Origin of the sequence: Citreicoccus inhibens, from assembly GCF_019039035.1 — a bacterium.
In the GTDB taxonomy this organism is placed as follows: Bacteria; Myxococcota; Myxococcia; order Myxococcales; family Myxococcaceae; genus Citreicoccus; species Citreicoccus inhibens.
Genome location: NZ_JAHNZT010000006.1, coordinates 229,545 through 343,098, shown reverse-complemented (window position 1 = coordinate 343,098; position 113,554 = coordinate 229,545). Strand labels below are relative to the sequence as shown.

Genomic DNA, 113,554 nt, shown 5'->3' with positions numbered 1-113,554 from the left:
GAGCGCCTTCTTCGTTCGCGAGCAATTCCAGGTCGGCGAGGCGAAGGTGATGGTCGCGGAGAACTTCAAGTTCGAGGACGCCAGGGCCGTTCGTTACACCTTCTACGTGACGAAATTCGGGGCTGACGGCGCTGCACCGGACTCAAGGATGAGCCTCGGCTCGTATGAGTTCACCCAGCCCGCGAAGGCCGCCAATCCTTCGGCGAGTGCCGAGCGGATTTTCCACTTCGACTTTTACGAGGGGAACTCCCGGCACTTGACGTACGCGTTCTTTGACGGGGAGCCTTCGTCTGAAGTCGCGCGCAAGTTGGCGGTCGCGGTGCTTCGCGACGAGGTGAAGCCCATCTCAGGAACGACGGTTCAGCGCGAGTAACCCTCACGGCTCAGTGTCTGCCCGCCCGCGATTCCTTGCGTGGGCGGGCATCTTCAACGGCGCGGTGCTACTGCGCGCCCGTGAGCTTGAGGTGCTTGAAGTAGTCGGACTCCGCGATGGCTCCGGCGAAGTCGAAGGAGACGTCGCGGTGGTGCGTGTCCCAGCCTCGCACCAACTCCAGCTCCCACAGGCTGACGAGCTGCGTGCGCGAGCCGAGCGCTTCCTGCGGCGGCTCGGGCAGCGTTCCTCCCGCCGCGCGGATGTTCGCGAGCGCGCCTCGGTCAATCTCTGGCAGCGCGGAGGGCTTGAGCATCCGCAGCTCCAGCAAGTGTCCAGAACGGTCCTGCGTCAGCCGCATGAGCATCCGCCGCTTGCTCCGCACGTCCGCGCCCGCCTGCGACTCCAGCGCCACCTGCGTGGAGAAGTTCGACGTCAGGTCCTCGCCGCCCAACGTGCGCGGCATGAAGCCCGGCGTCACGCCCGCCAGCGGCGAGCCCGACTTCCCATACGCCTCCGCGCGCTGCTGCCACGAGTTCAGGAAGTCCTTCGTGCCGTAGCCTCGGCTGCGCAGCGTCTCACTGCCCAGCTTGGCCACCACCGGTTCGGGCTTCCATGCGTCGAACAGCGCCTGCCCCAACTTCTGGAAGTACGGGTGCACCGCGCCTCGCGTCGCTCGACTGAGCGCGAGCGCGTCCTGCGCCGTCTCGCGCACCAGTTGCTCGGGCGACACGCGCCGGGGCGCCTGGATTCCCGGGGCGTCTTCCGTCTCCTCTTCCGGCGGCAGGTCGTTCCCCGCGGTCTGGGCCAGCGCCGACGCGGAGGGGATCAGCGAAACTGGCCCACGCTGTCCGTCGGTCCTCGCGCGCGGCACGTCCGAGCCCGGCGCCGCCGTGGGCATGTCTGTCGCGAGCACGGGCCGATCCGACCCGGCTCGCGGGGTGTCCGTCCCCTCGGTGGGTTGCTCCGCCTTCGCCGGCGCAGGAGCGGGCGCGGTCGCCACCGGCTCGGGTGCCTTGGGCGTGACGGGCCGCCGCACGATGGCGGGCGCTCTCGGCGGCGCGGGGGGAGGCGTGGCTGGCGTGACGGGCGCCGGCCGCTTGCGCTCGATGATGCTCACCTGGAGGGGCGTCCGCTGCGGAAGCACGGGCGCGGGAGCCTTGGCTCGCGACAGCCAGAGCGCCGCGAGCCCGTGGACTCCCAAGCTGACGAGCAATGCCCACGTGAGGAACGAGCCGTGGCGCCGAGATTGGGGCTTGCGCATGAGGACGAGGGACTCCGCTCAGTTCCCGGTGCGGAACCGGTCCGTCGCCTCGACGAGCGCGGACGTGTTGCCCGGCTCGTTCGCCGAGTGGCCCGCGTCCGGGACGATGACGAGCTCTGCCTCGGGCCACGCGCGGTGCAGCGCCCACGCACTCTCGGGCGGGCACACGACGTCGTATCGGCCCTGCACGATGACGGCGGGGATGTGCCGGATGCGGTGCACGTCGTCGAGCAACTGCGTGTCGCTGCGCAGGAAGCCCTTGTTGACGAAGTAGTGGCACTCGATGCGCGCGAACGCGAGCGAGAAGTCGTCCCCCGCGTTGCGCGCGACCAGCTCCGCGTTGGGGTACAGGCAGCTGGTGCGGCCTTCCCACACGCTCCACGCCCGCGCGGCCTCCTGCCGCACCCGCATGTCCGTGCTCATCAGCCGCCGGTGATAGGCGGAGAGCAGGTCGCCGCGCTCCTCGGGCGGAATGGGGTGCAGGAAGTGCTCCCACGCGTCCGGGTACATCGCGTCCGCGCCGCGCTGGTAGAACCAGTCAATCTCCTGCTTGCGCAAGAGGAAGATGCCGCGCAGCACCAGCTCCGTGACGCGCTCCGGATGCTTCTGCGCATACGCGAGCGACAGCGTGCTGCCCCACGAGCCGCCGAAGAGCTGCCAGCGCTGGATGCCCAGGTGCTCGCGCAGGCGCTCCATGTCCGCCACCAGGTCCCAGGTGGTGTTGTGCTCCAGGCTCGCGAACGGCGTGCTCCGGCCGCACCCGCGCTGGTCGAACAGGATGATGCGGTAGACGCGAGGGTCGAAGAACCGGCGCTGCTTGGGGTCCGTGCCGCCGCCAGGGCCGCCGTGGACGAAGATGGCGGGCTTGCCCTGCGGGTTGCCGCACTCCTCGAAGTACAGCTCGTGCCCGTCGGTGACGGGCAGGCGACCAGTGCGGTAGGGCTCGATGGGCGGATACAGGGTGCGCGGCGGGGTCGGGGAGGACACGTCATTCCTTCCGTGGCAGCAGGGTCGACGCCACCCTAGCAGAGCGTCCCCAACCCGGCCGGTGACGGAAAATTTCCGAGGCGGCCCCGCTCAACACGGCCAGTGCCCCGCCGGCCGAGCGACCTGTCCACCACTCCACGCTGTCCCCCTGTCCGCCTCCAGGGGCTCCGCCGATGTGACGGTGAATTGACCCGAGTGCAACGAGGCCTTTGCGCGAGCCAGGGACACTGCTTGCGCACTCCCAACCCAGGAGCGTTCCCATGAACATCGCCTCGCTCATCAATTCCCCCAAGCCGCCAGCGCCGCCCCGTGCACCGCGGCGGCTCCAGATGGCGCGCCTCCAGGCCACCGTGCTCGCGCAGGGCGCGGTGACGGGCCTGCGCGATCAGGTGATGGCGTTCCGCTTCATGCGCGGCGTGCTCACCGGCGCGGGCCTCGCTGCCGTGAAGTAGCCGCGGAAGTAGCCGCGCCTCGCGTCAGGCCTTGGGCGGCGTCGCGGACGCGTCGGGCTCTCGGGGCGGAGGCGGCACGCCGCGCCCCGCCTGGGCCACCATGCGGACCTCCGAGCCCTCGCCCATCGCGATGCCGTCGCCCTTCGCCTCCGTCTGCGTGACGGCGATGACGTCGCCGCGCTGGAGGTGGAAGAAGCGCTCGTTCTGCTCCGTGCGGTGCTTGTCCTGCATCGCCAGCCCCACGCGCCCCTCCGGACCGCAGCCGATGTAGCGCTGGCGCCCCTTGCCCTCGAGCGACTCGGAGACGATGCGGAAGAGGCGCCCCGGGGGCGGCTCCGGCCAGCTCTCGCCCTTGGGCGCCAGCACCAGATAGCTCATCTTCAGCGCCTCCTTGTGGAGCCCGGCCGCCTTGGCCAGCTCCTCCACGACGCGAGGCATGGGCCACGCGCGCTCGGCGTGGCACCAGTCGGTCTCCTTCACCAACGCGGGACAGGCGCCCCGGTACATGCACGGCGCGCGCACCGCGTAGCCGCGCTCCACCAGCAGGTCGCGCACCTTGAGCAGGTTGCGGCTCGTCTCGCGCAGCGCGGGCTCCAACACCAGCACGCTGCCGCCGCGCTTCACCTTGCCGAGCACCGACTCCAGGAGCGCCGCGCGCGGCTTGAGGGCCTCGTCGGTGGCGCCGTACAGCTCGTTCACCACGTGGCCCAGGGTGATGAGGTCGTACTGCCCCTCGGGCAGCTCAGTGCCCTTCTTCATCGGGTCCCACTCGCGCGTGGCGAGGGCCTCGCCGGCCTCGGTGGCCAGCGCGCGCGCCAGCGTCAGGGCCGCCTTGCTGCGGTCCGCCGCGGTGACCTCTCCGCCGCCCGCGTCCATCGCCGCGAAGGCCACCGGGCCGGGGCCGCTGCCCAGGTCCAGCACGTGGCGGGGCCGCGAAGGCAGCTCGCCCAACACCTGCCGGGCCTGCGCGTAGGACACCGGCCAGTAGAAGAGCAGGTAGGCGCCCAGGAGGCGCGGGTCATCCATGTAGCGCGCGCCCGCGAGCTGGCGCTCCCGCGTCAGCCCCAGCGACAGCTGCTTCACGCCCGCGGCGACCTCCTTGACTTCCTGCGGCGTGAGGCGCCCCTCGGGGCCCTCGGTCCGGCCGCGCGAGGCCCGCCACACGGCGATGAGCCGGGGCATCCATCGCTCCAGGTCCTTGCTGTACGCGTTGCTCATCTACCGTGCCTTCTGAAAGAGAGGGTCGCTCCCGAGGGCCGACCGCGTTAAACACCGCCGCACATGATCTCCGTTCGCGGCCTGCGCAAGCACTACAAGGTCCACAAGCGCCCGCCCGGCCTGAAAGCGGCCCTTCGTTCGCTCGTCCACCGCAGCTACTCCACGGTCAAGGCCGTGGATGGCATTTCCTTCGACATCCGTCCCGGAGAGCGCGTGGGCTTCCTCGGGCCCAATGGCGCGGGCAAGACGACGACCCTCAAGGTCCTCGCGGGCCTGCTCCACCCCTCCGAAGGCGAGGTGCGCGTGGATGGCCACGTGCCGCGCCTGCGCGAGGATGCGTTCCTCAAGAAGATCATGCTCGTCATGGGGCAGAAGCAGCAGCTGCTCTGGGACCTCCCTCCCGCGGAGACGTTCGAGCTCAACCGCGCCATCTACGACGTGCCCCGCGCTCAGTACAAGCAGACGTTGGATGAGCTGGTGGGGTTGTTGGAGCTGGAGGACCTCATCGGCAAGCCCACGCGGCAGCTGTCCCTGGGCGAGCGGATGAAGTGCGAGCTGGCGGCGGCCCTCATCCACCGGCCCCGGGTGCTCTTCCTGGACGAGCCCACCATCGGGCTGGACGTGGCCATGCAGGCCACCATGCGCACCTTCATCAAGAGCTACAACGAGCGCTACGGCGCGACGCTCATCCTCACCAGCCACTACATGGACGACGTGGCGGCGCTCTGCCCGCGCGTCATCGTCATCGACAAGGGGCTGCTGTCCTACGACGGCAGCCTGGAGGCGCTGGTGCAGCGCGTGCGCCCGGAGAAGCGCGTGGTGCTGCGGCTGGCCGAGCCGGTGGATGACGCGCGCCTGGCCCCCCTGGGCAAGGTGGTCTCGCACGAGCCGGGCATGGCGGTGCTCCAGGTGCATCAGGAGGCGGTCAACGCCACCATCAGCCGCGCGCTGGCGAGCCTGACGGTGACGGACCTCACGGTGGAGAACGCGCCGCTGGAGGAGGTCATGGGCGAGCTGTTCGCCGAAGGCAAGGCCCGCCGCGCCGCCGCCGAGGGCACGCCATGAGTCTGCGCAACACCGTGCGCGCCTTCCCCACGCTCTTGAAGGTGGGGTTCTCCGAGTCGGTGGCGTACCGGGCGGAGCTGCTCGTCTGGGTGCTGTCCACGACGATGCCGCTCATCATGATGGCGCTGTGGACGGCGGTGGCTCGCACGGCGCCGGTGGGGCGCTTCGGGCAGGCGGACTTCGTGGGCTACTTCCTCGCCACGTTCGCGGTGCGCCAGCTCATCAGCTCGTGGGCCGCGTGGCTCATCAACTGGGAGGTGAAGCAGGGCACCCTGTCCATGCGCCTGCTGCGTCCCATCTCGCCGTTGTGGGCCTACGCGGCGGAGAACATCGCGGCGTTCCCCATGCGCCTCGTGGTGGCGGTGCCGGTGACGGTGCTGGGCGTGGTGCTGGTGGGATGGCAGGTGGTGCCGCGCTCGGTCGTGGGATGGGGATTGTTCGCCGTGTCCATCCTGGGCGGGTGGCTCATCACCTTCCTGGCCAACGCCATCATCGGGTCCTTGAGCCTCTTCATGGACAGCAGCCAGAAGCTGATGGAGGTGTACCTGGTGCTGTTCTTCGTGTGCTCCGGGTACATGTACCCCGTGGAGCTGTTCCCGCCGGGGCTGCGCACGCTCATCGACTGGCTCCCGTTCCGCTATCAGATTGGCCTGCCCACGGAGTTGATGACGAACGCGCACGGGACGGCGGAGGCCCTGCGGCTGCTCGCCTTCCAGTGGGGCTGGGTGGCCGTGCTGGCGGTGGGGACGATGGGCGTGTGGCGGTATGGGCTGCGGCGCTTCGCGGCGTTCGGAGGGTAGGGCGGCATGCTGCGGCGATACCTGAAACTGCTGGGCGTGCAGCTGAAGGCCTCGGGCCTGCAAGCGCTCCAGTACCGCGCGGACTTCCTCACGGACGGGGCCACGTCGCTGGCGTGGACGTTCACGGCGCTGGCGCCGCTGCTCGTCGTGTACGGCGAGCGGCCGAGCATCGCGGGCTGGACCTTTGGCGAGGCGCTCCTGGTGGTGGGCTGGTTCACCTTGCTCCAGGGCGTGCTGGAGGGCGCCATCAATCCCAGCCTCACGGGCGTGGTGGAGCACATCCGCAAGGGCACGCTGGACTTCGTGTTGCTCAAGCCCGCGGATGCGCAGTTCCTGGTGTCCACCCAACGCTTCCTGCCCTGGCGCGCCATCAACGTGCTCACGGGCGTGGGGCTGTTCATCTATGCCTTCTGGAAGCTGGGGCGCTGGCCGTCCGGGCTGGGGTTGCTCGCGTCCGGAGTGCTGCTGTGCACCAGCACGCTCTTGCTCTACTCGCTGTGGATCCTCACGGTGAGCGCCGCGTTCGTCGTGGTGCGCGTGGACAACCTCACGTACTTCTTCACCTCCATCTTCGACGCCGCGCGTTGGCCCGCGTCGGTGTTCCGCGGCGGGCTGGCGCTGTTCTTCACCTTCGTCATCCCGCTGGCGCTGATGACCACGTATCCGGCGGAGGCCATGTTGGGCCGGCTGCCGTGGCAGTCCTTGGTGGGCGCGGTGCTGGGCTCCATGGTGTTCGCCTGGGTGGCGCGCCGCGTGTGGTTGCGCTCCATCGGGCACTACACCTCCGCGAGCAGTTAGCGCGCGCGGAAGTGTCGTGCGCGCGTCATGCACGACCCTGCCCGGGTGACGCGTGACGCGCGCGGCGTGGCGTTCTTCCAGAGTGGTGTCCACCTTCGTGCTGGGCTATGGGGCCGCCGTCGCGGGCCTGGCCGCGCTTTGCTGATTCGAAGGACTCCCCCTCATGAAGAACCTGGTCTGGCTCGGCTGGATGGCCGGGCTCGCGCTCGTCGTGTCTGGCTGCGCACCTGATGATGCACTCCGGGACTCCGAGCCCGGCCACGCGCGGGCTCGGCTGGACGACGCCTCCACCTGGACCTCCACCACGCCCATGGGCACCGCGCGCGTGGACCACACCGCGACGCTCCTTCGCTCGGGCTATCTGTTGGTGGCGGGCGGCGCCACTCCCAACGCCGAACTGTATGACCCGCGCCTCGGCCGTTGGTACGCGCTCCCGGCCATGAGCGCCTACCGGCAGCGGCACACCGCCACGCTGCTCTTGTCCGGCAAGGTGCTGGTGGCGGGTGGCAATCCCTCCACGCAAGCGGTGGGCACCGCGGAGGTCTACGACCCGGACCTCTATGCCTGGACGTCCACGGCCTCGTTCGATGTTCCACGCAGCCAGCACACCGCGACGTTGCTGGGCAATGGCAAGGTCCTCCTGGTGGGCGGCGACAATGGCTCGGGGAAGGCGCTGGCCACGGCGCTGCTCTTTGATTCGAGCAGCAACGCGTGGGCGGCCACGGGCAGCCTCGCCGCGGCGCGGTTGGGTCACGGCGCCACGTTGCTGCCCTCGGGGCAGGTGCTGGTGACGGGCGGGCGCTCCGCGGCCAGCGGCGAGGTGCTCACCAGCGCGGAGCTGTATGACCCGGCGACGGGGACGTGGCGGAGCGTGGCGCCCATGAACATGCCGCGCGTGGGGCACAGCGCCACGCTGCTCCTGTCCGGCAAGGTGCTGGTGGCGGGCGGCTTCGCGGGCAGCCTCGCCACGTCGAGCTCCGAGGTGTTTGACCCTGCGACGGGCCGCTGGACGCGCGTGGGCGAGCTGCCCCTCGCGTGCGCGCTGCACACCGCCACGTTGCTGGCGTCGGGGCAGGTGCTGGTGGCGGGCGGCTCCAGCGGCGGCTCGGTGTACCTGGATGGCGCGGCCCTGTTCGACCCGGCCACGGGGATCTGGAGCGCCACGCATTCCATGACGGCGCGGCGCGGTGGGCACACCGCCACGCTGCTGCCCTCGGGGGAGGTGGTCGCCACCGGCGGCGTGCCCGAGGCGGGCTCCCGCCACACGTCCACGGAGCGCTACCACCCGCCCGTGCTGCCGTGGCAGCCCACCACCGGCATGGCCTTGTCGCGCGCGCAACACACGGCGGTGACGCTCCCGACCGGGCAGGTGCTCGTCGCCGGAGGCACGGGCACGAGCGGCGAGGCGCTGCTGGCCTCGGAGCTGTACGACGAGCAGCGCGGGGCGTGGACCGCCACGGGCCCGCTGGGCGCGCGGCGCTACCTGCACTCGGCCACGGTGCTCGGCTCCGGCGGCGTGCTGGTGGTGGGTGGACAGGCCGATGCGAGCACGTACCTGTCGAGCGCGGAGCTGTATGACCCGCAGCGCGGCGCGTGGACGCCGGTGCCCAACATGTCGGTGCGTCGCGCGCGGCACACGGCCACGGTGCTGCGCTCCGGGCAGGTGCTGGTGACGGGCGGTTGGACGGGCGCGTCCACGTCCACGAACCTGTCCGTCACGGAGCTCTTTGACCCGGCGCTCGGGCAGTGGTCGACGGTGGGCGCGATGACCAAGGCGCGCGCCTTCCACACCGCGACGCTGCTCGACTCGGGGCTCGTGTTGGTGACGGGCGGCACCACGCCCGAGGGCGACGTGGCCACCGCCAGCGCCGAGCTGTACGACCCGGCCACCGGCACGTGGCGCGCGACGGGCGCCATGGCGATGCCGCGCTACGGACACGTGGCGATGCCGCTGTCGTCGGGCCGGGTGCTGGTGGTGGGCGGCTGGGGGCAGGGCGGCGCGCTGCGCTCGGCGGAGCTTTATGACCCGCTCACCGGGCTGTGGACGCCCGTGGCCGCCATGGGGTTCCCACGCTACGCGCCGCGCGCCGCGGTGCTGGCCACGGGCCGGGTGCTGGTGGTGACGGGCGACGGGGGCAGCGACCTGGGCATGCTCGACTCCGCCGAGGCCTTCGACCCGAACACGGGACTCTGGTCGCCCGCGGGCACGCTGTCCGCGCGCAGCACGCAGAACGACGTGACGTTGCTGCGCTCCGGTCGCGTGCTCGTTCCCGGGGGCTACGGCTCCAGCGGCGCGCTCTCGAACTCGGAGCTGTACGTCCCGGCGGGGTGACGCGCGGCGGTCCTTGCGTGCCTGTGCTCAGTGGGCGGCGGGCGAGGGCACCTCGGGGCCTCGCCCGTAGTACGCGAGGCACTCCGTCTCCCTGCCCCGCACGACGCGCAGGCCCTCCATGGGGCCGCTTCGCGCGGTGACGACGGTGCACTGTCCGCCCTCGCCGTCGCGGTCGTAGTAGAGGACCACCCAGTCGTGGGTGGTGCCCTGCTGGTGCGCCAGCGCGGTGTTGGAGAAGAGGGCCCGCATGGCCCAGCCCTCCACCGTGCGGCTGAACACCGGGAGCCACGCCTCGCCCGAGGGATTGAAGCGCCGGGGCGCGATGCGCCGCAGCGTCCCCGCCTCGGCGCGCTGGCGGTACTCCTGGTCCACGTGCAGCAGCAGGGCGACGTCCGGCGCGGGGCTCTCCACGGGCCCGAGGTCTCCGGCTCGGCGCGAGCGGCTCAGCCTCGCCACGAGCAGCTCGCGGACCTGCTCGGCGCGCCGGGGCCCGAAGCCCTCCACGCGCTCCAGCCGTCCATCGTGCGCGGCCAGCTCCAGCTCCTCCAGCGTGGACACACCGAGGGTGTCGTGGATGCGGTGGGCCAGCTCCGGCCCCAGCCCGGGCACGCTGGCGAGCAGGGCCTCGGGGGACACCTCCGCCTCCAGCCGCTGGAGCAGGGCCAGGTGCCCGGTGTGGACCCACTCGGCGATGGCCGCCGCGATGCTCTTGCCCACGCCGGGCAGCTGTCTCAGCCCCGCCTCTCCGTCGGTCGCGAGCAGGTCCGCCACCGAGGTGGGCCACTGCGCGACGGAGCGCGCGGCGTTTCGGTACGCCGTCACGCGGAAGGTCATGGCGTCCTGGGTCTCCAGCAGGTCCGCCACGCGCTCCAGCGTGTCCGCGATGTCGACATTGCTCTTCCATCCCACGGCCATGGCGCCCTTGAAGATGGGGCGTCCCACCCCGCCCCGCTACCCACCGCGTGGGACGGGGAAGAGCGCCTTTCCTCGGAGGGGGCGGGGGCTTGGGCCCAGGGGTGGAGACAGGCCGGGCGGGTGCGCGCTGCTTGCAAGCTGCAAGGAACGACGGCCCGTGATAGTTGCCCCCGGATGACGGCCAATGAGCTCGAGCGGGAGGTCGCCCGGCGGCGCACCTTCGCGATCATCTCCCACCCCGACGCGGGCAAGACGACCCTCACCGAGAAGCTGCTGCTCTACGGCGGCGCCATCCACCTGGCCGGCAGCGTGAAGGCCAAGCGGGCGCGGCGGCACGCCACCAGCGACTGGATGGAGCTGGAGAAGGAGCGCGGCATCTCCGTCACCTCCTCGGTGCTCCAGTTCGTCTACCGCGACCACGCGGTCAACCTGCTGGACACGCCGGGCCACCAGGACTTCTCCGAGGACACGTACCGCACGCTGAGCGCGGCGGACTCCGCGGTGATGCTCATCGACGCCGCCAAGGGCGTGGAGCCGCAGACCAAGAAGCTCTTCAAGGTCTGCCGCATGCGCGGCATCCCCATCTTCACCTTCGTCAACAAGCTGGACCGCTTCGGCCGCGAGCCGCTGGAGTTGATGAATGAGCTGGAGCAGGTGCTGGGCATCCGCTCGTACCCGATGAACTGGCCCATTGGCATGGGCCCCGAGTTCCGCGGCGTCTACGAGCGTCAGAGCCGCGTGGTGCACGTGTTCTCCTCCGAGGGCTCGCATGGTGAGTCCGAGGTGGCCGAGCGCTCGGTGTCCATCGACTCGGATGAAATCCACACGGTGCTCACCGAGGCCGAGCTGGCGAAGCTGCACGAGGAAATCGAGCTGCTCGACATTGGCGGCGACGAGTTCACCCGCGCCAAGTGCGACGCGGGCCAGCTGTCGCCCATGTTCTTCGGCAGCGCCATGACGAACTTCGGCGTGCGGCCCTTCCTGGACGCGTTCCTGGACCTGGCCCCGGCGCCCGCGGGGCGCACCTCGCGCGGCGACATGCGCGAGCCGTCCAATCCAAAGTTCGCCGGCTTCGTCTTCAAGATTCAGGCGAACATGGACCCGGCGCACCGCGATCGCATCGCGTTCATGCGCGTGGTGAGCGGGCGCTACGTGAAGGGCATGAACGCCTACCACTCGCGCCTGGGCAAGGAAGTGCGGCTCGCCAAGCCCAGCCAGTTCCTCGCCGCCGAGCGCACCGCCATCGAGGATGCGTGGCCGGGCGACGTCATCGGTCTGTTCGACCCGGGCCAGTACCGCATCGGCGACACGTTGTCCGAGGGCAACGAGGTGGAGTTCGATGGCGTGCCGCGCTTCAGCCCCGAGTACTTCGCCGTCGTCCGCTCGAAGGATCCGCTGCGCCGCAAGCAGATGGAGAAGGGCCTGGAGCAGCTCTCCGAAGAGGGCACGGTGCAGATCTTCCAGCAGCTCGGGATGGGCATGAAGGACCCCATCGCGGGCGTGGTCGGCGCGCTCCAGTTCGAGGTGCTGCAGTACCGCCTGGAGCATGAGTACGGCGCGCGCATCGCGTTGGACCGGCTGCCGTTCAGCCACGCGCGCTGGGTGGTGGGCGCCAGCTTCGAGGCCAAGTCCTTCGACTGGGAGGGCAACCGCCAGACGGTGCAGGACCGCGACGGATTGCCGCTGGTCCTCTTCCGTGATGACTGGGCGCTCCAGCACGCCGAGGAGAAGCACCCGGAGCTGAAGTTCCTCTCCGAGGCGCCCATGGTGCGTGGGGGCGTCGCGGTCATCGGCTCCTGAGCCTGCCGGGCCGGCGCGGTGGGGCCTACTTGTAGGGCGCCACCGTGCCCCCGCGGAACGCGGAGTCTCGCAGCACCAGGCCCTCCTTGAAGAGGCGCGCGGCCTTGGGGCCCACGAGGAAGCCCTTGGGCTCGCCCTTGCGGAAGGTCTTCTTCACGTACTCCTCCACCTCCAGGTACAGGCGGCGGAAGCGGTCCGGCGCCGCGTCCCGGCGGCCCGTCTGAGCTGTCACCTCCAGCTCGGCCCACATCTGCCCGTTGAGCAGCTCGCCCTCCTCGTTGAAGCGCGAGCGCTCCAGGAAGATGACGGGCGAGCGCACCTCGTCGATGCGCCACGCGCCCTTGTCCGGGCCGCGCTTCACCTTGTCCACCAGGGCGGGGCCGATGTCGCTGGCCACCAGGTAGACGTCCTCGGGGGGCACGTGGGGCAGGTTCTCCTGGGTGGCGCGGAAGGGCGTCCAGTCCTGGGGCACGCGCCGGGGGTACACCTCCAGGACGTGGCGCTCCAGGAAGCGGAAGAAGGCGACCTCGTCGTCGGGTGCCATGAAGAAGCGGAGGATGTTGGCCATCGCGCGGCCCTCTTACCTTGGATGCGCGCTAGAAACACGCCCATGGACACCTGGCTGCTTCACCGCATGCGCGAACTGCGCGACCTTCAAGGCGTCATTGGCCTGGCCACCTGGGACCAGGAGACGTACCTGCCCGCCAAGGCGGGGCCGGCCCGCGCCTCCCAGCTCTCCACCCTCCGGGGCCTGTACCACGAGCGACTGGTGGACCCGCGCCTGGGGGACGCGCTGGCCCAGGCAGCCACCCAGACGGACTTGTCCGAGGACGCACGCGCCATGGTGCGCGTGCTCACCCGCGAGCGGGACCGGCAGGTGCGCGTCCCCGGCGCGCTCGTGAAGGCCCTGGCCGAAGCGCAGGGCAGGTCCCTGCACGCCTGGCGGGAGGCCCGCACCCAGAAGCGCTTCTCCCTCTTCCAGCCCCACCTGGCGTGCGTGCTGGAGCTCCGCCGCGAGCAGGCGGACGCCTACGGCCACGACGGCGAGCGCTATGACGCCCTCCTGGAGGGCTACGAGCCCGGCATGCGCGTGGCGCGCCTGACGCCGGTGCTCACGGCGCTGCGCGAGCAGCTCATCCCCATGGTGGCCACGCTCGCGTCGGCGCAGCGCGCCCTCCCGGCCCTGTTCGATGGCCGCCGCTATCCGCAGGACGCGCAGTGGGCCTTCACGATGCGCCTCTTGAAGGACGTGGGCTTCGACCTGGAGGCGGGGCGCCAGGACCTGAGCATCCACCCGTTCACCGGCGGCACGCACGCGCTCGACGTTCGCCTCACCACGCACGTGGATGAGTCCAACCCGCTGCCCGCCCTCTTCAGCACCATCCACGAGGCGGGCCACGGCCTCTACGAGCAGGGCTTCTCCCCCGAGCACCACGCCACGCCTCTGGCCGCCGCGCCGTCCATGGGCCTGCACGAGTCCCAATCCCGGCTGTGGGAGAACCTGGTGGGCCGCAGCCGCCCCTTCTGGGAGCACTACTACCCGCACCTGCGCGCGGCGTTCCCGGAGGCGCTGGCGGACGTGGACGTGGACACCTTCCACGGCGTCATCAACCACGTCGCGCCGTCGTTCATCCGCATCGACGCGGACGAGGTGACGTACAACCTCCACATCGCCCTGCGCTACGAGCTGGAGCTGCTCCTCATCCGCGACGCGCTCCCGCTCGACGAACTCCCGGCCGCGTGGAACGAGCGCATGCGCCATTATCTGGGCATCACCCCGCCGGACGATACGCGCGGCGTGCTCCAGGACATCCACTGGGCCTGGGGCGAGTTCGGCTACTTCCCCACGTACACGTTGGGCAACCTCTACGCCGCGTCCCTCCACCGCGCCGCGCGGCGCGCCCTCCCGGACCTGGAGGGGCACGTGTCCCGTGGCGAACTCTTGCCCCTGCGCGACTGGCTGCGCACCCACGTGCACGCGCACGGCTTCCGCACGCCCGCGGAGGAGCGCGTGCGCGACATCACCGGCCAGGGACTCACGGACGCCGACTTCCTCGCCTACCTGCGGGACAAGTACGGCGCGCTCTCGGGCGTGGCGCTGTAGGTCGCGTCAGGGAGGAAACACCAGCGGCTGGCACGCGCGCGCCAGGTGGAGCGCGTCCCGTGCCAGCGCGCACGCGGCGGGGTCATCCGGACGGAGCCACGTCGCGCGCGCCACCTGGTTGCCCAGCTCGAAGCACAGGCTCGCCGTGTGCCGCACCAGCCGGCTCTCCTTGCGCAGCGCGCGCACGTTGAGCTCGCACAGCTCCGCACACTGCCTCAAGAGCCGCACCGTCGTGTCATCCGGGCGCAGCCCTCGGCGCAGCAGGCACGCCATGCCCTGCTCGCACGCCCGCTGACATTGGGTGCTTGCGTCGATGCACCGGGTGACTTCCGCACGCGTGCCGCACGGTCTGGCGCCGAGCATGGCCATGCACCTCCCACCAGTGGACACAACGGTAGGGACGCGCGCGCGCGCGGCAACCCGAAGTGAGGCGCGTGTTAAACGGTGGCCATGGCACAGCTCACGCTTGTCCCCCGAGACATCGAGGCCTACGCGGAAGCCCATACCGAGCACGTCTCGCCGTTGTTGGAGGAGCTGCGCGAGCTGACCTACGCGGAGGTCGCGTCGCCGCACATGCAGGTGGGACGTATGGAAGGCACCTTCCTGCGCCTCCTGGTGGCCCTGCTCCAGGCGCGGCGGGTGCTGGAGATTGGCACCTTCACGGGCTACTCGGCGCTGTGCATGGCCGAGGCGCTCCCGGAGGACGGGGAGATCATCACCTGCGACCTCAACCCGAGCGTGGCCGAGGTGGCGCGGCGCTTCTTCGCGAGGAGCCCGCATGGACACAAGGTCCACCTGCGGCTGGGGCCCGCGCTGGAGACGCTCCGCACGCTGAAGGGCCCGTTCGACCTGGCCTTCATCGACGCGGACAAGGGCAACTACGCCGCGTACTACGACGCGGTGCTGCCGCTGGTGCGCCCTGGCGGGCTGGTGGTGGCGGACAACGTGCTGTGGAGCGGCCGGGTCCTCCAGCCGGAGTCCGCGCAGGACCACGCCATCGTCGCGTTCAACCAGAAGGTGGCCGAGGATCCGCGCGTGGAGAAGGTGATGCTCACCGTGCGCGACGGCCTGTTGCTGGCGCGCAAGCGCTGACGCGTCAGCCGCCCAACACGGGCAGGGGCGCCAGCAGCGCGAGCAGCTCCTGGCCGTAGAGGCGCACCCGCTTCTCGCCCAGGTAGGGCAGGGCGGACAGCTCCTCCAGCGAGGCGGGCGGGCGCGCGGCCAGCGCCTCCAACAGCGGATTGGTGAGCACCGCGCTGGGCGTCACCTTGCGCGCGAGCGCCTTCTCCACGCGGAACGCCTTGAGCGCCTCCTCGCGCTTGCGGCGATTGGGGTCGCGCGGGCCGCGGGGCTCGGCGTCGGCCTCCAGCTCTCCCCGGCGCGACTTCTCCAGCTGCTCGCGGATGAGGGTGAGCACCTCGTCGCCGTGGGCGCGCACGAAGGCGCCGCGGACGCCGGCGGCGCGCGCCAGCTCGCGCGGATTGCCAGGGGGCTTCACCGCGAGGTCCGTCACGGCCATGTTGGACAGCATGCGCCCCATGGGCACGTTGTCCTGCTCGGCCCACTCCAGGCGCTTGCGGTGCAGGGCCTGGGCAATGGCGTTCGCCAGCGTGAGCTGGGCCGCGGACAGGCCGGAGCGGGGCAGCTTGGGCTTGAAGTCCGCGCCCACGTCGGGCCGGGCCACCGCCTCGTCGCACATGCGGGTGCAGTCGAGCAGCACCTCTTCGAGGATGTCCGCCTCGCGGCACGCCTCGCGCACCTGCCGGCCCAGCTCGCAGAGGTAGCGCACGTCGTTGGCGATGTAGTCGCGCATGCCGGGCGGCAGCGGGCGCAGGGAGAAGTCCGACTGCTGGTGCTCCTTGGGCAGCTCCACGCCCAGCCGCTCGCGCGCCAGGTCCGCCAGGCCCACCTTGGGCCAGCCCAGCAGCGTCGCGGCGCGGTGGGTGTCGAAGAGGCCGCGCACGCGCACGCCCACCTCGGCGAGGAACTGGAGGTCCCCCTGCGCGGCGTGGAAGTACTTGGTGCGCGCCGGGTCGGCCATCAGCGCGGCGAGCAGGCTCGCGTCCACGCCCGGCTGGAGCGTGTCCAGGAGGAAGACCTCCGAGTCGGTGGCGAGCTGGAGGAAGCACAGCCGGGCGCGGAAGGCGTGCATCGAGTCCGCCTCCAGGTCCACGGCGACTTCGGGCGCGGCCTCCAGCGTCCGGACGGCGGCCTGGGCCCCCGGTGCATCCACTACGTCCAAGGCACCCTGCGGGAAGGTTGGCATCGCGTTCGGCAGGCTAGCGGACCGGCGCTCCTGATTGACGTGTTTTTTCCCGGGCCGTGGCTAGGATGGCCGCGCCGATGAACGACGTCCAGCGTCTGGAAAAGAGTCTGCTTGGCCACATGGGCCGAGCCATCGCGGACTACCGCCTCATCGAGGCGGGGGACCGCATCATGGTGGGTGTATCCGGAGGCAAGGACTCCTACACGATGCTTCACCTGCTGCGACAGCTGCAGCAGCGCGCGCCAGTGAAGTTCGACTTGCTCGCCGTCAACCTGGACCAGGGTCACCCTGGCTTCCCGGCGGACAAGCTGGAGGGCTGGTTCCAGAAGGAGGGCTACGCCTACAAGATGCTGAAGGAGGACACCTACAGCATCGTCTTGGAGAAGACGCCGCCGGGCAAGACGCAGTGCTCGGTCTGCTCGCGGATGCGCCGGGGCATCCTCTACACGGCCGCGGTGGAGCTGGGGTGCACGAAGATTGCCCTGGGGCACCACCGGGACGACCTCATCCACACGATGCTGCTCAACATGTTCTTCGCGGGCAGCCTCAAGGCCATGCCGCCGCTCTTGCGCAGCGACGACGGGCGCAACGTGGTCATCCGCCCGCTGTGCCTGGCGCCGGAGAAGGACATCGCGAAGTTCGCGGAGCTGATGCAGTTCCCCATCATCCCCTGTGACTTGTGTGGTTCGCAGGAGAACCTCCAGCGCAAGCGGATGCAGAAGCTGGTGGAGGACCTGGGGCGCGAGATTCCCAACGTGCGCCAGAGCCTGCTCAACGCGATGTCCAACGTGCGCCCGACACACCTGCTCGACCGGACGCTCAATCCGGATCCGTTGAATACCCCCACCCCAACCGACGACACGCAAGGGAGCGCCAGTCCATGGCTCGAGAGCAGGCAATGAGTGCGCGCAGGGAGCGCAACGCCGCGCTGGTGGAGGTGATGCTGCTGGCGGCGATGGCCGACGGCCGGGTGTCGCAGCGCGAGCTCCAGACGCTGCTGGCTCGGGTGCTGGAGCGCCCCGAGTTCGAGGGCACCCGCCCCGAGGAGTTGAACCAACTCGTGGAGTCCAGCGCGCAGCGGCTGGCCCAGGCCAAGAACCTGGAGACGGTGCTGGCGTCGCTGCGCAAGCGTCTGCCGGACCACCGCAACCGGATGCTGGCCTTCGGGTTGGCGGCGGCCGTGGCGCTGGCGGATCAACGCGCCACCCGCGATGAGCTGGGCCTCCTGAAGACCTTCCAGGCCGCGCTCGGCATCTCCGAGGACGAGGTCGCGCAGATCATCGACGTCATCGAGCAGGGCGGCAGCCTGGCCGAGGCGCTGGGGGAGCCGCTGGAGCGCCTCTACGCCGAGGTGATGGTGCTGGTGCTGGCCGCGGACGGCCAGCTGAAGGAGGCCGAGGCGCGCTCGATGGTGGAGAGCTTCGCGGCGGATCCGCTCTTCCAGAACGTCAGCCCGGAGCGCGCGCAGGGCTTCGTCAGCGAGGCCGTGGTGGCGCTCTCGGCGGAGGGCCTGCCGCAGCGGCTGCACGTGTTGTCGCAGGGGCTCTCCACCCACGTGCAGCGGGTGAAGGCCTTCCGGCTGGCCACGAAGATTGCCCATGCATCGGGGCGCACGAGCGCGGCGGAGCAGAAAATCCTCGATTTGCTCCAGGCGACCTTCGGGCTCGCCGATGACGAAGTGGCGCGCCTGGGCTGGGAGGGGTAAGCAGGGTCTACATGACCGTGCACGTCCCCCCCACGTCGCGTCACTCCTTTCGTTTCGGGCTGCCGCCCTCGCTGGGCAGTGAGATGGCGAGGGAGCGCGCTGAGCGGCTCTCCGCCTTTCTCCAGCGGGCGCTCGGCAAGTTGGTGGAAGTCTCGATGGCGCCCAGCTACGAGACGCTCGCCAAGGACCTGTTGTCCGGGCGGGCGGACGCGGCGTGGGCGCCTCCGTTCGTGTGCGCGCGCATGGAGGCCATGGGCGTGCGGGTGCTGGTGCGCGGGGTTCGCCGAGGCATGTCCAGCTATCGCTCCGCGCTGGTGTGCCGGGCGGGCGCGGGCCTCTCGGTGGAGCGCCTCAAGGGGACGAACGCGGCCTGGGTGGACCGGGACGCGGTGGGCGGCTACCTCCTGCCCACGGCCTACTTGAAGACGCAGGGCCTCGAGCCCTCGCGGGCCTTCGCGGCGCAGCACTTCACGGGCTCGTACCGGGGCGCGCTGGAGGCGGTGCTGGAGGGCAAGGCGGATGTGACGAGCATCTTCTGTCCCCCCGCCTCCACGGGGCTCACCTTCGCCACGGGCGTGGAGGACGTGCTGGGGCCGGGCGCGGGTGCCCGCTTCGAGCTCATCGCCTACACCGACGAGGCTCCGAATGACGGAGTGCCGGTGGCCATGGGGCTGGCGCCGCAGCTGGTGACGACGCTCGAGTCCGCGCTGCTGGGGCTTCAGGCCGCGCCGGACGGACAGGCGCTCCTGCGGGACATCTTCAACGCGGAGCGCTTCGAGGTCGCGCCGCGCATGGGCTACCGCGCGCTGTACCGCGTGGCGCTCGCGAGCCTCTGAGCCCGCGGCCTACTTGTCGGGGTCCGAAGGGCCGAGCTTCGCGGGACGCCTGACGGGGGTGGTTCCGTCGTCCGGGCTCTTCGCGGGCTTGGGCAGGGCCCGCGCCTTGGGCGCTGACTTGGTGCCGGGCGCGGCGGCGGGCTTCGCGGGCGGCGGCGCGGCGGCGGCGGCGTGGGCCTTGGCCGCGAGCCGCGGCTCGTAGTGGATGACGGTGGGCTCGGTGGCGAACCGGTCCTCTTCCAGCTCCGTCGCGTACAGCTCGCGCATGAAGGCGGCGAGGTGCGGCGTGGTGGCGGGCAGCTTCTCCTGGAGCAGGAACTCCTCCAGGGCGAGCTGGAGCGCGCCGGCGGTGGCGTAGCGCTCGTCGCGCTTGCGCGCCAGGGCCTTGAAGACGATGGCGTCCAGGCTCTTGGGGATGTCGGGCAGCAGCTCGGACGGGGGTTGGATCTTCGCGCTCACCACGGCCTTGAGCGTGGACATCTCGTCCGCCCGCTTGAACAGGCGCATGCCGGTGAGCAGCTCGTAGAACACGGTGCCCAGGCCGAACACGTCGGAGCGGCAGTCCAGCGGCTCGCCGCGCGCCTGCTCGGGGGACATGTACGCGTGCTTGCCCTTGATGGTGCCCACCACCGTCTGGGACAGCTTGCCGGAGGCCTTGGCCACGCCGAAGTCGATGAGCTTCACGCCGCCGTTGAAGCCCACCAGCACGTTCTGCGGCGACACATCGCGGTGGATGAGGGCGAGCTTGCGGCCCGAGGGGCTGCGCGCGTTGTGGGCCGCGTCGAGCCCGGCGGCGGCCTCGGCGATGACGCGGCACTTGAGCCCCAGCGGCATGCCGCCCTGGCGATGCGAGGCCCGAGTCATGAGCGTGCCGAGCGCCTCGCCCTGCACGTACTCCATGGCGATGTAGTACTGCCCGTCCACGTCGCCCAGCTCATAGATTTGGGCGATGTTGGGATGGTTGAGGAGCGCGGCGATGCGCGCCTCGTCCAGGAACATGTCGAGGAACTCATCGTCCTCGGACAGGTGCGGCAACAGCCGCTTCACCACGAGGAGCTTCTGGAAGCCGACCGGGCCCTTCTGGCGGGCCAGATAGACGGCTCCCATGCCACCGGTGGCCAGCTTGCGCAGCAACTCGTAGCGCCCGAACGTTTCCACTCCGGCCCGCAGATTAGCCGCGCCGGGCCGGAGGGCGGAAGCCTTCGATGGGCCTTTTGTGCCGCGCTCACGGCGCCTTGCAGGTGCTCCGGTAGGAGATCTCCACCGACTGCCCGGCCTTGGGCGTGTCCCCGGGGTGGAAGTGGATGGCGTTGCGCTTCGCGTCGTAAGTCCACATCTCGGCGGGGACGTCCTGCCCCTGCACGCGCACCGCTATCTCCGCGATGCCCGTGGGCGTGGCGCTGAGCGGGAAGTCCGTGTCGGGGTCGCCGGCGCGGGTGATGAGCGGATCCAACAGCGCGCGGTAGTCCTCGTCGCAGATGGAGGCCAGCTCGCCGCCGGTGCCCTGGGCCACGGACATGAAACGGTGGGCCACGCCGCCCGCGGTGGTGCAGCGCCCGTCGAGCGGCACCCACCCGTGGAGCTGGCTGCGGTGCATGCTGCCCGTGCCCTTGAGGGACTGGAGGAACTGCACGTAGCTGTCCGGCGCGAAGCCCGAGTGGTCATCCTCGTCCGCCAGCACCACCACCGCGAGCCGGGCCGCGGTGCGGAAGAAGCCCCAGTTGCCGTCATCGGGCTGGGGGGTGCGCGGATCATCCACCTGCTCGGCCAGGGGCGCGGACAGGGCCTGGCGCATCGTCTCCAGGCCCTGCACCAGGTTGTGACACAGGCCCACGTCCAGGTTGGCCTGGATGATGGCCGCGGCGTTGGGGTTGGTGCTGGAGGCGATGCGCGGGCGGCTGTTGTCCACGGGAATCAAGCGGCCCGCCTCGCCACCGTTGGCGCCGCCACCGCACGCGGGACCGCGGGGCACGAGCCCCGTGCTGGTGACGCCCACGCGCACGTCCACGTTCTGCTGGCGCGCGCGCTCCAGCCAGCCGGGGATGGCGTCACGCAGGCGCTGTTGGTACGGCTCCATGGTGGTGGTGTTGGAGACGACGAAGAGCACGTCGAGCTGGCTGGTGGCGCCCTGGGTGTAGTGGTCCACCTGAAGCCCCTCGTGGTTGGTCTCCGCCTGGAGGGGGATGAGGAAGGGCGTGGGCTCGCTGTCGGTGTGGAGATAGAGCGGGCTGAAGTGCTGGCCGAGGATGCGGCGCTCATAGCCCACCTCCAACTCGAAGCCCTCGCCGGGCTTGAGCACGCGCGGGGTGGTGAAGGGCTTGAGCAGCGAGAACTGGGTGCTGGTGCCGTTGCCAATCTCCGCGCTGGCCACCGTGACGGGGTCGCCACATTGGTTGGACACGAGCGTGGTGCGCGGCGTGGCGGCGCAGTCGAAGCGGATGGCGCCGAAGTCCACGAACGCCGGCGTGGCGACGAGGCAGCTCTTCATGGACTGGCCGCGCAAGGGCAGCGTCACGGTGGGGTAGTTGGGATTGTTCACCGTCATCCGCAGCTCTCCGTCATACGTGCCGGCCGTGAGCGGCTTGAAGGCCACCATGGCGCTGAAGGCCGTGTCGTAGAGGACGACCCCGCCGGTGAGCGGTCCGCCCGGCATGAAGAAGGCGCCGCCCGCGTCCTTGGAGATGTGGATGTCTTTGACGGCGCACTCCGCGCCGCCAGGATTGTGGAAGTAGAAGCCGAGCACCGCGCCCATGCCCGGCGCCACGTTGCCGAAGTCCAGGCTGGGCTGGGGCAACAGCTCGTAGACACACGGGCCGCTGGCGCGCGCGCGCCCCGTGAGCGTGATGGCCCGCTCGGGGTTGAACAGGTCATCCGACTGGACATACAGCGTCGCGGACCACGAACCCTCCGCGCGCGGCTCGAAGTAGACCTTCAGCTCCAGGGCGTCATCGCCGGGATTGATGGGCAGCGCGTCGGCTTGGAGCGCGGGCCAGACGCCTGCCTTCCAGGGATAGCCCTGCGCGCCCCGCATGGGCACGTCCACGCTGAACTGCGGCGCGTCCCCCTCGGCGCGCACGCCGAGCAGCTTCAGCGCGCCGTTGCTGCCCGCGTTGGTGATGCGGAGGACCTTCTCCAGCTTGCCGCCCACCGGCAGCTCACCGAAGTCCATCACCACCGGCGCCACCGCCAGCGTGGGCCGCCCGCCGCGCGCGTCGAGCACGACCTTGGACTCGCGCGGCTTGTCGGACTCGTAATGCACTGTCAGGTCCCCGACGTTGGGGCCCGAGTAGCGCGCCGCGAACTCCATGCGCATCTGCACCGCCTCATCCGGCTGCACGGTGACGCCATCGGGTTTGGACAGCGCCACGAAGGCCCGGTCGCTGGTGGCCAGACTGGAGATGGTGACGGGGCGCCACGTCACGTTGCGCGCCTGGGTGAAGGACTCGGTGCGCTCATGCACCGGGATTTGATCGAACGGCACCGGGGCCGGGTCGAACACGAACGCGCTGGGCACCGAGTTGCCCGTCAGGCCCACCTTCGACGGGGTGCACGTCTCGCAGGACGTCACCTCCAGGCGCGCGCCCATCGTTCCCAGCGCGTGCGGCGCATAGGTGGTGTTCACCTTCACGGTGGCGTGCGGCGGGATGGTGACGGTGTCCGGACTGTATGGGTCGGGCACGTCGCCGCGCACCACCAGGGTGAGCGGCAGGTCCACTGGGTTGGTGATGGTGACGTCGAGCGTGCGGTCGCTCTCCACCTCCAACGTCTGGAAGTCCAGGTCGGCCGGCTCCACGCCGATGTTCGTGGGCGTGCCCTGCCCATGCACCGCCACCTGCTGCGTGGTGCCCACGTTGGCGTCGGTGGACACGTGCAGCACCTCCTCCAGCGGTCCTTCGGAGAGGGGATGGAAGCGCACTTTGACGACGTGGGACTCGCCGGGCATCACCCGGCCGCTGCCGTTGACCAGCTCCACCTGATAGGACGCGTTGCCCGCCAGCCCCAGCGCTTCGATGGCGAAGAAGGGCACGTAGCCGACATTGCGGATGCGCACCTGCTTCTCTCGCCACTCGCCTACTGGGACGTCACCGAAGTCGATGGCGTCCGTGTCGAGCACGGCGGTCGCCTGGACCGAGCGGATCCGCGCGTTGTCGTGACACGCCACCGCTCCCAGCGCCAGGGCCGCCACCAACAGGGCCCGCCCCCTCACGCCCATCGTCATCGTCCGCTCCCCACCCTTGTCCCAACACACACACGGATGCACAGGTCGCGTCAGCTCATCCCACCCCAATCAATTCGCGTACCAACGCGCTCGCGGCGCCGCGGCGTCCGGAAATCAGGAGCTTGAAGACGCGCCCGTGCCGTTCCGCCTCCAGATGGAAGCGGGATGTCCCCTCGGGGAAAGTTTTTCCCGGGGGCTTGTTCCCCGGCGTCAGGCGATGAAGGCGGCCAGCGCGCGGGCCGTGGCCTCGGGCTGCTCCATGTGGACGTGATGGCCGCCCGGCAGCACGAGCGACGGAGGCACCAGCGTCCTCAGCGCCGCCATGCGCGAGTCGAGCCACGCGGAGTCCGGCAGGAGCCCCTCGCTGCCACGGATGAGTTGCACGGGGCAGGTGACGGCGGCCTCGATGGCCAGCCATTGCGCCTCGTCGAAGCCGTGGCCGAAGCGGCGGCGCTGGCGAGGATCGAACGTGAAGGTCAGCCCGCCTTCAGGGTGCGGCTGGGTGCCGTGGCGAGCGAGCAGGAGGGCGGCGGATTCGGGCAGGGACGGCGTGTTCTCCCGCAGGCGCGCGGCGGCGGCCTCCACCGTGGGGTAGCGCTTGCGATTCGGCGGCCGGCGCGCGTCATCCAGGAAGCCACGCAGGCGCCCCACCGCGCCCTCGGCGGGGCCTCCTCGGGGTCCGAGGCTCTCGATGAGGGAGACGGACTTCACGCGGGTGGGGCGCGCCGCGGCATGGGCCAGCGCGACGATGCCACCCAGCGAGTGGCCCACCAGGTGAGCGGACTCCAGGCCCAACCCGTCCAGCGCGGCCTCCACGTCCAGCAGGTGATCGCCGAACTGATAGGAGGCGCCGGGCGGGGCGTGTCCGCTGCGCCCCATGCCTCGGAAGTCCAGCAGGGCCACGTGCCAGTGGGCGGGCAGGGAGTCCAGCAGCGGGTCGAAGCTGTGCGAGTGGTCCAGCCAGCCGTGAAGGAAGAGCACGGCGGGCGAGCCCACCGCGTGGCGCTGGCGAAGGTGCAAGGAGAGGCCCTCGGCGGCGAGGGTCCGGGACTCGAAGGGTGCGGGCACGCGAGGCTCCTCGCCGTGCCTTAGCGCGTCGCTGACGGGCTGCCTAGCGCCGCTCGGCGGGCGGACGAGGCGGGCCCCCGGAGTCCGGCTTGCCCAGCACCAGCGCGAGCTGCCGCGCCTGATTCTCCGTCGCGCACCGATACTCCTGCGTCTTCCCGTTGGGCCGCTCCAGGCGGATGACCCAGACGTCGTTCTCCTTCGTCACCATCGGGGCTTGCGACATGGTTCCCCTCCCAGGTCGCGGTGAAAGCACGCGCCATGCCGGTGCCCGGGCTTTCGATAAATGCCTGATATTCGGGGCCTAGGACTGGCAGTGACATCCCGGGTGACAAAAATTGTTCAGGATTTCGACAATTTTCGACCCCCCTCCCGCAGTCCTTGCGTAGGGCTGGGGGGCGATGGCGCCGTTGGGCACTGGACAGGGCTCAGACGGCGTCAGGCCATTCCCAGGCAGAGCGGTAGCCTCCGTCGGTCTGCGTGCCCTCGATGAAGCGCGCGTAGAACGGATGGCCACTGAGGGTCGCCGAGTCGCCCACCACGAACAGGTGACGCCGGGCGCGGGTGAGGGCGACGTTCATGCGGCGCAAGTCATTGAGGAAGCCAATCTGCCCCTCGCCGTTGGAGCGCACGAGGCTGACGAGGATGGCGTCCTTCTCGCGGCCCTGGAAGGCGTCCACGGTATCCACTTCCACTTCGGGGCTGAGCGGCTCCACGGCCTCGCGCAGCCGGCGGGCCTGCGCGCCGTAGGGCGTGATGACCGCCAGCTCCCGAGGAGCGAGTCCCGCGGCGAGCAGCGCCTTCACGCGCGCGAGCACGAGGTCGGATTCGCCGGGGCTGAAGAGGCTGTTCGTGGTGGGCTCGACCTCTTCGTCGAAGCCCTTGCCCGCGGTGTCGAGGAAGAGGACGGGCGGCAGGTCCAGGCCCTCGCTCGAGGGGAGCACGTCCGCGAGGGTGCGGTCGGCCACGGAGGGGTGGGCGCGCAGCTCGCCGTCGTACATCTCGTGCGAGGGGAACGCCATGATGCGCGCGTTCATGCGGTACTGCTCGCGCAGCATGCGCTTGACGCCGTCGCCGTGGTCCTTGAGCAGTCGCTCGAAGAGGCTGACGCCCAGGCCCGCCCTGGCGGCCTCCTGCGAGAGCAGCGTGGGCGGCAGCTGCTGCGGATCCCCGGCGAGGACCACCTTGGGCGCGCGCAGGAAGCCGAGCAGGGCGAGCGGCTCGGTGGCCTGAGTCGCCTCGTCGAGCAGCGCGCGGTCGAACTCCTCGCCCGCGAGGATCCCCGAGCCGAGGCTGGCCAGCGTCACACAGACGACCTGCGCGCGAGCGAGCACGGAGCGCAGGGCCTGCTTCTCCAGCTTGCGCGCCTCGTCCATCAGGTCCTTGGCCTCGGCGGTGGAGGCGCGGGCGTTGGAGAAGCGCTCGCGGCTGCGGCCCTGGTCGCGCTGGCGGCGCGCGTAGCCGAAGAGGCCGAAGGCCTCGTCGAACAGCTCGCGGCTGATGACGCGATCCGGGTGCTCCTCCACCACGATGTCGAGCGTGTGCTCCTGGAAGCGCGGCGCGACGCGGGCGGGGTGGCCCACGCGCAGGGCGCGCAGGCCCTGGCCCAGACACAGGTCGAGCAGGTGGTCCACGGCGGCGTTGCTCGCGGCCGTGCACAACAGCCGCTCGCCGCGCGCGACCGCGTGCGCCGCCACCTCCGCGAGCACGGTGGACTTGCCGGTGCCCGGCGGGCCGTGGACGAGGAAGAAGTCCTCGGCGGCGAGCGCGCGGGTGACGGCGTCCTGCTGCTCGGGGTTGAGCGGACGGGTGGGCGTGAAGTCGCGGGCCGTGTCGAAGCGGGGCGGCTCGTTGCCCAGGAGCACCTCGCGGCGGCGGCGCTCGGTGCCCTTGTCCATGCCCTTCACGCGCTGGAGGCCGGCGCGGGTGCGCTCGAACGTCACGTCGTTGGGGACGATGTCCAGGCGCAGCAGTCCCTCGTGCAGATACGGCGGCGGCGCGCGGTCGAAGGCGAGCTGGAGCCGGGTGGACGTGGCGCGGGACACGAGCGCGCGCGCGGGCTCCTTCACCTCGGCGCGGCGCGGGAAGACGGCGACGAAGTCTCCGTTGGACAGGCGGGACGGCAGGGGCCGCCGGTCGGCGCGGGCGAGGGTGATGAGGATGCGACCGCCCAGGCCCACGTCCTCCTCGATGGCCTCGAGGTCGAGGAGGGACAGGCCCTGCTCCTCGCGCTCGCGCAGGGTGAGCCCCTGGGCGAGCGCCGAGAGGCGGGCTTTCTCGGCGTCGCGCTCCTGAGCCATGAGCGCGCCGAGGTGGTCGAAGAAGGAGACGTCACGGGCCATGGTCGAGTCATGCCACTGGGCGGCGGCCTCGGCCAGCGTCGCGTGGAGGGCGGTGTCATCCATGGGGCGCCAGGCATGCGCCCCGTGCCTCGGTTTGCACCTCCGCGCTGGAAAATCACATCCAGCGCGCGCGCGCCGCGGCGGGGGCGCTGTCGCGCGACGTGAAAGGCAGACAGGGGACGGAAGATCCACGCGGCGCTTCGTTTGGGAAATCGACCGATGCCGATTCCGGCGCGGTCTGCTCCATCCATCCCGAGGAATGCATGAAACGCCTTTCATTGGTGAAGGGGGCCTTCGTGGCCGCCTGTCTCGCCACGGGCTCATCCCTGGCCGAGACCCCCAAGTTGTCGGATGTCACTCCGGTGTTGAGCGAGTCTCGTGGAAGCACTTCCGCCATGAGTGGGTGGATTGAAGTGGCCAATCCCAACTCGGTGTCGGTCAACGCCGTGACCCGCCGGGTCAGCAGCCCGCTGGGGTACGTCATCGAGGTGAGTGAACGGCCGGTCCTCGTGAAGCCGGGCGAGTCGGTGAAGGTTCCCTTCAGCATGGCCGTCCGCACCGATGGCCTCTACCACGTGACGGTGCCGGTGGACCTGGTCACCGCGGACGGAGTGACGGTGGCGAGCGTGGAGGGCTCGCTGGACCTCATGGTGCGAGACGGCACCTACGTCGTCGACACGTACGAGAACCTCTTCGTGCGTCCCTTGGCGCGCGAGCAGGACGAGGATGGCAAGCCGGTGTGGGTGTTCCCGACCGATGGGTCGACGCCCTTTCCGGATGGCGCCGACATCACGGAGTTCCATTGGACGCCGGAGCAACTGGCGGTCAACACGGACGAGATGATCAAGGACAGCCCGGGCGAGACGGGGGAGGAGGACACCCCCACGCTGCCGCTCCCGCCGCCACGGGACACCTCGGTGCGTCATGGGGAGGAGGACGACGCGAAGTTCACGCAGCGCTCCGTGGATGAGCGCATCGCACGGGCCACCGAGCTGCTCCCGCGCCTGTCCAAGGCTCGCACGTTGGGCGGAGGCCTCGCGACGGGCATGACCGCGGTGGGCTCGTTCTTCTTCACGGGGCTGGATGGGCAGAAGCACTCGGGGTGGGGTTGGCGGGTGTATGCGCAGATGGTCATCGGCTCCATCAAGGTGCCCATCGCGAAGACCAACGTGCAGCCGAACGGCGCATGGAGTTTGAGCCTGCCGGCGGTCCCGACCTCCTTCCCCATCGTCATCACCTACGAGCCGCGCAACGTCTACTTCACGCTCCGGAACCTGGCGGGCGCCTACTACCAATTCTCCTCGGGGGCGCAGCACACGCCAGTGAGCGACAAGGTGCTCAACGAGTTCACGCAGGTGGCGAAGCTGGCCAATGGCGACCTGGTGGGGCTGGGAGACCTGTATCGGATGGGCATGCGCTTCTGGGAGGCGCTCAAGGGCAAGGGGGAGGGCATCGACCCGGTGAAGTCCACGAGCCTGTCGGTGTACTTCCCGAACACCACGTATGACTGCGGCCGGCCCGACAAGCAGCCGTGGAGCTGCGCGGCGGGGAATGAAATCTGGCTCCTCCCGAGGGCGGCGAGCAGTGTCTCAACGTTCTCGCACGAGCTGGCGCATCAGCTCGCGAACAAGTACTGGGGGGGCTACCTGCCGGACGGGAGTGGCAAGCCGCATGGTTGGCCCGATTGCGTCAACACGGGCGTGGCGCTCTCGGAGGGCTTCGCTGACTTCATGCCGGTGTGGGCGGGGCTCAATCGCAATCAGACTCCGGCGGCGCACGGGTTCGTGGACATCGAACACCCGGAGACCTTTGGGGCCTGCACCACGAGGAACGCGAACGAGGCCTGGGTGGCGGCGACCTTCTGGGACCTCTACGACAGCGTCGCGGACGGACAGGACTCCATCTTCTACCTGCACACCGGCGCCACGCCGAAGCTGTTCCTGAAGAACGGCACGCACGACGTGATGTCTGAGTTCCTGCCGTACGCCATGACGCTCGCGAGTCCGCAGCACGTCGTCAAGGTGATGAACATCTTCAGCCAGAACCACCAGTAGACGCCTCCGCGGCTCTCCTTGGAACCCACCTCCAAGGAGAGCCGCTGTCTGTCTTCAGGGGAGCCGGGCCCGCGGCAGCTGCTCTCGCGAATTCTGGACGGGCAGCTCGCGGAACCCCACGTCGCTGGGGCCGAGCGTGTTCGCGACCTCGCCGAAGCGCTCGCTCACGAGGGGCAGGACGTCCAGGTCGACCCCGAAGACATCCGCATCGGGCGTCGAGTCAAGGCGTGGCGGGGCGGGGCGGTGAGACGCGCGCCCCGCGACGCGTAGCGGTCAACGAGCGAGGGCGCCCTCTTGCTCCGCTGAATCCCGGTAAGCTCGCGCCATGCGCATCCGGAGAGCCGACGCTGTCGATACCGCGGGCATTGCGGCCATCATCATCCCCACCATTCGCCAAGGCACGACGTACGCGCTGGATGCGGACATGAGCGAAGCGGATGCGCTGGCCTATTGGATGGGCCCGGACAAGGAGACGTTCGTCGCGGAGGAGGACGGGGTCATCCTTGGCACCTACTTCATCCGCCCGAACCAGGCAGGTGGCGGCCGGCACGTCTGCAACTGTGGCTACATGACGAGCGCGGCCGCGACGGGCCGAGGCATCGCGCGCAGCATGTGCGCGCACTCGCTGGAATATGCGCGCGCGCGGGGGTATCGCGCGATGCAGTTCAACTTTGTCATCAGCACGAATGAGCGCGCCGTGCGGCTCTGGCAGTCGCTCGGATTTCAAATCGTCGGGCGCCTGCCCCTCGCGTTCCAGCATCCCACCGCGGGCGACGTCGATGCGTTCGTGATGCACCAGCATCTCTGACGCGCGCATCGCTGCGTCAAATCCTCATTCCTCCAGCGGGAGAACCTTCCACAAGTGGAGCAGGTTGTAGCGGGGCGGCACCATTCCGGGCGGCCAGCCTTCCGCGGTGACTTCGGCGTACTGGTAGCTGCGGCCCCCCAGTTTCAGCCGCGTGCCCGAGCCGGGCAGCCCCACGCCCACCGCCGCGTGCGCCAGCGGATCCGAGTAGAGCAGCACCGCGTCGATTCCCACCTGCCGCAGCAACATCACCGCGAGCACTGCCTTGGAATCACAGTCGCCTCGGTTCTGCGCGGGCACCAGCGCGGGCGGCACGATGCCAAAGGGCTCGTTGTCCGGCACCTCGTAGCGAATGCGCTGCACGAACCCGAGGATGAGCTGCGCGGCCTGCGCGGCATCGAGCTGACGCGTCCGGATGGAGGCGGCGAAGCGCTCGCCCAGCGCGCGCACCGGCCCCGGCGAGGTCCGCATCAGCTCCAGGTAGATGCAGTGCATGTCCGTGCCGCAGCCTGGAGGCGCCACGTACGTGAATCGCCCAGGGCCCAGCGCCCGGTAGCGCAGCCGCCGAGCGTAGGCGTGATGGGTCGCTTCGATCTGCGCTTCCAGCCGCTCGCCCAGGCCGTAGGCCACCTGCTGACGTTGCGGCGTGAGTTCCTCCACGTTCCAGACATAGGTGACGGCGCGCCCGGGCGGAGTGTCCACGGGTACCAACACCTGGCCCAAGTCCTCGGACGGGTCCTCTGGCGAGAGACCAGGCAAGGTCCTGTGCGAGCCCGGAGGGGACAGCCGGCCTACCATGCGCAGCCCGCAGAAACTCAAGGCCGTCGCGATGCTCAGCCCCACGAGCAGCAACTTGACCAGCGTCTTCACGGGAGGCGTGCGGGAGGCCATGCGTGCTCGGCCTCAGCTGGGGGCGCGCAGCTCCCCGTCCGGAAGCTGCGGAAAGGGAATGAGCCCATCGAGCGTGGCCTGGAGCCCGGGCGCCGTGAGCAGCGCGAGCACGAGCAGGATGGCGCAGAGGATGAGGGCGGCGGCGACGTTGCCCTGGCGCACCTCGCTGAGTTCGTCGATGCCCGGCGTCATCCGGTCGAACAGCAGGACTCCGACCGCGAGCACCGCGACCCCCACGCCCAACGACAACCCCACATGGGCCAGCGCGAGCCCCAGCAGCTTCGCCACCTCCAGCGGCTGGAACGAGGGGCTGCGCACGGTGAGGTCCACCGCGTCCAGCGTCGCTTGCACCGCGTGCTGCACCAGCAGCCCCAGGGACACCAGACTGGTGCCGTGCACCAGCCCCGAGGCCACGTTGCGCTGCCGCAGCTCCTCCACGGGATGTGTGCCGAGAATCCGGCTCAAGCCCCGTAGGCCCAGCCAGATGCCGAGCGCGGCGACCAGCCCGCCGAAGACCACCTTGATGAGTCCGACCGCGAAGAGGACGAGGTTCATGGCAAGCCGCGAGCGACTCTATCGGAAGTCGCTCGCGGGACCTTGCTCAACTCACGCGCCCGACTGTAGTCCGACCGGGCGTGTGACCTCGGAGCGCACTAGCAGGACAGGAGCCCGCAGTACTCGTAGGTGACGCTCTGCGCGGCACAGGTGCAGCCGTTGCGCTGGATGTACTTGATGCCCTTGCCGCCTTGAGGACAGGGCTCGCAGTAGTACGCCTCGGGCTCACCACAGTCATCCACACAGCTGGCAGAGACCTGCCCGCCCGAGGACTCATCGGGCGCAGCAGGCGTCTGCTCTTCCACGGGGGATCCGCCGCAGGCAACCATCGCCAGGGCACACGGCAGCCACAACAACGACTTGAGCGTCATGTGAAGCCTCCATGAACCGCGAGACCGCTCGGGGCCAGGAGTCCCCGAGCGAAGCCCTCTGAAGTCTGGGCCGCGCGAAGCCTAATCAAAGAGAGACTTTGAAATCTTCAGGCGCGGGCATCTCCATGCGAGCAGGGCTGGAGCGACCCCATGGCGCATCCCGCCAAGAGCCGTCCGTGTCTCGTAGTCACTGCGCGTCACCGTCTGGGGCGCTTGTGGTTGCTGGCTCATCCCAGACATCCGCGACGGGTGAATGCGGCCCCAGGGGCCGACCGCAGTGGGCCTTCAGAACCCGGACCCATGTGTGGGCCCTGCTCTTTCTCTCGCACTCACTCCTCGATGGGCCACCCTCGCTCCCAGCCATCCCGGCGCTGCCCCACCATCCCGGAGGGCTGCGGACTCCTCCGCTGGGTCGTGTCGGAGTTCCCATTGCTGCGCACCCGCCCGGCGAGTGACTCCATTCCTTTTGGGTTTCGTGGGGCTCGCGACGCCACAGGTGGATTGTCCAGCCCGCGCCATGGCATCGCGAGCTCCCGAGTCGGAAGACCGGCTCAGGTCCCCAGCCCGTCCAGCGCCTTCTTCATCGCGGCCATTCCCGCGTCGATCATTGGCCCGACGACCGCGCTGGCCTCGTGGGGCAGAAAATCAGCCGTCCAGACAACTCGACTCCCATTGCCCTCCGCGAAGACCTGAACCGCTCCGTTGTAGTGGGTCATCAGTCCACCTTCCGCGCCCCACACGAGGCGCCGTCCCTCCTCGTCGATCGCAACGATGGGCTCCCGGATCACCATCCCGTTGCCGAACGTGACCACGCGGGCTCCCGGCTCGAGGCGCGTATCGACGACGAACCCGGGAACCAATCGGGTGTGAAGGGCGCCGAGGTCACGGACTGCATCCCACACCAGCTCGGGCGCGGCGCTCGTGGTGATGTCTTTGCAGATCGAACTCATGTTGTTTGCTCCTGTTGTGGTGTCTCACGAGATTCAAGGTCTGGGCCCGCCGCCCGCCGCGCATCACCTGATGCACACGGTCTCGGCGCTGTCCCCAACTGGAACGAGAACGAACGCGGAAGCGTCGGTGTCCGAGGAGGTTGCACGAATGCCGTGCAAGCCTTTGTCCTTGTCTCCTGGGCTGCGACCACTTCTAGGAGGTGTTCGTCAGCTCAGCTTGGAGAATCTTGCGGTCTCCACGCGATGCCCTCTGGAACGCCCGGGCGAGACACCTGCCGCGGGGCGGAACGTGCGCACGCAGCCAGAGAGTGAGCTTGCCCCGGCTCGTGGACAGAGTGGTGCTGCCGCCAGCCCCTCGACCATCGACGGACGCGGGCACCCAGAACCCGGACGGAGGTGTGGGTCCCTGCGAGCCGCTGGGGCATTTCGGCGCACCCTCGACTGTCTTCACGCTTCCGGGGCCCAGTGCCGCGGGCGAGCTCTACCTCCCGGACGTGCAAGCGAAGTTCCCCGCGGTGGATTGGAAGACGCTGGACCGGCTCTACATCCCGGCGGGCCAGTACACGCTCATCAACCTGGGCAACCTGCCTGACCGCGCCGGGACTCGGCCGCTGGTCATCACCAACAAGGGGGCAGGTCGTCATTCGTCCGAAGGCGGCCAGCACGCAGGGCTACCTCTGGGCCATGCGCGGGGGCTCGAACTGGGTGCTCACCGGTCGCTACGACGCGGAGTCGGGAACGGGCGACGCGGCCTTCCCAGGGCACGGCTGTGTCGCCAATGCCACGTCACGTTCGCGCGACGGCTTCCTGAGCGATGACGCCCTCCTGAGCGATGGGCACATGGGCCTGGGCATCGGGGGCGCGCATGCCTTCGAGGTCGAGTTCGTTGAAATCACGCGCGCGGGCTTCGCGGGGCTGCGTATCAACCAGACAGTCAGCAACGGCACGGTGCCGCCCCGCGATGGCATCCGTCTGCACGACCTCTACATCCACGACACCGCGAGCGAGGGCATCTACTTCGGCTCGACGCAGGGCGCGCCGACGCCGCTGGCGTCGGGGCTCCAAATCTATAACTGCCGACTCGTGCACACCGGGACCGAGGCGCTCCAATCGCAGAACTTTGGGACGGCGCGGAGATCCACCACAACGCCTTCGCCTTCGGCGCGCTGGACTGACGCGCTGCCTTTGGTGAAGACCAGGACAATGGTGCCCAGGCACAGTTCCGAGGCGGCACCTTTTGCTTCTACCAAAACGTCTTCCTCGGAGGCGCGGACACGCTGAACCTGGGGCTCTACCTCGGAGGCACCGCCAGCTCGGCCTCGCGCTTTCTCTGGGAGCGCAATGCCTTTCGTGGTCTCGCCTTCGGCTACGCCAGCGTCTACCCGAGCGCGACGGAGCCCGGTGTCGTCTTCCGCCTGGGCTCGGGCATCGCCGCGCCGACAACGTTGAAGGACAACACCTGGGAGGGCGGGCGCAAGCTCGTGGCGGGGCTCACGGGAGGCAGCGGCACCGTGGGGGCCGTGACCGCGACAGGCAACGTCAATGGACCGGTGACGGTTCTGCGTTTCGTGGCGACAGGACTGCCCGAGGGCTCCTCCACGCGGCAACTGGAGATGTGGACGGACCGCGCCACGCTCGCCGTAGGCAAGCCGGAGGTGACATATGCCGCGGGGGCGCTGGTGATGCACGATGGTGAGCTGTACCGAGCCCGCTCGGCGAGCACCAACCAGGTCCCGAGCGCGAACGCGACGGTGTGGGAGCACCTCCCCTTGCCGGTGGATGCTCTGCGCACGTTGCCCGGGACGGAGTGGGCTCAGCGCGGAGTGGGGCTCCTGGGCGTCTCGCCGTAGCTGCCCTGGGCGGCTCCTCGCGTGAACCGCCTTCGCGCGGGGGCCGATATGCCGCATCCGGTTCGGCGTCACCGCCGAGCATCCCGTGGCGTGTGGCTTGGGCTACGCCGTGATGAACGCGGTGGTGTTGCCGCTGTCGGCGGCGATGCCCGCGGTGAACTTCGTGCCGCGGCTCATCAATGGATTGTTCGCCCACGCGTTCCTCGTGGGGGGGCCCAGCGCGTGGTCCGCGCGGGGCGCGTGCGTCCCCTTCAAGGGGTCGGTGAGCGAAGCCGCCACACCGTGAAACTGTGCACGGTCCTGCCGCGATAGTCGCCCCGCAGCTCCACGGGGCCTTCAATGTCGCGGAAGCGCGCCGTCAGCTCCTCGGGCGGAGGCACGCCGTCCTCGGAGCACCACAGCGCCTCCTGGTTCGAGGCCACGGGCGGGAGCGTCCACACGTCATACTGGCTGCCGCGTCGCGCGGGGCCCTCGGTGTCCGTGACGACGCCCGCGTAGCGCGCCACCTGTGACGCGAGCTGATACGTCGGCGCATACACCCGCACGACCGCGCCCGGACGGATGTCTGGGAAGAGCCGCTCCGGATGGGCCAGCTCACTCAGCACGCTCCAGCCATGCGTGCGAGACAGCGGCACGTCTCGCTCGAACTCCAGCACGGGGAAGAGCAGGTGCGAACTCACCGCGACCACGAGGGCCGCGCCCGTGACACCCGCCGCGCGCTGCCAGCCGGGGCGCATGCCCGCCACGCCCACGCAGGCGGAGAGATAGGCCACCGCGGGCCAGTTGGCCTCACCCCGCGTACCCGTCGCCGCGTAGCCGAAGAAGGCGAGCGGCACGAGCGTCGCCATGCGGGGCAGGAATTGCTCACGCGGCCCGCGCACCACGTAGACGAGCGCGAGCGGGAAGAGCACCGGCCCGCCCATCGCGAGCTGCCCGGCGAGGAACTCTCCGAAGGTGTCCCAGCCGCCATTGCCGCCGAGCCCGTGGTGAAGCTGGAAGGCGAAGCCCACCCATTCGTGGTTCGCGTTCCACAGCACCACGGGCAGGAAGCACACCAGCGCCAGCACCGCCGTCAGCCACGCGCCCGCGGGCAGCCTGCGCACGCGCACCGCGGTGGCCAGGAACGCCAGCCCCAGCAGGACGGCGGGATACTTGGACAAGAGCGCCAGTCCACACGCCAGGCCCGCCAGCACCCAGCGCTCACGCCACAGCGCCCACAGGCCCAGCACCCAGAACAACAACAGCGGCGAGTCCGGCGTGGCCCACACCCCGGAGAGCACGCCCACGGGCACCACGGACCAGAGCGCGGCGGCGCGCCACGCGGGCTCGGGGGCGCCGTACACGTCTCGCGCGAAGCCCCACACCGCGGCCACCGTCGCCACGCCGCACAGCAAGGCCGCGGGCCGGATGCCCAACGCGGCGATGAGCCACGCCACCAGCGGGGGATGATCGAAGTAGCCCCACGCGAGGTGCTGCGCCCATTGCCAGTAATAGGCCTCGTCGAAGTAGACGTCCGTGCCCAGCGCCAGCCCCAGCCTCGCGCCCAGCCCCACCGCGAGCAAGGCGAGGCAGGCCTTCATTCCGATGCCGCTCGGGCGGACGTCGTGGGAGAGGGTGGGACGCACGTCCCCCGACAAAGCGCACCAGGAGGCCGTTGGCCAGCGGCGAGTGAGGGCCTTTCGACTTGCCCGCACGCTCCGCGCCTCTCAATGTGCCCCCAGTCCCTTTCTGACTGGAGCCTCCCTTGGCCGCCCACTCGCCCCCTGGCCCCACCAACCGCCTCGCGCGGGAGCCGTCGCCCTACCTGCGCCAGCACGCCACCAACCCGGTGGATTGGTACCCCTGGGGCGACGAGGCGCTGGCCCGAGCGCGCGCGGAGAACAAGCCCATCCTGCTCTCCGTGGGCTACTCGGCGTGCCACTGGTGCCACGTCATGGCCCATGAGTCATTCGAGTCTCCGGTCATCGCTCGGTTGATGAACGACGGCTTCATCAACATCAAGGTCGACCGGGAGGAGCGCCCGGACCTGGATCAAATCTACCAAGGCGTCGTGCAGCTCATGGGGCAGGGCGGAGGCTGGCCGCTCACCGTCTTCCTCACGCCGGACCTGCGGCCCTTCTACGGCGGCACCTACTTCCCGCCGAGCGACCGCTACGGTCGGCCGGGCTTCCCGCGCTTGCTCCAGGCGCTGCGCGACGCGTGGGAGAACAAGCCCGAGGACATCGAGAATCAGGCGCGCCAGTTCCAAGCAGGGCTGGGCGAGCTGGCCACGTATGGATTGGACGCCGCGCCGGGCACGTTCACCGTGGCGGACGTGGTGTCGCTGGGGCAGCGCATGGCCCAGGACGTGGACCCGGTGAACGGAGGCTTTGGCGGCGCGCCGAAGTTCCCCAACCCCATGAACGTGGCGCTGCTGCTGCGGGCGTGGCGTCGCGGAGGGGGAGACGCGCTGAAGGCCGCGGTGATGCGCACGCTGGAGCGGATGGCGTTGGGGGGCATCTATGATCAGCTCGGCGGGGGCTTCCATCGGTACTCGGTGGATGACCGGTGGTTGGTGCCGCACTTCGAGAAGATGCTCTACGACAACGCGCAGCTGCTGCACCTGTATGCGGAAGCGCAGCAGGTGGAGCCCCGGCCGCTGTGGCGCAAGGTGGTGGAAGAGACCGTCGAGTACGTGCGGCGCGAAATGACAGACGCGGGCGGCGGCTTCTACGCCACGCAGGACGCGGACAGCGAAGGCGAGGAGGGCCGATTCTTCGTCTGGACGCCGGAGCAGGTGAACGCCCTGCTCCCGCCCGAGCAGGCCGCGCTCGTGTCTCGGCACCTGGGCGTCACGCCTCGCGGCAACTTCGAGCACGGCACCACGGTGCTGGAGGTCGTGGTGTCCGTCGCGGAGCTTGCTCGCGAGCGGGGCGTATCCGAGGACGCGGTGGCGCGGGAGCTCGCACAGGCGCGTCGGACGTTGTTCCAAGCGCGCGAGCAGCGCGTGAAGCCGGGGCGCGACGACAAGCTCCTCTCGGGCTGGAACGGGCTGATGATCCGCGGGCTCGCCCTGGCGGCGCGAGTCTTCGGGCGGCCGGAGTGGGCTCGGTGGGCCGCGTGCGCGGCGGACTTCGTGCTGCGACAGATGTGGGACGGCACGCGGTTGCTGCGCTCGTTCCAGGACGGACAAGGGCGCATCGACGGGTTCCTGGAGGACTATGGCGACCTTGCGTCGGGCCTCACCGCGCTCTACCAGGTGACGTTCGACGTGAAGTACCTGGAGGCGGCGGACGCGCTGGTTCGTCGCGCCGAGGCCCTCTTCTGGGACGCCTCCAAGCAGGCGTACCTCGCCGCGCCGCGCGGCCAGAAGGACCTCGTGGTCGCGGCCTTCTCGCTCTTCGACAATGCCTTCCCCTCGGGCGCGTCCACGTTGACGGAGGCGCAGGTGGCGCTGGCGGCGCTCACCGGGGACAAGGCGCACCTGGAGCGGGCGGGGGAGTACGTGGGCCGGATGCGCGAGGCGCTCGTGCGCAATCCCATGGGCTACGGACACCTGGGGCTCGCGGCGGACGCGCTCTTGGACGGCGCGGCGGGAGTCACCTTCGCCGGGACGCGCGAGGCCGTGGCGCCGCTGTTGGACGCGGCCAACGCCGTCTACGCGCCCACGTTCGCCTTCGGATGGAAGGAGGCGGGCGCCCCGGTGCCCGCGCTCCTTCGCGAGATTTTCGACGGGCGCGAGCCCGTGGGGAACACGGGCTCGGCCTACCTCTGCCGGGGCTTCGCCTGCGAGCCCCCGCGGACGACACCGCAAGCGCTCACGGAGCGCCTGCGGTCCTGAAGCCAGACTCCGTCAGGGCTACCTGGGGACGAGCCAGGCATCGAAGTCGGCGTTGTACGCGCCGCCCGCGACCTGGTTGTCCTTGCGGTAGAGGTCGAAGTTCGCCGGCAGCGTCGGGTAGTCCGCGTGCTTGAAGTTGCGGACCTCCCAGACGGAGAACTTGTTCTGGTGGTTGGCGAACAGGAACGGCTTCACGCCCTTGGGCACCTGCGGGTTGTCGAAGTGCAGCCAGTTGCGGATGCACGTGCCGTCGTTCGGGTCGTTCTCGTTGCCGCCGGAGCACGCGTCCTGGACCTGGGTGATGGCCGGGTTGCGCACGCCCGTGAACTTCGCGTTCTTGATGACCACGGGCAGCGTGGGCACCAGGAAGTAGGGCAGCGTGCGGAAGCCATCCAACGTGGCGTTCTCCAGGCGCGAGCGGCTCGCGTCGCTCTGGATGGCGATGACGGCGAAGTCCGCCTCGCCGTTGTCCTGGGCGATGAGGTTGATGTACTCGTAGCCGTTGGTGTACGCGCCGTGGTGGATGCCGTTGTCGGCGTTGGACCACGTCTGGATGTTGTCGTACGGCGGCTGCGTCTTCTCGGAGTTCTGCCAGTTGCTGATGCCGTGGCCCGCGTTGTTGTGCGCCACGCTGTCCTTGAAGACCAGCGCGGACGGGCGGCCCGTGCCCATCTCTCCGAAGAAGAGCGCGGCCTCGTTGCCGAACGTGCCACCGTTGTAGGCATTGCCCGACACGGAGCAGTCATCGCAGCCCGTGTTCTCGCCGCCGCCCGGGAGGATGGCGGAGACGCTGCCAATCGCCGCGCAGCCCGAGACGCGCTGCGGAATGGCGACCTTGGCGCCCAGCACGTGGCGGAAGACGGTGTCCGCCGGAGCGTAGTCGCGCTGGCACCGCGTGCCGCAGGCGTGCGAGTCGAACTGCATGGTGAAGCCGTCGCCCGTGGTGTCGTAGCCCGCGTCGTCCACGACCTCCACGCCGTGGCTCGCCTCGATGGCCAGGAACTGGTTCTTGCCACCCCAGATGGACGTGTGGCGCACGAACGAGCCGCGCGAGTCATTGAGCTGCTGGTGGAAGTAGATGGGCGCGCGGCGCTGGGGCTCGCCACCGGTGCAGGCCTTGTAGGGCCCCAGGGCCCGCAGCTCCACGCTGTCGAGCTGGAGGCGGCCCTTCTCGCCGACAATCATGTGCGCGTGGGCACTGGTGTCGAACGAGCGGATGACGACGTTGCGAGACAAGTTGATGGCCTCGCCGCGCCGCACGCAGCTCGGGCAACCCGCATGGTCGAACTTGGGCGCGGCCTTGAGCGTCACGCGGCCCGTGGCCTCGTCCACGGAGGAGATGGCGCCCTCGTCGAACTGGAGGAAGTGGTTCGCCACGCTGGACTTGGCCGTGGGCGTGAGGACGACCTTGTCGTTCGCCTCCCAGCCCGTGGCCTCCATCACGGTGAGGGTGGTGTCACCCGGGCCCGCGCCGTCCGTGAGCTTGGACCACGCGCGCTTGAGGCGGCCGGCCGCCGTCAGCTTGCCCGAGCCCATCACCCAGACGCCGTAGTCCGAGTCCACCACGGTGAGCGGCAACATCTGCGGCAGGCCCTGGACGTTGCCGTCCGGGCCCTGGTTGGGCGTGCCCACGAACTTCGCGTCATCCATGCCCTGGAAGACAATCTCCGCGGAGGGGACACAGACGCGGTTGTCGGGCGAGCCGTAGTCCAGCGTGCCGCGGACCACGAGGTTTCCGTGGAGGGTCAGCTTGGAACTCTTGCTGCGCGAGGCGCGGAGCGTGGCGCCCGCGGGAATCTCCACGGTGCGGACCTCGGCGTCACAGTCCATCACCACTTCGCCGCTGACCACGAGCGCCGAGCTCGCCGTGGGAGCCTGGCCACCCCAGGTCGCGGGATCGCAGAAGGAGCGCGCGGCCTGCGACGGCTCCTGGCCGCACTGGCCCACCGGAGGAGGACTCCCGGCGTCGGGCGTGCCGCTGCCCGCGTCCGGCGTGCCACCAGTGCCACCGCCCGCGTCGGGGGTGCCACTGCCGGAGTCCGGCGTACCACCGGTGCCACCGCCCGCGTCGGGCTTGGTGCCCGAGTCGGAGACGTTGCCACCGGCGTCGGTCAGCGTGCTCGCATCCGGACCGGATTGATGCACTTCTTCGTTGTTGGGAGAGGACGGCTTGTTGTCATCACCACAACCCACGCCTGTCATCAGGCAGACGGCGAGGGTTGCAGCGAGTGCTGGGGAGAACAACCTCTGTCTATGCACGACGTACTCCTTGCGCCCGGGGGGGGAGAAGGACTGCGAACGACTCTCGACGACGGTGCTGCGTGCAGCACTCGGGGTCAGGGACACCCGAGCAGATCGCCGTGGACCTCGGAGGGAGCGAGCGCGCGCAGGGCAGCGCGCTGATCCACGGACAATGCTTCACATCCAAAACCCCATGCCTCCGCGAGGCGGGCATGGTGACTGTTGTCCAGCGTGCCCCCGGTCGCGAGGAACTCCGTCTCGCGCTTCAGGAAGCGCCGCATGAGGGTGACTCGCGCGGAAGGGGCCACCCCGCGCATGGGGACGAGCAGCAGCCGCACGGGCCCATCCGAGGTGCCCCAGCGCTGCATCAGGTCTCCGCGTGACTCCTCCCAGCTTCCGAACAGGTGGAGGAAGGTGAGCTGGGATGGCTCCAGTCCAGCGGCCTCGGCAGCGGTGAGCACGTCCTTGAAGTTGAGGGGACGCCGGCCCGTGGAGAAGCCCCGGCCGGGATAGGTCGCCACCTGGGTCCACCACCACGCCAGGGTTTGTCGCTCGGCGCCGGGGAGCGCCTGCGCCTGGGCGGCCTCGAAGAACGCGAAGCCGACCTCATAGGGATAGGCGGGGCTCAGGTCCGGCATGCCGTGGTCCGCGCGGTCGAACCCCGTGCGGCGCGACCAATCCCAGAGCTTCACCGCGGCGAAGCGCAGCACCTCCACCTTGCCCTGATAGTCCCCATCGCGCAGCAGCACGTCCTTGCCTACCAGGAGCGCCGCGGACATGAAGGCCTGCGCGGACTCCAGGGTGGGGTTGCGAGCCAGCTCCGCCTCGGTGCGCGCCAGGATTCCGTCCAGGCGGGTGAACCAATCGTCCTTCAATTCGCGTGGCAGCCACCGGTGCCAGGTGGGGAGCGCGACGCTGGTGGGGAGTTGGTAGGTGTTCACGCTCGCGGCCCAATCCCAGGAGAGGGATTCCGCAGGCGCGTCGCCGCCCCAGGCCGCGTGGGCGAAGTCGCTGTCCTGTGCCAGCACCGCGTCCGCTCCGGCCCCGGCGGCGCCGTGGTTTCCGGGCCCTGGCTGGAAGGGTGGGGCGAAGGGGCGTCCCTGCGGCAACAGCGGCAGGGCGCGGATGTAGCTGGCCAGGTCCTCCGCTTCGCACTGGCTGAACCGGTGGAAGCGTGCGCGCTGCACGAGGCTGTGGGAGGAGAACGCGTAGTACTGCAGGTCCGCGCCCGAGTCCGCGTGGCACCGCGCGCAGGCGGGGCCACCGTCACGGCTCAGCTCCTGGAAGGCGCGGCGGCCACGCTCGATGGCCTCAGGGGACGAGTCCGTGGGACGCCAACCCGAGGGGGCCTCCGCGGGAAGCGTGAGCGCGAGGCGCTTGCCGTCGCGCGCCGTCCCGGCGATGAGGGCCGCGTCGAGCACGCGGAACCCGGAGATGCCCGCCACATCCTCGACCTGCCGCGCGTAGCGGAACACGAGCCGGTTGTCGCCCGCGCGCAGCGCCTGGGGCTCCAGCGGGATGACGCCCGCCGCGACGTCACCGTCGTAGGGGCGCACCAGGCCATAGGCCGCGGTCGCGAGGTCCATGAACGGCGCATCGTTCAGAGACACCTCCGCGCTCCCCAGCGCCAGGATGTTGTGGACCCGGAGCCAGAGGCCGGCCACGCCCGCGCTCTTCGCGGCCTGGACGTCCGCGGCCTCCATCTGGATGTGGGCCTCCACGCGCGTGCCGGGCGCGCCGATGATCTCCAGCGGCAACGTGGTGGCTTGTATGTCCAACGCCACGGGTGTGGCGGCGGCGGACTCACACGACCTGACGGGTGGGGACTCGGGCTGTGGACCACTCTGGGGCGGGTCGGAGGCACAGCCCATGTTGAGGACGAGGGGGAGAAGGATCGCGAGCACCTTCCACGGGCTCTTGGGAGGAGAGCCCGTGCTGCTCGCTTCGCCGGGGCGCGTCATGGTGCGCGCTCATTAATGCCGGACGCACTCCCGCGCATGCAGAAAAATGCGAAAAAACGGAGTTGTGACACGAAACGGGGGACCGCTTGGGGGCGCACGAGGGATTGAACCCCTGCGGGTGAGGAAGATTTCAGGCGAATGGCGTTCAGCGATGGGGAGGGAAACGCGCCATGCGCTTGCTGGCTATCGCCGCACTGTCAGTCGTCCTGGGATTGGGATGCATCACGGAGCCACTCAATGGCACCGCATTCTCCGGGGCTGTGAAGGGAAAAACCGTGACCATGAAAGGTTTCTACGCGAAGCCTTCCATTCTCATTGACCTTCAGGTGTTGAAGCAGCCCTCGCTGGACTCGAGCCAGGACCTCAATTGGGTGACCATCGGCTCGACGACCAGCGGCACCACGGCGCTGCACTGGAACTCGGATGATCCGCTGTACGCGTGGTCCGGCACGATTACGCCGGTGCCCGCGTCGCCCACCACGGCCGAGGCGCTGCGCTGGCCCGCGGGGAAGATTGCCCGGCTGCGGGCGGTGGCGCATGACCCGACGGGTGACAGGATCCTCACCGTCTTCGACGAGGCAACGTACTCGAACTGCTTCGATGACCACTCCACGGAGGCGTGGTCGGCCATCGGGACGAAGTGCGCGACGCAGCTCGGGCCCCTGGCCATCGTCTCCACCTTGAACAACCCGGTGGGCGGCAACTTCGACTACCTGGGGACGGTCATTCACAACCATCCGGACCTGACGGCCCAGCAGACCCAGAACTACTACACGGCGATTGGCGCGCCGGCCACGCTGCCCGCCTTCATCAGCAAGTATCACTTCGCGTCGGGCGAGCAGGTCGCCTCGTACTACAACGAAGCGGACCTCGGCTTCGGGCGTCAGATGCACTGCCGCAAGGACGGCGCGGTGGTTGCTTGTTATGTGAAGAATTTCGGGAACACGTCGCAGACGGCCAACTTCCCGGCGAACGCCACGTCCGCGCTGGCGCTCGCCACGGCGTCCACCAATAGCAATCACACCCAGTTCGCCACGGTGGCCATGGTGTACAACCCCGCGGCGGGCGCGGACGCGGTGAGCTTCATGGTGTACGACGCGGCGGACAATCTCGCGACGAACGCGCAGCTCGATTCGACGGGACAGCACAAGTCCGTGCCGTCGAACTGCCTGACGTGCCACGGCATCAACTCCACCGTGACGGTGAACTCGGGGGGCGTGGCCAACGCGGGCATTCCCACCGTGGCGGGCGCGCGCTTCCTCCCGTTCGACCTGTACTCGTTCCTCTATTCAACCGACGCGGGCTTCACCCAGGCCGCGCAGGAGGACACCTTCGGACAGCTCAACGCCCTGGTCGCGCTGACGCCCATGACCAGCGCCACGAGCCAGTTCCTCAAGGGAATGTATGGCGGCGTGCTGCCCACGCTGGGCACGACCATCGCGCCCACCAACCGCTTCATCCCGCCGGACTGGGACACCAACAACTCGGACCGGACGATGTACGAGGGCGTGGTGAAGCCTTACTGCCGGGGCTGCCACATGACGGCCTCGACCTCCTCGGTCGACCTGGACAGCCCGAGCGACGTCTCACTGGACATCGCCTGCAATGCCAGCCACCTGATGCCGCACGCGGAGCACACGCTGCGCCGCTTCTGGAACGGCGGCGCGCGTGTCTATCTCTCCGCGCGCTATGGCTTGCAGGGCTCGGGTGACTGCTCGCCCTGAGTCACCGGCCCGTGTGCCGCCGTGTGCACGGATGAGTCAGTCTCTGTCTTGTCTGCTCGCCCGTCTGGGCGGCGGCCACGGACCCGGTCGCGTCATTCCCCGGGTTCACGGCATCCCGCCGCACAGACCCTCCTCAAGCCGTGACGTGGAAGCTCACGCGCGGCGAGGCGAGCGATTGGCGCGCAGCCACTGATCCACCGCCGAGGCGTCCACGGTGGTGCGCTCACCGTCGCGGGTGAGCACGCTGTCGACCAGATGCTGTCGGAGCCCGGCGCCATCCGTGCCGGGCCCCACGCGCGTGGCGGGAAGGAGCGGCGTGTCGACGGTGTGGCCTCCATTGACGAGGAGGCCCGCGCGGAGCGGGCCCTCGGACACGAGCCGTCCCTGTCCCCAGGCCAGCAGCGTGTCCTCCACCGTGAGCGTGCCGCCGACGGCGACGTCGCCCTGCGTGCTCATCCGTGCCGTGGTGAGCGAGCCTCCCACCGCGAGCAACGCGCCGGGCGCGCGGTCCACCGTGGCGTGGGCGACGCGAAGCTCGCCGGTGCACACCAGCCAGGCGCCCACGTCGAGATCCAACGAGCCGAGGACGTGAAGGTTTCCCACCACGAGCAGCGGACTCGGCACGCCGCCCTCTCGCCGGTTGGACACCACGAAGTTGCCCGGCACCGTGGCGGTGCGCTGGGGCGGGCCCAATGCATGCAATGCCAGACGCACCAGGGCATGGGCGCACAGAAGGTCATCCCGCGCGCCATGAAGGCGCTCCAACAGCGCCTCGAGCGTGGCGGGAGGCTCGCCCGCGAGCAGGTGGCTCGACAGCGCCTCGGCGCTCCAGCGCGAGCCCTTCATCAGCCCGCCCGAGGCGAGCCGCTCCACCACCGCCCTCACCGCGGGCGCGTAGGACTCCGGCGCGAAGGCGTGTGCGTCAGACAGGGCAGGGGACATGAAGGCAATCCAGACACGCGAGTCCACCCCATCATGACCCGAGACAGACGCGGGGCGCGAGGGCCTTGCCGCTGGCCCACGCGCCCCAGGTGCTTCACGTCAGCTCGTGCGGACTAGAACAGCCGGATGGCGCTCGGCTGCACACCCGCGCGCACGCTGCGCAGAATCTGCGCGCTGGCGTACGGGAGGTCGAACGGCTGGCACAGGCCCAGGCCGCCGATGTACCGCGTCTGCACGCCGTCCGTGGCGCCGCGCGGGTGGACCAGGATGCCCGAGAAGAGCACCGTCGTGCCCAGGTCGCCCGTGTCCAGCGGCTGCTCGACCTTGAAGCCGATGGTCAGCGTCAGGCCGTCCGCGGAGACGTCCGCGGAGACAGACTCCGAGGCGCCGTTGCCGACGACGTCCGTCACCAGGCGGCCGGTCTGCGTGTCCTTGTCCGTGTCCGGCTCGCTCAGCAGCGCCACCTGGCAGTCCGCCGTGCGGGCGGCAATCTCGATGGGGCGGTTGAACGTGATGACGAGCTTGCCATTGGCGCCCAGCAGCGCGTCCGCGTAGTCCGCGTTGGAGGACACGGCGTAGAGCGTCTGGTCCGGCGTGCCGTTGCCCGTGCCCAGGTTCAGCGCCTGATCCGCCGCGGAGACGCCCGCGACGATGGTCGCGTCACCCGACAGCACGCGGCCGTCGAACGCCTGATTCAGCACCGCCTCGCAGTGGTACGTCGCGCCGTTGACCAGCTGCGCGCCCGGAAACGTGGCCACGCCGTTGGCGTCCGTGGTGGCGCTCAGCGTCGTGCTGCCCGTGGACATCGGGGAGATGAACCGGGCGCCCGCCGTCTCCAGCGCGTTGGAGGCAATCTGCAGGTACTGGCAGTTGACCTTCGCGTCCGGGACGCCCCGGCCGGCGTAGTTCACCTGGAAGCGGTAGTCGACCGCGTAGCCCGTGGGGAACACGCGGATGTTGCCCACGTACTGCGCCTTGTCGTGGTCGTAGTCGTTGGACCACTCGGGGTAGTCCACGATGCCGTGGAAGCGCTCGTAGCCCGCGCCCTGCGCGAACACCGGGACGGCCTCGCCCAGCGGAACGCCCTCAATCTGGAAGCAGCCGTCCGCCTCGATGGCGTTGTTCTTGTTCAGGTCGCCCTTGCCGCAGGGCTTGGCCGCGACGAACTCGCCGTCCACCACCGCGTAGACCTGGGACTTGCTGTCCTCGTCCTTCCCGATGTTGTTCTTCGAGTCCTCCGCCTTGAACCAGTTCAGGCGCTGACCCGTCTGACCATCCACCAGGAAGCCGACGATGCGACCCTCGTTGCCGTTCGTGCAACCGGCGGCCGCCACCATCGAGAACACCACACATGCCTTCTTGAAACTCTTCATGAACCCAACAACCCCCTCTTGTGTAGAGGGGGCGGGTCCATAGTTCAGGATTCAACGGATTGCCAAGAGGAAAACGCGAAAATCACTTCACCGCGGTGACCTGGAGCGCGCCAATCAATGGCGTGATTTCAGCGTTCCCTTCCTGGCCGACGGCGAAGTGTGTGGCTTCGGCCACCGACTGGTTGAAGGTGGGGTCGAGCTGGGTCCACTCGCCCACGTAGGCCTCCACCCATTCATGCCAATACAGCGCGGGCACGCCGTCCGTGTTCACCATGTAGATGACGCCATCCACGCGGCGGGCCGGGATGCCGGCGGCGCGCATCAGCGCCACGGCCAGCAGCGAGTGCTCGGTGCAGTCGCCCTTCTTCTGTCGCAGCACGTCCGTGGCGCGGTCCGCGCTGGCGCCGTAGTCCTTGCGCAGCGTCTTGTAGACCCACGTGTTGATGAGCCTCGCGGCCGTGTACGCGTCCTTCTCCGTGCCCACCAGCTCCTGCGCCTGCGCGCGGATGGCCGGCGCCTCGCTCTCCACCGCGAGCGTGGACTTGAGGTTGGCGCCGCCCTCGGGGTCCGCCAGCGGGCGCGGCTTGCGCGTCTGGTTCGCCGGCTGCGTGGCCAACAGCGTCACCTCCACCTGGCCATCCGGCAGCCGCTTGTACTTCTGGCGGTAGGTGTCCACCTGGAACTTCTCCGGCAGGCCCTTCATCACCAGCGTCGCCTTGCCGGGGACCGTGGAGGCCTCGGGCGGCAGCTCGCGCGGCAGCACGATGCGCGTGAGGCCAAACACCTCCACCAGGTCCAACCGCTTGGCGACGGCCTCGGGCTCGGCGCGCGCCTGCATGGTCTGGCCAAAGTCCACGCGCACCATCTTCCCGTCGGGGCTGATGAGCGCCACCACCGGGACCTTCTCCTTGTCCGAGAGGGTGCTGACCTGGGACAGCTTCACCTTCACGCCGCCCAGCACCTGCTCCGTGGCGGGCTCCAGCGTGGTGACGGTGCGGTAGCTCTCCAGGTCGGTGCCGTCGAGCGCGAAGCCCTCCACCCTGGCCGCGCGGCGCAGCGCCACGCGCGCCTGGTCCGCGTCCTCCACCGTCTCCTTGGGCGCGGGCAGGGGCTTGAGCACTTCATCCGCGAGGCCCGGGCGCTTGCGCACCACGCGCATCCCGTCCGCCGTCACGGTGCCTTGCAGCACCTGGTCCCCACCGTCCCCGCGCTGCGTGGTGGTGAAGGACACGAGGCGCCCGCCCGGCTTCGCCTCGTACACGCGCTCCTCGCGGTGCACGCGCTCGGAGACACGGGTGCCCACCTGCGCCTTGAAGACCAGCTCGTTGACGCTCTTCACCTTGCCGCCCGGCTGCGCCGAGACGTCGGTGAAGAGCCAGCCCACCTTCTTGTCCATCAGGTACAGGCCGAAGAACTCGCCTCCCGTGGGGCGCGGGGCCTTCAGCACATCCGAGACGGCCTCGGCCTGGGGCGCGGCGGCCTTGGCCACGGGCTGCTTGGGGGCCGCCCGAGCGGCGAGCGGCGTGCCGAGGGCGAGCGCCCCCAGGCACAGGAGGGTGAGCGGAGTCGAGCGGTTCACGAGGGCATCCCCCCTCCCGAGCGTGGGCCGGAAGGTGATGGTGGGTGGCGCGCGGACTACAGGCGCTTGGACAGGATGATGAGGTCGTCGCCCACCTTGTAGAAGTCGCGGAAGCGCGCCTCCTCGCCGTACTTCATCGCGGCGTAGAAGCCGCGGGTGGGGCCGTAGGCCTCGGTGGCGCTCGTCTCCACGCGGATGACGCGCGCGCGGTGGCGGCGCAGGTCGCCCTCCATGCCGGACACCAGCGCGGCGCCCACGCCCTGTCCACGGACCTCCGGAGCGGAGGCGATCCAGTACAGGTCGAAGGTGCCCTCGGTCATCGGCGTGGGGCCGTAGCAGATGTAGCCGATGAGCTGTCCGTCGCGCTCGGCGACGAGGATGGAGTAGTCGCGGTTGCTGGGCGTGAGCGCCAGGTCAACCAGCTCGATGGCGCACTCCACCTCCAGCGGCGAGAAGGTTTCGATTCGCCGGATCAGCGCGGCGAGCGGCTCCCGGTCCTTTCCTGCGATGGGTCGGATGTCCATGGGCCCTTTCGAGAGCGATCTCCACGAGGCGCGAGGCCAGGGCGGGATAGTCCATGCCCGCGGACGCCGCCGCCTTGGCGAAGCCCGCGCTCGGATGGAGGTCGCAGTTGGGGTTGATGTCGATGACGTAGGGGATGCCCTCGGGCGACACCCGAAGGTCCACGCGTCCATAGTCCTGACACTCGAGCGCTGCAAATGCTTCCAGCGCCACCTGCACGCATCGGGCTTCCTGCACTGCGTCGAGCTGGCAGGGGCCGGTGGGGGAGTCTCGGAACTCGGGCGAGTCCGCCTCCCACTTGGCGCGGTAGGAGACGATGTTGGGCCGGTCCTGGAACGTGTCCCCGAAGTGGATTTCGGTGAGGGGCAGGGACTGGCGGGGGTGGTTGCCCAGCAGGGGCACGTACACCTCGCGCCCGGGGATGAACTGCTCGACGAGCGCGGGCTGGTGGAAGGTGCGCAGCACGGCCTCGCACGCGCGCGCGAGCGCCGCGCGGTCCTGCACCACCGAGTCGAAGTCCATGCCCACGCTGGCGTCCTCGCGGGACGGCTTGACGATGAGCGGCCAGGGCAGGTCCACCGCCAGCACGTCCTCCAGGCGCCGCACGACGCAGGAGGCGGGCGTGGACACGCCGTGGGCGCGCAACAGCTCCTTGGCCTGGGGCTTGTGCAGCGCCAGGCCCAGCGACAGGGCGGACGACCCGGTGTAGGGCAGGCCGAGCGCGTCCAGCAGGCAGGGGACGGCCATCTCGCCCCGGCTGTCCGCAGCCAATGACTCGCAGAGGTTGACCACCAGGTCCGGCTGGAGGCGGCGCAGGGTGTCCACGAAGTCCAGGCGGTCGCCTTCGATGGCGAGCGGCTCGGCTGTGACATCCGCGCGGGTCAAGGCCTCGGACAGCGACTCAGCGACCCGGACCACGTCCTCTCGGGCTTCCCGTCCTGGGTCATCCTCCAGGAGTTCGTGGTCGCGATTGTGCAACAGGGCGATGTGCATTCGTTGGGACCGGAGGGTTAGCACGTCCCCCGGGACGTTCACAGCCCGCACGCACCCGGCCGGTCGGCGTCCGGCAGAGCTACCTCCGGGCGAGGTGTGCGGTACGGTCGGTCACCTCCTGGGGAGGTATCCCGGGGTATGGAAGAGAACCATGCGGATCCGCGACCCCATCCACGGCACCATCACCGTGAGCGACTCGGAGAAGGCCGTCATCGACAGCCGCTTCTACCAGCGGCTGCGCTACGTGCGGCAGCTCGGCTTCGGAGACCTGGCGTTCCCCGGGGCCACCCATACGCGCCACGCGCACTGCCTGGGCGCCATGTCGGTGGCGTCCAAGGTGTTCACCTCCGTGTCGGCACGCTCCTCGCTCCCCGAGGATGTGAAGGAGCGCTTCTGCACGGCCGTGAGGCTGGCGGTGCTCTGCCATGACCTGGGGCACATGCCGCTGTCGCACGCGTCCGAGCGCATCGCGCCCCGGCGCGCGCTCCTGCGCCTGCCGTCCTGGCTGGACCCCGTGGCGGAGGGCGAGCAGGCCACGCACGAGGACTTCACGGCCAAGCTCATCCTCGACAGCTCGCTGACGCCCATCCTGGAGCGGGAGTTCGGCCCGCAGGGCATCACGCCCATGGCCGTGGTGGCGCTCATCACCGGCGCCCGTCCGCCGCAGGACCCGGGCTTCACGCACCAAGGGGTGGACTGGACCCCGCTCCTGCGGGCCATCGTGTCCGGTGAGCTGGACGCGGACCGGATGGACTACCTCTTGCGCGACTCGTTCTACACGGGCGTGAACTATGGCCGGTACGACCTGGATTGGATCGTCTCCAACCTGAACCCGGCGGTGAAGGACGGGCGCGCGGTGCTGGCGCTGTCGCGCGCGGCGGCGTTCGCGTTCGAGGACTTCCTGCTCAGCCGCTACCACATGTTCGTGTCCGTGTACCTGCACCACACGTCGGTCAACTTCGACTACATGCTGCGGCGCTACTACGAGGAGTCGCCGGGCGAGTTCGAGATTCCAGCCGACCCGGACGGCTTCCTGCTCTGCGACGACGCGGCGCTCTGGTACACGCTGCGCCGCTCTCGCAATCCCTGGGCGGAGCGCATCAGCACGCGCCAGGGCTTCAAGCTGCTGGCGCAGTTCACCGAGCGGGACACGGGCTATGACCTGGACGTGCTGAGGAGCGCGCTGTTGAGCTCGGGCTTCGAGCACTACACCGTGCAGTCGCAGGGGACGCTCAGCAAGTACGTGGGCTCGGCGGGCGGAAACCCGGGCCTGTTCATCCTGGATATGTCCACGGGAAGACTGACGGAGGTGGCGCGCTACACGCCGCTCTACCAGCGCTACAGTGGCGCCGTGCGCCTCACCCGGCTGTATGTCCGGCCGGACCAGGCCGGAGCGGCGCGCGAGATGATGGGCCGGCTCCTCGGCCAGCCCCCGCAACCCTGACGGTGCAACCATGAGCGAGCGCCTTCCTGGCATGGGAATCCCCCTGTCGCCCACCGCGGCCGAGCCCCGGCTGTCCGCGGTGGCCATCCTCTATCGGCGCGCGGGCGATGGCGCCCAGGTGTTCTGGGTGAAGCGCGGCGAGGCGCTGCGCTTCGCCGGAGGCTTCTACGCGCTGCCCGGCGGCAAGCTGGACGCGGCGGACGCGCGGGTGCCCGTGCGCGGCGCCGCCGGCGAAGAGGCCGCGCTGCGCTCGGCCGCGGCGCGCGAGCTCTTCGAGGAGACCGGCGTGCTGATGGCCGAGGGCGCCCAGGCGCTCCCGGAGCCGCGGCGCGCCGAGCTGCGCCGGGCCCTGCTCGCCGAGGAGCTGAAGTGGGCGGACCTGCTCCAGCGCGAGGGGCTGGCGCTGCGCGCGGAGGACTTCCGCGCCGCGGGCCGGTGGATCACCCCGCCGTCGGTGCCCGTGCGCTTCGATGCGCACTTCTACCTGGTGGAGGCGCCGCCGGACTCCCACGCGGAGGTGCTGCCCGGAGAGCTGTCCGAGGGCGCGTGGATTGACCCCGAGGCGGCGCTGGCGCGCTGGCGGGACGGCTCGGCGCTCCTGCATCCGCCCACCGTGCACGCGCTCCAGGTGCTGGCGGACTTCAAGGACGACGCGGACGCGCGCGCGCGGCTGGCCACGCCGGCGTACTGCCCGGGCTTCATCTCCCAGCGCATCGAGTTCCAGCGCGGCGTGCGCGTGGTGGCGCTGGAGACGGCCACGCTGCCGCCGGCCATGCACACGAACGCGTATGTGCTGGGGCACGGCGAGCTGCTGGTGGTGGACCCAGGCTCCTCGGACGTGAAGCAGTACGCGAAGCTGTTGTCGCTCGTGGCGGGGCTCAAGGCGGAAGGGATGAAGCCCGTGGCGGTGGTGCTCACCCACCACCACGGTGACCACACGGGCGGCGCGCGCGCGGTGAAGGAGCGACTGGGCGTGCCCGTCTGGGCGCACGCGCGCACCGCGGACCGGTTGGACTTCCCGGTGGAGCGGCTGCTGCAAGACGGCGAGGTGCTGGAGTTGGCCGGAGCCGTGGCGCAGCGCTGGCGCGTGTTGCACACGCCGGGGCACGCGCAGGGCCACGTGTGCCTGGTGGACGAACTCAGCCGGGCCGCAGTGGTGGGGGACATGGTGGCCGGCGTGGGCACCATCGTCATCGACCCGCCGGAGGGCAACATGGGCGACTACCTGACGCAGCTCGCGCGCTTGCGAGACTGGCCCGTGACGACGCTGTACCCGGCACATGGTGGGCCCATTCCAGATGGCCCCGCCAGGCTCCAGGAGTACCTGAAGCATCGGGCCGCGCGTGAGGCGGTCATCCTGGAGTCGCTGCCCCCCGAGGGCGCCACCCTGGCGCGTGTGGTGGCGACGGCCTACGCGGACACGCACCCGCTGATGCACCCGGTGGCCGAGCGCAGCGCGCTGGCGACGCTGGAGAAGCTGGCGGCGGAGGGGCGCGTGCGCGAGGAGTCCCTCACCTGGTTCCGCACCGGGGCCTAGAAGCTCCCGGCGAGGCCCACCGCCCCGCCGTCCGGGCCCATCGTCACGGTGGGCACGACGTGCGGGGCGCGCGCGGAGGACCACTCGAAGCTGGCGATGGCCGCGGCCAAGGGCAGGGACAGCAGCATCGTCACCCGGCCCACGTCGGCGTCCTGCTTGCCCACGCCCGCCATGTACAGCGCCGTGGACGTCGCGCCGCCGAGCAGCGCCCCCGCGAAGGTGGGCACCGCGCTCCCGCGGCCATCCATCCAGTGCCCCGCGGCGTAGACGCCCGTCGCCGTGCCGAGCGAGAGCCCCAACAGGGACAGCCCCACCATGGGCGTCTTGTCCGTGGTGCACACGTCGCCGGTGCACCGCCGAAAGCTGGGCTCGAGCACCAGGGACGTCAGCACGCCCACGAGCAAGCCCGCGCCACCGCCCAGGCCGCCGCCCAGCACCTCCGAGAACACCCGCCGCCCCGTTGAGGCGGGCGGTGTCGCCCGGACTCCTTCGAGCCCCGCGCTCGGCGCCGCGCCGTCCTCACGGTGCGCCGCCGTTGAGGTCGCTGGCGGCTCCTCGATGGCAGAGACGAGCGGTGGCGGCGTCAGGATGGGCGCGTCCGTCGCGGCTCGGGCTGGCAGCGCGAGCCCCCAGGCCAGCAGCACCACCGCTGGAAGGTTGCGAACTGGAAACATGGCCACGGCTCCTCGGCGCACCGCCGAGCCTCGGCCGCCGGGGAGGGCGGAAAGCAAGACTCGGACCCGCACCGGGAGGCGGCCCTAGAAGCTGCCCATGAGCCCCAGCCGGGCCGAGCCCTGGGCGTAGCCGGCCACGGGCACGAGCCGCACGGACTGTCGAGACGCGACATCCGTGTCGTGGCGGACGGGGGCCTGGGGGGCCTGGGACAGCTCGTAGCCCACCGTCGCGCCGATGACTGGCAGCGCCAGCAGCGCGGCGGCCATGACGGTGGAGGGGGTGCCCCCTCCTTCGCCGTTGTTCAGCGTCACCTGCCCCAGGAGGGCGCCTCCCCAGCCCACCAGACTGCCCACCGCGGTGGGCCACAGGCGGCCCTGCCCCCCCATGAGCTGTCCGCCCAGGTAGGTCCCCAGGGGAACGCCGATGCAACCTCCCGCGATGCCCGCCATCACCGCGAGGATGGAGCACTCATCCGAGTTGCACCCCACCGTGGGCGCGGCGGCCAGGTAGCCCGCGAGTCCCAGTCCCAGCACGCCCACCACGCCTCCGGCCGCGCCGCCCACCATGTCCACGGCGATGCGCGGCACGGGGTCCCGGGGCGCGTCCGTCACGAGGTGGGGAGGCAGGGCCGCGGCGGCCACCGCATGGTTCTGTCCGGAGGCGCCGCTGGCGAAGTCGGAGCGCTCGGTCCGGGGCGCCTCGGGGGCATCCCACCGGGTCGGCGCGCTCTCTTCGGGGACATTGACCAGGGGCGGAGGTGGGAGCCCGCGCGGCGGGGTGCCCAGGGGCTCCTCCCGGGAGCCCGGGGCGAACTCGGTGCTGCTGGTGGTGCCTTCGGTGGCGGCCCTGGAGGTCTGCTGGGCGAGCCCGAGGGCGGGCACGAGCAGCAGGAACAGCAGTGCGGAGCGGCGAGGGGGCGTCACCATGCGGGACGCTACTGCAAGGGCGGTGCCCGCGTCGCGCCACTCTCCGGCGCAGACTCCACCCGCTCACCGCGTGGGCGCCGGCGCGACCACACCCAGAGCACGGGCGCGAGGGCCAGCAGCAACTGCGGCAGCAGCGACATCATGTCCGGGTACAGGCCCAGCATGTCCACGGTGATGAAGCGGATGGGGGCCAGCGGCACCACGCCCACCTCCTGCATGGCGTGCAGCCCCTTGCCGAGCAGGATGACGGCCGTCGCCATGAGCACCACGGTGGAGACGCTGAACAGCGTCTTCATGGGCAGCCGGTAGCCCATGCGGCTCACGGCGAAGACGAGCAGCAGGATGACCACCACGCCCAACAGCGAGCCCCACGCCACGCCCGTGGCGGAGTCCACCGCGAGGCCCTGGAGGAAGATGGCCGTCTCGAAGCTCTCACGCAGCACGGACGTGAAGGCGATGATGAACAGGCCCGTGGTGCTGCCGCGGCCCAGCGCGCCCTGCATGCGCTGGCGCAGCTCGCCCATGAAGCTGCTCACGTTGGCGCGCGCGTTGAGCCACAGCGCCGCGTACATCAGCATGCCCACCGCGACGAGCGCCGTGAGGCCCTCCAGCCACTCGCGCTGCGCGCCGGCGAGCAGGTGCCGGCCGAGCACGTAGGCCAGCGCGCCCACGAACAGCGCGGACACCCAGCCGATGTGCACCACGCGCACCTGCTCCATGGCGCCCATCTTCTTCAGCGCGGCCAGCAGCGCGGTGACGATGATGGTGGCCTCGAAGCCCTCGCGCAGCAGGATGAGCAGCGTCAGCCACACCACGGACAACATGCTCGCGGTGTCACCGCTGCTGTTGCGCGCCTGGTCCAACAGCGACAGCAGCTCGCGGCCGTCCTCCTGGAGCTTGGGGCTGCCCTTCTCGGCGGAGATGCGCGCCTGGAGGAAGGCCGCCTCCAGGCGCGAGATGAGCTGCGGATCCCTCGCGCGCAGCTTGGGCTCCACGGGCTCCAGGCCGTTGAGGTACGCGTCCAGCAGCGCCGTCTTCGCGGCCGCCGAGTCACCCGCCGCGCCCAGGCGCAGTGCCTCGCCCACGCCGTGGCGCGCCGTCAGGAGCGAGCGCTCCTCGTCCGCGTCCGGCATGTGGCGGCGCAGGCACGCGACGTTCTTCTCGCCGTACTGCCTGGCGAGCTGCGTGTCGGTGGAGTTGGCCAGGCGCTCCAGCGAGATGCTCGGCGGGGCGCCCTCGCAGGGCGGCTGGCGCAGCGTGAAGAGGAAGAAGGCCATGGACCAGCGCTCATCCTCGGAGAGCGTGGGGTAGGCCGGCATGGCCGTGCCGGGCACCCCGAAGCTGGTGGTGTTGAAGGCCTTGTACGGGGTGATGCCGTCCATGCGCTCCGCGTCGTGGAAGCTGGCGGCGCGCGGCTCCATCGTCTCCGCGATGGCCACCTGCGCGCGGCCGTCCGCCCCGTGACACGCGGCGCAGTTGGCTTGATAGAGCGCGGCGCCCTGCTTCAGGTCCGGCGGATGACGCGGGCTGCGCGCCAGTCCACCCGCCATCACCAGGTCCTCCACCAGCGCGGCGCAGTCGCGGCTGACGCCCTCTGCGTCCTGACCGTGCGACACGCGCTCCTGGATGGCCTGCACGCGCGCCACGAAGGCGCTCCCCGTCGGGCCCAGGTCGCGCGCCGTCTCCACCGCCTCGTTCGCGAAGCTCGTCTGCTCCGCCAGCTCGAACGCGGAGCGGGACTCGACCGCCGCCGGATAGTCCGCCTGGAGATACTGGAGGATGCCCACCAGCCGATGCCAGGAGCGCCCCTCGTCGGGTGCGGGTTCCGCCGCCAGGGACGAGGTCGACGCGAGCAACAGGCACAGAACCAGGGATGCGGAGCGAGTCACCCGGCCTATGTACCAATCGAATTGCGCTATTTCAATTTTGATATTCAAAATCAAAATTGGGCTGTCCTATCCTGGCGGATGGCGCCCGGCGCTCAGTTGGATTTCGGTCCGCGCTGGTAGGTAAGGAAGGCGTAGGGCAGCTCGCCCTCGGGGTGGCGCTCCTCCTCGACGAGTCGCCAACCGGACAGGTCCAGCTCGGGGAAGTACGTGTCGCCGGGGACGTCCCGCTCGAGGCGCGTGAGGTAGAGCGTGTCCCAGCGCGGGAACGTCTGTGCGTAGAGGTCGGCGCCGCCCGCGATGAAGACCTCGGCGTCGTCCTGGGCGCGCGTGAGGGCGTCTTCCACCGAGTGCACCACCGTCACTCCGGGAGGCGCGTAGTCTCGCTGGCGCGTGACGACGACGGTCGTCCGGCCGGGCAGCGGGCGACCGATGGACTCGTATGTCTTGCGGCCCAGGATGAGCGTGTGGCCCAAGGTGAGGCGCTTGAAGCGCGCGAGGTCCGGGGGCAGCCGCCAGGGCAGCGCGTTGTTCGCGCCAATAACCCGGTTGGCCGCCATGGCGACGATGGCGGAGAGCCTCGTCATACGGCCACGGGCGCCTTGATGGCGGGGTGGGGCTCGTAGCCCTCGATGGTGATGTCCTCGTAGCGGAACGCGAAGAGGTCCTTCACCTCGGGGTCGAGGCGCAGGCGCGGCAGGGGCCGAGGCTCCCGCGCGAGCTGCTCCTTCGCCTGCTCCACATGGTTCAGATACAGGTGCGCGTCGCCGAGCGTGTGGATGAACTCGTGTGCTTGGAGTCCGGTGGCCTGGGCCACCATGTGCGTCAGCAGCGCGTACGAGGCGATGTTGAACGGCAGGCCGAGGAACAGGTCCGCGCTGCGCTGATAGAGCTGGCAGGACAGGCGGCCTTCGGCCACGTAGAACTGGAACATCACGTGGCAGGGCGGCAGCTTCATGGCCGGCACGTCCGCCACGTTCCACGCGCTGACCAGGTGACGGCGCGAGTCCGGGTTCTTGCGCAGCCCATCCACCAAGAGGCGCATCTGGTCGATGTGGCCGCCGTCCGGCGCGCTCCACGAGCGCCACTGGTGGCCATAGACGGGACCGAGGTCTCCGTCGGCGTTGGCCCACTCGTCCCAGATGGTGACGCCCTGGGCCTGGAGCGAGCGCACGTTGGCGTCGCCGCGCAGCATCCACAAGAGCTCGTGGATGATGGACTTCAGGTGCAGCTTCTTCGTCGTCACCAGGGGAAAGCCCTGGGTGAGGTCGAAGCGGAGCTGGTGGCCGAAGAGGCTGAGCGTGCCGGTGCCGGTGCGGTCGCTCTTCTTCGTCCCGTGACTCAGAACGTGGTCGAGAAGGGAGAGGTACTGTTGCATGGCGGGACCGTGGAACCGATGGACGGGTTCAGGCAGCCCCCATACAAGGGACGCGCATGAAGATCTACACGAAGAGCGGCGACGCGGGAGAGACGGGGCTGTTCGGCGGTGGACGCGTGGCCAAGGACGACGCGCGCGTGGATGCGTATGGCGAGGTGGACGAACTCAACGCCACGCTCGGTATGGCGCGCGGCTTCTCGCTGCCCGCGGACCTGGACGCGCTGTTGCAGCGCGTTCAGGATCAGCTCTTCACCGTGGGCTCGGTGCTGGCCACGCCCACGGGGACCAAGGCGTCGTCCTACATCCCCGAGTTGAAGGCGTCGTGGGCCGAGGACATGGAGCACGCCATCGACCGGTTCGAGGAGGAGCTGCCGAAGATGACGCACTTCATCCTCCCCGGTGGAACGCAGGCCGCCGCCGCGCTGCACCTGGGGCGCACCGTGTGTCGCCGCTGCGAGCGGCGCTCCGTTTCGCTCGTTCGCGCGGGCGAGGTCCCCGCGTCGGTGGTCGTCTATCTGAACCGGCTGTCGGATCTGCTCTTCGTGATGGCGCGGCTGGCGAACCACCGGGCGGGCGTGCCGGACGTGAAGTGGATTCCGGAGACCTCCGGCGCGAAGTAGGGCTCGCGGCGCGGGGCCTTCGGAGGTACGAGGGCGGCGCCTTGAACGTCCTGCCCACCGCGCCCCTGCGTGAACTCGCCCATCAGGTGGGCTTCGACCTGGTGGGCTTCGCGCGCGCCGAACCCATCCCCCCCGAGTCGCTCCTCTCGTGGGTGGCGGCGGGCTACGCGGCGGACATGGACTGGATGGGCGAGCGGGCCGCCGAGCGGCTGGACGTATCCATTCTCCTGCCGGGCGCGCGCACGGTCATCTCGTTCGCCAACAACTACTGGCGCGATGACGCGGCCTCGGTGGACTCGCCCATTGCCCGCTATGCGCGGGGCCGCGACTACCACTCCACGCTGCGCGACCGGATGAAGGCGTTTCGCAAGACGCTCTCCCTTCGCTACCCGGAGCTGGGCACGTACGGTGGCGTGGACAGCGGCCCGATGATGGAGAAGGTGTGGGCGGCGCGCGCGGGCCTGGGCTACGTGGGCAAGAACGGGTGCTTCATCACCGAGTCCCACGGCTCGTGGGTGCTGCTGGCCACGCTCATCCTCGACGCGGAGGTGGACGACTACGGGGCTGGGCCCGCCGCGGACCGCTGCGGCGCGTGCCGTCGCTGCCTCATGTCATGTCCCACGGGCGCGCTGGTGGGCAATGGCCGCGTGGATGCGCGCGCCTGCCTGTCCTACCAGACCATCGAGAACCGCGAGCGACAGGTCCCCGAGGCCTTCCGCGTGAAGTTCGACAACCTCGTGTTCGGCTGCGACATCTGCCAGGAGGTGTGTCCGCTGAACCGCCGGCCGGTGTTCGCGGACCACGCGCGCTTCGAGCCGCGCGCGGTGGCGGCGCTGGGCGCGGTGGAGCTGGCGGCCCTGACGCCCGAGCAGTACCAGGAGCTCATCCCGGGCACCGCGCTGGCGCGTGCACGCTACGACGGGCTTCGCCGCAACGCCGCGTATGCCTTGGGCGTGGCGAAGCAGGCGAGTGCCAGAGGGGTGCTCGAAAAGCTCAGCGGCGATGCGAGCGAATTGGTACGTACCGCGGCGCTATGGGCGCTCAGCCAGCTCGAACCGTGACTTCTTCGCCCAGCGCCTCGTCGCTGGGTTGGGTGTACGCGGCGCTCCTCGTTCAGGTCCTCATCAGCTCGGGGACGTACCTCGCGGGCAAGCGCGCCATGGCGGAGCTTCCGCCGCTCACCGTGGTGCTGTGGCGCTTCCTGCTGAGTGGCTCGGTGTTCGTGCTGTTGCTGTGCTTCACGCCGGGGCCCGTGTTGCCGCCCCGCTCCGAGTGGAAGCGCATCTTCGTGTTGGGGCTCCTGGCGGGGCCCGTGAACCAGGTGCTGTTCTTCACCGGGCTCGCGCGCTCGTCCGCTGCGCACGCGGCGCTGCTGTACGCGTTGACGCCCCTGGGCGTGTACCTGGCCAGCCTGCTCCTGGGACGTGAGCGCGCCTCGACGCGAGCCTCGCTGGGCATCGCCACGGCGTTCACCGGCGTGGTGGTGCTGCTCCTGGGCCGTGGGCTGGAGAGCGCGCGCGGAGCGCTGGTGGGGGACCTGCTCATCCTGGCGGCGGTGGCGGCGTGGGTCGTCTACACGACGGAGGGCAAGCCTTTCGCGTCGCAGTTCGGACCCATCCGAGCCACGGCCTGGAGCATGACGATGGCGGCCGTGCTGATGTTGCCGCTGACGCCATGGGTGCTGCGGTGGGCCGAGGTGAAGGCCGCGAGCGGCGCGGCGCTGGGGTCCATCGTGTACCTGGGCCTGCTCACGTCGGTGGTGGCGTACCTCATCTGGTACTACGCGCTGTCGAAGGTGCCCGCGTCGCGCGTGGCCATCTTCTCGAACCTCCAGCCCGCGGCCACGGCCATCGCGGCGTGGCTCTTGCTCAATGAGGCGCTGCACTGGGAGCTGGCGGTGGGCGGTGGGCTCGTGCTCGCGGGCGTGCGCCTGACGCAGACCGTGCCCGCGCGAGCCGCCGCCGCGAAGGCTTAGGGCCTGCGCGAGACTCCCGTCGAGGACCGGGACGGGGAGGCGGTGGCGCGGCGTGGGAGCACGGGGCTCCCGCGAGGGCGGAGCTGCCGGCCTCGAGGCGAGGCGGGGCCGTGTGCTGCCAGGACGCGCAAGGCGCTGCTGGCCTCACGCCGAGGCGGGGGCCTGCCAGGACGCGCAAGGCGCTGATGGCCTCACGCCGAGGCGGGGCGGCCAGGATGCGGCACGGCGTCAGCAGCCCCGAGGCTCGCGTGGGCTTGGCGGACAGTCCGCGTGGCGTGCGAGGCCGTCAGGCCGTGCGTCGGGACTCAGGCGCCCGTGACGTGGCGGCTTCGGGCGCGACGTCAGTCGCCCGGATCCCAATCGGAGATGTCGTGCTTGGGCTCGGGCGGAGGCACCGGGCGCGTTGGCGCGGGCTCCGGCTTCTTGGCCACGGGGCGCGGCGGAGGCGGCGGCTCCTCGTCGCTCGCGGTGTCGTGCTCGACCGGGGCTGGCGCGGCGGTGCGCGCGACGGAGGGCGCGGGGGGAGGGGAGGGCGGCGGGCGGGTCTCCGCTCGCGCCGGACGCGGGGCCTCCTCTTCCGGCTCCGGGGCTGTCGCAGGAGACGGCGAGGGCGCGGGCTTGGGGGCGGGCTCCGAGTCCGCGGCGCGATAGACGCCCTGACGCGCGGGCGCGGCGGGAGGCGGATTCTCGGGCGCGGGCGGCTGCTCGGGGGCCTCGAACTTCTGTCCGGGCGCGGCGGTGCGGTAGCCCTGGCGCTCGACCTTGGGCGGAGGCGGCGGGTCGTCGAAGGTCTCCTCCTGGGCGCGCCGCGAGCGGGGCGCTGCGGGTTCCGAGTCGCCGAACGGGTCGTCCTCGCGCGCCTTGTCCTTCTCCTTCAGGGTGGAGCCCTTGTGGACCGCCTGCCGCTTCAGCGTCGCGTCCGAGTCGCGTGCGCCCTCGGGGAGGCCCAGGTCGCGCATCTCCTTCAAGGACGAGTGGCGCGCGCCGCACAGGTCCATGGATTCCTGGCACTGCTGGAGACAGTGGGTCAGCTTTCCGATGGTCCGCGAGTGCCCGCCGTACTCGATGGTGCAGTCCTCCTTGCAGCTTCCGTAGTCCTCCTGACAGCCAGTGGGGACGGCGCCCGCCGCGTGGGCAGCGGCGCAGACGGTGAACGTGAGCACGAGGACGGACGGAAGGGCGCGCATGGCAAATGTGAAAGTTACCAGCCTTCTTCGCTGTCGGCTCCAGGAGCCCGCGATATCGTCGCGGCTCACGTCCGTTCGGGCGAGAGGAGGCACATGGCGGCGGTCAAGGTGGGCATCATCGGGGGCTACGGCCTCGCCCAGGCGCTCGGCGTCGCGGGTCGGGGCGAGTCCCATGTCCTGGAGACGCCGTTCGGTCCCCATGCCGCGCCCATCCTCACCACCGAGTTGGACGGCGTGCCCATCGCCTACGTGTCCCGACATGGCACCGGGCACGTCTACAACGCCACGCGCTCGCCCTACCGCGCCAACCTCTTCGCGCTGAAGTTGCTGGGCGTCACCCACGTGCTGGCCGCGGGCTCGGTGGGCAGCCTGCGCGAGCAGGTGGAGCCGCAGCATCTGGTGCTGCCGGATCAGGTGTTGGACCGGACGTATCGCCGCCCCTGCACGTTCTATGACGACGTGGCGGTGCACGTGGAGATGGGCTCACCGTTCTGCGGCACGCTGCGGCGGTTGCTCGCGCAGGCCGCGCCCGCCGCGGAGACGCTGGTGCACCCGTCGGGCACGTACATCTGCATCGAGGGCCCCACGCTCAGCACGCGCGCGGAGAGCCACCTGTACCGGACGTGGGGCGCGGACGTGGTGGGCATGACGGCCATGCCCGAGGCCCGGTTGGCGCGCGAGGCGGAGCTGCACTACGCGCTCGTCGCGCTGCCCACGGAATACGACGCGTGGTACCCGCGCTCCGAGGACGCGGAGCCCGAGGCGTGGAGCACGCAAGGCTCGGAGCGCCTCCAGGCCGTCACCGCGCGAGGCGCCGCGCTCATCCGCCGCGCGCTGCCCCGCGTCGCCGAGTCGCGCGCGTCCTGCCGCTGCGACTCGGCGCTCGCCCAGGCCATCTCCACCGACCGGGGCCGCATCCCGGATGAGGTGCGCACCCGGCTGCGTCCGCTCCTGGGGCGCTACCTGCCCGCGGGCGTCGTCTAGCCGCGACGGCGCCCGAGCCGGCGCGGACTACTTGCCGCCCAGCTTCTTCTTGATGGCGGGCAGCTGGCCCGGGCTGTTGTTGGAGCCGGTCAGCCGGTTCTGCGCGATGTACTTGTTCAGGTCCGCGATGCGCTGCTCATTCGTCGGGTGGGTGCTCAGCCACTTCATCACCGCGGGCGTCTTGCCCTGCTCGGCCTGGAGCTTCTGGAAGAAGGTGATGAGCCCGTGCGGGTCATAACCCGCGCCGGACGCGTAGCGCGCGCCGTAGGTGTCCGCCTCGGACTCCTCGCTGCGGCCGTGCGCGAGCATCGTGCCGCCGGTGACGAGCTGCGAGGCGATCTGCGCGGCGGCGCCCGGGTTGTTGCCCAGCGCCATCTGGCTGATGGCCTGCAATCCGTACTGGCCCACCATGGCGCGAGCCGAGTGGCGCGCCACCACGTGGCCCGCCTCGTGCGCCATCACGCCGGCCAGCTCCGCCTCGGTGTCCGCCGCGAGCAGCAGGCCCGTGTACACGTAGAGGTAGCCGCCCGGCGTGGCGAAGGCGTTGACCGTCTTCGGGTCATTGATGACGTTGACCCGCCACTTGACGTCCGGGCGCTCCTTGCTGGCCTGCGCGAGGATGGGCGCGGAGATCTGCCGCACGTACTCGACCACCGCCGGGTCCTGCACGTATTGGATCTTCTCCTTCTGCTCCAGCTCCTGCTTCACCTGCAGGCCGATCTGCTCCTCCTGCTGCGGCGTCACGACGACGCTGGCGATGGCCTTCTCCGCGCCGATGCGCTGCTTGGTGCAACCCGAGGTCAGGCTCGAGACGAGGGTGAGGCCCACAATCACGTGGATGATGCGCTGCATGGCCGAGTGGCTCCTTTGCGTGGACTGGCGAACGGCGACGACGTGCGTTCGCCTCGTAGTCAGCGCCCGGCGCCTGGGCAAGTGCCCCGTGGCTCACGCCCCGCGCGGCTCGGCCAGCCGGGAGGCGCAGGCTGCGTAGTCGATGTTCTGGAAGTAGGCGTCCACGTAGCGGGCGCGCTCGGTGGCCTTGTAGTCCGGCACGAAGGCATGCTCCCACGCATCCATCACGAGGATGGGGCGGAAGCCCGCGATGTTGTTCGTCTCGTGCAGGGTGACCCAGTGGTTGGACAGCCACCGGGTGCGTGGGTCCTGGAACGTCACGGCCCAGCCGATGCCCGGCATGGTGGCCACGGCGCGAAAGTCCGTCAGCCAGTTCTCGAACGAGCCGAAGCTCTCGGTGAGCGCTCGGGTCAGCACGTCCGGCACGGGCGTCGTCGCGCCCCCCGGCTTGAGGTTGCCGAAGTAGTACTCGTGCAGGACCATGCCGTTGTACTCGAAGCCCAGGCGGCGGGTCAGCTCGGCATAGGTGGGGTTGGAGCCCGCGGCCTCGCCTCGGGCCTGGAGCCCCGACAAGAGCTCCGTGAGCTTGTTGGTCCGGTTGACGTAGCCCTCGTACAGCTTGAAGTGCACCTCCAAGACCGCGTCGCTGATGCCGTGGAGCCCCTTGAGGTGAGGGTAGTGCTGGGGGGCGTACTTCTTCTGCGGAAGCGGAACGGGCATGCGGCCTCCCGGCGCGAGGGACGGACGAGCACTGGACGTTCCTTCATACAGGAGGCCCGTCCCCCCGGCGCTCGGCCGCGCGTCGCGGTGTGCTCGGCCGAACACGCGGCGACAGTCGCTGCGCCGGGCGTGTGCGCGGTGGTATGTGCCCGCCACGATGCCCGAGCTGCCCGAAGTGGAGATCGCGCGAAGGAACCTGGTGCGTTGGTTCGACGGGCGCCGCGTCGTGCGCGCCGAGGCGGACGACTCCCGCGTCTTCCGCGGCGCCGAGCGCTCCCGCTTCGCGCGCCTGACCGGGCGGGTGGAGTCCCTGGAGCGCAAGGGCAAGTACCTGCTGTTCACGTTCGAGCAGGGACGCGGGCTCATGGCCCACCTGGGCATGACGGGGCGCTTCGTGCGCCGGCCCGAGGGCCATGCCGAGCGGCACAGCCGCGCGCGCTTCCATCTGGATGACGCCACCGTGTTGCACTTCGCGGATCCACGCCTGTTGGGGCGCATGGAGCCCGTGCCCGCGAAGGAGCTGTGGTCATTGGAGCCCGTCATGGCGCTGGGCCGAGACCCCTTGTCAGAAGGGCTCACGGCCGCGCAGCTCCGGGACGCGGTGGGAAGCACGCGCATGGACCTCAAGGTGGCGCTGATGGACCAGTCCCGCGTGGCCGGCCTGGGAAACATCCACGCCGCCGAGGCGCTCTTCCGCGCGGGCCTGCACCCCGCGCGCAAGGCCGAGTCGCTCACGCCCGAGGACTGGCGTCGCCTGGCCCGCGCCGTCCACGCCAGCATCGACTTCGGGCTGAAGGAGCAGGAAGGGGAGGAGCCCGCCTATCTGGAGGATGGCGCCGTCAACCTCTTCCAGATCTACGGGCGCGCGGGACAGCCCTGCGCGAAGTGCGGAACGACGGTGCGCGCCTTCACTCAGGGCGGTCGCACCACCCATTTTTGTCCCCATTGTCAGCCCTTGGATTGAAATGACCCGGGGGGTGAAGGCGTTGACGGCGCGAAACCTCGGGCCGGTAAGCGTTGACACCCCCATGGCCCATGGCTTGAATCGCCCGCCCTTTACAGTCGGCCGCGCCGAGCGGCCCCCGGAGCCTGTTGCCCATGTCTCACGCCCTGCTGGCGGCGCTGCTCGTCGCCTCGTCCACGGCCACCGCGCAGACGCCGGTGCCCGAAGGCGGCACGTCCACGCCCGCGCCCACTTCGGCGCCCGCGCCCTCTTCGCCCGCGGCGGCGGCCACCCCGGCTGAGGACACGCCCAGCCGCGAGGAGTTGGAGCAGAAGCTGGACGCGGCCAAGAAGGAGCTGCGCGAGGAGATCCGCGCCCAGGCCGCGACCCAGTCCGTGTCCTCCGGCTGGCAGGAGGAGTGGACCGAGGAGAAGCGCAAGCTCGAGATGCTCAACCTGGACGGCTACCTGCGCGTGCGGCCCGTCCTCTTCTACAAGTTCAACCTGGGCAAGCCGGTGCGCGCCCCCGGCCAGCCCAACGGTCTGGAAATCTTCCCCCGCTCGCCGCGCAGCGCGAACGAGAAGACGCAGGCGGGCGCGGACATGCGCGTGCGCATGGAGCCCACCGTCAACGTCTCCGAGGACGTGCGCGTGAAGCTCCAGGTGGACGCCCTGGACAACCTGGTGCTGGGCTCCACGCCGGACTCGTTCATGTCCGCGGACGGCCGCAACACCTTCTCGCTGTTCTCCGACAGCCAGAGCCCGCCGAGCGCCGGCATCAACGCGCTGAAGGACTCCATCGTCGTGCGCCGCGCCTACGGCGAGGTGTCCACGCCGGTGGGCATCCTGCGCTTCGGTCGCATGGGCAGCCACTGGGGCCTGGGCATGCTGCGCAACGACGGCAACTGCCTGGACTGCGACTTCGGCGACACGGTGGACCGCATCCAGTTCGTCACCGAGCCGTTCGCGGGTTGGTACATCACGCCGATGCTGGACTTCAACTCGGAGGGCCCCACGTCCGAGCTGAAGAACAGCATGGGCGAGCCGGTGGACCTCACCCAGTCGGATGACAGCCACAGCCTGGTGCTGGCCATCGCCCGCCGCGACACGGATCAGCAGGCGCGCGCGAAGCTGGAGAACAACCAGGGCGTGCTCAACTACGGCCTGTACTTCACCTACCGCACGCAGGCGTGGGCGGCCACGGGCTACGAGACCACGGGCAACCCCAACAGCACGGACTTCGTCCAGCGCGACGCGCACGTCTACACGCCGGACCTCTGGCTGAAGTACGAGGAGCAGAACTTCCGCCTGGAGTTCGAGTTCGCCGCGGTGCTGGGCAAGATTGGCAACAGCGCCCAGAGCGCCGCCAATGCGACCATTTCGCAGAACAACCAGCCGCTGCGCATCGCGCAGTTCGGTGGCGTGGCGCAGGGCGAGGTGCACCTGACCAAGAGCCGTCAGCTCCACCTGGGGCTGGAGCTGGGCTTCGCCTCGGGCGACAAGGCCTACGGCATGGGCAACTACCCGGGCCGCGCTGGCACGGGCGCCAATGGTACCACGGCCGCGGGTGACATCGAGGGGCCGCAGTACGGCTGCACCACCCCGGACCACTGCGACAACGCCATCCGCAACTTCCGGTTCAACCGCGACTACCGCGTGGACATGATCCTCTGGCGCGAGCTGATCGGCGGGGTGACGGATGCCTTCTACGTGAAGCCCAGCCTGCGCTACTCGGTGGCTGAGGGCTTCGACGTGTTCGGGAGCGTCATCTACTCGCAGGCGTTCTACGCGGAGTCCACGCCGTCGGCGGTCAACCACGCGCTGGGCCTGGAGGTGGACGTGGGCGCGCGCTACGAGACCGAGGACGGCTTCGTGGCGGGCATCTCCTACGGCATCCTCTTCCCCATGGGCGGCCTCAAGGACGCCATGTTCATCCAGCAGGGTCTGAGCCAGGACCTGCGCACGCCGCAGAGCATCCGCGGCATGCTGGCCATCAAGTACTGAGTGATGCGCTCCGTGCTCTGGCGGTCGTGCGTGGCGGGGAGCCTGCTGGTGGGGCTCTCCGCGTGCGGCATCAAGGGCAACCCGCGCCCGCCGCGTCCACCTCCCGTCACGGAGACGGCGCCGCCCACGGACCCCGCGCGCGGCGCGGTCGCCCCAGTGGGCCCCACCGTCCCGGCTCAGTCGGACGGCGGGATTCCCCCGTGAGCGACTTCGACTATCAGAAGGGCGTCCTGCACGCGGAGGCCGTGCCCCTGCCGGCCATCGCGGACGCGGTGGGCACGCCCACGTATGTCTATTCGGGCGCGGCGCTCACCCGCCGCTTCCAGCAGGTGACCGAGGCCTTCGCAGGGCAGCCGCACCTCGTGTGCTACTCGGTGAAGGCCAACTCGAACGTGGCCATCCTCCGGCTGTTCTCCCAGCTGGGCAGCGGCTTCGACATCGTGTCGGGCGGCGAGCTGGCGCGGGTGCGGCACGCCGGAGGAGACCCGCGCAAGACGGTGTTCGCCGGCGTGGGCAAGACGCCGGACGAGATGGCGCAGGCGCTGGACGCGGGCCTGCTGCTGTTCAACGTGGAGAGCGCCGAGGAGCTGGAGGCGCTGGACGCGGTGGGTCGGAGCGCGGGCCGCCCCGCGCCGTTCGCGCTGCGCGTGAACCCGGACGTGGATGCGCGCACGCACCGCTACATCTCCACGGGGTTGAAGACCTCCAAGTTCGGCGTGCCGTTCGAGGAGGCGCTCGCGCTCTACACCCGCGCGAAGAAGATGAAGGGCGTGCGCGCGCTGGGGCTGGACTGCCACATCGGCTCGCAGCTCACCGCCACCGCGCCGCTGCGAGCGGCGCTGTCCAAGGTGGCCCAGCTGTACCTCGCGCTCCAGGCCCGCGGCCACGCGCTGGAGTACCTGGACGTGGGCGGCGGCCTGGGCATCACCTACGCGGACGAGACGCCGCCGTCGCCCGCGGAGTACGCACGCACGGTGCTGGACGCGACGCGCGCCACCGGCGCCACGCTCATCCTGGAGCCGGGCCGCTCGTTGGTGGGCAACGCGGGCGTGCTGCTCACCCGCGTGCTGTACCGGAAGCAGACGCCGGAGCGCACCTTCGTCGTGGTGGACGCGGGCATGAACGACCTGCTCCGCCCCGCGCTGTACGAGGCGCACCACGCGCTCCAGCCGCTCGTGCGCCGCCGAGGCAAGGCGGTGGAGGTGGACGTGGTGGGGCCAGTGTGCGAGTCCACCGACGTGCTGGCCCGCGCCCGTCCGCTGCTCCTTCCCCGGGCAGGCGAGCTGTTCGCCTTCATGAGTGCCGGGGCTTACGGGATGAGCATGGCCTCGAACTACAACTCGCGTCCGCGTCCCGCGGAGGTGCTCGTGGACAAGGCCGCCTGGCGTGTCATCCGGGAGCGGGAGCGCGTCGAGGATCTCTGGCGCGGCGAGCGGGCCTGAACGTATAAGCGCCGGCATGAAGACCTTCGAAGGCTCCATGACGGCGCTGGCCACCCCGTTCAAGGATGGGGCGCTGGACGAGGCGGCTTATCGCGCACTCGTTCGCTACCAGATTGAAGGTGGCACGGCGGGCCTCATCCCCATGGGCACCACCGGCGAAGCGGCGACGATGAGCGCGGACGAGCGCGCCCGCGCCGTGGCGGTGGTGGTGGAGGAGGCGAAGGGGCGCGCCACGGTGATTGCCGGGGCGGGCAGCAACAGCACCGCGGAGACCATCGAGTCCGTGGGCCGCGCGCGCGACGTGGGCGCGGACGCCTCGCTCATCGTCACGCCCTACTACAACAAGCCCACGCAGGCGGGCCTGGTGGAGCACTACCGCGCGGTGGCCAGGGCGCACCCGGGCTTCCCCATCGTGGCGTACAACGTCCCGGGCCGCACGGGCGTGGACCTCCTGCCAGAGACGATGCGGCGGCTGTGCGACCTCCCCGAGGTCGTCGCCATCAAGGAGGCCACGGGCAACCCGTGGCGCGCGCTGGAGCTGCGCGAGAAGTGCGGCGAGCGGCTCATCGTCCTGTCCGGTGACGACTTCACCGTGCTGCCCACGATGGCGTGCGGCGGCAAGGGCGTCATCTCGGTGTCCTCCAACGTGGCGCCCCGCATGATGGCGGACCTCGTCGCCGCGGCGCGCGGTGGCGACATGACCCGCGCGCTCGACCTCCAGGTGCGGCTCAACGAGCTGCACCGGCGCCTGTTCGCCGAGTCCAACCCCATCCCCGTGAAGTGGGCGCTGCACCTGATGGGCCTCTTTGGCCCCGAGGTGCGCCTGCCGCTGGTGCCGCTGTCCGAGTCGCAGGTGCCGCTGATGAAGGCCGCGCTCACGCAGCTGGGGTTGCTGAAGTAGGCCGTCCCGAGGGCGCGCATGACTCGCATCGTCATCACCGGCATCACCGGCCGCATGGGCGGCACGCTCCTGCGGCTTGGGCGCGCCGCGGCGGACCTGCAAGTGGTGGGGGCCACGGTGCGGCCGGGGCGCGCGGCGGAGGCTCGGGCCTCCACGGGCCTTGCGTGCGTGGAGGAGGACCTGGGGCGCGCGCTGGACGCGGCGCCCGCGGACGTGGTGGTGGACTTCACCAGCGCGGAGCTGAGCGTGGCCCATGCGCGCGCGTGCGCCGAGCGCGGCGTGGCGATGGTGGTGGGCTCCACGGGCTTCACTCCGGAGACGACCGAGGCGCTGCGCGCGAGCGCGGCGAAGGTCCCCCTCGTCGCGGCGCCCAACACGTCGGTGGGCGTGAACCTCGTCTTCCGCGTGGCCGCCGAGCTGGCGCGCGTGCTGGGCCCGAGCTTCGACGTGGAGGTGTTGGAGGCCCACCACCGCATGAAGAAGGACGCGCCCAGCGGCACGGCGCTGCGGTTGGCGGAGGTGCTGGCCGAGGCGCTCGGGCGTTCGAGCGACGACTTCACCTTCGCGCGGCAGGGCCAGGTGGGCGCGCGCCCGCCGGGTGAGATTGGCGTGCAGACCCTGCGCGGCGGCGACGTGGTGGGCGAGCATACGGTGTATTTCTTCGGCGAGGGCGAGCGCATCGAGCTCACCCACCGGGCCACGAATCGAGACCAATTCGGGCTGGGCGCGCTGCGCGCCGCGCGGTGGGTGGCGAAGCGCGCGCCCGGGCTCTACGACATGGCCGACGTGCTCGGCCTCCAGGGGACGAAATGACCGCGCGTTACTGCCGCTTCCTTCACGAGGGCCGCGCGCACCACGGCCGGGTCGAGGGCAACGAGGTGGTGGTCCTCACCGCGGCGCCCTGGGCGGGAGGCAAGGAGACGGGCATCCGCCGCTTGCTGGGGGGGCTGACCCTGCTGGTGCCCTCGGATGCGTCCAAGGTGGTCTGCATCGGGCAGAACTACCGCAAGCACGCGGAGGAGATGGGCAAGCCCATCCCCTCCGAGCCGCTCATCTTCACCAAGCCGTCTACGGCCTTGAACGGCCATGGCTCGCCCATCCGCATTCCCCGCGCGAGCCAGGAAGTGCACTACGAAGCCGAACTGGCGCTGCTCATTGGCGAGCGGCTGAAGAACGCGGACGAGGCCACCGCCGCGCGCGCCATCTGGGGCCTGACCTGTTTCAACGACGTGACGGCGCGCGACATCCAGAAGCGCGAGACTCAACACACGCGCGCCAAGGGCTACGACACCTTCGCCTGCGCGGGCCCGTGGGCCGTGACGGGGCTGGCGTCCGGGGACCTGCGCATCCAGGCCCGCGTCAACGGGCAGGTGCGGCAGGACAGCCGGACCTCGGACATGGTGTTCAACGCCGCCCGCCTGGTGTCCTTCATCTCGCACGTGATGACGCTGCTGCCCGGCGACCTGGTGAGCACGGGGACGCCCTCGGGCGTGGGGAAGCTGGAGGCCGGGGACACGGTGGAGGTGGAGGTGGAGGGAATCGGGACCCTGGTGAATCCGGTTGAGATGGAGCCGTGAGCGCTACCGTCTACGTCGGCCTGGGGTCCAACGAGGGGGACCGCGAGGCCCAACTCGTCGCCGCCCTCTACGCCATGTCTCGCATTGATGCCGTGGCCGTGCTGGCGTGCTCGTCGTTGTTCGACAGCGCGCCCGTGGGGCCCGAGCAGCCTCGCTTCCTCAACGCGGTGGTGGCCCTGGAGTGCGGGGTGGCACCGCAGCGCCTGCTGTGCATCCTCCAGCAGATTGAGGAAGACCTGGGACGCCGTCGGGGAGGGCCCCGCTGGTCTCCCCGGCCCATCGACCTGGACATCCTCTTGTGGGACGAGCAGGTGGTCGCGGACCCGAATCTCCAGGTGCCGCACCTGGAGCTGCACAAGCGCCGCTTCGCGCTGGAGCCGCTCGCGCAGCTCGCCCCCGAGGTGAAGCATCCCGTGTTGGGGATGTCCGTGAAGGAACTCCTGGGGAAGCTCGCCCCGCAGGATGTCCACAAGCGCGAGGCCCGCTGGTGGCCCGACGCGAGCACTGCCCGCCTCCCGGTGAACGACTCATGAGCCTCCCCCTCGCCCTGGCCGCCGCGGCGCTGCTCGCCGCCGAGCCCTCGCCCCTTCCTCCTGGCCACCCGGTCATCCCCCCGGGGACGCAGGCCTCGCCCACGGCCGCGATGCCCGCCGGGCACCCCGCGCCGGGCACGGCGTCCGCGACCCCCGCGGGCGCGCTGCCTCCCGGACATCCCACGCTGGGCGCCTCGGGCATGGCGCCGGCCGCGCCCACCGGGCCGCTGCCCGTGGGTCATCCGGCGGTGGCCGAGCCGGGCCGGGCGCCCCCGTCCGCGGACGAACTGCTCAAGCAGCTCGACTCGACCCAGGGCCTGCGCGAGCGCGAGAAGACGTTTGAAATCGCCTCGTCGCTGGGGCGGCTCTACTACCTGAACGGCCGGCACACGGACGCCATCACCTACCTGCAGCAGGCCGAGGGCCGCGCGCAGCCGGTGCGCGACGTGTTCCTCGCCGCGCGCAAGAAGCTGGGCAAGGCGCCCGTGCCCACCGCGGAGGCGGCGAACTGCGGCTTCACGCCCGGCATGGCGCTGGAGGCCATGGCCACGGTGGCTCAGGAGCGCGTGACGAAGGGCGACACGGCGGGCGCGGCGGCGTGTGCGCGCGCGGCGCTGACCCCGGTGCTGGACGTGGAGGTGATGCGCGGCAACTCGCTCTACCTCACCGGCAACGCGGCGGGCGCGCTCGCGGTCTACACCCGCGTGTTGGAGCTGGAGCCCGGTCAGGAAGAGGCGCTCTTCGCGCGCTCATCCGTCCTGTTCGAGACCCAAGGGGAGGACCTGTCCGCGCTGAAGAAGGCGGCCGAGGGCTTCGACACGCTGGTGAACACGCGCCCCAACTCGCCGCGCGCGCCCATGGCCAAGCAGCTCAGCCAGACGGCCAGGGACACCGTGAAGGCCGGTGGGCGTCAGAAGTATCTGGAGACGCGCGCCGCGGACCGCCGCATCCGGCTGTCCCAGGCAGTGGCCGCCATGCCGGCCCGGGGCAATCCCGCCGAGGCCGATGGCCCGCGCGCCCTCACCCCGGAGATGGTGGAGGCGGTGCAGAACACCGAGCACACGCCGGAGATGGACCAGGGGTTGGCGAAGCTGGTGGAGGAGGGCGAGGAGCACCTTGCCCACGGCCGCTACCAGGAGGCCCTGGCCAACTACACGCGCGTGGTGCCCTTCCAGCCGCAGAACGGGCGCGCCAAGGCGGGCATGGCCTGGGCGCTCGTGGGCCTGGGGCGTCCCATGGCCACGCGCATCTGGGGCGTGGCGGTGCAGGCGGACGCCGCCGCGGTGGAGGCGCTGGGCGACACGCTCAAGTCCAAGGGCGACGCCAAGGGCGCCAAGGCCCTCTGGGAGAAGCTGGCCCAGGACGCGCCCGAGTACTCGGGCAAGGCGGGCCTCCAGGCCAAGCTGGCCCAGTAGGCCCCGCGCGGGACTTCAGACGAACCCTCCTCAGACGAACTTGGAGGCCAGGAGGTCCTGCACGTCGAGCAGGCCCACCGCGCGGCCCTCTACGTCCACCACCGGGAGCTGATCCACGCGCAGCTCCCGCATCTGCGCCGTCGCGGCGAGCACCAGCGTGTCCGGCGTCACGCACCGAGGGCGCTTGCCCATGACGGCGCGCACCGGCACGTCGAAGTCGGTGTGGCCGCGCTCCACCAGCCGGCGCAGGTCTCCATCCGTGAAGATGCCCACCAGCAGCCCGGCCGCGTCCACCACGCAGGCGGCGCCCGGCCGGCCCGGCGTGTTGGTCATCACCACCACGGTCTCGGACAGGCGCGCGGTGTCGCGCACCACGGGGTTGGAGGGCCCCGAGCGCATCAGCTCGAACACGCGCAGCACCGAGCGCCCCAGCTTGCCGCCCGGGTGCAGGAGCGCGTAGTCGTCCGTGCCGAACGGCCGCGAGCGCAACAGCGTCATGGCCAGCGCGTCGCCCACCGCGTGCAGCGCGGCGGTGGAGGCGGTGGGCACGAGCCCCATGGGGCACGCCTCCTCAATCCGCCCGATGTCCAACACCACGTCCGAGCCCCGCGCGAGCGCGCTCTCCGCGTCGCCGGTGAGCGCCACCACGGGCACGCCCATGCGCTTGAAGGACGGCAGCAGGCGCACCAGCTCTTCCGTCGCGCCGCTGTTGGACATCGCGAGGATGACGTCGCCCCGGCCCACGCGGCCCAGGTCGCCGTGCACGGCCTCGGCGGGGTGCAGGAAGACGGAGCGCACGCCCGTGGACGCGAGCGTCGAGGACAGCTTCTGTCCGATGAGCCCCGCCTTGCCCATGCCCGTCACGACGACCTGGCCCGTGCACTCGCGCACCAGCTTCAGCGCGCGCAGGAAGGACGGGCCCAGGCGTTCGGTGACGCCGAGGATGGCGTGGGCTTCCGCCTCCAGCACGCCGCGCGCGTAGGCGAGCGTGGCGGCGGCGTCCTCGTCCTCGTCCATGACGGGCGGCGAGGTGGGGGCGGAGCGGCCGGGGAGGGCCCGCAAGCGGGGCTTCTTGGCAGGGGAGCGAGGGGAGCGGGCCATGGCGACGGGCGCTACCTTTATCCCCGGGCCCGGGGCCCTGGCCACCCTTGACGCATGGGGGGGCATCGGTTACGGGCCTGCACGGCCGGCTGCCTGCGACTGGCCGCACCCACCCTCTACCTGCAGGTTCAATCCCAAAGGGGACGAGATGAAGTTCTTCATCGACAGCGCCGACGTCGGGGAGATCCGCAAGGCCCACGAGATGGGCTGCGTGGATGGCGTCACCACCAACCCGTCGCTCCTGGCCAAGGTGGGCCGGAGCCTGGACGAGACCATCCGCGAAATCTGCACCATCGTGGACGGCCCCATCAGCGCCGAGTGTGTCTCGCTCGAGGCGCCCGAGCTCATCAAGGAAGGCCGCGGCCTGGCGAAGATTCACGACAACGTCGTCGTGAAGATTCCCATGGGCGTCGAGGGCATGAAGGCCGTCAAGGCGCTCACCGCCGAGGGCATCCGCACCAACGTCACCCTCTGCTTCTCCGCCAACCAGGCCCTCTTGTGCGCCAAGGCCGGCGCCACCTACGTGTCGCCTTTCGTGGGACGCCTGGATGACATCTCCCAGGACGGCATGGAGCTCATCGCCCACATCCTGGAAATCTTCCAGAACTACGACTTCGACACCCAGGTGCTGGTCGCCAGCGTGCGCAACCCGGTGCACGTGCTCCAGTCCGCTCGCATGGGGGCGCACGTGGCCACGCTTCCCTACAGCGTCATCACCCAGCTGGCCAACCACCCGCTGACCGATGCGGGCATCAAGAAGTTCCTGGCGGACTGGGAGAAGGTCCCCAAGACGAAGGGCTAGTACGTAGGACTGGCGGTCCGGCGGCTCCAAGGGTAATTGTTGACTACTGAATCAACCCGAGGAGCCGCATGGACTTCCAGCTCACCGAATCGCAGCGCGCATTGCAGGACGCGGCGCGCAAGTACGCCCGCGAAGTGGTCCGCCCCAAGGCCGCGCACTACGACGAGACGTCGGAGTTCCCCAAGGACCTGCTGTCCGCGGCGTTCGAGCTGGGGCTCATCAACATGGCCATCCCGTCCGAGTACGGCGGCCTGGGCCTGTCGCACCTCGAGCAGGTGATGGTGTGCGAGGAGCTGGCGTGGGGCTGCGCGGGCGTGGCCACGTCGCTCATCGCCAATGACCTGGCCAACCTGCCCATCATCCTGCACGGCACGGATGACCAGAAGAAGCGCCTGCTGACGCCCTTCACGCAGAAGGTGAAGTTCTCCTCCTTCTGCCTCACCGAGCCGGGCGCGGGCTCGGACGTCGCCGCCATGAGCACCACCGCCCGTCGTGAGGGCGACCACTACGTGCTCAACGGCTCCAAGTGCTTCATCACCAACGGCGGCTACGCCGACCAGTTCACCGTCTTCGCCACGGTGGACAAGGCGAAGAAGCACAAGGGCATCACCTGCTTCGTGGTGGAGGGCCGTCCGCAGGGCCTGACCACCGGCAAGCACGAGAACAAGATGGGCCAGCGCGCCAGCAACACCACCACCGTCACGTTCGACGAGGTGCGGGTGCCGGTCGCCAACCGCATCGGCGAGGAGGGCCAGGGCTTCCTCGTGGCCATGGCCACGCTGGACAACAGCCGCCCGCTCACCGCGAGCATCTCCGTGGGCATCGCCCGCGCCGCGCTCGAGCACTCGCTGGACTACTCCGCCCAGCGGCAGACCTTCGGCAAGCCCATCCGCGAGCACCAGGGCGTGCAGTTCATGCTGGCGGACATGGCCATGAACACCCACGGCGCGCGCTTGCTCACCTACGAGAGCGCCTGGGTGTTGGACCAGGGCCAGCGCAACACGCTCCAGTCCAGCTACGCGAAGTGCTTCGCGGCGGACATGGCCATGAAGGTCACCACGGACGCGGTGCAGGTCTACGGTGGCTACGGGTACATGAAGGAGTACCCGGTGGAGAAGCTGATGCGCGACGCGAAGCTCATCCAGGTCTACGAGGGGACCAGCCAGGTCCAGCGGCTGGTCATCGCGAAGGAACTGTTCAAGTAGCACAGCAAAACTGTGGCCGGCGGCCGTTTCCCGTTGCCGCCGCGTCACGCGAATGCCTATTAATCCTGCCCGGTCGCGCGGTGCGTCAAGTCACCGCGCAGGGTGTTGTTGGCCCGCCGCACTTTCCAGTCGCTCCTCGCAAGGAGAAGCAACGCCGTGAAGATTCTCGTCACCGCCAAGCGCGTGGAAGATCCCGAGTCGAAGATCAAGGTCAAGCCGGACGGGTCGGGCATCGTCCAGGAGGGGTTGAAGTACAAGATCAACCCCTTCGACGAAATCGGGGTCGAGGAAGGACTCCGGCTCGCGGCGAAGCACGGCGGCGAGGTCGTGGTGGTCTCCATCGGGACCAAGGACGTGCAGGAGCAGCTGCGGCACGCGCTGGCCATGGGCGCCACCCGGGCGGTGTGGGTGAACCACGCGGGCGCGTTGGATCAGCTCGGCATCGCGGCGCTGCTCCAGAAGGTGGTGGAGAAGGAGAAGCCGGACCTCGTCGTGCTGGGCAAGCAGTCCATCGACGATGACCAGAACCAGGTGGGCCAGTACCTGGCCGAGTTCCTGGGCTGGGGCCAGGCCACGTTCGCCTCCAAGGTCGAGTCGCTGGAGAGCGAGGCGGAGAAGAACAAGGTGCCTGCGGTGGCGCTGACCGCGGACGGCAAGGCCGTGCGCGTGGTGCGCGAGGTCGACAACGGGTTGGCCACGCTGGAGGTGCAGCTGCCGGCCGTCGTCACCACGGACCTGCGCCTGAACCAGCCGCGCTACGCGAGCCTCCCGGGCATCATGAAGGCCAAGAGCAAGCCCATCGAGGAGCTGACGCCGGAGAAGCTGGGCGTGGACGTCACGCCGCGCATCCAGGTGCTGAAGATGTCCGCCCCTCCCGCGCGCAAGGCGGGCATCAAGGTGCCGGACGTGGCCACGCTGGTGGAGAAGCTTCACAACGAGGCGAAGGTCGTCTGAGTCGCGCGAGCGCTCCCTTCGTCACGCACCCTTTCGAGAGACTGGAGTCAGACAGATGCCAATCGTTCTCATCGTCGCCGAGCAGCAGCCGGACGGGAACCTGCGCAAGGCCTCCCTCAACGCCATCTCCGCGGGCAAGGCCCTGGCCGACAAGGCCGGCGCGGAGCTGCACCTGGTGCTGCTCGCCAAGGACCCCGCGAAGCTGGCCGAGGAGCTCAAGGGCACCGGCGCCAAGGCGGTCCACACCGCCGCCGCCCCCGAGTTCGAGCACTACCTCGCCGAGACCTACGCGCCCGCCATCGCGGCGCTCGCGCAGGAGCTGAAGGCGGACTACGTGGGCATGGCCTCCACGGCGCAGGGCAAGGACCTGATGCCGCGCGTGGCCGCTCGCCTCAAGGCCGCCATGGCCACCGACGTCATGGCCATCAACGGCTCGGGCGCGGACGTCACGTTCACGCGCCCCATGTGGGCCGGCAACGTCTTCGCCGAGGTGAAGCTCACCACGCCGGTGAAGGTGTTCACCGTGCGCGCCACGGAGTTCCCTGCCGCCGCGACGGGCCAGGGCGCCGCCGAGGTGAAGACCTTCGCCGCGAAGGTCGAGGCCTCCAAGACGAAGTTCGTCGACTTCAAGGAAGTGAAGAGCGCCCGCCCCGAGCTGACCGAGGCGCGCGTGGTGGTGTCCGGTGGTCGCGGCACCAAGGGTGACTTCAAGGAGATCGAGGCGCTGGCCGATGAACTCGGCGCCGCCGTCGGTGCCTCGCGCGCGGTGTGCGACGCCGGCTGGGTTCCCAACGACTTGCAGGTCGGCCAGACGGGCAAGGTCGTCGCTCCGCAGCTGTACATCGCGGCGGGCATCAGCGGCGCCATCCAGCATCTGGCGGGCATGAAGAGCTCGAAGACCATCGTGGCCATCAACAAGGACCCGGAGGCCCCCATCTTCCAGGTGGCGGACTACGGGCTGGTGGAGGACCTCTTCAAGGTGCTCCCCGCGCTGCGCCAGGCCATCCACGGCCTCAAGTAGTCGCGCGCGCCGCTTGGGGTGACGCCGCATGACGGGGGCGGTCGCGGAGAGGCACTTCCGCGCCGCCCCTGTGTCGTTCTGGGGCTACAGCTCGATGTCGCGCCCGCGGCCCGGGAGTGGCGCCGGCTCCGTGTCGGGAGTGGCGTCCTGGTCCGGGCGCAGGTCGAGGATGCGGCCGTCCTCCAGCTCCACGTAGAGCTGGAGGAAGACCCACTGGCCAGCCTGTTCGTCGGCCTTCACGTGCAGCGTCCCGTTGGCGCGCGCGCCGTCGAGCGGCAGCGTGAAGGCCGTGCGCGTGTGTCCATTGAGGGTGCTCGTGGAGGCGTGGCGAGGAAAGCTCGGGTGGATGGGCGCCCCCAGCTCTTGCTGAACGAGGGGGTTGTCTCGCGCGATGGCCACCGCCTCCGCGTAGGCCCCCGCGCTGTCCTTGAGCGGGCCCAGGCCCAGGCCGAAGAAGATGGCGCCCAGGCATCCGCACGCGCCGAGCGCGCCGAGGAGGATGACGGCCATCACCCACTTCCAGTGTCGTCCCCACCACCCCTGCCGCGGGGCAGGCGCGTGTCCACCATCCGGCATCGCCTCCATGGCGCCACTCCCCCCCGCGCTCCGCTCCGGGCCGGAGGGAACGCGGGGCCGCCATCAACCACGGTCTCGCCAGGACAGCCATGGTCCCCGAGCCCATCCGGCCGCTTCCCCACACTTGGTGGCGTCCTGGCTCCCCGGGTAGCATGCCCGCCGTGCTCCATCAGGGCCGGGGGAGCACGGGACACCGCGCTCCCACTCCCGGAGACAAGATGGTGTCCTCCCCCATGCCCCGAGCCGTATCCCCATGGACGACTGGCTGAGCGCGGTGCCCCGACTGCACCCCGACGCCGTCTCCGTGCGCTCGCGGGGCGTGCTCTCGGTCCTGGGGCCGGGGGAGACGTTCCTCCACACCTTCGAGGATGACGCGGGGGCCTCCGAGGTCGCTGAGCGCATCCTGGAGCTGGCGGATGGCGAGCGCTCGGTGGAGGACATCTCGCGGCAGCTGTGCGAGGAGTTCGACGTGGATCCAGCGCTATGTCGTCAGGACACGGCGCGCTTCGTGGCGCTCCTGGTGGAGCGGCAGGTGTTGGTGCTCGCGGCGAGGGGAACCGGGTCCCCACTTCGACGCAAGGAGTGACGGGCATGCATCGAGCGACTTGGACTGGCTTGCTGGCGGCGATGGCCGCGGTGTGGATCTCCGGGTGTTCCTGCGGCGGCGAGCCGCCCGTCGAGTCACAGCTCGCGGTGGCCTTCGAGTCCCCCACGGACGGGCAGCGGCTGGCGCTCGACGAGGATGCGGACCCCGGCACGGATGGCTTCCAGCAGGACGTGGTGGCGGTGGGCCGCGACACGGCGGGCCGCGAGGTGACGCTCGCGAGCGCGAAGCTGGAGGTGCGCGCCGGCAGTGAGCAGACCTGGACCGCGGGACCGGCCGCGCGCATCGAAGGCGCCAAGGTGCGCTTCGCGTCGGTCACGCTGCCGCTGCGCACCAGCGTGCTGCGCGTGACGGTGGAGGAGTCGGGCTCGCGGCGAACGGCCACGCAGACGGTCTCCGTGGCGGTGGGCACCGAGGTGCCCAGCGTGGACCTCACCTCGCCCGCCGAGGGGCAGGTGCTGCGCGAGGTGGATGACGCCGACCCCGCCACGCCGGGCTATCAGGTTCGCTTCGGGCTGAAGGGCACCGCGCTGCGCGGCGCCAGCGGCCTCCTCTCGTGCGCGGGCGTGTGCGGACTTGCGCCCGTGCCCTTCACGCTGGGCCAGGACGGCAGCGCCACCGTGGTGGCCACGCTCACCGAGCCCGTGCGGGAGGCGCAGCTCGCGCGCTGCACCGCGGTGCTCAAGCGGGCCACGGGCGACGTGACGTCCGCGCCGCGCGGCTTCACGCTGGACACCGAGGCGCCCCGGCTGGTGGTGGCCTCGCCGGTGGCTCCGGTGGCCAGCCCCACCTTCGACGTGGTGGCGGTGGTGCGCTCGGTGGAGGATGGCAGCACGGCGGTGTTGTCGCGCGAGGGCGCGGACGCGGTGCAGACGCAGGTGCGCGCCGGCGCCGTGACGTTCACCGCCGTCACCGTGCCGGGGGATGGCACCTTCGACTTCCGGCTGCGGTTGACGGACTCGGGCGGCAACGTCACCGAGCAGCCCCTTCAGGTGGTGGTCGCGAGCGCGGTGCCGGTGCTCACGTTGGACGTGCCCGCGGTGGTGACGAGCGATGCCAACGGCGACGCCGCGGACGGTGTGCAGGCGCCGGCGAGCGTGAAGGTGAACGGGCTGCCGGTGGGCACGGACGTGGAGCTGTGGACCACGGTGACGAGCCGGCTGGGGCAGCCGCTGCGCGTGGCGACGGTGGCGAGCGGCGCGGACCGGGTGGCGGCGTTCCAGTTGGACCTGGCCGAGGGCGCCAACACCGTGAAGGCGTGTGTGCGCAATTCAGCGGGCCTGCAGACCTGCTCGCAGCCCACGACGGTGTCCGTGCAGATGGGGCGCTCCACCTGCCGCATCGTGGAGCCGGCCGCGCGCGAGTTCGTCACGGGCAACTCGGTGGCGGTCCGCGTGGATGCGCCCAACGGCGCGGTGACGCTGGCGCAGGTGGCGCCGGACGGCACGGCCACCAGCGTGTCCGCCACGGCCTCGGGTGGCGCCGCGACGCTCACCGCGCCGCTGACCCAGGATGGGGCCTGGAGTTTGGTGGCCTCGTGCGCGGGCGGCGGGCGCAGCCAGCGCATCGTCTCGCGGCGCGACACGGCGAAGCCCGCGCTGACGGCCACCGTGCGTGACGCGGTGGACGGCCGCATCGGGGCGGACTTCGTCGACACGTCCGTGCTGCCCGGCATGCAGGTGGTGCTGGACGTGACGACGGACGCGGATGCGCAGGTGTTCGTGGATGGCTGTGGCCTGACGGGCACCGCGTCCGCGGTCGCCAACGGCGCGGGAGTGGCCACGCTGCGCGGCATCTCCATCCCGGCGACGGGGACGTGCACCCTGACGGTGCGCGCGGTGGACCCCGCGGGCAACTCAGCCACGCAGACGGTGGCGGTGGCGTCCGCCTTCGCGCAGTCCTCGCTGTCGTTCTCGGCGCCGGATCCGAATCGGACGCTGGGCCCCGCGGACGGCACGGCGGTGACGGGTGGGCTGTCGGTGCCCATGACGCTCGCGTTCGGCGAGGGCGTCTCGGGCGTGCTGAAGCTGTACCGCGACACCACGGAGGTGGGCTCGATGGACGTGGCCTCCGCGGAGGTGAAGAAGACGTTCACGGCCGTGACGCTGCGCGAGGGCGTCAACGTGTTGCGCGCGGTGCTCACCAACACCGCGGGCGCCGGGGCCTGCGCCAGCGCGCTCTACACGCTGGACACCACGCCCGAGGCCATCGCGCTCACCGCGCCGGGGGCCTCCACGCAGTACTCGCTGAACGAGGACCAGGATCCCGCCACGCCGGGCATCCAGCGCCCATTGTCCTTCACGCTCAACGGCGCGTCGTCGTCGGCCGTGGTGGACGTGTGCACGGACATCGCGCTCACCGTGGACCGCACGCCGTGCCGTGATGGCAGCGGCTGGTTCACCCTGGCGTCGTCGCTGCCGCCGGACACCACACGCTTCTCGTACCCGGATGGTCAGTACTCGCTGAAGGTGGTGCTGGATGACGCGGGCCGCACGGCCGAGTCCGCGCCGGTGACGCTGCGCGTGGACGGCTCGCGTCCGGAGGTGACGGCGCTCGAGTTCGTCGGGGACGCCAACGGCGACCGCATCCTGAACCTGGCTGAGTCTCCCAGCGGCGCGCCGGTGGTGCGCGTGTCCACCACGGGGCTGGAGCATGGGCGGCCCGTGCAGGTGCGTGACGCGCGGTCGCTCGCGCTCCTGGGACAGGCGGCCTCCACGGGCTCGCGGACGGACGTCACCCTCACGGCGCTGGCCTCGCTCTCCGAGGCGGATGCGTCGCTCGTGGTGGTGCTCACGGACACGGTGGGCAACGTGAACCGCACGGTGCCGGCCAACCCGCCCAACCCGTTGGATCCGCTCAACGCGGCGGCGCTGACGGACTTCCGCGTGGACCGCGTGCCGCCCACGGTCAACGTCAGCGCGCCCGCGGTGGGCGCCACGCTGGGGCCCGCGCAGGACGCGGATCCAACGGCCTCGGGCTACCAGCTCCGCGTCAGCATGTTGACCAGCGCGGACGTGGGCGCGGACGGCGTCCTCTTCACGCTGGAGCCAGGACTCACGCCGGTGTCGCTCACGCCCTCGGGCCGCGCGGTGACGCATGACTTCACCGTGCCGGCGTCGGGCACGCAGACGTACACGCTGACTGTCACGGCTCGCGACACCGCGGGCAACCCCAGCGCGGCGGTGACGCGCACCGTGACGGTGGACCTGGAGGCGCCGGTGCTCTCGCTGGAGAGCCCCACTCCGGGCCAGCAGTCCGACTCGGCGCTCGTCCCCGTGCGCGTGGCAGTGCAGGGCGGAGACGGGCTGACCGCGCGCGTCTACTCGACGCCCGAGGGGAGCGGCACGCGCGTCCAGGTGGGCGCGCTGACGGTGTCCCAGGGCGTGGCCCTGGGGACGCTCAACTTCCCGGATGGACGGCAGGACGTGACGGTGGAGGTGGATGACCCCGCGGGCAACCGCGGCGCCGCCAGCGCCGCCGGGGTGGATGTCCACCTGGTGGGCTGTGACGTGGCGCTCACCTCACCAGCGGACGCCGTGCGCGACTTCATCCAAGCGGACGACGAGGCTCCGGGCACGCCCGGGCTCCAGTTCACCGTGCGCGGCCACACCACGCGCTGCGCGGGCCGCACCGTGTCGCTGCTCAAGGGCACGCCGGCGGTCGCGGTGGGCACCACGCTCGCGAACGCCAGCTCCGGCGACTTCGCCTTCCCCGTGACGCTGGCGGACGGCGAGCAAGGGCGCCTGAGCGTGGAGATGGTGGATGCCAACAACAACCACACCTCCGACTTCGTCGACTACACGGTGGACATCACGCCGCCGACCATCTCGACGGTGTCTCCGCCCGCGACCCAGCTCACCTTCGTGGCCGCGTCCAACGCGCACCTCTTCCCCACGCCCGAGGCGGGCTACGTGAAGGACGTCTCGCCGGGCGGCGACGCCGAGGCGGACTTCGACGTGACGGTGGCCGGGGCCGTGGGCGGCGCGTTCCAGTTCTTCTACCGGGGCCAGCCGGTCTCCACCTCGGCGAGCGTGGCGCAGGACGGGCAGCCGCAGACGGTGCGCCTGGTGCTGCCGCATGACACCAGTGGCTCGCTGGAGCTTCGTGTGAGGGACCGCGCCGGCAACACGGCGGTGCGCACGGTGACCGCGGTGGTGGACGTGGTGCCCCCGGCGCAGGTCTCGGTGACGCGCACGCTCGTCAGCGGCGCGGAGCGCAAGGCCCAGGTGGACGTGGCGTGGACGGCCAGCGGCGACGACGGCGTGTCCGGCATGCCCGCCGGCTATGACTTGCGGTGGACGACCGAGACGCAGCTGCCGGGCGGCATCCCGAACGAGACGACGTGGTACAGCAACAAGGTCCGGCAGGAGACCGGCGGCCTGCTGCCCGCGAGCGACACCTCGCGGCGGCTCACGCTGCCGCCGCTGGCCACGTACTTCATCGAGGTCCGCGCGCGCGACGAGGTGGGCAACCTCTCCGAGCCGCGCACCATCCCCGCGCTGGTCAACTCGCACGCGACGACGTTGACCAACCCCACCGCGACGCTGGGCATCTTCGGCTCGGCGCTCGCCAGCGGCGACCTCAACGGCGATGGCCGGGATGACCTGGTGGCGGGCAACTTCCGAAACGCCTCGTCGGGCACCGCGGACATGGGCGGCGTGTACATCTACTACGACGCGACCAACGCGAGCGCCGCGCCGCAGGTGCTGCTGCCGCCCACCTCCGAGGCGCAGCAGTACTTCGGCACCGAGGTGGCCGTGGGCAACGTGGGCGACGCGACCAACGAGCGGCGGCCGGACGTGCTGGTCGGCTCGCCCCGCTGGTCCGCGTTCCGAGGCCGCGCGTTCCTGTACTTCGGCCGGGCCAATCAGCCGGTGGACCCCACGCCGGTGGAGTTCCGAGGCCACGCGGGCGTCGGCGCCACCAACCTGGGCTGGGCCGTGCGCATCCTCCCGGACCTCAACGGCGACGGCCTGGGTGAGGTGCTGCTCAGCGCGGACGGCGAGAACGGCGGGCGCGGGCGCATGTTCCTCTTCTTCGGGCGCTCGCGCGCGGACTGGCTGGCCGTCGCGACCGGACACGAAGCGGACAACGTGCCCTTCATCCCCATGGACTCGGCGGACCGCATCATCGAGGGCACCGAGGCCCCCATCACGCCCGCGACGTCCACGCTGTTCGGCCGGCGGCGCGGACAGGCGAGCGTGGGCGACCTGGACGGCGACGGACACCCTGAGCTGTCCCTGTCCGTGCCCAACGACAAGTTCAACCTCGTCTACATCTTCCGGGGCAGCCTGCTGCTGTCTCGCTCCGGACCGAACGTGGCGGACCGCACGCTGCTCGCCACCGAGGCGCTCCAGACGCTGACGCTGGGCGCTCCCGGCGGCGGTGGCCCCAACGGCTTCGGCGTGGACGTGGTGGGCGCCAGCAACTTTGGAGGCACGGCGGCGGTGGACCTCGTGGTGTCCCAGCCGAGCGTGAACCGGGTGAACTTCTATCTGGACGGCACCACGGCCGGGTTCAGCGCGCAGCCGGCCTACAGCCTCCAGGTGGCGGATGACGCCAGCGTGTCCGGGGCGCGCTTCTTCGGCTACGTGCTGGCGAGCGCGGACCTCAACGGCGACTCGCTGCCGGACCTGGTGGTGAGCGAGGCCGCCACGGCGGGCTCGTCGGTGTGGGTGCTGTACCACGGCGCCTCGGGGCCCATGCCCTTCGACGCCGTGGCGGGAGACGGCTTCGCGCAGGCGCGCTTCAAGGGCATCAAGTCGCTCGGCTCGGGGCTGGCGCTGGGCGACTTCAACGGCGACGGCGCCGTGGACGTGGCGGCGGGTGACCCGTTCGACACGCCGGGCAAGATCACGGTCTGGTATTAAGGGGGCACCCATGAGGTCGGAACCGAAGGCGCCGTCCCAGAAGAAGCCCTACCGCCCACCCCAGGTGCGGTCCGAGAAGCTGCTCGTCTCGGACCTGTTCACGGTGAGCCGCCCGCTCGACTGCGACCCCGTTTACGATCCGCGCCCCGCCTGCAACTGAGGACCTGGCATGGCGCGGCTGCGCATCGGCGAGTGCGTCTGTGACGTCGATGACGCGCTCCTCGACGCGGCGCGGCCGCGATGTCAGGCGGGCCCCTTTCTCGTGGGGTCCGAGTCCCGCCCCACCCTGTGGCTCCGGCGCGACGACGCGTTGAGCCCGGGCGGGCACCTCTTCCAACGCGAGCGCCCCGACCTCGGTGGCTTCGCGCTGGAGCGGGACACGCTGCGCACCTCCGCGCCGCTCTCCACCTTCCCGGCCGAGTTCGCCCTGCGCGCCCTGTTCCAGCTCGCGGTGCTGCGTCAGGGCGGCTTCTGCGCCCACGGCGCGGGCGTGGTCTTCGGGGACGCGGCGCTCGTGGCGCTGGGGCCGAGCGGCGCGGGCAAGTCCACCCTGTCTCGGCTGTGCCTCCAAGCAGGCGCGGCGTTGCTGTCGGATGAGCTGGTGGCGCTGTTGCCCGGGGGCCGTGTGCTGGGCAGTCCCTTCTCGTCCGAGCCGGACCTGGCCGCCTCGCGCGCCGAGGCCCGCGCGCACGCCCTGCTCTTGCTGGAGAAGGCCCCCACCGAGCGGCTGACGCCCGTGGCCTCGTCGGAGCTGCTCGCGGCGCTGTTGGGCCAGCGGTTCCGCGCGGTGGCGGACCTGGAGCCGGGGCCTCGGGTGCTGACCGCCGTGGGCGCGGTGGTGGCCGAGGTGCCGGGCTTCCGGCTCGCCTTCCGCAAGGACGTGGCGGTGGCGGGCCTCCTCGCGGAGTGGGTGGCGCATGGCACGACAGCCTCCGGCCGCTGACGCCCTCCTGGACCTGCTGGACACGCTGCCCCATGGCCACCGCCTCTGGGTGCGCGGCGCGGGGCGGAGCCTGTACCCGCTCCTGCGCAGCGGCGACGCGGTCCGGGTGCAGCGCTGCGGCATGGAGTCCCTGGCGCCCGGGGACGTGGCCCTGGTGCGGCGCGGGCGGCAGCTCACCGCGCACGTGGTGTGCTCCACCGAACCTTGGACGACGGCGTCGTTGCTGGGGAACCTGGACCCGCCAGGGGGGGAGCCGCTCGGGCGCGTGGTGGCGGTGCGGCGGGGGAGGGTGGTGTTGCCGTTGCCCCGGCCCTCCCGGCCCGCGTTGTGGCTGGCACACCGGGGCCTTTCCGCCATCTGGGCGCGGCCCCGAGCCCGGGTAGTCTACCGGCACGTGCGCGACTTCTTCTTCTCCGGCTGGTCGCTTCCGCTGCGGCGCCTCTTCGTGGGGACGCTGTCGGTGCGCCTGTTGCGGGAGGAGGACCTGGACGCGCTGCTCGTCTTCGCGGGCGAAGGGCTGGTGGTGTCCGCCAGCTTCCTGCGTCGCCAGCTTCGCGAGCGATGGGGGCTGAGGCCCGAGGAGCGCGCGGGAGCGGCGGTCGGCGCCTTCGACGACTCGGGGCGCCTGCACGGCTTCGCCTGGGTGGACGACTACCGGCAGGAGGGGCTGGCCCTGGAGGGCCTGTGGGTGCGCTCGCTGGTGGTGGCGCCCCGCGCGCGGCGGATGGGGGTGGCCTCCGGGCTGGTGCGCTGCCTGCTGGACGAGGCGCGGCGGCAGGGCGCGGACCGCGTCCGGGCGGACATCGACGAGGACAACACGGCCTCGCTGCGGACTTTTCGCGGGCTGGGCTTTCGTCCGGCCCCGCCCTCGCTTACCCAGCGCACGAACCAGGAATGGGACGCGGCGGGAGGGAGCAAGCGCCTGGTCGTCCTCGAGCGGGTGTTCGAGGACTGACGCACCAGGGGTTGCGCTGCCCCGCCCGGCTGAGACAAAAGCACGCGTCCCGTTTCCGCATCCCGAGCCGAGGCCCTCGTGAGCACGCCCGCTTCCGCGACCCCACCGCTGTCTTCCGTGACGCCCCCGCCGTCTGGCGCCCCTGCCCCCGAGCAGGAGCGCGGCGCGTGGCTCACCACCGACCGCGTCTTCATGGGGATGCTGGTGGTGTTCTTCCCCCTCGCGGTCGCCTCGCACTTCCTCTTCCCGGGCACCTGGACGTTCATCCTGTGCGCGGTGGCGCTCGTCCCGCTGGCGCGGCTGATGGGGGAGGCCACCGAGGTCATCGCCCACAAACTGGGCAGCGGCCTGGGCGGCCTGATGAACGCATCGTTCGGCAACGCCGCCGAGCTCATCATCGCGCTGGCGGCGCTGCGCTCGGGCCACGCGGACGTGGTGAAGGCGTCCATCACCGGCGCCATCCTGGGCAACATCCTGCTGGTGCTGGGCGCGGCCATCCTCGCGGGGGGGCTGAAGTTCCCCAAGCAGACGTTCAATACGACGGCGGCCCTGTCCGGCTCGGCCATCATGTTCCTGGCGCTCACCGCCATGGCCATCCCGGACCTGTTCCACGCGGTGCGCGGGCCCGCGGCCGACCCGGTCATCTTCCCGATGTCGGTGGCCATCTCCGTCATCCTGCTCATCGTCTACGCGCTGTCGCTGCTGTTCGCGCTGCGCACGCACGCGCACCTGTACGCGGGCGAGGACCACGGCACGCCCGAGGAGCTGCCGACCTGGGGCACCCGGAAGGCCTCCGCGGTCCTGCTCGGCGCCACGCTCGGCGTCGTCGTGGTGGCCGAGTTCCTGGTGCACGCCATCGAGCCGGCCATCGCCACGTTCGGGTTCACGCACACGTTCGTGGGCGTCATCATCATCGCCATCGTGGGCAACGCGGCCGAGCACTCCACCGCCATCATCATGTCGTTGAAGAACAAGATGGACCTGGCGTTCAACATCGCGTTCGAGTCCTCGAAGCAGATCGCCCTCTTCGTGGCGCCGGTGCTGGTGCTGCTCTCCATTCCGCTGGGCCAGCCGCTGACGCTGGAGTTCAGCCACATGGAGGTGTTGGGCATGGCCATCGGCGTGGGCGCCGGGACGCTCATCGCGCTGGATGGCGAGTCCAACTGGCTCGAAGGCGTGATGCTGCTCGGCGTCTACGCCATCCTCGGCGTCACCTTCTATTTCATCCCCTAGCAGCAGGCGGTCGGTTCTGGATTCCTCGTCGAACATCGTGCAAAGCGCCTCGGGCGCGGGGCGCCTCCAGGCGGATGGCGCGTTGGCGCTCATCACCGCGCTGTGGGGCGTCACCTTCGTGGTGGTGAAGGACGCGCTGGGCTTCAGCGACCCCTTCTCGTTCCTCGCGCTGCGCTTCGCGGTGGGCGCGCTGCTGTTGAGCGCGCTGTCGGGCCGCGAGGTGCTGCGGCCTCGCAACCTGCGCCACGGCGCGCAGCTCGCCACGCTGTTGTTCGCGGGCTTCGCGCTCCAGACGGTGGGGCTGACCGAGACGACGCCGTCTCGCTCGGCCTTCATCACGGGGATGTGCGTGCTGTTCGTTCCGCTGTTGTCGCTGGTGCTGTTCCGCCGCGTGCCGCGCGTGGGCTCGCTGGTGGGCGCGGCGCTGGCGGCGGTGGGCATGTACGCGCTGACGCGGCCGGACGCGGGCTCGGGCGTGTCGGGCTTCTCTCGGGGCGACCTGCTGACGCTCGGGTGCGCGGTGGCATACGCGGGCCACATCACCCTCACCGAGCGCTACGCGCCCAAGGAAGGCGTGATGGGGCTGGTGGCGGTGCAGCTCTGGGGCGTGTCGCTGATGTCGGCGGCGTGCCTGCCGTTCGTGCATCGCTCGGTGACGTGGACGCCGTCCTTCGTGGGCGCGGTGCTGGTGTGCGGCGTGCTCGCCAGCGCGCTGGCCATCAGCGTGCAGACGTGGGCACAGGCGCGCACCACGGCGGTGCGCGCGTCGCTCATCTACGCGATGGAGCCCGTGTTCGCTGCCTGCTATTCGGTGGCGCTCGGCTACGAGGTGCTGGGCGCGCGCGAGGTGCTGGGCGGTGGCCTCATCCTCACGGGCGTGTTGGCCTCGGACGTGGGCACCGCGGCGTGGGATTGGTGGCGCGCGCGGCGGCAGGGCACGGTCGCCTGAGCCGCGGGCGGCCAAGCGCGCACACGTCAGCGGCGCACGTCGCCCGGACGCGCTATATCCCGAGCCCTTCCGATGAGTGTGGAGCTGAGGCGAAACGGGTTGCACCTGACGGGGACGCCGCTGTCCCTGGACGCGAAGCGCAAGTCGCCGCTGTCCTTCGTCAGCCATGGGCACGCGGACCACATCGCGCGCCACGAGCGGACCATCGCCACCGCGGCCACGCTGCGCTTCATGGCGCACCGGCTGGGCCCCCTCAGCGCGCCCCTGGCCGTGCCGTACCGCCGGCCCTTCGAGCTGGGGCCGCTCGTCCTGGAGCTGCTGCCCGCGGGGCACATCCTCGGCAGCGCGCAGCTGCGCGTCATCCGGAGTGACGGCCGCCGCATCGTCTACACGGGCGACCTGAACGTGGTGCCCTCGCTCACCGCCGAGGCGACGGAGGTGGCCGAGTGCGACACGCTCGTCATCGAGTCCACCTTCGGCCACCCCCGCTACCGCTTCCCGCCGCGCGCGGAGGTGCTGGGGCAGGTGGAGTCGTGGGTGCGCGCGCACTTGGAGCGGGGCGCGGTGCCCGTGCTGCTGGGCTACCCGCTGGGCAAGAGCCAGGAGGCGATGAAGTACCTGGCCAGCCGAGGCTTCCGCCTGGTGGCGCACGACTCCATCTACGAGATGGCCGAGCTGTACGCGGAGCTGGGCATGCCCGTGGGCAACGTGCGTCGCTACGAGGGCGCGGTGGAGCAGGGCGAGGTCCTCTTCTTCCCGCCGCACAAGGTTCGCGGTGGTGGGCTCGCTCCGTTGTGGCCTCGGGCCACGGCGGTGCTGACGGGGTGGGCCATGGACCCCGGCGCGGCGCGGCGCTACAGCGCGGACGTGGCGTTCCCCGTCTCGGACCACGCGGACTTCCCCTCGCTGGTGGCGTATGCGAAGGCCACGGGCGCGAGCGAGGTCGTCACCTGTCACGGCTTCGCGGACGAGCTGGCGCAGGCGCTGCGCGACGCGGGCCTGGACGCGCGCGCGCTGGGCAAGCCCCAGCAGCTCGCGTTGCTCTGACTCGGCGGCGCGTGGCGGAGTAGAAGAGGGGACGTCCATGCGCGCTCCCCACCTCACTGGCCGCCTCGTCCGAGTGCTCCTGTGCACCGAGCAGAAGACGTTCGTCACGCGAGAGCTGCCCGAGGTGCGGCTCTCCTTCGAGGGCATCGAGGGAGACCGGCACGCGGGGCTCACGCGACCGGCGGATGTCCGCACGCCCTGGTTCCCCCGCGGCACGCCCATCCGCAACACGCGGCAGCTGTCGCTCGTGGCCGATGACGAGTTGGCGGAGGTGGCGACGCGGCTCGGCGTTCCGCAGGTGAGGGCCGAGTGGCTGGGCGCGAACCTGGAGCTGTCCGGGGTCCCCCGCCTGACGCACCTGCCGCCCGGCACCCGGCTCTTCTTTCCCGACGAGGCCACGGTGGTGGTGGAGGGCGAGAACATGCCCTGCACGGGCCCGGGAGAAGTCATCGCCGAGCACCACCCGGACCGCGCAGGACTGGCGAGCCGCTTCGTGAAGGCCGCCTTTCAACGCCGAGGTTTGGTCGCGTGGGTGGAGCGTCCGGGCCCCGTGCGCGCGGGCGATGAGGTGCGCGTGATGTTGCCCGCGCCGGTGACGTACTCGCTGCCGGGCTGAACTCCCACGGGCCGGGCTCGCCGGAGTGCCCGCCGAGGGCAGGGCGGGGCGCCCGAGGTTCCGCCCTCCGTGGGGAAGTCCCGAGGCGGGGCCTTGCCCCATGCTCGCCGTGCGGCCTGGCGCGGGAGTGGGGGAAGGAGGACGGGCAGCACCTTGGGAGAAGTGCTGTTGCGGAGGTCCACCTGATGCCTAGGAGGCACCGCTTGCCGATGAAGACCTCTCTCGTGGGACTCGCTTGTGTGCTGGGACTGATGGCGGCCATTCCGGCCCGCGCGGCGGATGACGGCAAGGACGTCCTTGGCCGAGTCGTCCCCGTGGGGAAGGGGCGCCCCGCGCTCGTTCTGTACGCGAATCGAGGCACCCGCGAGGTGCTGCGCGACCACGCCTTCCAGTTCGCCTACAGCCTGCGCCAGGAGCACCCCGTGGTGGTGGTGCACGTGGACCTGCGAGACATCCCCGGGCTCTTCAAAGGCACCGCGCGCAAGGAGATCCGCAAGAGCTACGCCGAGTCCCTCGACGAGATGCGCCAGCTGTTCCGCGAGCACGGCGAGTCCCCGCCCGCGGACCTGGACGCGTCCTTCTTCATGGTGGCGGACTCGGATGGCTCGCCGCACCAGGGGCTGGGGATGGAGAAGGGCTTCCACCAGGCGCAGGCCCAGGTGGTGAGCGCCACCGGCCAGGAGCTGGCGCGCGGCCCCTTCCCGAGCGCCGCCGCGAAGATGGGGCAGGCCATGGCCGCCGCGGGAGCGCCCTCGGTGGCGAGCGCCGCCACGCACCGCTGAAACGCGGAAGGCCCGGCCGCTGTGACGCGCGCCGGGCCTTCTCGTGCTTCCCTTCAGCGCCGAGCGCGGGGCGCCCGGCGTCGCCTCACTCCTCGGGCGACTGGACGATGAGCTTCTCCTTGCCGCACACGTCGCAGCGCAGGTGGACGAACAGGTCGCCCTCGCTCTCCTCGGGCACCTCGCCCTCGGGCACGCCCAGCTCGGCCTTGGCGAGCGCCGCGACCTTCTCCGGAATCTCCGAGGCCTTGAGCGACTGCACGTAGGTCATCTCGCGCTCGTGGCACTCGCGCGTCTCGGGCCCGGTGAGCCACGCGGGCTCCATGCCCTCGGGCAGCCGGCTGACCAGCTCCAGGTTGGTGACGGACTCGGCCAGGTACGCCAGCCGCCGCAGCCGCGACTCGTCCGGCAGCGCGGCGAAGACCTGGAAGCCCTCGAACAGCGCGGTGCGGTCCTCCCCGGTGGCCAGCTGCGCCAGCTCCATGGCCGCGTCGCTGGACTCGAGCGCCTCGTCCCAGTTGTTCTCCGGGCTGAAGCCCGCCTCCAGGAGCGAGGTGTACAGCTGCGTGGCCGCCAGCCGGCGCCGCGCCTCTTGCAGGTGCTCCACCACCTCGTGCGGCAGCCGCAGCTCCAGGAGCGCGCCCGTCGTCCGCGGGTCGATGTCGCCCGTCAGGTCATCCACCTCCACCGAGGCGCGCAGCATGTCCTTGAGCGTCTTCGCGGTGGCGAAGCGGAACAGCGGCAGCACGCCCACTTCGCGCAGGTACATGGCCGCCACGTGGGCGTCCTTGGTGCCCATGCGCAGGGCCTTCTGCGCGCGGTCCACCGCGCCGGGGTCCGCCGACGGCTTCTTGTTCTCCAGCCGCGTCTTCACGGCCTCGCGGTAGAGCGTCTCCAGCGCGTTGCCGGGCGGCAGCCGCTGCGGCAGGAGCGGCCGGAGTCCCGGCACGTCCAACACCCACAGGGGCGGCATGGGCATCCGCTTGAGGGCTCGGAAGAAGAGCGAGCCGGGCGGGTCCTGCGGACGGAAGGGCGGCAGGTCGTCACCCAGGGGCTCGTTGCCCAGGATGGACGGCGCGCCACCCTGCGTGCCGAGCACCTTGTCGCGTTGCTCGCGGGTGAAGGCGGTGATGCCCTGGGCGGGCGGTGGGGGCGGCGGCGGCGCTTCCTCGCCATCCAGGCCCACGACGCGGTCCATGTCCACGTCGTCCATCTCGATGTCTTCCAGGCCCTTGGCGCCCGTGAAGTCACAGCGAAGCAGCTTCAACTTCTCGAAGGTACAGCCCTCGAGGTTGGCGCCGCGGAAGTCGCAGTCCTGCAAGCGACCTCCATGGAAGTAGGCGTTGGAGAGGTCCGAGTCGCGGAAGTTCACCTTCGACAGGTCGCACCGCTCCCATTCCGAACCAATCAGGCCAAGGCCCGACAAGTCCGTGTTGGCGGAGAAGAGCTGCGTGAACGTGGCGCCGGTATGATCGGTCGGAACCTGGCCGGCCTTGCGCAGCCGGTTCCATTCCGCCGAGCCATTCTGGAGCAGCTTCTCGATACTGGGGGCTTTCGGCATGGACCGGGAATTATTCGTGTGGTCTGGTCCGGGCGCCAGCACAAATGATCGAGTACCGAATCGAAGCCGACACCGCCGGGATGCGCCTGGACAAGCACCTGCGCAAGCGGATGCCCAACGTTCCCGTCAGCCACCTCTTCAAGATGATCCGCACCAAGAAGGTGCGGGTGAATGGGAAGCGGGCCCAGCCGGAGCAACAGCTCGCCGAAGGCGACGTCCTCACCATCCGAGGCAGCGAGGAGCAGCTGCTCCACGCGGAGCGTCCGAAATCGGACCGTCCGCCCCCCCCGCCGCCGCCCCTGGAGCCCGACCGACTCGTCGTTCTCACGGAGGACGACTGGTTCATGGCCGTGGACAAGCCCAGCGGCATGGCGGTCCACACCGGCAGCGGCATCACCGGCGGTACGCTGGTGGACTACGTGCGCGCCTACCTGGGCCCCAAGGCGGTCCGCAACGACTTCGCCGCGTCGCCGGCGCACCGGCTGGACCGGGAGACCTCGGGCGTCATCCTGGTGGCCAAGCGCCGCCCGGCGATGGTGCACTTCACCGAGATCTTCACCCACGGCCACCCCAAGAAGCGCTACCTGACGTTGGTGAAGGGGAAGATGGCCCGCGACTCGGGCGTCATCGACCTGCCCCTGTCCGAGCACCAACAGACCGCCGAGTCCAAGGCGCGTCGGGGGGTGAACATGCAGGAGGCCCTCACCCGCTGGACGCTCATCCGGCAGTCGAGCGAGGCGGCCCTCCTTTCCTGCACCATCGAGACAGGGCGCACCCATCAGATAAGAAGGCACCTGACGGCCATTGGCCACCCGGTGGCCGGGGACAAGAAGTACGGTGACTTCGCCTTCAACCGCGACGTGCGGGCGCGCTGGGGGCTCAAACGTTTGTTCCTGCACGCTGAGCGCATTGAGTTTCCGCACCCCGAACATGGGGGGAAGGTCGCCGTCGAGGCGCCCATGCCCCCGGAGCTGTTGGACGTGCTGAAGCGGGCCGCGCTCCAGCCTTGAGCCTCAGGACTCGATAGAACGCGTATGTCCGACCCGAAGAACGACCGCAGCCGCTCGAAACTGGTCCTCGACGGCGTGCCCCCCAAGCGCTTCTTTCTGGTGCGCTTGCTGAAGCTGGCGTGCGTGCTGGCGCTGTCGGGCGCCACCGCCGCCGCGCTCGCCGTGGTGACCGCCTACTACATCTTCTCCGACGGGCTGCCCGCCATCCCGAAGGTGGACGAGTACGCGCCCCCCATCGTCACCGAGGTCTACACCGACGACGCGGTGCTGGCCGGCGAGTTCTACAACGAGCGCCGCAAGGTGGTGCCCTACGAGCGCATCCCCAAGCGGCTCGTGCAGGCCTTCATCGCCAGCGAGGACTCCAGCTTCTTCGACCACCAGGGCGTGGACGTGCTGGGCACCGCGCGCGCCGTCTCCAAGACGGTGATGTCCAAGCTCCACCTGCGGGCCGGCGGCGTCCAGGGTGGCTCCACCCTCACGCAGCAGACCGCCAAGGCGGTGCTCATCTCCGCCGAGGGCTACAAGGAGGCCACGGCCAAGACGCCCAAGCGCAAGATTCGCGAGGCCATCCTCGCCTTCCGGCTGGAGCAGGCGCTGACCAAGGAGGAGATCCTCTATCTCTACCTGAACAACGTCTTCCTCGGCCACCACAGCTACGGCGTGCAGAGCGCGGCGGAGAACTACTACCGCAAGGATGTTCGCGACCTGACATTGGGCGAGATGACGCTCATCGCGGGTCTGCCGCAGGCGCCCAGCCGCTACTCGCCCTTCCTGCGTCCGGAGGCCGCGCGCCGGCGCCGCTCGTACGTGCTGGGCCGCATGCTGGTGGAGGGGATGATCTCCAAGGCGGAGCATGACGCCGCCAACGCCGAGCCGGTGAAGGTGTATCCGGTGGAGGACGTCTTCCACGAGTTCGCGCCGTACTTCACCGAGCAGGTCCGCAAGGACGTGGTGGACCGCTACGGCAACCCGGTGCTCCTGAAGGAGGGCCTCAAGGTCTTCACCACCATGGACAGCGAGCGCCAGCGCGCCGCGCAGGACGCGGTGATGGACGGCCTGCTCTCCGTGGACAAGCGCCAGGGCTACCGCGGGCCGGTGCAGCAACTGGCCGGCGAGACCGAGCGCCGCGCCTTCATCGAGAAGGCCAGGAAGGCCATGGGCAAGGAGGAGCTGGTCGACGGCCGGCTCTACGTGGGCGTCGTCACCGCGTTGGACGACGACGGCAAGGGCGCCGACGTGCAGGTGGGCCCGTACCAGGGACGCCTGCCGCTCCTGGGCATGCGCTGGGCGCGCAAGGTGAACCCGGAGGGCTACTACCCCGCGATGATGATCACCTCGGTGAAGAAGGCCCTGAGCGTGGGCGACGTCATCGTGGTGCGGCACGTGACGAAGAAGGACCTCACGGACGACAAGGAGCAGTGGGACAAGAAGCTCGCGGAGGACATCCCCGAGGAGGGCGCGAAGCTCTTCCGGCTGGAGCAGACCCCCGAGGCCCAGAGCGCGCTCGTCTCCATCGACCCGCATCGCCAGTACCTGAGCGCGATGGTGGGCGGTTACGACTTCGACGACAACGAGTTCAACCGCGCCTTCCAGGCGTGCCGTCAGCCGGGCAGCTCCTTCAAGCCGTTCGTGTACTCGGCGGCGCTGGAGACCCTGAACTGGACCGAGGCCACCGTCATCGTGGACTCGCCCATCGTGGAGCACGACCCGGACAACAAGGTGTCGTGGAAGCCGGAGAACTACAGCGAGGCGTTCGTGGGCGACGTGCTCTTGCGCACCGCGCTGGTGAACTCCATGAACATCCCCGCGGTGAAGACGTTCGCGGCGGTGGGCGTGAAGCCCATGGCCGAGTGGGCCAAGAAGCTCGGCATGACCACGCCCATGAACATGGACTTCTCCGCGGCGCTCGGCTCCTCGTGCGTGTACCCGTGGGACCTGGCCAACGTGTACTCCACGTTCAACCGCTACGGCCGCAAGAAGCCCACGTACTTCATCCGCAAGGTGGAGGACCGCTACGGCCGCACGCTGGAGGACCACACCGCGTTCGATGACCCGTGGGCGCCGCTCCAGGACCGCGTCGCCGCGGGCTACGCGCGCCTCTTCGAGCCCGGCGAGCAGGTGATGAGCCCCGAGACGGGCTTCATCCTCACGCACCTGTTGCGCGGCGTGGTGCTCCAGGGCACCGGCGGTCCCGCGCAGCGGTTGGGCAAGCCCGCGGCCGGCAAGACGGGCACGACCAACGACTCGTTCGACGCGTGGTTCTCCGGCTTCACGCGCGACCTGGTGACGGTGGCGTGGGTGGGCTACGACCTGAACCCGCACCCGCTGGGCCGCTACGAGACGGGCGGTCGCGCGGCGCTGCCCATCTGGCTGGCGTACATGAAGCGCGCGCTGGAGGGCCGTCCGCAGTCCGAGTTCTACCCGTGGCAGTCCATGGACCTGGTGCGCCTCAACATCGACAAGAAGACGGGCAAGGTGGCGCCGCTGGGCTCGAAGAACTCCGAGATCATGTTCTTCAAGAAGGGCACCGAGCCGAAGGAAGAGGTGCCCGACAAAAACCAGGTCGGTGTCGACCAGTTCATGATGGGCGCCCAGTAGCGGGCGCCCTTGCTCGGAGTCGCGCCCGGTAGCGGGCGCCCTGCTCGGAGTCGCGCCCGGTAGCGGGCGCCCTGCTCGGAGTCGCGCTCAGGCCCCGGCGTCGTGGAAGCGGCGCGAGGGCTCGACGTGCTCCTCCAACGCCTTGCGCAGCGAGGCCGCCGCGGGCCCGGCCTCCAACACGGAGCGCGCGGCGGTGGGGATGACCTGCCGCTCGCGCCCGGAGAAGAGGCGGGGCAGGTCTCCGAATCCCGCGCCCTGCGAGCCGATGCCGGGCGTGAGCAGCAGCGCGCCGCCCAGCCGCTCGACGACGGCGCGGTCGCTCTCCGGGAGCGTGGCGCCCATCACCGCGCCCACGGGCAGCGCGTCCGGGCCCGCCTGCGTGTTGAAGGCTCGGATGCCGTCCGCCAGCGCCTGGGCCACGGTGCGGCCCTCGGCGTCCATGGCGGACTGGAGGCCCACGCCCTCGGGGTTGGACGAGCGCACGACGACGAAGGCGCAGGCGCCGTGGGCTCGCGCGCGCTCCACCGTCTTGGCGAGCGCGCCCAGGCCCAGGTACGCGGTGAAGGTGGCCGCGTCCACGTCATAGGGACTGCCCGCGCCGAAGAGGGCCTCCGCGTACGCGTCCATGGTGGAGCCGATGTCGCCGCGCTTGACGTCCAACAGCGTGAGCGCGCCCTCCTGCTTGAAGCGCACGAGCAGCCGCTGGAGCACCTGGAGCCCGCCGGGGCCGTGGCGCTCGAAGAAGGCGCTCTGCGGCTTCACCACGGCCACGCGCGGGCCCACCGCGTCCGCCAGCCGCTCGCAGAAGTCGCCGAGCCCCTGCACGGTGTCCGGCAGCCCCCAGCGCGCGAGCAAGTCGCGAGACGGGTCGATGCCCAGACAGAAGGGGGAGCGCTGCGCGGCGAGGAGCGCGAAGCGCTGGGCGAAGGACGGACGGGACGACATGGGGGACCTCACTTGAGCCGGCGCGCGGCGGCGTCGAACAGGGGATTGGGCAGCACCTTCACCAGCCGCATGGGCGCGGCGAGCTGCCAGGGGAAGCGGACCTCGGACTGGGCGCGGAAGATGGCGCGGCCCATGCGCTCCACGGCGTCCTCGGTCTCCATGAGGAAGGGCATGGGGAAGCGGTTCTTCGCCGTCATCTCGCTCTTCACGAAGCCGGGATAGACGCACGTGACGTGGACGCCCGTGCCGGACAGGTCCACCCGCAGGCTCTCCAAAAAGGTGGAGAGGAACGCCTTGGAGGCGGAGTAGGCGGCGTGGCCCGCCAGGCCGCGCTGGCCCGCGAGGCTGGAGATGCCCACCAGGTGCCCGCGTCCGCGCTCCACCATGCGCGGCAGCACCGCGCACAGCGTGGCGCAGGCGCCGGTGACGTTGGTGTCGATGATGGCGCTCACGCGCTCCCACTCCATGCGCTTTGCGTGGGTGGGGCCGCCGACGCCGGCGTTGGCCACGATGAGGTCCAGGCCGCCGCACTCGTCGTCGAGTTGCTGGAGGCGCGCCCGGGTCCGGGCCTCGTCGGTGACATCCATCTCCACCGGCTCCACGGTAGCGCCGGCCGCGCGGGCCTCGGCCGCCAGCGCGTCCAACTGCGACAGGCGCCGTCCGGTGGCGAACACGCGCAGCCCCTGCTTCGCCAGCCACAGCGCCAGGCCGCGACCCAGGCCGCTCGAGGCCCCCGTCACCAGTGCCGTCCGGTAGCTCGTCTCCGACATGCGTCCTCCGCGCCCGCGCTTCGGGGCGGGACGCTTCTGCCATGGTTGGCCAGGGCTCGGGCACACAAATGCGTGGCGGCGTGACCCCCTGGGGCGGGGTGCGGTTCAGGGGCCGTCATCACCGCGCGCCACCAGGGCGATGGCGTGCGTTCTGACCCGGTCGCACCGTGGGGCATCCTCTTCAGGGAGCACCGCACATGGGGTCGTGGAACTGCGTGCTGGCCGTGGATGACGACCCCGACATCCTGCTCGCCTTCAAGGACGTGCTGGAGCTGGAGGGCTACGGCGTGGCGCTCGCGCGCAGCGGCGATGAGGCGCTGGCGTTGATGTCGCGCGGCCTGCGCCCGGCCGTCATCCTCCTGGACCTGCTGATGCCGCGGATGAACGGCTGGGAGTTCCGCGCGCGCCAGCTCTCGGACGCCGAGCTGGCGGACATCCCCGTGGTGGTCGTCACCGGGCAGGGCGTGAGCGCGCGCGAGGCGGCCTCGTTCGGCGTGGACGGCTACTTGAAGAAGCCGTTGGAGCTGGAGCAGCTCTTGGACGAGGTCGCGCGCCACGCGGTGCGAGGCCCGGCGCGACGCGTGGCCGAGCCGCCGCGCGGATGACGCTCAGCCTCGCGTGAGCACCGGCCAGTAGCGCTGGAGCGCGAGGCGACTGGCGGCCACGGCGTCGCGCGCATCCCGGTGCACGGGCTCGGTGGGAAACGAGTCCCGCCGGCCCGCGAGGACCTCGACGCAGGCGTGCACGGACTGGGACAGGCCGGGCAGCGAGTAGCCCCCTTCCAGCAGCAGCACCAGCTTGCCGCCGCTGACCTCCTCGGCGAGCGCGCGCACCGCGGAGCACATGGCGGAGAAGCCGCGCTCGGTGACGTCCATGCCACCTATGGGGTCGTGTCGGTGGGGGTCGAAGCCGGCGGACACGAGGATGAGCTGGGGGCGGTACGCCTGGGCCACGGGCAGCAGCAGCTCCTCGAAAATCATTCCGTAGTCCGCGTCGCTGTTTCCGCCGGGCAGGCCGCAGTTGACGGTGTAGCCCTCGCCCGCCCCCGTTCCCACCTCGGGCGCGGCGCCGGTACCCGGGTAGTAGGGGAACTGGTGGATTGACTGGTAGAGCACGTCGCGCCGGTTCCAGAAGGCGGCCTGCGTGCCGTTGCCGTGGTGGACGTCCCAGTCGAGCACCAGCACGCGCTCGGCGCCCAAGCGCCGGCCCGCCTCGGCCGCGATGGCGGCGTTGTTGAAGAGGCAGAAGCCCATGGCGCGCTCGGGCTCGGCGTGGTGGCCGGGAGGCCGCACGAGGGCGAAGGCGTTCTGCGCCTCGCCCGCCATCACCGCCTCCACGGCCTGCACCGCGGCGCCCGCCGCCAGCCGCGCCGCGTCCACGCTGTCGGGGGACACCTGGGTGTCGGCGTCGATGCGCGCGCTCTGCCCGCTGAGCGCCTCCAGGGACGCGCGCATCTCGGCGGAGTGCACGGAGGCCAGCTCCGCCTCGGTGGCCGAGCGGGGCGCGAGAAGCCGCGTGCCCTCCACCGGCGTGCGCGCCAGCACCCCGAGGATGCTCCTCAGCCGAGCGGGCGACTCCGGGTGTCCCGCGCCCGGGTCATGCTGGAGGAAGAGGGGGTCGGTGAGCAGCAGCGTGCGCGTCATCCACACGACCTTACGCATCCGGGTAGGGGGAAGTCAGGCCCGCAGGCTTGTTCGTCGCTTCCCCGGTTCTTGCTCCGCGGGTGTCTCCCTCCCTACAGTGCGACGGCCTTGGCACGTCGCTTCAAGAAACCCGGTCTCCGGGGCATCCTGCTCGGCTCCTTCGCGCTGGCCCTGGCTGTCATCCTGGGCGCGCTCTACTTCGTCGTTCCCGCACAGGTGGAGGACCACCTGGTGCAGCGGCTGCTCGCGCACGGACACGACAAGGCCCAGGAGCTCCAGGTGCTGCTCGCTGGGCAGTCAAGCACGCAGGCTCCGCTCGGGCTGGAGCGCCTGTTCCGCCCGGACGATGACTTCAAGGTCGTGGCGGTGCTGTCCGTGACAGGCGACGTGCTCGCCACCGCGCCGGCCACGCCGCCGACCTGGTTCGTCGAGGAGCTGCGCGCGCGTCATGCGCGCTCACCCCTGCCTCCGCTCGACGGGCTGACGTTCGCCAACGGGGACGTGGCGGTGGTGGAGCAGGTGGCGCTGGCGGGTGGGGCCACGGGGCAGGTGATGGTGGTGGTGGACTTCACGCGGCTCAACCCGGTGCTCCAGTCGCTGCGCCACACGGTGCTCGCGGCGTTCGGCGTGGGGCTGGTGCTGTTCCTCTTGGTGGCGTTCCTCATCTCGCACGCGTTCATCATCCTGCCCCTGGACGCGATGATGTCCATGGCGCGCAAGCTGGCGGAGGCGGACCTCACCGGCCGCGTGGAGGTGCGCCACTCCACGGACGAGTTGGGCGAGCTGGCCGAGGCGCTCAACCGCATGGGGCAGAGCTGGCGCGACACGCTGGGGCGCGTGCGCGGCGTCTCCGACGTGGTGGCCGGCGTCATCGAGCAGATCCACCGCACGGGCACCACGGTGTCCTCGGGCGCGGGCACGGTGCAGTCGCGCGTGGAGGAGACGTCCTCCTCCATGGTGCAGATGATGGCCTCGCTCCGGGGCATCGCGGAGAACGTCGAGGTGCTCTACCAGAGCGCCGAGGAGAGCAGCTCCTCCATCATGGAGATGGCCGCCACCAACGACGAGGTCGCGGAGAACGTCCAGGCCATGGCGGCCAGCGTGGAGGAGACGACCAGCGCCATCGAGGAGATGACGTTCTCCATCAAGGAAGTGGCGCTCAACATCACCGCGCTGTCCACGTCCACGGAGGACACGTCCTCGGCCATCAGCCAGATGGACGCGGCCATTGGCCAGGTGGAGGCCAACGCCAACGAGACGGCGCGCCTGTCCGAGCAGGTCTTCGAGGACGCGCAGACGGGCGTGGAGGCGCTGCGCAAGACGCTGTCGGGCATCGACCGCATCAAGGAGAACAGCCGCAGCGCGGCGGGCGTCATCGACAGCCTGGGGCGCCACATCTCCGAGATTGGCAACATCCTCAACGTCATCGACGACGTGGCCGAGCAGACCAACCTCCTGGCGCTCAACGCCGCCATCATCGCCGCGCAGGCCGGTGAGCACGGCAAGGGCTTCGCGGTGGTGGCCGAGGAGATCAAGGACCTGGCCGAGCGCACCGGCGCCTCCACGAAGGAGATCGCCGAGCTGGTGCGCAGCATCCAGGAGGAGAGCCGCAACGCCGTGGTGGTCATGAACCAGGGCGTGAAGAACGTGGAGGACGGCGTGCAGTTGGGGCGCGAGGCCGAGGGCGCGCTCCGGAAGATCAACGACAGCACGCAGAAGTCCACGCAGATGGTGAAGGCCATCGCCCGCGCCACGGTGGAGCAGGCGCGCGGCAGCAAGCAGGTGACGGCCGCCATCCACCGCATCTCCGAGACGGTGCAGCAGATCTCCAAGGCCTCCAACGAGCAGGCCAAGGGCGGCGAGCAGATCATGAAGAGCGCCGAGCGGATGAAGGCGCTCACCCAGCACGTGCAGCGCTCCAGCCAGGAGCAGGCGCACGGCAGCAAGCAGATCACCCGCTCCATCGAGAGCATCAACGAGATGGTGACGCACCTGAACCGCGCCCAGAAGGAGCAGACCAAGGGCAGCGAGCAGGTGCTCAAGGCGGTGGAGACCATCAAGGGGGTCTCCGAGCACCAGACGCGCTCGGTGCGTCAGTTGGAAGAAGCCATCGACAATCTCCAGCGTCAGGCGGAGATCCTCCGCGCCGAGGTCCGGCGCTTCCGCGTCTGAACCCAGCCTTCATGACCGCTCCCGCGTCTCGGTCGTTCTCCCTCACCCCGGCGGAACGCGGAGTGGTCGTGCTTTGGGCTGCCGTTCAAGGGCTCCTCTCCGACGGTGGGCTCCCTGGCTTCTTACTGGTCTGCGGTCGGACCTTGCGGGACCTCCGCTCGGGGCTGGCGGTCCTCGCGAAGTCCAGCGTGTTCATCGCACTGGGCATGTGGGTGCTCGGCGTGCTGCTCTGGGAGCGATTCGGGCGCCGCACGGTGCTGGCGGTGGGCACGGCAGGGGGCATGGTGGCCCTCGGCGTCGCTCCGCGGGGCGTCGACTCGAGCGGGTGCCGCGTGGCCCAGGTCCTCTCCTCAGCTTGTTCGGGCGTGCAGGTGCCGTCCTCCATGGCCGTCATGGTGGAGGAGGGGCGTCCGGCGCGACGCGGCCTCGTGATGGGGATGTCCTGGGCCCTGCTCTCGCGCGGCACGGGCGCGACGCTGTCGGGCTCGATGGCGGCACTGGACAGTGGCGCTGAGTTACGAGAGGGCTCGCTCTCTCCATCCGGGTCGTGCCGTGGCTGTCGCAGGGTGGGGCGCGCACGTCCGCGGAGGACTCCTCCGGCCTGCTGGCGTCCGGTGCCTCCCCACCGGGTTCGTTCTCATCGCGGCGCGCTCTCCGTTCGCGCCGCGCCTTCTTGAAAGCCTTCATGTCCGCTCCCCAAGCCGCGCCGTCCACCCTCACCTCCTTCGAGCGCAAGGTGGTGTTGCTCATCGGCGCCGTTCAGTTCATCAACATCCTCGACTTCGTGATGGTGATGCCGCTGGGCCCCTACTTCTCCGGCGGCCTGGGCATCGCGTCGTCACACATTGGAACGATTGGCGGCAGCTACACCGCCGCCGCGAGCGTGGCGGGGCTGGTGGCCGGAACGTTCCTGGACCGCTTCGACCGTCGCCAGGCGCTGGCGGTCTGCATGCTGGGGCTGGTCGCCTCCACGGCGGCGGGGGGCCTGTCCACGGGGCTCGTGACGCTGTTGTTGGCTCGCGTGTGCGCGGGCGTGTTCGGCGGACCCGCCACGGCGCTCTCCATGTCCATCATCGCGGACCTCATCCCCGCCGAGAAGCGGGGGCGCGCGCTGGGACTGGTGATGATGGCGTTCTCCATCACCTCGGTGCTGGGCGTGCCCATCGCCCTGCGGTTGGCCGAGCTGGGCGGCTGGCGCATCCCGTTCCTCGGGGTGTCGGCGCTGGGGCTCCTGGTCGTCGCGGGCGCCATCTTCCTGCTGCCGCCAGTGCGCGGACACCTGTCCTCGGAGCGGCAGTCCGCGCGGCCGGTGGGCATCCTGCAACTGCTGGGGCGCACGGATGTGCAGCTGTCCTATCTGATGACGGCGCTGGTGATGATGAGCGCGTTCATGCTCATCCCCAACATCGCGCCCTATCTGCTCCAGAACCTGGACTACCCGCGCGAGAACCTGGGCAACATCTACCTGGCGGGCGGCGTGATGAGCTTCATCGCGCTGCGGACGGCGGGCCGGCTCGTGGACAGGTACGGCTCGTTCCGCGTGGGCACGGTGGGCGTGGCGCTGGGCATCACCTCCATCTACGTGGGGTTCATCGACTTCCCTCGCTGGCTGCCCATCCCCGTGCTGTTCATGGCCTTCATGCTCGCCAACGGCGTGCGGAATGTGTCCTACAGCACGCTTGTGACCAAGGTGCCCGAGCCGGCGGTGCGCGCCCGCTTCATGTCGCTCCAGTCGGCGGTCCAGCACATGGCCTCGGCGCTGGGGGCCGTCCTGTCCTCGCAGCTGTTGTCGGACGAGCCCGATGGCCACTTGGGGGGCGTGGCGACCGTCGCCACGGTCTCCATCGCCCTGGCCCTGGGGGTTCCGCCCATGCTGTGGGTCGTGGAGAACCGGTTGCGTGCCCGCACCCAGGCGGCCCCGGCCGGCGTCCCGGTGCCGGTCCCCCGCTGAGGCCCCACCCCGTGCCGGGCGGGCAGCCGCACCGCGCGTCCAGGCCGTGGGGCAGGGGGCGCGGTGGTCCGGTTGTCCGCCGCGCGAGGGGACATGCGAATGCCCGTGGGTCGGTGTTGGTTGCACCGGCCGTCCCGGGGCGCGATAACCCCGCCAGTCTTCCGGAGCCGTCAGACCATGTTCAACATCGGCGCAGGCGAAATGGTGCTCATCCTGGTGGCCGCGCTGCTCGTGCTCGGGCCGCAGCGGCTGCCCGAGCTGGCGCGCGCCATCGGCAAGTTCATGCGCGAGTTCCGCCGGCACACGGACGATGTCCGCAATGTCGTGGAGCGTGAGTTCTACGCCATGGACCAGGAGGTCAACCGCGAGCCGCCGCCGCCCATGGGGCGCCCGGGTTCGCGCTTCACGCCTCCGGACGCGGCGCCGCCGGCGGTGCCGGTTCCCGTTCCTCCCCAGGTCGCGGAGGCCGTGACACCCGCGGAGCCCGCGCAGTTGCCGGAGACGACCGCGGCCAGCATTGCGACCGAGTCCCTGGTGGCCCCCTCCGAGCCCGAGCCCGAGCCCGCGCTCGCCTCGTCGTCCCCCGCGCCCACGCCCATCCCTGGCACCGTGGCGCGCAACGCCCCGAAACGGAGCTGAGCCCTGATTCGCCCGAGCGCTGACTCTTCCGAACTGCGCATGAGCCTGGTGGAGCACCTCACGGAGCTCCGCTCGCGCCTCTTCAAGTGCACCATCGCGGTGTTCGTGTTGGGGACCGTGTCGCTCGTGTTCGCCAAGCCCATCTTCGGCATGCTGATGCGGCCGGTGCTGGACGCGCTTCCCCCCGAGGGACGCTCGCTCATCTACACGTCGGGTATCGAAGAGATCAACGTGCTGATGAAGGTGGGTGTCTACTGCGGCATCTTCCTCACCACGCCCGTCATCCTCTGGCAGATCTGGGGCTTCGTCTCACCGGGGCTGTATCCGGAGGAGCGCCGCTATGCGTCCCCCTTCGTGGTGCTGGGCTCGGTCGCGTTCCTCACCGGCGCGATGTTCTGCTACTTCGTGGTGTTGCCCTCGATGTTCAAGTTCCTCCTCAACGAGGAGGACACGATGGCGCTGGAGGAGCGGCTGGACACCGCGAAGCTGACCGCGGACGACGCGCTGCGCTTCCTGCGCGTAGGAGACGCCGAGCGCGCCGGGCAACTCGCGAAGCAGGCCAGCACGGCGCTCACCGCCGCGGGCGACGGACAGCTCGACGCGCCGCAGGTGGTGCCCTCGGCGAGCGTGGAGATGGCGGCGCGCCTGGAGGGACTGGGCAAGCTGGTGGACGCGGTGGCGAGCGGGTTGGGCTCGCAAGCGCGCGGCGTGCTGAAGCAGGCGGTGGAGAAGCGGGTGGAGGCGGTGGAGGCCTTCGGCAAGAAGGACTTCGTGGCCGCCGCGACCGCGATGGACGCGTCGGCCAGCCTGTTGGCGGGCGTGGCGCCCACGCACAGCGAGGAGCTGGCGGGGGTGTGGAAGCTGGAGAAGGAGCTGGCCGAGGGCCACGCGCGCAATCAGGCGGAGCGCTGGACGCGGCCCATGCTCACCATGGATGAGCAGCTCTCGCTGGTGCTGCTGCTCATCCTCGCGTTCGGCATCATCTTCGAGATGCCGCTGGTGATGGCGGTGCTGGGCATTGTCGGCGTGGTGCAGTCGCGCTGGCTGTTCCGCTACCAGCGCCACGCCTTCGTGGTGTGTCTCATCGCGGCGGCGGTGATCACGCCCACGGGCGACGTGGTGAACCTGTCGCTCATGGCTGGCCCCATGCTCATGTGCTACGAGCTGGGCGTCCTGGCGGTGTGGCTCATCGAGAAGCGCCGCTCCAAGGCCGCGGCCACCACGGACATCGCGCCGGTGCCGTAGGATTGGGGCCATGGCCTCCTGGGGGCGAAGGCTGCTGGTGAATCTGCGCTACCTGCGCGCGCTGATGCGCAGGTTCCGCACGACGTTGCTGTTGGCCCTGGCGCTGTATGGCGTGGGGCCGCTGCTCTTCCACTGGCGCTACGTGGGGCCGAGCGGCGAGGGCGTCTCGTTTGGCGAGGCGCTGCACCACGTCTACTTCCTGCTCTTCGGTCAGCCGTCGTTGCCGTACGTCAATGACTGGCTGGTGGAGACGCTCAACTTCGTCATCCCGCCGGTGGGCATCGCGCTGGTGGCGGATGGCGTGGTGCGCTTCGCGTACCTGTTCTTCGCCCGCCACAAGAACGACAAGGAGTGGGTCGCCGTGGTCTCCGAGACGATGAAGGGACACGTCGTGGTGTGCGGCGCCGGTCGCGTGGGCTACCGCGTGGTGACGCAGCTGCGAGAGATGGGCCGCGACGTGGTGGTGGTGGAGAAGCGCGAGGACGCGGCCTTCGTCTCGGCGCTGCGCGACGAGAACGTGCCGCTGTTGATTGACGACACGCGCAGCCCGCTGTGTCTGCCGCGCACGCATGTGAAGCACGCGTCCGCCATCGTCTGCGCCACGGATGATGACCTGGCCAATCTCAACATCGCGCTGGACGCGCGGCGGCTGAATCCAGACATCCGCGTGGTCATCCGGCTCTTCGACGACGACCTGGGCGCCAAGGTGCGGGACACCTTCCATGTCGAGGCGCTCTCCAGCTCCTCGCTCGCGGCGCCGGCCATGGCGCTGGCGGCGTTGGACCCGCGCATCATCCACTCGTTCCGCATCGCGCAGCACCTCATGGTGGTGTCGCTCTTCGAGGTGCGCGAGGGCCTGACGGGCATGACGGTGGCCCAGGTGAGAGACCGCTTCGGCGCCCTGGCGCTCTCGCTGCACCGAGGGCCACAGGAGCTGCTCAACCCGGCGGGTGACGAGTGCCTCCGCGCGGGAGACCTGGTGACATTGCAGGCGCCCTATCCGGAGTACCAGCGGCTGCGCGCCTTCACCCACGAATCGCCGCCTCCCGCCTGGGCGGACCGCGACAACTTCCTCATGCCGGGCCACCGCGACGTCGGGTAGTCGCGCATTGGAGCGCGGCGACACCGCGCGCGGAATGAGACACGCGCCCCCTGCTGCGCGGAGCGCTCGTGCATGTCTCGCTTCGCGTCCGTGCTGCGCCGCCGAGGCCTCCGCGGGGTGACGAGCGCTTAGGTGCGCGCGCTCATCCCGGCCATTCATGCGAAGCGCACGAGGGCGTTCCTGTCGCGCCATCCGCCGGACGAGCCGACGGAGGTGTCGCTGCCGGACAGCCTCGGTGACGCGACGACGGAGCTGCGCGCGCTGCGCCCGAGGTTCGCTCATCCTGGCCGAGGCCCTGCGCGGGCGGAGTCGTCAGCGCCCGCGCAGGGACTGGGCAATCTTCAGGATGTCCGCGAGCACCCCCGCTGCCGTGACGGCACCGCCAGCGCCCGCGCCCTGCACGAGCAACGGGAAGTCCGCGTAGCGCTCGGTGGAGAAGGCCACGAACGCCTCCGAGCCTCGCAGGCGCGTCGCGGGATGCTCGGGGCCCACGGGCATCGGGCCCACGCGGAGCACCGCGCCGTCTTCCGCGCGCGGGTCGATGCGGGCCAGGTAGCGCAGCGTCTTTCCCTCGGCCCTCAGCCCCTGGAGGCGCTGGGTGAAGGTGGCATCGAGCCCTTCGAGCGACGCGAGGAAGCGCTCCACGTCACGCTCTTCCAGCATCGCCTGCGGGACGAAGGGCTCCACCACCACGTCCTCCAGGGACAGGGGCAAGCCCATCTCTCTTGCGAGGATGAGCGCTTTGCGCGCGGCGTCCGTTCCGGCGAGGTCCTCGCGAGGGTGCGGCTCCGTGAAGCCTCGCTCCCGAGCAATGCGCACGGCGCGGGACAGCGGCACGCCGCGCATCAACTCATCGCAGAGATAGCCGAGCGTTCCCGAGAAGGAGCCCTCCACGCGGTGCACGCAGTCGCCTGTGCGCACCAGGTCCTTGAGCGTCTGGATGACGGGCAGGCCCGCGCCCACCGTCGTCTCGTAGTGGTGGGCCCGGTGGTGATGACGGGCCGTTCCGCGCAGTCGCTCCCACGTCTCCAGCGAGCCCGTCAGCGGCTTCTTGTTCGCGGCGACCACGTGGATGCCGCGCTGGAAGGCCTCCAGGTAGAGGGACTCCATGTCCTCGGCGGCGGTGCAGTCCACCAGGACGGGGACGGGCAGCCGGCGCAGCGGCTCCAGCAGGGCGCGCACCACGGGAGGCGAGGCGCCGATGGGCACGCTCTCGATGCGCTCACGCCACTGCTTGGGCGGAATCCCTCCCGGAGAGAACAGGACGCGGCGGCTGTCCGCGAGCCCGACCAGGTGGAGTTGCACGCCATGCTCACGCGCCAACGTCTCCTGCTGCGCGCGGATCTGCTCCAAGAGGTGACTGCCCACCGTGCCGTGTCCGAGCACGAGCAGGCTGACCTCCTCATGGGCGATGTGGAAGGCCGCGTGCACCGTGCGCACCGCGAGCGAGGTGTCGGGCCCATCCACCACGAAGGACAACGAGCGAGCCGTGGCCGCCTGTGCCACCGCGCGCACGTTGATGCCGAGCGCCCCAATGGGATGGAACAGGCGCCCCGCCACGTTCACGCCCTGGCCCATGGCCTCGGCCACGAGCGCGACTTGCGTCACGGGCGCGCGCAGGCGAGGCGGTTCCAGCTCGCCGCGTTCCAGCTCCGCGGCCAGCGTGCGACGAAGCACTTCCTCCGCTCGAGGGACCTGGGTCCGCGGCAGCACGATGGCCACCGCATGCCCGGGAGGCGACTGCGCGGCCATCCACGCGGTGAGTCCTTCGGCCTCCAGCGCCTGGAGCGCGCGCGGGCCCACGTATCGCGCGGACTCCACCGCACCACTCTCCAGGGAGAGCAGCGCGAGGTCCTCCAGGGACACCACGCACGTGGGCAGGCTGCCATCGCGCGAGCCATGCGAGTCGATGAGGGTCCCCGGCTCCTCGGGGTGCGCGAGGTGCTGCACGCGAGAGGGCACGTCCGCGTCGCGCAGCATGGCGAGCGCGCGAGGATGCAGCGTGGTCATGCCCAGGTGCGCCAGCTCCAACGCCTCCGTGTAGCTCAGGTGCGGCACGGGTCGCGCATCCGCGACGTAGGCGGGATCCGCGGTCATCACGCCCGGGACATCCGTCCAGAGCGTGAGCGGTGTGCCGAGGAGCGCGGCGAGCACGGCGGCGGTCTCGTCCGCGCCGCCTGGGACGCGGAGGGGCGTGCGTGCATCGTGGCTTCGCCCGAAGCCGCCCGCGTGCAGGCCGGTGCGGCCCTCCCATTGAACGCGGAGTTCCGCCACGCGGGCGCGTGTGTGCTCTCGACTGATGCGCGCCGGGCCAGGCTCTGCCGCCATCACCACCCAGTCGGCTGCGTCTACGTCCAACGTGGGCAGGCCACGTCGTGCCAGCAGGCGCGCGAGCAGTGCGACCGTGAACCGTTCGCCCGCGCCGTACACGACTTGCTCGAGGGTCGCGCTGGGCCCATGGGTCGAGCGGGTCCCGTCCAGTGCGCGGCGCGCGGGTTCCAGCCACGAACCGAGATACCGAGCGCCGTCCTCCTCAGCAGTCGCGGCGGGGCTCAGCGCTCCGAGTCTGCGCTCCGTTTCTTCGAGGAGCAGCAAGCCGCGCGCGAGCACGGCATCCAGTTCCTGCCGCGCGCGCTCTCTCGACCCTTGAAGGGACGCGGCGAGGGCCGCCTCCAACCGCGCGGTCAGCCACGCGGGCGAGGAGAGCACGGCCACGCGCGTGGCCGGAACAGGCTCGCGAGCAAGCTGCGAGGCGATGGACGCGAGCCCCTCGGCGGAGTCGAGCAGGAGGGGGGCATAGCGCGTGACGTAGACAGGAGTGGTCATGAAGTCTTCGGAGCCACCGAGCAGGACAGAGCGGGTGCGTGCGCAAGGGCTGAACCGTGTCGGTCCTCAAAGTCCGGCGGAGTGGGCACCTGGCCCGCGACATAGACGAACGCGGCCAGCCTGTCCTCCAGGCAATTGCGCGAGTCAGTGTGGGTGCGCGTGCAACGCGTGAGGTGGGGCAGCGCACCGCGCCCCGCGATGTGGGCACGCCGCACGACCTGGATGACGGCAGGCATTCCGTCCTCGGGGTCACCGAGGCCCCGGATGCGAACGTGCCGCGCCGCGCAGGCCGGTCCACTGCGCCCGACCGGGGATGCGCACCGCGCGCCGGGGATGACCGCGGTGTTCATGAGCGTCGCGCCACGGCTCCGGAGAGCGCGGGGATGCGCATGTCTCGGCCGGCGACACCCGGTGGAAGCGCGAGCGCACGGGTCAGCAAGGCCGACAGGGAGCCCCATTCGAGGAGGAAGCCGTCATGCCCATGGGGACTCGACAGCACGGCGTGCTCGGCGTGACGGCCCGCCGCGCGCAGACGGCGCGCGAGCGCCACCATGTGCTCGGGGAAGAAGAGCTGGTCCCGGTCGATTCCGATGCTCAACGTGCTCGCGAGGATGCGGCCAATGCCGGGACCGCCGCGCGCCTCGGGCACGCGTGACAGGTCGTGATGGTCCATCGCGCCGAGCAGCGCGAGGTAGGAGCGCCCGTCGAACCGCGCCTCCAACTTCGCGCCCTGGTGCTCCAGATAGCTCTGCACGGGATACAGCGCGCGCGATGACCACGCCTGGGGCCGAGGCTGTCTCGCGTCGAGTCCCGACTCGGCGCGATAGGTGAGCGTGGCGAGCTGCCGCGCGACTTCGAGTCCCCGCCTGGGGGACTCGGGATACTCCGGGTCCAGGAGGAGCACCTGCCGCGCCACGTGATTCCAGCCCACCACCCAGGCCGAAGCGCACTCCGCCGTGGCGATGGGGGCCATGCGCGCGAAGCGCTCGGGATCCAACGCGGCGAGGCACAGGACGATCATCCCTCCCAGCGAGCCCCCCGTGACGAGCGCCACCTGGTCCACGCCGAGCGCATCCAGCGCGAACAGGATGGAGCGCGCCTGATCCCACGGCGTCAGCGTGGCGGGCAGGAGTCGCTCGTCGACTTGCAGGTCTCCCTTCTCCAGGGAAGTCGCGGGCCCGAAGCGCGCGTCGTCCACGCGTCGAGGGAACCCTTCATCCGCCGGACCCGAAGTGCCGTAGCACGAGCCCAGGTTGTTGAAGCACAGCAGCCGCATGCGTGTGGGGTCGAGCGCACGCCCCGGTCCGATGACGGGCTCCCACCAGCCACCCTCGCCACCCGCGCGCATGTCGCCCGTGAGCGCGTGCACCACGAGCACGGTGGGCACGGGCGCGGGTGCGCGGGGCGGGGCGGGGCGACGCAGCGGCTCGAGGACGGGCCGCTGCTCGGCGGCGGTGCGGCGCACGACGCGGAACGTGGCCGCGCGCGCCGCGTCCTCGGAGAGCACCTGGGCGCGGGAATGGAGCCAGGGGAGATCCTCCTCGGGCCCCCACCACCAGCCCCGGACGAGGTGCGGCGCGACTCGCGCGCCGGCCTCCAGGGGCAGATCGGGCAGGGTCAAATCGAACAAGCGCGGCGGGGGCGCGCGGAAGGGGGGGCTCACGGCAAGGCTCCAGTCGGGATGAGGCGTCAGGTGGTGGCGAGGGCCTGGTCGAGGTCCGCGTACAGGTCGTCCAGGTGCTCCAGGCCGACCGACAAGCGCACCAGGTCATCGGACACGCCCGTGCTCAGCCGCTCCTCGGGCGTGAGCTGCTCGTGCGTGGTGGAGGCCGGGTGGATGATGAGCGAGCGCGTGTCGCCGATGTTCGCCAGCAGGCTCCACAGCTTCACGCCGTCGATGACCTTGCGCCCCGCCGCCAGCCCCCCCTTCAGCCCGACCGTGACGAGCCCACCGAACCCGTTGCGCAGGTAGCGCCGCGCGAGCGGATAGGACGGATCCTCCTCCAGCCCGGGGTAGCGCACCCACGCCACCTTGGGGTGCTGCTTCAGCCACCGCGCCACCGCGAGCGCGTTCTGCGAGTGCCGCTCCAGTCGCAGCCGCAGCGTCTCCAATCCGAGGATGAACGCGTGCGCGTTGAAGGGGCTGAGCGCGGGGCCCAGGTCCCGCAGTCCCTCCAGGCGCGCCTTGAGGATGTACGCGGCGGGGCCGAACGCCTCGGTCAGCTTGAGGCCGTGGTAGCCCGGGTTGGGCTCGGTCAGCTCGGGGAACTTGCCGTTCGCCCAGGGGAAGGTGCCGCCGTCGACGATGACGCCACCAATCGAGGTGCCGTGTCCGCCGATGTATTTGGTCGCGCTGTGCACCACGATGTTCGCGCCGTGGCGCAGCGGATTGAAGAGCGCGGGCGACAGCGCCGTGTTGTCCACGATGAGCGGGACGCCCGCCTCGCGCGCGACGGCCGCGATGGCCTCGAAGTCCGGCACGTCCAGCCGCGGGTTGCCGAGCGCCTCCAGGTAGATGGCCTTCGTCTTCGGGCCAACGGCTTCGCGGAAGGCCTCGGGGCGGCCCGCATCCACGAAGCGCGTGTGGATGCCGAGCCGAGGCAGCGTCACCTTGAAGAGGTTGTACGTGCCGCCATAGAGGCTGGCGCCGGACACCAGCTCGTCTCCGGCGCGCAGGATGTTGAGGATGGCCAGCGTCTGCGCGGCCTGCCCCGAGGCGACCGCGAGCGCGCCCACGCCCCCTTCGAGCGCGGCGATGCGCTTCTCGAAGACGTCCGTGGTGGGGTTCATGATGCGCGTGTAGATGTTGCCGAACTCCTTCAGGCCGAAGAGCGCGGCGGCGTGGTTCGCGTCGCGGAAGCGGTAGCTCGTCGTCTGGTAGATGGGCACCGCGCGAGCGCCGGTGGTGGGGTCGGGCTCGTAGCCGGCGTGGAGGGCGAGGGTGTCGAAGTGCTGGGGACGCGGGGCGTTGGGCGTGCTCATGGCAAAAGGACTCCTGCGCGGGCGCTCGAAGCGCTCGCGGGGGGAACGGCGTGGAAGTGGGGTGGAACGTCAGTGGAACTGCGGACGGCGGGGCGGTGAACGGACGGCGCTGCGACGCTGCGACGCTGCTCGGTAGAGGCGAGAGCGGAGGCCGGAAACGACGAAGCCCACCGACCCTCGCGGGTGGGTGGGCTCCGGTGACTCGCCAGGGGCCGGCTGTGTCTCAGCCGACCGCGGCGGGCTTGGGCCCACCCGGAACAGGCATCAGACACATGTACATGTTGGCGAAGGAAGCGGACATGAGGCCCGCAGAAGTAGCGGCACCTCCGCGCGCTGTCAAGCCAGGGGCCTGTGACGCTCGCGTGTCACGCGTTGCCGGTTGGACGCTTGCCACATCGCAACTTCCGCCGATCGCATCGAAAGACCCGCCCTGTCGGGGCCGGAATGCCGCCGTTAGTTTTCTCGGAGGCAACCCTTCGGAGCGAATCGAATGCAGCGATACGACGTGGTCATCGTGGGAGCAGGGCCCGCGGGCTTGAGTGCCGCGCTGGTGCTCGGACGGTCGCGCAAGCGCGTGCTGTTGTGTGACGCGGGCCCTCCACGCAACGCGAAGGCGGCGCACATGCAGGGCTTCGTCACGCGAGACGGCACCCCGCCGCCGGAGTTCCGCCGCATCGGGCGCGAGCAACTCCAGCCCTATCCCAACGTGGAGGTGCGGGACACGCGCGTGTCCTCGGTGGACGTGCTGCGTCCGGGATTTCACGTGCGCCTCGAGGACGACGCACACGTTGATGCGCGGCGCGTGCTCCTCGCGGTGGGCGTCATTGACGAGGTGCCAGAGCTGCCCGGCTTCCGCGACCTGTGGGGCACCTCCATCGTCCAGTGTCCCTACTGTCACGGCTGGGAGGTGCGGGACCGCCCCTTGGGTGTGCTCGCCTCCGAGCCCGCGCACCTGGACCTGGCGCTGTTCCTCACGGGCTGGTCGCGTGACCTCATCGTCTTTGCCGGGACTCCGCTCGCGCTCACCGCCGAGCAGCGCGAGCGCCTCGTGCGCGCGGGCTTGAAGGTCGAGGAGCGCCCGATGCGCGCGCTGCACGGGACGAACGGGCGCCTGGAGTCCGTGGAGCTGGCGGACGGAGCGCGGGTGGCGCGCGAGGTCCTCTTCGCTCGGCCGACTCAGCGCCTGCCGGAGTTCGTGCGGCGGTTGGGGCTCGAACTCAACGAGCAGGGCTTCGTGAAGGTGACCGAGCCGTTCAAGGAGACGTCGGTGCCGGGCCTGCACGCGGCG

The 113,554-nt window shown here is 70.6% G+C and carries 98 protein-coding genes and 2 pseudogenes (2 of these 100 only partly in view); 58 read left to right on the top strand and 42 right to left on the bottom strand.

What is annotated here, in order from left to right:
• Nucleotides 1-373, top strand: partial view of a hypothetical protein gene (locus KRR26_RS11385; RefSeq protein ID WP_217079802.1) — the end only. The gene continues 521 nt to the left of window position 1, outside the view; the window shows 373 of its 894 coding nt (coding positions 522-894); its start codon lies off the left edge, out of view; the stop codon is at nt 371-373.
• 67 nt (nt 374-440) lie between these two features.
• Here the strand turns inward: KRR26_RS11385 and KRR26_RS11380 are convergent, their stop codons facing one another.
• Nucleotides 441-1,634, bottom strand: coding sequence for a hypothetical protein (locus KRR26_RS11380; RefSeq protein ID WP_120203089.1), 1,194 nt, complete (start codon nt 1,632-1,634; stop codon nt 441-443).
• An 18-nt stretch (nt 1,635-1,652) separates the two neighbouring features.
• On the bottom strand, nt 1,653-2,621 hold the full coding sequence (gene pip, locus KRR26_RS11375; RefSeq protein ID WP_120203088.1) for a prolyl aminopeptidase: 969 nt from the start codon (nt 2,619-2,621) through the stop codon (nt 1,653-1,655).
• A gap of 260 nt (nt 2,622-2,881) precedes the next feature.
• On the opposite strand from pip, the gene KRR26_RS11370 reads away from it, so the two are divergent.
• Nucleotides 2,882-3,073 carry a hypothetical protein gene (locus KRR26_RS11370; protein ID WP_217079801.1) on the top strand — a complete coding sequence of 64 codons (192 nt, stop codon included), beginning with the start codon at nt 2,882-2,884 and terminating at the stop codon, nt 3,071-3,073.
• Nucleotides 3,074-3,097: 24 nt separating this feature from the next.
• On the opposite strand, the gene KRR26_RS11365 is transcribed toward KRR26_RS11370, so the two are convergent.
• Entirely contained in the window at nt 3,098-4,291 is a 1,194-nt protein-coding gene (locus tag KRR26_RS11365) for a small ribosomal subunit Rsm22 family protein (RefSeq protein WP_120203085.1), read from the bottom strand.
• 171 nt (nt 4,292-4,462) lie between these two features.
• Here KRR26_RS11365 and KRR26_RS11360 point away from each other — a divergent pair.
• From KRR26_RS11360 to KRR26_RS11345, 4 genes and pseudogenes are all read left to right on the top strand, one after another.
• Nucleotides 4,463-5,356, top strand: a pseudogene (locus tag KRR26_RS11360) (ABC transporter ATP-binding protein); the annotation flags it as partial.
• Nucleotides 5,353-6,156: an ABC transporter permease gene (locus KRR26_RS11355; RefSeq protein WP_120203081.1), complete on the top strand. Its 804-nt coding sequence runs from the start codon at nt 5,353-5,355 to the stop codon at nt 6,154-6,156. The pseudogene KRR26_RS11360 and the gene KRR26_RS11355, both read left to right, overlap by 4 nt.
• A 6-nt stretch (nt 6,157-6,162) precedes the next feature.
• The gene (locus tag KRR26_RS11350; protein WP_120203080.1) at nt 6,163-6,954 is read left to right on the top strand and encodes an ABC transporter permease; all 792 of its coding nucleotides are present in this window, start codon (nt 6,163-6,165) and stop codon (nt 6,952-6,954) included.
• Nucleotides 6,955-7,117: 163 nt separating this feature from the next.
• Nucleotides 7,118-9,286, top strand: a complete 2,169-nt coding sequence (locus KRR26_RS11345) for a Kelch repeat-containing protein (RefSeq protein WP_120203078.1) — start codon at nt 7,118-7,120, stop codon at nt 9,284-9,286.
• A 27-nt stretch (nt 9,287-9,313) separates the two neighbouring features.
• Here KRR26_RS11345 and KRR26_RS11340 read toward each other — a convergent pair whose 3' ends face one another.
• Nucleotides 9,314-10,228, bottom strand: coding sequence for a helix-hairpin-helix domain-containing protein (locus KRR26_RS11340; protein ID WP_328707110.1), 915 nt, complete (start codon nt 10,226-10,228; stop codon nt 9,314-9,316).
• A 147-nt stretch (nt 10,229-10,375) separates the two neighbouring features.
• Here KRR26_RS11340 and KRR26_RS11335 point away from each other — a divergent pair, with 147 nt between their 5' ends.
• Nucleotides 10,376-12,001: a peptide chain release factor 3 gene (locus tag KRR26_RS11335; protein WP_120203077.1), complete on the top strand. Its 1,626-nt coding sequence runs from the start codon at nt 10,376-10,378 to the stop codon at nt 11,999-12,001.
• Nucleotides 12,002-12,026: 25 nt separating this feature from the next.
• Here the strand turns inward: KRR26_RS11335 and KRR26_RS11330 are convergent, their stop codons facing one another.
• On the bottom strand, nt 12,027-12,569 hold the full coding sequence (locus KRR26_RS11330; protein ID WP_120203075.1) for a hypothetical protein: 543 nt from the start codon (nt 12,567-12,569) through the stop codon (nt 12,027-12,029).
• Nucleotides 12,570-12,611: 42 nt separating this feature from the next.
• Here KRR26_RS11330 and KRR26_RS11325 point away from each other — a divergent pair, with 42 nt between their 5' ends.
• Nucleotides 12,612-14,105 (top strand): carboxypeptidase M32, encoded by a 1,494-nt coding sequence (locus tag KRR26_RS11325; protein WP_217079800.1) that lies wholly within the window; start codon nt 12,612-12,614, stop codon nt 14,103-14,105.
• Between the two features lie 6 nt (nt 14,106-14,111).
• Here the strand turns inward: KRR26_RS11325 and KRR26_RS11320 are convergent, their stop codons facing one another.
• A complete protein-coding gene (locus KRR26_RS11320) occupies nt 14,112-14,378 on the bottom strand; it encodes a hypothetical protein (RefSeq protein ID WP_233576678.1) in 267 nt (88 codons plus the stop codon).
• A gap of 177 nt (nt 14,379-14,555) precedes the next feature.
• Between KRR26_RS11320 and KRR26_RS11315 the strand changes: the two genes are divergently transcribed.
• On the top strand, nt 14,556-15,197 hold the full coding sequence (locus KRR26_RS11315) for an O-methyltransferase (protein WP_217079799.1): 642 nt from the start codon (nt 14,556-14,558) through the stop codon (nt 15,195-15,197).
• Between the two features lie 4 nt (nt 15,198-15,201).
• Here the strand turns inward: KRR26_RS11315 and KRR26_RS11310 are convergent, their stop codons facing one another.
• Nucleotides 15,202-16,371 (bottom strand): ribonuclease D, encoded by a 1,170-nt coding sequence (locus KRR26_RS11310; protein WP_217079798.1) that lies wholly within the window; start codon nt 16,369-16,371, stop codon nt 15,202-15,204.
• A gap of 65 nt (nt 16,372-16,436) precedes the next feature.
• On the opposite strand from KRR26_RS11310, the gene ttcA reads away from it, so the two are divergent.
• The 3 genes from ttcA to KRR26_RS11295 are packed head-to-tail and all read left to right on the top strand — an operon-like array spanning nt 16,437 to nt 18,912.
• The gene (gene ttcA / locus KRR26_RS11305; protein WP_120203069.1) at nt 16,437-17,273 is read left to right on the top strand and encodes a tRNA 2-thiocytidine(32) synthetase TtcA; all 837 of its coding nucleotides are present in this window, start codon (nt 16,437-16,439) and stop codon (nt 17,271-17,273) included.
• Complete coding sequence (locus tag KRR26_RS11300; protein ID WP_120203067.1) at nt 17,252-18,076, top strand: tellurite resistance TerB family protein; 825 nt, start codon at nt 17,252-17,254, stop codon at nt 18,074-18,076. The genes ttcA and KRR26_RS11300 overlap by 22 nt, the downstream gene beginning before the upstream one ends.
• An 11-nt stretch (nt 18,077-18,087) precedes the next feature.
• Nucleotides 18,088-18,912, top strand: coding sequence for a phosphate/phosphite/phosphonate ABC transporter substrate-binding protein (locus KRR26_RS11295; protein ID WP_120203066.1), 825 nt, complete (start codon nt 18,088-18,090; stop codon nt 18,910-18,912).
• 9 nt (nt 18,913-18,921) lie between these two features.
• On the opposite strand, the gene KRR26_RS11290 is transcribed toward KRR26_RS11295, so the two are convergent.
• The 5 genes from KRR26_RS11290 to KRR26_RS11270 all read right to left on the bottom strand — a co-directional run bounded on the left by KRR26_RS11290 (nt 18,922) and on the right by KRR26_RS11270 (nt 26,538).
• A complete protein-coding gene (locus tag KRR26_RS11290) occupies nt 18,922-20,070 on the bottom strand; it encodes a serine/threonine protein kinase (RefSeq protein WP_217079797.1) in 1,149 nt (382 codons plus the stop codon).
• 67 nt (nt 20,071-20,137) lie between these two features.
• Nucleotides 20,138-23,131, bottom strand: a complete 2,994-nt coding sequence (locus tag KRR26_RS11285; protein ID WP_217079796.1) for a choice-of-anchor D domain-containing protein — start codon at nt 23,129-23,131, stop codon at nt 20,138-20,140.
• Nucleotides 23,132-23,341: 210 nt separating this feature from the next.
• Entirely contained in the window at nt 23,342-24,199 is an 858-nt protein-coding gene (locus tag KRR26_RS11280; protein WP_120203061.1) for an alpha/beta fold hydrolase, read from the bottom strand.
• 43 nt (nt 24,200-24,242) lie between these two features.
• Nucleotides 24,243-24,422 (bottom strand): hypothetical protein, encoded by a 180-nt coding sequence (locus KRR26_RS11275; RefSeq protein ID WP_120203059.1) that lies wholly within the window; start codon nt 24,420-24,422, stop codon nt 24,243-24,245.
• 202 nt (nt 24,423-24,624) lie between these two features.
• The gene (locus KRR26_RS11270; protein WP_217079822.1) at nt 24,625-26,538 is read right to left on the bottom strand and encodes an AAA domain-containing protein; all 1,914 of its coding nucleotides are present in this window, start codon (nt 26,536-26,538) and stop codon (nt 24,625-24,627) included.
• 263 nt (nt 26,539-26,801) lie between these two features.
• Here KRR26_RS11270 and KRR26_RS11265 point away from each other — a divergent pair, with 263 nt between their 5' ends.
• The gene (locus KRR26_RS11265; RefSeq protein ID WP_147422885.1) at nt 26,802-28,592 is read left to right on the top strand and encodes a hypothetical protein; all 1,791 of its coding nucleotides are present in this window, start codon (nt 26,802-26,804) and stop codon (nt 28,590-28,592) included.
• Between the two features lie 54 nt (nt 28,593-28,646).
• Here KRR26_RS11265 and KRR26_RS11260 read toward each other — a convergent pair.
• A pseudogene (locus tag KRR26_RS11260) lies at nt 28,647-28,805 on the bottom strand (double-CXXCG motif protein); the annotation flags it as partial.
• 112 nt (nt 28,806-28,917) lie between these two features.
• On the opposite strand from KRR26_RS11260, the gene KRR26_RS11255 reads away from it, so the two are divergent.
• Nucleotides 28,918-29,400, top strand: a complete 483-nt coding sequence (locus KRR26_RS11255) for a GNAT family N-acetyltransferase (RefSeq protein ID WP_120203055.1) — start codon at nt 28,918-28,920, stop codon at nt 29,398-29,400.
• Between the two features lie 24 nt (nt 29,401-29,424).
• Here KRR26_RS11255 and KRR26_RS11250 read toward each other — a convergent pair whose 3' ends face one another.
• From KRR26_RS11250 to KRR26_RS11235, 4 genes are all read right to left on the bottom strand, one after another.
• Nucleotides 29,425-30,288: a transglutaminase-like domain-containing protein gene (locus tag KRR26_RS11250; RefSeq protein ID WP_233576677.1), complete on the bottom strand. Its 864-nt coding sequence runs from the start codon at nt 30,286-30,288 to the stop codon at nt 29,425-29,427.
• Between the two features lie 12 nt (nt 30,289-30,300).
• On the bottom strand, nt 30,301-30,843 hold the full coding sequence (locus KRR26_RS11245; RefSeq protein WP_120203054.1) for a DUF350 domain-containing protein: 543 nt from the start codon (nt 30,841-30,843) through the stop codon (nt 30,301-30,303).
• Between the two features lie 98 nt (nt 30,844-30,941).
• A complete protein-coding gene (locus KRR26_RS11240; protein ID WP_120203052.1) occupies nt 30,942-31,214 on the bottom strand; it encodes a hypothetical protein in 273 nt (90 codons plus the stop codon).
• Nucleotides 31,215-31,765: 551 nt separating this feature from the next.
• The gene (locus KRR26_RS11235) at nt 31,766-32,164 is read right to left on the bottom strand and encodes an SRPBCC family protein (RefSeq protein ID WP_120203051.1); all 399 of its coding nucleotides are present in this window, start codon (nt 32,162-32,164) and stop codon (nt 31,766-31,768) included.
• Nucleotides 32,165-32,869: 705 nt separating this feature from the next.
• On the opposite strand from KRR26_RS11235, the gene KRR26_RS36735 reads away from it, so the two are divergent.
• The 3 genes from KRR26_RS36735 (at nt 32,870) to KRR26_RS11225 (ending at nt 34,300) form a co-directional block, all read left to right on the top strand.
• Nucleotides 32,870-33,445 (top strand): hypothetical protein, encoded by a 576-nt coding sequence (locus KRR26_RS36735; RefSeq protein WP_236068483.1) that lies wholly within the window; start codon nt 32,870-32,872, stop codon nt 33,443-33,445.
• Nucleotides 33,446-33,609: 164 nt separating this feature from the next.
• A complete protein-coding gene (locus KRR26_RS36730; RefSeq protein ID WP_236068482.1) occupies nt 33,610-34,014 on the top strand; it encodes a hypothetical protein in 405 nt (134 codons plus the stop codon).
• A gap of 85 nt (nt 34,015-34,099) precedes the next feature.
• A complete protein-coding gene (locus KRR26_RS11225; protein ID WP_217079794.1) occupies nt 34,100-34,300 on the top strand; it encodes a hypothetical protein in 201 nt (66 codons plus the stop codon).
• Here the strand turns inward: KRR26_RS11225 and KRR26_RS11220 are convergent.
• The gene (locus KRR26_RS11220) at nt 34,266-35,594 is read right to left on the bottom strand and encodes an ArnT family glycosyltransferase (protein ID WP_217079793.1); all 1,329 of its coding nucleotides are present in this window, start codon (nt 35,592-35,594) and stop codon (nt 34,266-34,268) included. The two genes, KRR26_RS11225 and KRR26_RS11220, sit on opposite strands and share 35 nt — an antisense overlap.
• A 164-nt stretch (nt 35,595-35,758) precedes the next feature.
• Here KRR26_RS11220 and KRR26_RS11215 point away from each other — a divergent pair, with 164 nt between their 5' ends.
• Nucleotides 35,759-37,834 (top strand): thioredoxin domain-containing protein, encoded by a 2,076-nt coding sequence (locus tag KRR26_RS11215; protein ID WP_217079792.1) that lies wholly within the window; start codon nt 35,759-35,761, stop codon nt 37,832-37,834.
• An 18-nt stretch (nt 37,835-37,852) separates the two neighbouring features.
• Here KRR26_RS11215 and KRR26_RS11210 read toward each other — a convergent pair whose 3' ends face one another.
• A complete protein-coding gene (locus KRR26_RS11210; protein ID WP_217079791.1) occupies nt 37,853-40,093 on the bottom strand; it encodes a hypothetical protein in 2,241 nt (746 codons plus the stop codon).
• Between the two features lie 77 nt (nt 40,094-40,170).
• Nucleotides 40,171-42,036, bottom strand: a complete 1,866-nt coding sequence (locus KRR26_RS11205) for a hypothetical protein (protein WP_217079790.1) — start codon at nt 42,034-42,036, stop codon at nt 40,171-40,173.
• A 281-nt stretch (nt 42,037-42,317) separates the two neighbouring features.
• On the opposite strand from KRR26_RS11205, the gene KRR26_RS11200 reads away from it, so the two are divergent.
• On the top strand, nt 42,318-43,760 hold the full coding sequence (locus KRR26_RS11200; protein ID WP_120203042.1) for a hypothetical protein: 1,443 nt from the start codon (nt 42,318-42,320) through the stop codon (nt 43,758-43,760).
• Between the two features lie 153 nt (nt 43,761-43,913).
• Here KRR26_RS11200 and KRR26_RS11195 read toward each other — a convergent pair whose 3' ends face one another.
• The 5 genes from KRR26_RS11195 to KRR26_RS11175 form a co-directional block, all read right to left on the bottom strand.
• Complete coding sequence (locus KRR26_RS11195; protein WP_236068481.1) at nt 43,914-44,702, bottom strand: hypothetical protein; 789 nt, start codon at nt 44,700-44,702, stop codon at nt 43,914-43,916.
• Nucleotides 44,703-44,815: 113 nt separating this feature from the next.
• On the bottom strand, nt 44,816-46,075 hold the full coding sequence (locus KRR26_RS11190) for a hypothetical protein (RefSeq protein ID WP_120203040.1): 1,260 nt from the start codon (nt 46,073-46,075) through the stop codon (nt 44,816-44,818).
• A gap of 82 nt (nt 46,076-46,157) precedes the next feature.
• Entirely contained in the window at nt 46,158-47,654 is a 1,497-nt protein-coding gene (locus KRR26_RS11185; protein ID WP_233576673.1) for a transglutaminase-like domain-containing protein, read from the bottom strand.
• A 56-nt stretch (nt 47,655-47,710) separates the two neighbouring features.
• Nucleotides 47,711-48,094, bottom strand: a complete 384-nt coding sequence (locus KRR26_RS11180) for a GNAT family N-acetyltransferase (protein ID WP_233576672.1) — start codon at nt 48,092-48,094, stop codon at nt 47,711-47,713.
• On the bottom strand, nt 48,069-49,169 hold the full coding sequence (locus KRR26_RS11175; RefSeq protein ID WP_120203039.1) for a D-alanine--D-alanine ligase family protein: 1,101 nt from the start codon (nt 49,167-49,169) through the stop codon (nt 48,069-48,071). The genes KRR26_RS11180 and KRR26_RS11175 overlap by 26 nt, the downstream gene beginning before the upstream one ends.
• A 151-nt stretch (nt 49,170-49,320) precedes the next feature.
• Here KRR26_RS11175 and KRR26_RS11170 point away from each other — a divergent pair, with 151 nt between their 5' ends.
• Together KRR26_RS11170 and KRR26_RS11165 are read left to right on the top strand one after the other, a co-directional pair.
• Complete coding sequence (locus KRR26_RS11170) at nt 49,321-50,613, top strand: HD domain-containing protein (RefSeq protein WP_120203037.1); 1,293 nt, start codon at nt 49,321-49,323, stop codon at nt 50,611-50,613.
• A 10-nt stretch (nt 50,614-50,623) separates the two neighbouring features.
• Nucleotides 50,624-52,150: an MBL fold metallo-hydrolase gene (locus tag KRR26_RS11165; protein WP_120203035.1), complete on the top strand. Its 1,527-nt coding sequence runs from the start codon at nt 50,624-50,626 to the stop codon at nt 52,148-52,150.
• On the opposite strand, the gene KRR26_RS11160 is transcribed toward KRR26_RS11165, so the two are convergent.
• The 5 genes from KRR26_RS11160 to KRR26_RS11140 form a co-directional block, all read right to left on the bottom strand.
• Entirely contained in the window at nt 52,147-52,824 is a 678-nt protein-coding gene (locus KRR26_RS11160; protein WP_120203034.1) for a hypothetical protein, read from the bottom strand. The genes KRR26_RS11165 and KRR26_RS11160 overlap by 4 nt on opposite strands.
• Before the next feature lie 84 nt (nt 52,825-52,908).
• A complete protein-coding gene (locus KRR26_RS11155) occupies nt 52,909-53,751 on the bottom strand; it encodes a GlsB/YeaQ/YmgE family stress response membrane protein (RefSeq protein WP_120203032.1) in 843 nt (280 codons plus the stop codon).
• Nucleotides 53,752-53,759: 8 nt separating this feature from the next.
• The gene (locus KRR26_RS11150) at nt 53,760-55,640 is read right to left on the bottom strand and encodes a cytochrome c/FTR1 family iron permease (protein WP_120203030.1); all 1,881 of its coding nucleotides are present in this window, start codon (nt 55,638-55,640) and stop codon (nt 53,760-53,762) included.
• A gap of 92 nt (nt 55,641-55,732) precedes the next feature.
• Nucleotides 55,733-56,224 carry a dihydrofolate reductase gene (locus KRR26_RS11145; RefSeq protein WP_120203029.1) on the bottom strand — a complete coding sequence of 164 codons (492 nt, stop codon included), beginning with the start codon at nt 56,222-56,224 and terminating at the stop codon, nt 55,733-55,735.
• Nucleotides 56,221-57,015, bottom strand: a complete 795-nt coding sequence (locus KRR26_RS11140) for a thymidylate synthase (protein ID WP_120203027.1) — start codon at nt 57,013-57,015, stop codon at nt 56,221-56,223. The genes KRR26_RS11145 and KRR26_RS11140 overlap by 4 nt, the downstream gene beginning before the upstream one ends.
• Before the next feature lie 56 nt (nt 57,016-57,071).
• Between KRR26_RS11140 and KRR26_RS11135 the strand changes: the two genes are divergently transcribed.
• From KRR26_RS11135 to KRR26_RS11125, 3 genes are read left to right on the top strand one after another with little or no spacing between them, the layout of a single operon-like run.
• Nucleotides 57,072-57,635 carry a cob(I)yrinic acid a,c-diamide adenosyltransferase gene (locus tag KRR26_RS11135; protein ID WP_120203025.1) on the top strand — a complete coding sequence of 188 codons (564 nt, stop codon included), beginning with the start codon at nt 57,072-57,074 and terminating at the stop codon, nt 57,633-57,635.
• A 41-nt stretch (nt 57,636-57,676) separates the two neighbouring features.
• Nucleotides 57,677-58,696, top strand: coding sequence for a tRNA epoxyqueuosine(34) reductase QueG (queG, locus tag KRR26_RS11130; protein ID WP_120203024.1), 1,020 nt, complete (start codon nt 57,677-57,679; stop codon nt 58,694-58,696).
• A complete protein-coding gene (locus KRR26_RS11125; RefSeq protein ID WP_407931712.1) occupies nt 58,693-59,610 on the top strand; it encodes a DMT family transporter in 918 nt (305 codons plus the stop codon). Before queG ends, KRR26_RS11125 begins: the two co-directional genes overlap by 4 nt.
• Before the next feature lie 341 nt (nt 59,611-59,951).
• Here KRR26_RS11125 and KRR26_RS11120 read toward each other — a convergent pair whose 3' ends face one another.
• Nucleotides 59,952-60,797 (bottom strand): hypothetical protein, encoded by an 846-nt coding sequence (locus KRR26_RS11120; protein WP_120203022.1) that lies wholly within the window; start codon nt 60,795-60,797, stop codon nt 59,952-59,954.
• 93 nt (nt 60,798-60,890) lie between these two features.
• On the opposite strand from KRR26_RS11120, the gene KRR26_RS11115 reads away from it, so the two are divergent.
• Complete coding sequence (locus tag KRR26_RS11115) at nt 60,891-61,781, top strand: MTAP family purine nucleoside phosphorylase (protein WP_120203021.1); 891 nt, start codon at nt 60,891-60,893, stop codon at nt 61,779-61,781.
• Between the two features lie 27 nt (nt 61,782-61,808).
• Here KRR26_RS11115 and KRR26_RS11110 read toward each other — a convergent pair whose 3' ends face one another.
• Both KRR26_RS11110 and KRR26_RS11105 read right to left on the bottom strand, forming a co-directional pair.
• A complete protein-coding gene (locus tag KRR26_RS11110; RefSeq protein ID WP_120203020.1) occupies nt 61,809-62,633 on the bottom strand; it encodes a M48 family metallopeptidase in 825 nt (274 codons plus the stop codon).
• A gap of 93 nt (nt 62,634-62,726) precedes the next feature.
• Nucleotides 62,727-63,353, bottom strand: a complete 627-nt coding sequence (locus tag KRR26_RS11105; protein ID WP_217079789.1) for a superoxide dismutase — start codon at nt 63,351-63,353, stop codon at nt 62,727-62,729.
• Between the two features lie 157 nt (nt 63,354-63,510).
• On the opposite strand from KRR26_RS11105, the gene mutM reads away from it, so the two are divergent.
• The 9 genes from mutM (at nt 63,511) to KRR26_RS11060 (ending at nt 72,167) form a co-directional block, all read left to right on the top strand.
• Nucleotides 63,511-64,317 carry a bifunctional DNA-formamidopyrimidine glycosylase/DNA-(apurinic or apyrimidinic site) lyase gene (gene mutM, locus KRR26_RS11100; protein WP_120203347.1) on the top strand — a complete coding sequence of 269 codons (807 nt, stop codon included), beginning with the start codon at nt 63,511-63,513 and terminating at the stop codon, nt 64,315-64,317.
• Nucleotides 64,318-64,451: 134 nt separating this feature from the next.
• The gene (locus KRR26_RS11095; protein ID WP_199723683.1) at nt 64,452-66,299 is read left to right on the top strand and encodes a TIGR04551 family protein; all 1,848 of its coding nucleotides are present in this window, start codon (nt 64,452-64,454) and stop codon (nt 66,297-66,299) included.
• 3 nt (nt 66,300-66,302) lie between these two features.
• A complete protein-coding gene (locus tag KRR26_RS11090) occupies nt 66,303-66,503 on the top strand; it encodes a hypothetical protein (RefSeq protein ID WP_120203018.1) in 201 nt (66 codons plus the stop codon).
• Nucleotides 66,500-67,741 (top strand): diaminopimelate decarboxylase, encoded by a 1,242-nt coding sequence (lysA, locus tag KRR26_RS11085; RefSeq protein WP_120203017.1) that lies wholly within the window; start codon nt 66,500-66,502, stop codon nt 67,739-67,741. Before KRR26_RS11090 ends, lysA begins: the two co-directional genes overlap by 4 nt.
• Before the next feature lie 16 nt (nt 67,742-67,757).
• Entirely contained in the window at nt 67,758-68,642 is an 885-nt protein-coding gene (dapA, locus tag KRR26_RS11080) for a 4-hydroxy-tetrahydrodipicolinate synthase (RefSeq protein ID WP_217079788.1), read from the top strand.
• An 18-nt stretch (nt 68,643-68,660) separates the two neighbouring features.
• Nucleotides 68,661-69,455, top strand: a complete 795-nt coding sequence (dapB, locus tag KRR26_RS11075) for a 4-hydroxy-tetrahydrodipicolinate reductase (protein ID WP_120203015.1) — start codon at nt 68,661-68,663, stop codon at nt 69,453-69,455.
• Nucleotides 69,452-70,219 carry a fumarylacetoacetate hydrolase family protein gene (locus KRR26_RS11070; protein WP_120203014.1) on the top strand — a complete coding sequence of 256 codons (768 nt, stop codon included), beginning with the start codon at nt 69,452-69,454 and terminating at the stop codon, nt 70,217-70,219. Before dapB ends, KRR26_RS11070 begins: the two co-directional genes overlap by 4 nt.
• Nucleotides 70,216-70,752: a 2-amino-4-hydroxy-6-hydroxymethyldihydropteridine diphosphokinase gene (gene folK, locus KRR26_RS11065; protein ID WP_120203013.1), complete on the top strand. Its 537-nt coding sequence runs from the start codon at nt 70,216-70,218 to the stop codon at nt 70,750-70,752. Before KRR26_RS11070 ends, folK begins: the two co-directional genes overlap by 4 nt.
• Nucleotides 70,749-72,167 carry a tetratricopeptide repeat protein gene (locus KRR26_RS11060; RefSeq protein WP_120203012.1) on the top strand — a complete coding sequence of 473 codons (1,419 nt, stop codon included), beginning with the start codon at nt 70,749-70,751 and terminating at the stop codon, nt 72,165-72,167. The genes folK and KRR26_RS11060 overlap by 4 nt, the downstream gene beginning before the upstream one ends.
• 30 nt (nt 72,168-72,197) lie before the next feature.
• On the opposite strand, the gene KRR26_RS11055 is transcribed toward KRR26_RS11060, so the two are convergent.
• A complete protein-coding gene (locus KRR26_RS11055; protein WP_120203011.1) occupies nt 72,198-73,268 on the bottom strand; it encodes a KpsF/GutQ family sugar-phosphate isomerase in 1,071 nt (356 codons plus the stop codon).
• A gap of 148 nt (nt 73,269-73,416) precedes the next feature.
• On the opposite strand from KRR26_RS11055, the gene fsa reads away from it, so the two are divergent.
• The 4 genes from fsa to KRR26_RS11035 all read left to right on the top strand — a co-directional run bounded on the left by fsa (nt 73,417) and on the right by KRR26_RS11035 (nt 77,250).
• Complete coding sequence (gene fsa / locus KRR26_RS11050; RefSeq protein WP_120203010.1) at nt 73,417-74,070, top strand: fructose-6-phosphate aldolase; 654 nt, start codon at nt 73,417-73,419, stop codon at nt 74,068-74,070.
• 68 nt (nt 74,071-74,138) lie between these two features.
• Nucleotides 74,139-75,275 carry an acyl-CoA dehydrogenase family protein gene (locus tag KRR26_RS11045; protein WP_120203009.1) on the top strand — a complete coding sequence of 379 codons (1,137 nt, stop codon included), beginning with the start codon at nt 74,139-74,141 and terminating at the stop codon, nt 75,273-75,275.
• A gap of 156 nt (nt 75,276-75,431) precedes the next feature.
• Nucleotides 75,432-76,229 carry an electron transfer flavoprotein subunit beta/FixA family protein gene (locus tag KRR26_RS11040; RefSeq protein ID WP_120203008.1) on the top strand — a complete coding sequence of 266 codons (798 nt, stop codon included), beginning with the start codon at nt 75,432-75,434 and terminating at the stop codon, nt 76,227-76,229.
• 55 nt (nt 76,230-76,284) lie between these two features.
• Nucleotides 76,285-77,250, top strand: coding sequence for an electron transfer flavoprotein subunit alpha/FixB family protein (locus tag KRR26_RS11035; RefSeq protein ID WP_120203007.1), 966 nt, complete (start codon nt 76,285-76,287; stop codon nt 77,248-77,250).
• An 84-nt stretch (nt 77,251-77,334) separates the two neighbouring features.
• On the opposite strand, the gene KRR26_RS11030 is transcribed toward KRR26_RS11035, so the two are convergent.
• Complete coding sequence (locus tag KRR26_RS11030) at nt 77,335-77,760, bottom strand: cytochrome c oxidase assembly factor Coa1 family protein (protein ID WP_217079787.1); 426 nt, start codon at nt 77,758-77,760, stop codon at nt 77,335-77,337.
• A gap of 319 nt (nt 77,761-78,079) precedes the next feature.
• Between KRR26_RS11030 and KRR26_RS11025 the strand changes: the two genes are divergently transcribed.
• From KRR26_RS11025 to KRR26_RS10980, 10 genes are all read left to right on the top strand, one after another.
• The gene (locus KRR26_RS11025; protein WP_120203005.1) at nt 78,080-78,412 is read left to right on the top strand and encodes a PqqD family protein; all 333 of its coding nucleotides are present in this window, start codon (nt 78,080-78,082) and stop codon (nt 78,410-78,412) included.
• Between the two features lie 5 nt (nt 78,413-78,417).
• A complete protein-coding gene (locus tag KRR26_RS11020) occupies nt 78,418-84,300 on the top strand; it encodes an integrin alpha (protein ID WP_217079786.1) in 5,883 nt (1,960 codons plus the stop codon).
• Nucleotides 84,301-84,310: 10 nt separating this feature from the next.
• A complete protein-coding gene (locus KRR26_RS11015; RefSeq protein WP_158611397.1) occupies nt 84,311-84,460 on the top strand; it encodes a hypothetical protein in 150 nt (49 codons plus the stop codon).
• 9 nt (nt 84,461-84,469) lie between these two features.
• Nucleotides 84,470-85,243: a phosphoenolpyruvate carboxykinase (ATP) gene (locus tag KRR26_RS11010; RefSeq protein WP_120203003.1), complete on the top strand. Its 774-nt coding sequence runs from the start codon at nt 84,470-84,472 to the stop codon at nt 85,241-85,243.
• Nucleotides 85,218-86,198 (top strand): GNAT family N-acetyltransferase, encoded by a 981-nt coding sequence (locus KRR26_RS11005; protein ID WP_217079785.1) that lies wholly within the window; start codon nt 85,218-85,220, stop codon nt 86,196-86,198. The genes KRR26_RS11010 and KRR26_RS11005 overlap by 26 nt, the downstream gene beginning before the upstream one ends.
• A 78-nt stretch (nt 86,199-86,276) precedes the next feature.
• Nucleotides 86,277-87,431, top strand: coding sequence for a calcium/proton exchanger (cax, locus tag KRR26_RS11000; protein ID WP_199723681.1), 1,155 nt, complete (start codon nt 86,277-86,279; stop codon nt 87,429-87,431).
• A gap of 37 nt (nt 87,432-87,468) precedes the next feature.
• On the top strand, nt 87,469-88,380 hold the full coding sequence (locus KRR26_RS10995; RefSeq protein WP_328707109.1) for a DMT family transporter: 912 nt from the start codon (nt 87,469-87,471) through the stop codon (nt 88,378-88,380).
• Nucleotides 88,381-88,452: 72 nt separating this feature from the next.
• Nucleotides 88,453-89,427: an MBL fold metallo-hydrolase gene (locus KRR26_RS10990; protein ID WP_217079784.1), complete on the top strand. Its 975-nt coding sequence runs from the start codon at nt 88,453-88,455 to the stop codon at nt 89,425-89,427.
• A gap of 37 nt (nt 89,428-89,464) precedes the next feature.
• A complete protein-coding gene (locus tag KRR26_RS10985) occupies nt 89,465-90,043 on the top strand; it encodes an MOSC domain-containing protein (protein WP_217079783.1) in 579 nt (192 codons plus the stop codon).
• A 209-nt stretch (nt 90,044-90,252) separates the two neighbouring features.
• Nucleotides 90,253-90,825 (top strand): hypothetical protein, encoded by a 573-nt coding sequence (locus KRR26_RS10980; RefSeq protein WP_217079782.1) that lies wholly within the window; start codon nt 90,253-90,255, stop codon nt 90,823-90,825.
• A gap of 85 nt (nt 90,826-90,910) precedes the next feature.
• On the opposite strand, the gene KRR26_RS10975 is transcribed toward KRR26_RS10980, so the two are convergent.
• Entirely contained in the window at nt 90,911-92,383 is a 1,473-nt protein-coding gene (locus KRR26_RS10975; RefSeq protein WP_199723680.1) for a pentapeptide repeat-containing protein, read from the bottom strand.
• 44 nt (nt 92,384-92,427) lie between these two features.
• Between KRR26_RS10975 and KRR26_RS10970 the strand changes: the two genes are divergently transcribed.
• Nucleotides 92,428-93,393 (top strand): RluA family pseudouridine synthase, encoded by a 966-nt coding sequence (locus KRR26_RS10970; RefSeq protein WP_120202997.1) that lies wholly within the window; start codon nt 92,428-92,430, stop codon nt 93,391-93,393.
• Nucleotides 93,394-93,417: 24 nt separating this feature from the next.
• Entirely contained in the window at nt 93,418-95,991 is a 2,574-nt protein-coding gene (locus tag KRR26_RS10965) for a penicillin-binding protein 1A (RefSeq protein ID WP_217079781.1), read from the top strand.
• Nucleotides 95,992-96,078: 87 nt separating this feature from the next.
• Here KRR26_RS10965 and pyrF read toward each other — a convergent pair whose 3' ends face one another.
• Entirely contained in the window at nt 96,079-96,936 is an 858-nt protein-coding gene (pyrF, locus tag KRR26_RS10960; protein ID WP_120202995.1) for an orotidine-5'-phosphate decarboxylase, read from the bottom strand.
• Between the two features lie 8 nt (nt 96,937-96,944).
• Nucleotides 96,945-97,706, bottom strand: a complete 762-nt coding sequence (locus KRR26_RS10955) for an SDR family NAD(P)-dependent oxidoreductase (protein WP_120202994.1) — start codon at nt 97,704-97,706, stop codon at nt 96,945-96,947.
• Between the two features lie 197 nt (nt 97,707-97,903).
• Between KRR26_RS10955 and KRR26_RS10950 the strand changes: the two genes are divergently transcribed.
• Nucleotides 97,904-98,311 carry a response regulator gene (locus KRR26_RS10950; protein WP_217079780.1) on the top strand — a complete coding sequence of 136 codons (408 nt, stop codon included), beginning with the start codon at nt 97,904-97,906 and terminating at the stop codon, nt 98,309-98,311.
• A 3-nt stretch (nt 98,312-98,314) separates the two neighbouring features.
• On the opposite strand, the gene KRR26_RS10945 is transcribed toward KRR26_RS10950, so the two are convergent.
• Nucleotides 98,315-99,349 carry a histone deacetylase family protein gene (locus KRR26_RS10945; RefSeq protein WP_217079779.1) on the bottom strand — a complete coding sequence of 345 codons (1,035 nt, stop codon included), beginning with the start codon at nt 99,347-99,349 and terminating at the stop codon, nt 98,315-98,317.
• A gap of 108 nt (nt 99,350-99,457) precedes the next feature.
• Between KRR26_RS10945 and KRR26_RS10940 the strand changes: the two genes are divergently transcribed.
• The 6 genes from KRR26_RS10940 (at nt 99,458) to KRR26_RS10915 (ending at nt 106,458) form a co-directional block, all read left to right on the top strand.
• Nucleotides 99,458-101,521 carry a methyl-accepting chemotaxis protein gene (locus tag KRR26_RS10940; RefSeq protein WP_120202991.1) on the top strand — a complete coding sequence of 688 codons (2,064 nt, stop codon included), beginning with the start codon at nt 99,458-99,460 and terminating at the stop codon, nt 101,519-101,521.
• 188 nt (nt 101,522-101,709) lie between these two features.
• Nucleotides 101,710-102,198 (top strand): MFS transporter, encoded by a 489-nt coding sequence (locus KRR26_RS10935; RefSeq protein WP_217079778.1) that lies wholly within the window; start codon nt 101,710-101,712, stop codon nt 102,196-102,198.
• Between the two features lie 8 nt (nt 102,199-102,206).
• Nucleotides 102,207-103,472: an MFS transporter gene (locus KRR26_RS10930; protein WP_120203342.1), complete on the top strand. Its 1,266-nt coding sequence runs from the start codon at nt 102,207-102,209 to the stop codon at nt 103,470-103,472.
• Between the two features lie 177 nt (nt 103,473-103,649).
• The gene (tatB, locus tag KRR26_RS10925) at nt 103,650-104,111 is read left to right on the top strand and encodes a Sec-independent protein translocase protein TatB (RefSeq protein ID WP_217079777.1); all 462 of its coding nucleotides are present in this window, start codon (nt 103,650-103,652) and stop codon (nt 104,109-104,111) included.
• A gap of 39 nt (nt 104,112-104,150) precedes the next feature.
• Nucleotides 104,151-105,356 (top strand): twin-arginine translocase subunit TatC, encoded by a 1,206-nt coding sequence (gene tatC / locus KRR26_RS10920; protein ID WP_217079776.1) that lies wholly within the window; start codon nt 104,151-104,153, stop codon nt 105,354-105,356.
• 10 nt (nt 105,357-105,366) lie between these two features.
• On the top strand, nt 105,367-106,458 hold the full coding sequence (locus tag KRR26_RS10915; RefSeq protein WP_217079775.1) for a potassium channel family protein: 1,092 nt from the start codon (nt 105,367-105,369) through the stop codon (nt 106,456-106,458).
• Nucleotides 106,459-106,770: 312 nt separating this feature from the next.
• On the opposite strand, the gene KRR26_RS10910 is transcribed toward KRR26_RS10915, so the two are convergent.
• The 3 genes from KRR26_RS10910 to KRR26_RS10900 form a co-directional block, all read right to left on the bottom strand.
• Nucleotides 106,771-109,284, bottom strand: coding sequence for an amino acid kinase family protein (locus KRR26_RS10910; RefSeq protein WP_236068479.1), 2,514 nt, complete (start codon nt 109,282-109,284; stop codon nt 106,771-106,773).
• A 346-nt stretch (nt 109,285-109,630) separates the two neighbouring features.
• Nucleotides 109,631-110,947, bottom strand: coding sequence for an alpha/beta fold hydrolase (locus KRR26_RS10905; RefSeq protein WP_120202986.1), 1,317 nt, complete (start codon nt 110,945-110,947; stop codon nt 109,631-109,633).
• A 26-nt stretch (nt 110,948-110,973) separates the two neighbouring features.
• A complete protein-coding gene (locus tag KRR26_RS10900) occupies nt 110,974-112,266 on the bottom strand; it encodes an O-acetylhomoserine aminocarboxypropyltransferase/cysteine synthase family protein (protein WP_120202985.1) in 1,293 nt (430 codons plus the stop codon).
• Nucleotides 112,267-112,756: 490 nt separating this feature from the next.
• Here KRR26_RS10900 and KRR26_RS10895 point away from each other — a divergent pair, with 490 nt between their 5' ends.
• On the top strand, nt 112,757-113,554 hold the 5' portion of the coding sequence (locus KRR26_RS10895; protein WP_217079774.1) for an NAD(P)/FAD-dependent oxidoreductase. It continues 135 nt past the right edge of the window; only the first 798 of its 933 coding nucleotides appear in the window; its start codon is at nt 112,757-112,759; the stop codon falls past the right edge of the window.

Bases quoted from the DNA above. Each gene is read 5' to 3' on its own strand.
- KRR26_RS11380 (WP_120203089.1), bottom strand. From the start codon at position 1,634: ATGCGCAAGCCCCAATCTCGGCGCCACGGCTCGTTCCTCACGTGGGCA.
- KRR26_RS11370 (WP_217079801.1), top strand. From the start codon at position 2,882: ATGAACATCGCCTCGCTCATCAATTCCCCCAAGCCGCCAGCGCCGCCC.
- KRR26_RS11365 (WP_120203085.1), bottom strand. From the start codon at position 4,291: ATGAGCAACGCGTACAGCAAGGACCTGGAGCGATGGATGCCCCGGCTC.
- KRR26_RS11355 (WP_120203081.1), top strand. From the start codon at position 5,353: ATGAGTCTGCGCAACACCGTGCGCGCCTTCCCCACGCTCTTGAAGGTG.
- KRR26_RS11350 (WP_120203080.1), top strand. From the start codon at position 6,163: ATGCTGCGGCGATACCTGAAACTGCTGGGCGTGCAGCTGAAGGCCTCG.
- KRR26_RS11345 (WP_120203078.1), top strand. From the start codon at position 7,118: ATGAAGAACCTGGTCTGGCTCGGCTGGATGGCCGGGCTCGCGCTCGTC.
- KRR26_RS11335 (WP_120203077.1), top strand. From the start codon at position 10,376: ATGACGGCCAATGAGCTCGAGCGGGAGGTCGCCCGGCGGCGCACCTTC.
- KRR26_RS11330 (WP_120203075.1), bottom strand. From the start codon at position 12,569: ATGGCCAACATCCTCCGCTTCTTCATGGCACCCGACGACGAGGTCGCC.
- KRR26_RS11325 (WP_217079800.1), top strand. From the start codon at position 12,612: ATGGACACCTGGCTGCTTCACCGCATGCGCGAACTGCGCGACCTTCAA.
- KRR26_RS11320 (WP_233576678.1), bottom strand. From the start codon at position 14,378: ATGGCGTGCCTGCTGCGCCGAGGGCTGCGCCCGGATGACACGACGGTG.
- KRR26_RS11315 (WP_217079799.1), top strand. From the start codon at position 14,556: ATGGCACAGCTCACGCTTGTCCCCCGAGACATCGAGGCCTACGCGGAA.
- KRR26_RS11310 (WP_217079798.1), bottom strand. From the start codon at position 16,371: ATGCCAACCTTCCCGCAGGGTGCCTTGGACGTAGTGGATGCACCGGGG.
- ttcA (WP_120203069.1), top strand. From the start codon at position 16,437: ATGGCCGCGCCGATGAACGACGTCCAGCGTCTGGAAAAGAGTCTGCTT.
- KRR26_RS11300 (WP_120203067.1), top strand. From the start codon at position 17,252: ATGGCTCGAGAGCAGGCAATGAGTGCGCGCAGGGAGCGCAACGCCGCG.
- KRR26_RS11295 (WP_120203066.1), top strand. From the start codon at position 18,088: ATGACCGTGCACGTCCCCCCCACGTCGCGTCACTCCTTTCGTTTCGGG.
- KRR26_RS11285 (WP_217079796.1), bottom strand. From the start codon at position 23,131: ATGACGATGGGCGTGAGGGGGCGGGCCCTGTTGGTGGCGGCCCTGGCG.
- KRR26_RS11275 (WP_120203059.1), bottom strand. From the start codon at position 24,422: ATGTCGCAAGCCCCGATGGTGACGAAGGAGAACGACGTCTGGGTCATC.
- KRR26_RS11270 (WP_217079822.1), bottom strand. From the start codon at position 26,538: ATGGCCCGTGACGTCTCCTTCTTCGACCACCTCGGCGCGCTCATGGCT.
- KRR26_RS11265 (WP_147422885.1), top strand. From the start codon at position 26,802: ATGAAACGCCTTTCATTGGTGAAGGGGGCCTTCGTGGCCGCCTGTCTC.
- KRR26_RS11255 (WP_120203055.1), top strand. From the start codon at position 28,918: ATGCGCATCCGGAGAGCCGACGCTGTCGATACCGCGGGCATTGCGGCC.
- KRR26_RS11250 (WP_233576677.1), bottom strand. From the start codon at position 30,288: ATGGCCTCCCGCACGCCTCCCGTGAAGACGCTGGTCAAGTTGCTGCTC.
- KRR26_RS11245 (WP_120203054.1), bottom strand. From the start codon at position 30,843: ATGAACCTCGTCCTCTTCGCGGTCGGACTCATCAAGGTGGTCTTCGGC.
- KRR26_RS11240 (WP_120203052.1), bottom strand. From the start codon at position 31,214: ATGACGCTCAAGTCGTTGTTGTGGCTGCCGTGTGCCCTGGCGATGGTT.
- KRR26_RS11235 (WP_120203051.1), bottom strand. From the start codon at position 32,164: ATGAGTTCGATCTGCAAAGACATCACCACGAGCGCCGCGCCCGAGCTG.
- KRR26_RS11220 (WP_217079793.1), bottom strand. From the start codon at position 35,594: ATGAAGGCCTGCCTCGCCTTGCTCGCGGTGGGGCTGGGCGCGAGGCTG.
- KRR26_RS11205 (WP_217079790.1), bottom strand. From the start codon at position 42,036: ATGACGCGCCCCGGCGAAGCGAGCAGCACGGGCTCTCCTCCCAAGAGC.
- KRR26_RS11200 (WP_120203042.1), top strand. From the start codon at position 42,318: ATGAAAGGTTTCTACGCGAAGCCTTCCATTCTCATTGACCTTCAGGTG.
- KRR26_RS11195 (WP_236068481.1), bottom strand. From the start codon at position 44,702: ATGTCCCCTGCCCTGTCTGACGCACACGCCTTCGCGCCGGAGTCCTAC.
- KRR26_RS11190 (WP_120203040.1), bottom strand. From the start codon at position 46,075: ATGAAGAGTTTCAAGAAGGCATGTGTGGTGTTCTCGATGGTGGCGGCC.
- KRR26_RS11175 (WP_120203039.1), bottom strand. From the start codon at position 49,169: ATGCACATCGCCCTGTTGCACAATCGCGACCACGAACTCCTGGAGGAT.
- KRR26_RS11170 (WP_120203037.1), top strand. From the start codon at position 49,321: ATGCGGATCCGCGACCCCATCCACGGCACCATCACCGTGAGCGACTCG.
- KRR26_RS11165 (WP_120203035.1), top strand. From the start codon at position 50,624: ATGAGCGAGCGCCTTCCTGGCATGGGAATCCCCCTGTCGCCCACCGCG.
- KRR26_RS11160 (WP_120203034.1), bottom strand. From the start codon at position 52,824: ATGTTTCCAGTTCGCAACCTTCCAGCGGTGGTGCTGCTGGCCTGGGGG.
- KRR26_RS11155 (WP_120203032.1), bottom strand. From the start codon at position 53,751: ATGGTGACGCCCCCTCGCCGCTCCGCACTGCTGTTCCTGCTGCTCGTG.
- KRR26_RS11145 (WP_120203029.1), bottom strand. From the start codon at position 56,224: ATGACGAGGCTCTCCGCCATCGTCGCCATGGCGGCCAACCGGGTTATT.
- KRR26_RS11140 (WP_120203027.1), bottom strand. From the start codon at position 57,015: ATGCAACAGTACCTCTCCCTTCTCGACCACGTTCTGAGTCACGGGACG.
- KRR26_RS11135 (WP_120203025.1), top strand. From the start codon at position 57,072: ATGAAGATCTACACGAAGAGCGGCGACGCGGGAGAGACGGGGCTGTTC.
- KRR26_RS11120 (WP_120203022.1), bottom strand. From the start codon at position 60,797: ATGCGCGCCCTTCCGTCCGTCCTCGTGCTCACGTTCACCGTCTGCGCC.
- KRR26_RS11115 (WP_120203021.1), top strand. From the start codon at position 60,891: ATGGCGGCGGTCAAGGTGGGCATCATCGGGGGCTACGGCCTCGCCCAG.
- KRR26_RS11110 (WP_120203020.1), bottom strand. From the start codon at position 62,633: ATGCAGCGCATCATCCACGTGATTGTGGGCCTCACCCTCGTCTCGAGC.
- KRR26_RS11105 (WP_217079789.1), bottom strand. From the start codon at position 63,353: ATGCCCGTTCCGCTTCCGCAGAAGAAGTACGCCCCCCAGCACTACCCT.
- mutM (WP_120203347.1), top strand. From the start codon at position 63,511: ATGCCCGAGCTGCCCGAAGTGGAGATCGCGCGAAGGAACCTGGTGCGT.
- KRR26_RS11095 (WP_199723683.1), top strand. From the start codon at position 64,452: ATGTCTCACGCCCTGCTGGCGGCGCTGCTCGTCGCCTCGTCCACGGCC.
- KRR26_RS11090 (WP_120203018.1), top strand. From the start codon at position 66,303: ATGCGCTCCGTGCTCTGGCGGTCGTGCGTGGCGGGGAGCCTGCTGGTG.
- dapA (WP_217079788.1), top strand. From the start codon at position 67,758: ATGAAGACCTTCGAAGGCTCCATGACGGCGCTGGCCACCCCGTTCAAG.
- dapB (WP_120203015.1), top strand. From the start codon at position 68,661: ATGACTCGCATCGTCATCACCGGCATCACCGGCCGCATGGGCGGCACG.
- KRR26_RS11070 (WP_120203014.1), top strand. From the start codon at position 69,452: ATGACCGCGCGTTACTGCCGCTTCCTTCACGAGGGCCGCGCGCACCAC.
- KRR26_RS11060 (WP_120203012.1), top strand. From the start codon at position 70,749: ATGAGCCTCCCCCTCGCCCTGGCCGCCGCGGCGCTGCTCGCCGCCGAG.
- KRR26_RS11055 (WP_120203011.1), bottom strand. From the start codon at position 73,268: ATGGCCCGCTCCCCTCGCTCCCCTGCCAAGAAGCCCCGCTTGCGGGCC.
- fsa (WP_120203010.1), top strand. From the start codon at position 73,417: ATGAAGTTCTTCATCGACAGCGCCGACGTCGGGGAGATCCGCAAGGCC.
- KRR26_RS11045 (WP_120203009.1), top strand. From the start codon at position 74,139: ATGGACTTCCAGCTCACCGAATCGCAGCGCGCATTGCAGGACGCGGCG.
- KRR26_RS11035 (WP_120203007.1), top strand. From the start codon at position 76,285: ATGCCAATCGTTCTCATCGTCGCCGAGCAGCAGCCGGACGGGAACCTG.
- KRR26_RS11030 (WP_217079787.1), bottom strand. From the start codon at position 77,760: ATGGCCGTCATCCTCCTCGGCGCGCTCGGCGCGTGCGGATGCCTGGGC.
- KRR26_RS11025 (WP_120203005.1), top strand. From the start codon at position 78,080: ATGGACGACTGGCTGAGCGCGGTGCCCCGACTGCACCCCGACGCCGTC.
- KRR26_RS11020 (WP_217079786.1), top strand. From the start codon at position 78,418: ATGCATCGAGCGACTTGGACTGGCTTGCTGGCGGCGATGGCCGCGGTG.
- KRR26_RS11015 (WP_158611397.1), top strand. From the start codon at position 84,311: ATGAGGTCGGAACCGAAGGCGCCGTCCCAGAAGAAGCCCTACCGCCCA.
- KRR26_RS11010 (WP_120203003.1), top strand. From the start codon at position 84,470: ATGGCGCGGCTGCGCATCGGCGAGTGCGTCTGTGACGTCGATGACGCG.
- KRR26_RS11005 (WP_217079785.1), top strand. From the start codon at position 85,218: ATGGCACGACAGCCTCCGGCCGCTGACGCCCTCCTGGACCTGCTGGAC.
- KRR26_RS10990 (WP_217079784.1), top strand. From the start codon at position 88,453: ATGAGTGTGGAGCTGAGGCGAAACGGGTTGCACCTGACGGGGACGCCG.
- KRR26_RS10985 (WP_217079783.1), top strand. From the start codon at position 89,465: ATGCGCGCTCCCCACCTCACTGGCCGCCTCGTCCGAGTGCTCCTGTGC.
- KRR26_RS10980 (WP_217079782.1), top strand. From the start codon at position 90,253: ATGAAGACCTCTCTCGTGGGACTCGCTTGTGTGCTGGGACTGATGGCG.
- KRR26_RS10975 (WP_199723680.1), bottom strand. From the start codon at position 92,383: ATGCCGAAAGCCCCCAGTATCGAGAAGCTGCTCCAGAATGGCTCGGCG.
- KRR26_RS10970 (WP_120202997.1), top strand. From the start codon at position 92,428: ATGATCGAGTACCGAATCGAAGCCGACACCGCCGGGATGCGCCTGGAC.
- KRR26_RS10965 (WP_217079781.1), top strand. From the start codon at position 93,418: ATGTCCGACCCGAAGAACGACCGCAGCCGCTCGAAACTGGTCCTCGAC.
- pyrF (WP_120202995.1), bottom strand. From the start codon at position 96,936: ATGTCGTCCCGTCCGTCCTTCGCCCAGCGCTTCGCGCTCCTCGCCGCG.
- KRR26_RS10955 (WP_120202994.1), bottom strand. From the start codon at position 97,706: ATGTCGGAGACGAGCTACCGGACGGCACTGGTGACGGGGGCCTCGAGC.
- KRR26_RS10950 (WP_217079780.1), top strand. From the start codon at position 97,904: ATGGGGTCGTGGAACTGCGTGCTGGCCGTGGATGACGACCCCGACATC.
- KRR26_RS10945 (WP_217079779.1), bottom strand. From the start codon at position 99,349: ATGACGCGCACGCTGCTGCTCACCGACCCCCTCTTCCTCCAGCATGAC.
- KRR26_RS10930 (WP_120203342.1), top strand. From the start codon at position 102,207: ATGTCCGCTCCCCAAGCCGCGCCGTCCACCCTCACCTCCTTCGAGCGC.
- tatB (WP_217079777.1), top strand. From the start codon at position 103,650: ATGTTCAACATCGGCGCAGGCGAAATGGTGCTCATCCTGGTGGCCGCG.
- tatC (WP_217079776.1), top strand. From the start codon at position 104,151: ATGAGCCTGGTGGAGCACCTCACGGAGCTCCGCTCGCGCCTCTTCAAG.
- KRR26_RS10915 (WP_217079775.1), top strand. From the start codon at position 105,367: ATGGCCTCCTGGGGGCGAAGGCTGCTGGTGAATCTGCGCTACCTGCGC.
- KRR26_RS10910 (WP_236068479.1), bottom strand. From the start codon at position 109,284: ATGACCACTCCTGTCTACGTCACGCGCTATGCCCCCCTCCTGCTCGAC.
- KRR26_RS10900 (WP_120202985.1), bottom strand. From the start codon at position 112,266: ATGAGCACGCCCAACGCCCCGCGTCCCCAGCACTTCGACACCCTCGCC.